The organism is Corynebacterium tuberculostearicum, from assembly GCF_032821615.1.
GTDB lineage: Bacteria > Actinomycetota > Actinomycetes > Mycobacteriales > Mycobacteriaceae > Corynebacterium > Corynebacterium tuberculostearicum_H.
The window spans coordinates 1-83479 of the sequence record NZ_JAVBIF010000009.1 but is presented as its reverse complement, the minus strand read 5'-3'; the positions used below and the strand labels follow the sequence as shown (position 1 = coordinate 83479).

The window sequence follows — 83479 nt, the reverse complement described above, 5'->3', positions numbered from 1 at the left end:
CGGCGCCCCCGAACCAGCCCCACAGGCCCCACACCTAGTAGAGCCCGCCCGAATCGTCGTCGCCGGCTCTGACGCCGCCCTCTCGGCCGTGCTCACCCGCCTCATGCGCTCCGACCGTCTCTGGGCCGAGGTCGCTTTCATCCCCGTCCCCTCAACCGCAGCCTCCACCCCGTCCGCGGCCGCGCAGAACTGGGGACTTCCAACCGACTCGGCCGAGGCCCTCGACTTCGCCCGCACCGCCCCAGTCCGCCCCGCGCCGCTCATCCGCAACGACTCCGGCCTCGCCGTCGCCGGCTCCGCCACCATCTCAGATACCGCAAATGGCTCTTTCACCGGCGAAGTCATCATCGACGACCACACCCTAGCCGCCACTTCACCCAAAACCTTCGGCGCACGCCTCGTCCCGATGACCGACGCCCCCGGCATCCTTGCCGCCCGCGCCACCTCCCCCGTCGAGTCACAGGGCCGCCTGCGCTCGCTGCTGCGCAAGCCAGGCCAGCTCGACCCCGAATCCGTACGCACCGGCCGCGCCGTTCAGGCCGGCGGCCCACAGCTACGTGTCATCGTCGATTCGGTCCCCCACAAGCGGCCGGTGACCCGCGTGACCTTCTACCGCCACCTGCGCGATCTCCAGATAGTCCGCCCTTAACCCCGCGCGACGTCCTTGCTTCCGCGCGACGACGTTAGTCGTCGCGCCCCCACACCTCCGGCGGATAGGCCGGATGCTGCGACGTCGGCACGAGGTGCGCCACGGCCGACTCACGCGAGAGCCCGCAGACCATGAGCATGTCGACCACAATGGAGCGCGTCTGGCCCAAAATCATGTAGGCCGATAGCGTCCCATCCTTGTCGATGATGTCCATTCCGGCGCGCCCTCCCACGATGCGCAGTCGCTGCACGAGGTCCGGAATCTCAATCGCTTCGTCGTGCCCGTGCTGTTTGCCTTGGCCGTAGAGCTCACTCCCGGCGAGCATGATTTCAGAAAGCTCATCGAGCAACTCCACCTGCTCGTCCGAAACCTTGTCGCGATCCTCCGTTAGGCCCAGCGCCTGGCGGGAAAGCACGCGCACGCCGCGGACCGCGTTATCCACCGGCAACAGGATGCGCTCCAGCGAGCGAATGCTGCGCCGCGACGCCCACAGCAGCGGCGAGACTTCCGAGGCCTCCCTGCCCGATTGCGCCGCGCTCAGCAGGGTATTGACGCTATCTTGCGTACCGCGCACCGCCTCGCGCGCGTCGCGGATGACGGCGGGGTCTTGGTGGCGGATGCCATAAGTGACGTCGGCAAGAATGCTCGAGGCAACTTTAAGCACCTTCGACACCTCGCGCCGCGCCTCCACCAACGGGGAATTGGGAATCAGCGCAATGGTGATAAGGCCAATGCCCGAGCCAATCATCGCGTCAATCGCGCGGTGCAGGCCGCCCGGGCCCTCCGTGGGTGGGAAAATCGTGGCGATCAAAATCGCGCCAAAGACAATCTGGTTGGTCACCAGCGGCGACTTGGTCAAAAACGAGCCCACCACCAGGCCCGCGCCCACAATGAAGAAGATCTGGAACGGCCCCTGCCCCACAATCTGGAAAAGCAGGTCGCCCACTGCCACGCCAATGATGCCGCCAATCGACATCTCCAGCGCCTTTTTCATCCTGTCCCCACCGGACATCCCCAGAATGATGACCGCAGAAATCGGCGCAAAGAACGGCTGCGGGTGCCCCACCACATCGCCGGCCACCCAGTACGCGAGCGCCGCACCAATGGTCGCCTGGACGATGTAGACAAACCGCGCGCGGATGCGGTTTACCCGCGAGAGCACCGAGCGGTCAATCACCCGCAGCTTTTCCCGCGTTGAGACTCTTTCCTTCGCTTCCGACATGACTTCCAGCATAGAAGACCGCCCCTACCATCGCCGCCGTCCCCGCGCATCTCGGCCGTCGGCTGGCCTGTGGATAGCTCTTGCCGACGCCCCCTTTTCCCCCACCTATCCACAATTTCGCCCTTCCCGGCCGCGCACCACTTGTTCGGTCCTCGCGTGCCCTTTAGCTTCGGCCGTGTGAACACCGAATTTCTCTTGCTATGCCGCCGCGGCGTCGACCTCGTCGCCGAATTTCAGGGCTGCTCCGAAGACTCACTCCTCAAGGCCGGAGCCAGCCCCCTTTTGGCTACCCAGCTCGCCCGCCTGCAACACGTCTACTTCGGCCGCACGTCCAATACCCGCAAGCAGCGCCTCGCCCGCGACGCCGCCCGCACCCGCGCTCACGACCTCGCCACACTCGATAGCATTGAGTCCTATACCCGCCGCGTGCGCGATACCAACCGTGCCTGGGACTTGCGCCTAGAACTGTGCCGCACCGAGGCCCGCCTCATCCCCTCCGTGGCCAAGAAGCTCCTCAAGCAGCTCAATCCTCCCCGTCGCCCCGAGCCCGGCGTGCGCTATACCCGCCGCCCCGACGGCCCCCACACCATCTCGATTACCGCCGATCCCACCGATATCGCCGATATCAAGGGCGTGCTCTCCTCCGTCAACAAAGATGATCCCCTCGCCGCCGCCAAGAAGGTTCTCCTCGAAGGCAACCCCGGCGCGCTGCCGGCCGTGCACACCAACGTCATCCTCACGCTGGACCAGCTCGACCGCATCGTCGCCGCGCCTGCCGACGCCTCCGATATCACCCTCCATCTCACCAACGGCGCCCGCATGACCGGCGCGCAGCTCGTCGCTCGCGCCTTAGCCCAGCGCGGCTACGTCAGCCTGGTCCACCCGGAGCACGGTCCGGTGAACCTGTACCGCACCGAGCGCATGGCCACGTGGAAACAGCGCATGCTCGCCGCGGCCGAGCATCCCGTGTGCGCCTGGCCGGGCTGCAATACGCCTGCCGACGACGCCCAAGTCCACCACCTCACCGCCTGGTCCGCCGGCGGGCCCACCAACCAAGAAAATCTGGTCACCTTGTGCGCGCACCACAACGCCGTCAACCAAGATGACCCCTCCCGGCCCACGGAACGCGGCCGCATGGTGCGCATCGATGGCCGCGTCGCCTGGATACCACCGTGGAGCAACACCCCACGCTTCGTCCCCAGCCCCGCTAGGCCGCCAAACCCGGCCCCTAACCACAACCCCAACCCCAGCCCCAGCTCCAGCGCCAGCTCCACAGGCAACCCCTAACTGCGCCGGCCGCTCACCGAGTCGCCGCCCAGACCCGGTCCGGAGCCGCCCCGGCCGAAAGTACGAAAAAGCCGCCTCCCACGCGGGGAAGCGGCTCATTCGGCATGCCTATATGCGAGACTGCCTCAACTTAGAACATGGTGGCCAAATTACTTGGAGATGGACTTGCCCACGGAGTGCAGGTCCTGGCAAGACTCGATGACGCGCTCGGACATGCTCTGCTCTGCCTTCTTCAGGTAGGAGCGTGGGTCGTAGGCCTTCTTGTTGCCAACCTCGCCGTCAATCTTGAAGACGCCATCGTAATTCGTCATCATGTGGCGAGCAATCGGGTTGGTGAAGGCGTACTGGGTATCGGTGTCCACGTTCATCTTGATGACGCCGTAGCCCAGGGCCTCTTCGATCTTTTCCTTCTCGGAGCCGGAGCCACCGTGGAAGACGAAGTCGAAGGCGTACTCGTCCTCACCCAGGCCGAGCTTCTTCTGTGCCACCTTCTGGCCCTCGAGCAGGACCTCTGGGCGCAGCTTCACGTTGCCTGGCTTGTAAACGCCGTGCACGTTGCCGAAAGTAGCAGCCAGCATGTAGCGGCCCTTCTCGCCGGTGCCTAGGGCATCGATGGTCTTTTCAAAGTCCTCAGGGGAGGTGTAGAGGTTAGCGCCCGCCTTGGCCTGGACGCCGTCCTCTTCGCCGCCGACGACGCCAATTTCGGCCTCGAGGATGACGTGCGCGTTCTTAGCCTTTTCCAGCAGCTCCTGGGCGATGACCAGGTTCTCGTCGATGGGGATAGCGGAGCCGTCCCACATGTGGGACTGGAACAGCGGGTTCTCACCGCGGTCGACGCGCTCCTGGGAGATGGCCAGCAGCGGGCGGACGAACTCATCGAGTACTTCCTTCTGGCAGTGGTCGGTGTGCAGCGCGATATTCACGCCGTAGTGCTTGGCGGCCTCATGAGCGAATGCGGCCAGTGCCTGAGCACCCTTGACCTTGTCCTTAAGTGCCAGGCCGGAGCCGAAGGCGGCACCGCCGGTGGAGAACTGGATGATGCCGTCGGACTCGGCCTCAGCAAAGCCCTTCAGAGCTGCGTTAATGGTCTCAGATGAGGTGCAGTTGATTGCTGGGAACGCGAAGCCGTTCTTCTTCGCGGTATCCAGCATCTCGTTATAGACCTCAGGGGTTGCAATTGGCATGAGTTTCCATCCTTAAAAAGTGGGTTTGTGGTCAAACACGTTCCAACAGCCAAGTATGCCCGTTTCACGGAAATTCTGCCGCAAAAACCGTGTGACATTTTCAACCCGGTCATTTCCGGGACCAATCCACCCCGACAGGCGAGGGCTATTTAGCCATATTTCGCGCGACGCGGGCGCAAGCCTCCATCAGCATCCAGCCGGAAAGCTGCACGGACAAATCGCGCTCATCTACGCGAATGATGCCGACCTTCTCACTCATGGTGCGCCGGCCGAAGCCGTAGTTATGCGGCAGGCGCGCATCGGACAACCAGTCGGATCCGAAAATCGGCAGGCCGTCGACCTCGAGGCGGTGTTCCCACACCGATTCGGCCGAGGCCACCACCATGCGCGCGGCCAGCTTCTTCGTCGCACGGTTGGCGGGGGAATCGCCAGGCAGGCGCACGGCGACGTCGGCAAGATAGCGCATCAAAATGCCTTTAAACAGGCCACCGTCACCATCGCCGGTCTCCCAGTCCACTACGCCGGAAGGCGTAGCCATGCCCGAGGCCACGGTCTGCACCAAGCCCCGAATGCGGATGATGTAATCCATCATCTCGGAAGCCATCTCGGCCTCCTGCACGCTGTCGATCTGTTCCAAATCGCCCACGCCGACCTTTTCCCGCAGCGCCAGCACGATTTCCAGGCACGCGCCCAGCACTACGCCCTGGCAGTAGGGGTGGATGTTTTTTACCACCTCAGGGCCGTCCATGCGCATGCGCACGCCGTCCATGATGTAGCCGTCGTCATCAAGCAGGTGGTCATAGATCCAGTCAACGATGCGGCGCGCTTCCTCAATGCGCCCCATCCGCGCGAGCATGATGGCGCCCGGGCCATTGGAGGGCACGTTCATGAAATTCTCGCCCAAGCGCCACGGCAGCACGCCCAGCGTTTCATCGAGGCCTTCGTGGATATTGCGCTGCAGGGCCGCCAGCCGCTTCGGCGTCTTTGCCTTCTTCAAGCCTTCCACGCGACCGAAGGCCAGCGCGAGCCAGGCCTTGTCGTCGTAGTACTTATTCTTGGTCAGCTGCGCGAGGTTGCGGATGCGAATGCCGCGCAAGGTGTCATAGATGCGGTGGCGGCGCACCTTGGTGTTATTGCGCAGCGCCGCATCAACGAGGCAGTCCAGGTAGTGGGCCTGCCACCAGTAGTGCCAGTGGACAAAGAGCTTTTCCTTCGTGGTGGGCGGCCAGCTGACCACGGCAAGATTGGTGCGCGGCAGGCCCCATACGGAGTGCGCGTGGCGCTCGTTGATGGCGGCCTCTGCGAGTTCGGCGCGGTGGGCCCACTTTTCTTCCACGATTCCTCAATCACTCCAGTCGCACGGGTAGATATAGCTAGTGTAACGATCTTCCTACCAGGAATTTGCCAGATCGGCGTGCTGGCGGATCCAGGCGTGCATGGCGATGCCGGCCGCGACACCCGCGTTGATGGAGCGGGTGGAGCCAAATTGGGCGATGGAGCAGGTCATCACCGCGGCATCCTGGGCCGCTTGCGTCACGCCGGGGCCTTCCTGGCCGAATAGCAGCAGGCTGCGCTCCGGTAGCTCGGCCGTTTCCAGGGGCACGCAACCGGGGGTGTTGTCGATGGCAACGACGGTAAGGCCCTCCTCGGCCGCCCACGCAATAAGCTTCTCGACGCTCTCGTGGTGCATCAAGTGCTGGTACCTATCCGTGACCATTGCCCCGCGGCGATTCCACCGCCGCCGGCCGACGATGTGCACGGTATCGACAGCGAAGGCGTTGGCGGTGCGCACGACGGTGCCGATATTGGCGTCGTTTTCGAAGTTCTCGATGGCGATGTGCAGGCTATGCCGGCGCTTATCGATGTCCTCTTTGATCGCTTCCCTGCTCCAGTAGCGGTAGGCGTCGACGACGTTGCGACGGTCGCCTTCGGCGAGCAGCTCCGGATCGTACTTCGCGGCCTCCGGTCCTTGCGGCAGCGGACCTTCCCAGGGACCTACGCCATGGCGGCCCTCGTTCCACTCGGTCGGCCCCTTGGCCTCGTCCGGTTTGGCCTCGTCCGGCTTGGTCTGGTCGGCCGCGCTATCTGCGTTAGGCGAGGTCAAGGTCGCCCAGGCCCAGCAGGGAGCGGTACTCGAGGCCTTCTGCGGCGATGACGTCGCCAGCACCGGTCTCGCGGTCCACGACAGTGGCTACGCCCACGACCTCGGCGCCGGCCTCGCGCAGCGCGGCCACGGCGGTCAGCGGGGAGTTACCGGTAGTGGTGGTGTCTTCTACGACAAGAACCTTCTTGCCTTCTACGTCTGCGCCCTCGATGCGGCGCTGCATGCCGTGCTTCTTGGCTTCTTTGCGCACGACGAAGGCGTCGATATCGCGGCCTTCGGCATGCATAATGGAGGTAGCAACCGGGTCGGCGCCGAGGGTCAGGCCACCGACGGCCGCGAAATCCCAATCTGCGGTCAGCTCGCGCAGCAGGGCGCCGATGAGGCGGGAAGCCTCGTGGTGCAAGGTAGCGCGGCGGAGATCCACGTAGTAGTCAGCTTCCTTGCCCGAGGATAGGGTCACCTTGCCGTGGACGACGGCCAGTTCCTTGACTAGTTCTGCGAGGCGGGCCTTCTTCTCGGCGTCCAGGTTTTGGGCATGCGCGTTCTGGGCGTTGGTGGTGTGAGAATCCACAGTCATCTGCTCCTTGTCGTGGTTCGTGGGCGGCGGCCGGCCGCCGGTATCGGACTCTAGGCTACTCTCCCCGGCGCGGGTCCGATTCCTCGGCCGCGGACTCGCTGGCCGGGTTGGGGTCGACTGGGTTGGGGTCGGCCGCGCGGGGGCCGTCGGTGGTGGAGTCGGCGGAGGGGCTGTCGAAGATGGAGGCGGCGCGGAACTGCTGGCGCGGCAGGCGGGCGGTATGAGAATCGGGGTTGGGGCGCTCGCGGCCGTCGGCAATGGCGTCTACTTCGTCGCCGCCGAGGGCGCTGTGCTCGACTGGCCCGCGGGTTTCAGAGTAGGCCCGAGACGGCATCTGCAACGGCTCTTCCGGGCGCTGGATGACGGGACGCTCGAATTCGGGCGCGCCTGCGGCCGGCGTGCCGCCGACGGCCTCGACGATGGGCTGGGCGGGAATCTCGCGCGCTGGGTCCAATTCCTCAAGGCGCACCACGTGGGTGGCCGAGGAACGCGGTGGGAGGACGCGGGCGGCGTCGGCAAGCAGGGCGAGAGGCGGCAGCATCGCGTCCCATTCCGCGGAGCGCGCCTGCTTCGTGGTCTGCGCCAAGACCCACTCCGTTTCCATCCACAGTGCGGTAACGGTTTCGGGCATTTGTTGCAGGGCGACGTGGACGCGCTCATCCACCATGCGCTCGGTCACGGCGCTATCCGAGGAATACACATCGAAACCCTCGATGGTCATGGCCAACAGCAGGTCCTCGGAGGCCTTAGCGTCGTCGCGGTCGAAGCGACGGAAATCCACGACCATGTCGGAGGCCGCTCCGGTGCGCATGGCCATGACGTTGACGCCGTCGATATCCATCAACAGCATCTCGTGGCCGTACACATTGCCGGCGACAATGTCTTTGGGAGCCGCTCCCGTGGAGGCCACTCCCCTAGTCCATTCGTCTACGAGGTAAGGGTCGGCCTTCATGAATTCAAATCCCTTGGCTTCCGCCCAATTGCGGCGCTCGCGGCGCATGGTTCCTGGCAGGATCGGCCGGTGGCGTGCGTGTGGCTTGGAAGGCGCGGGGTGCTCGCTCGCGGACTCGTGGCTCGGCCGGTGCTCCGGTTCGCGGGTCGGTTCGTGCTCGGGGGCCGGCTCGGGTTCGTCGGTTGGCTCAGATTCTTGCTGGGCCGGGGTCTCGGTCACGGGCTCGGGTGTGGGTTCCGGCGCGGGAGCTGGCACAGCTGCTTCGGTGGCTGGGGTGGCCGAATCGGCAGGCTCGGCCGAGGCGACGCTTTCGGGCGCGGCATCGGTGGATGCGGAGTCCGTCGGAGTGGGATCTGCGGGGGCGGCGTCCGCGCGCTCGGTGTCCGCGGGAGTGGGATCCGCGGGGGTGGGAGTCGCGGAGCTGGGGTCTGCGTCGGCGGAGGGTGTAGGGGTGGAGGTGCGCTGTTTGCCGTCGTAAAGCAGCAGGGCACCGCCGGCAATGCCGAGAAGAACCGCAAAAGCAAGGATTAGAAAAGCCATCACCCCACGATAGTAGTAGGAATGAGCAAGCCCCCAGCGCTCGGCGCGCGGACGCGGAAGGCTGAGGGCGAAGGCGAGGGGGCGGGCTGGGGCGGTTAGCCGTTGACGGTGAAGCGGTCGCCGCGCTCCACCGGGTTTTGGGGGTTGGCGGACCACTGGGACCAGCCGCCGACATAGTGGCGCAGGCCGGTGAAGCCGGCGTCTTCCATGGCGGCAAGGGCGAGGGCGGAGTGGTTGCCGGAACCGGAGTAGATGATGGCGCCTTGGACGTTGTCGGGGGTGAGGCCGGCGTCGAAAAGCACTTCACGGATTTCGCCCGCGGACTTCCAGGTGCGCAGGCCATCGTTGTGGAACAGGCGCTCTGGCACGTTGACGGCGCCGGGAATGTGGCCGGCCTTGAGGTCGAGGTTCTCGCGGCGGCCGGCGAAGCGGTTGCGGGTGCGGGTATCGATGAGCAGGCCATCGTGATTGCGCACGTCATCGATGGTGGCCACGGGCATCTGGCCGGGGTTGACCTCGGCGGTGGCACCGACGGCGAAGTTGCCGGGGCCGGTCAGCGTGGTATAGCCCAGGTGGCGCCAATTGGCCAAGCCGCCGTCGAGGATGCGGACGTTGTCCAGGCCGGCCCAGCGCAAGGTCCACCAGGCGCGGCCGGCGAAAAGGCCACGGCCTTCGTCATAGACCACGACGGGGCGGTCCTCGCGGATTCCCCACTGGCGGAAGTGCTCCTGCAGCTTATCCGGATCCGGCAGCGGGTTGCGGCCTACCTGGGAGCCGGGCAGGCCGGCGAAGGAATTGGCGGTATCGCTAAACAGCGCCGTCGGGATGTGCAGGGAGGTGAATTCGTTGTAGCTCTGGCGCAGCTGCGGCTGCCAGTGGGTGGCCAAGAGGGTGAAACGCTCGCCGTGATAAATGGATTCGCGGAGTTCTTGTGGGGAGACCAAAATGCTCATGCCCCCGAGTCTAGGGGCATGAGCAGGATTTGGCGCGGCGGGCGCTGCGCGGCCGACTAGCGCGCGGCGATGTCTAGTTCGGCGCCGCCATCGGCGACGTCCACGTGGACGGTGTCGCCATCAACGATATCGCCGGCCAGTAGCTTCTTGGCGAGCTTGTCACCAATGGCCTGCTGGATGGTGCGGCGCAACGGGCGGGCGCCGTAGGCCGGGTCGTAGCCGCGCTCGGCGAGCCAGGACTTGGCGGAATCCGAGACCTGCAGGGTCAGGCGGCGGGCGTCGAGGCGCTCGGACAGGCCGCGCAGTTGGATGTCGACGATTCCGCGCAGGAGATCCTCCGACAGGGGCTCGAACATAACCACATCATCGAGGCGGTTGATGAATTCGGGCTTGAAGGCCTTCTTCACCGCGTCCATGGTCTCCTCGCGGGTGCCGCCGGCGCCCAGGTTGGAGGTCAGGATGATGACGGTATTGCGGAAGTCGACGGTGCGTCCTTGGCCGTCGGTAAGCCGGCCTTCATCCAGGACCTGCAGGAGGACGTCGAAGACGTCGGGGTGGGCCTTTTCTACCTCGTCGAAAAGCACGAGCGTGTAAGGGCGGCGGCGCACGGCCTCGGTGAGCTGGCCACCGGCCTCGTGGCCGACGTATCCCGGAGGGGCACCGACGAGGCGGGAAACGGAGTGCTTCTCGCCGTACTCGGACATATCGATGCGCACCATGGCGGATTCATCGTCGAAGAGGAAGTCCGCCAAGGCCTTCGCGAGCTCGGTCTTGCCCACACCGGTGGGGCCGAGGAAGAGGAAGGAACCGGTCGGGCGGTTGGGGTCGGCCACGCCCGCGCGGGAGCGGCGAACGGCGTCCGAAACCGCGGTGACGGCTTCCTTCTGGCCGACCACGCGGTTGCCCAGCACGGATTCCATGTTGAGCAGCTTCTCGGTCTCGCCCTGCAACATCTTGCCGGCCGGGATGCCGGTCCAGGCGGAAACGACCTCCGCGATGGTGTCCGGGCTTACCTCCTCATCGAGCATCGTATTGCGCTGCTCGGCGGCCTTGACCTCCGCGGCCGCGAGATCCTTTTCCAGCGGTGGAATCTTGCCGTAGTTGATCTCAGAGGCCAGTGCGAGGTCGCCGTCACGCTCGGCAATTTCGGCTTGGCGGCGCAGGTCATCGAGTTCTTCCTTGATGTTTTGGACATCATCGATGGCCTTCTTCTCGTTGGCCCAGCGGGCCTTGAGCTCGCCGAGCTTCTCGCGCTGGTCCGCGAGCTCGCCTTGCAGGGTAGCCAGGCGATCCTGGGAGGCGGCGTCAGATTCCTTCTTCAACGCCAGCTCTTCGATCTCCATGCGGCGAACGATGCGCTCAAGCTCGTCGATCTCCTGCGGGGAGGAGTCGATCTCCATGCGCAGGCGGGAGCCTGCTTCATCGACGAGGTCGATGGCCTTATCCGGCAGGAAGCGGTTGGTGATGTAGCGGTTGGATAGCTCGGCGGCCGATACCAGCGCGGAGTCCATGATGCGCACGCCGTGATGCACCTCGTAGCGTTCCTTCAGTCCACGCAGGATGCCGATGGTGTCTTCCACGGAAGGCTCGGCGGCGTAGACCTGCTGGAAGCGGCGCTCGAGGGCGGCGTCCTTTTCGATGTACTTGCGGTACTCGTCCAGGGTGGTGGCGCCCACCAAGCGCAGCTCGCCGCGGGCCAGCATGGGCTTGATCATGTTGCCGGCGTCCATGGAGCCGTCACCGGTAGCGCCGGCGCCGACGATGGTGTGCAGCTCATCGATGAAGGTGATGATCTCGCCCTCGGAGGATTTAATCTCATCGAGCACGGCCTTTAAGCGCTCCTCGAATTCACCGCGGTACTTAGCGCCAGCGACCATGGAGCCCAAGTCCAGGCTGATGAGGGTCTTTCCCTTGAGGGACTCGGGGACATCGCCAGCCACGATGCGGCGGGCCAAGCCTTCCACGATGGCGGTCTTGCCCACGCCGGGCTCGCCAATGAGCACCGGGTTATTCTTCGTGCGGCGGCTGAGCACCTGGACCACGCGGCGAATTTCCTGATCACGGCCGATGACCGGGTCGATCTTGCCTTCGCGGGCGCGAGCGGTGAGGTCAGTGGCGTACTTTTCCAAGGCCTGGAATTGGTCCTCCGGATTCTCGGAGGTTACCTTGGCAGCACCGCGCACGGAAGGGAAAGCGCCCTTGATGGCGTCATAAGTAGCACCGCGGCCGGTAAGCAGCTCGGCAGCATCGGTCTTGGAGCCGGCGATGGCAGCCAGCAGAACCTCGGTGGAAACGAATTCATCTCCAAGCTCGCCGGCCAGCTCCTGCGACTTCGTTAGGACGTTGAGGCCGTCGCGGTTAAATTGCGGGTTGGCCATATTGGCGCCCTCGGCCTTGGGATAAGAATCAACAAGCTCGCGGGCTTCCTTGAGCACAGTATCCGGATCTACGCCGGTGGCCTTAAGAACCGGAGCGGCGATTCCGCCGTCCTGGCTGAGGATTGCCGCCAGCAGGTGAGCCGGGCGGATATCCGGGTTTCCATTAGAAGAGGCGGTTTGCAGGGCGTCCTGCAGGGCCTCTTGTGTTTTAGTGGTGGGGTTAAATGAGTTCATGTGTGCGTTGCTCCTTCTAAGATCTATTCACCCACTGTAGGGCTTCACTTAGCACAACGCACCCAGAGTTGAGCCTATTCCACTCAACCTAAACATTTTTGAGCGTGGGCCGCTCAACTTTACACAGGGTTCTTAAACCTGCTTGTACTCTTCGTTTTCGTGACCCAGGATCTGCAAGCTATGGGCGATGGCGAAGAAGGATACGGTCACTACTTGGACAAAAAGCGCCCACTTGAGGTCCTCATTGAAGCTCTTGAAATCGCCAATGCTGCACAGGTGGGCAATGCCGTTGGCACCGGCCCACACTGCCAGGGTGCTGATATAGACCAGCTGGTCGGTAGGGGTAATGCCCATTTCGATGACAAACTTGCGCAACAGGTCCATCATGATGGCGAAGTTCTTGGTCATGCCCTCGTGCGAGCTGCCATCACCATTGTGCGGAACGATGGAACCGCTGGCCAGCGCGATAATGGAGCTGAAACGCTCTGGGTACATCATCGCGTAATTAAAATAGGCAGCCGCAACAATCTGCAGTTGGTCTACAGTGGGGGTGTCCTCCGGAAGCGCGGCGAGACAATCCTCGAAGACCTGAGCCATCTCCATGGTCGTAAGGGTTTCGGCCGCCTCGCGCAACGCGAAGTCATTGTCCACGATGGTGGCCAGGAAATCCTTGGAAGTTCCGAGCCTGTCGGCCACGTGATCAAAGAAGCGGCGGTCAACACCGCGGCGGCCGGCGACGCGCAAGGAAGCCTCGATGACGACCCGCTTGGCCTCCTCCGGATCCATCTGCTCGAGGTTTTCCGGAGCTACGAAAGGCTTTTCGCGCTCGCTGCCCATGACCCCTTCTACGATGGCACGGGCATCGTTCATGATGGGGCGACGCTGTGGGATCTGCTTATTCTTAAACCAATATTGCAGGGCATCGACTACGAGCCGATCGACCTGCTTGAGGTTGGCCGCGCGAATAACGGCATGTTGCAGGCGCAGGATACCTACCACGCTCAAGTGGCCCATGCCATGGATGACCGACCAACACGCCAAGGTAATGCGGCCGATTTGCAGGGGAGAGATGTCTCCGTCGTGGGCCACGACGGCACCTTGCTCTTCGGCAAAGCGCTTGACGACGTCCAGCGCCATGTCCGCACCCGGAGACCCCGACTTTTCCCCCTTGGCAAATTGGCAGACGTGCTCCTCATCGAGGGCATCGTAATGCTCAAAAAGATAGTGATAGATGGCGGGCTCGTCTTGTGCGTAGGCAAAATAAGCCTCTGCCAGCTGCATGAGAACATCGCCGCCGGAATTACCCTCCGGCAGGTGGCGCGCCGCTTCCACCATGTATTCAGACATGCGACGATCCAAGAAGGCGGGGATTTCCGCGAGCATGTCGGCACCGGTGGCGAATTCCTCAGCCACCGCCTGTGGCGAGAGACCAGCCTGGTCCGCCACAGATTCCACGGTAACGGCCCGCTCGCCTTCGCAGGCCGCTACATAAACAGCGGCTTCCAGGATGATCACCCGCCTGGAAGCCCCATCCAACTGGTACATTTAGTTCCTCATCAAGACAGAGATTGATACCCGCTGATTCTAACAAAATTTAAGGTACAGGGATAGTCCCAATCGAATACCCTTTTCGAGAAAGCCATTTCTCACCGATGCTAACGGTGGTAGTGCGGCCGATAGGCCAAGGTCACGGCCGCGGACATTCCCATCACACCCCACCGGCGAATTATTTTCTTAACTTTAGTGCGGCCAATCTCATAGTTTTTTAAGGCTGGCGGAGAGGGGGCGTCGGCAAGCGCGGCTATGCCTGCTTCTGCCCTACATGGCCGATGCCCTCTTGGAAGATAGTGCCGCGCGGCGGCATAAGGCGCATGGATTTGAAGGCAATATAGACGCCGATGGAAATCGCCAGGGAAATGGCGCCGAAGACGCCGGTGAATCCGTACATCACAGCCATAGGTGCGATGATGGTCCACGAGATTTCGAATGGACCGAAACCGATGTAGGCCATGCCGTATTCGGACAGCGTGCCGGACTTGAGCTTGGGGTCCACAATCTTGAGGATGGCGATGCCGGTCGCCACAGTGGCGGTGGCCCAGCCCCAACCAAAGATGCCGCGCTCAATCCAGCGCTCGCCAAAGAACTCGGCCGGGAACCACAGCAGGAAGAATACGCAGAAGATGGTGCCCAGGACGAAGAGCAGGAGGAGTGCCTGCCAGTAGGAGGCAATGGCGGCCGGGACGATGGCGGCCACACCAAAGGCAATGAGGTAGTCCGTGGCCGCGCCGGAGATGGAGGAAACGGAGTCCTTATCCAGGTAGTCCTCGGCGCCAACGAAGTTCATAAGTGCGCGGAAGATTAGGCCCACCACCATGGACATGGCAAAAAGCGGCACGGAGACATTCTCCCAGATGCTGCTCAAACCCTGGTTGATGCCGTAGGCGGTCATCACAGTCAGGATGATGAAGCCGAAGTGCAACGCGAGCGGCTCAATGGAGGAGGGGTTGGTGGTAGCGCGGCCGAGCGACGGGCGCTCATCGATGTTTTTGATGTAGCCGCGGCGCAGCTCTTCTGGTAGTTCCTTGGGCACGTGGGAGACCTTGCCCTTGCGGATGCCCCAGTTGCCGGCGACCACGCCGCCGATGATTGCGGCCAGCGTGCCGACGGTCGCGGAGGTAAAGCCCAGCGAGGAGGCGGCATCGGCGCCCACGCCCTCGAGCGCACCACCCACGGCCGCGGCGGTACCGAAGCCGCCGGTGAAGCCGACGGGCAGCATCATGCCGAACCAATTCGGGGTATCGAAAAGCGGCGCAAAGAGGAAAAGGCCCAACACGATGAACAGGCCCCACTGGCCGGTAAACATCATGGTGGAATAGCCCCACATATTGCGCGCGCCCTTGCCCATGTTTCCGCCCACTTCCATGGAGTAGGCCATAGACGCAAAGACCACCGCGATGAGGATGGAGGTGTAGTCACCCAAGTTATCGGAGAAGTTGATCCAGCCCAGCACGTTTGGACCTACCAGCAGGCCGATGAGGCCGGCGGTAATAGGGGCAGGCAGCAGCAGGTCCTGGAAGATGAACTTCACCTGGTGGCGCAGGACGTTGCCGATGACCATGAGCAAAGAAATCCAGCCCACATCCAGCATGAGCGTATAAGCGGAAAAATCTTCCATGGGGACCCTTTCTAGCTGTGCAATTATGGCGGCTTGCCCCCGTTAGAGGGCAGACGGATAGAAAATACAATACCTGCCACCAAGTGAGCCACAACATAGGATCCCATTTTCACCCCCGCTACAGCTTTCAGTAGGTAGCTCGACCCCCGGTTGGGCGCTGACTATTAGGATGGTCAAACATGTGGGAATTGGGCGAGCATTTTCGAAATTACGCAGACGAGTACCGCGATGCGGTGCACGAGCATTTCTTTAACGCGGTACCTGAATCCCGGCAGATTTTTGCGCTGTCCATGCGCGATACCCATACTTCGATGGTGCCTGCGCTGGCATGGGTGATTGAGCATACGGAGCCTGGGGAGCCCCTGCTTGCCGACGTCTCCGCAAAGCTCACCCAGCTCGCCCGCGATCACCGTCGGCATGGGTTTCCGGCCGAAATCTATTCCCGCTTCGATGATGCCCTCGTAGCAGGCCTGCGGGTTTTGGCGCTGACGCAGTATCAATACAACTTTGCCTGTGACGTCATCCACCAGGTATGTACCACGATGGCCGGCGCCGCACGGGAGTCCGACGCCGCCGGCGAGGCACCGGCGCACTCGGCGCAAGTGGTGGCGGTGGATCACCCCACCCGCGAGACGTCCATCATCCGCGTGGAGGCTGGCCTGGCTGTGCCCTATCAACCGGGGCAGCACTTTCCGGTGACCACGCAGTACTTGCCCGGGCAATGGCGGATGCTCACTCCTGCGCAGCCTAGCGACGGAACCGGCCAGCTGGTCTTTCACGTCTCCACCGCGGGCGAGGCTTCCCGGTCCCTCGCGCACGCGCAGCCAGGAGACTGGTGGACCCTGGGCCAGCCCGCCGGCGGCATTAGCCTGCAGAACGCGGGCGCAAGAGAACTGGTCATCATTGCCTATGGCACCGGCTGGGCCACGGCCCGCTGCGCGGCGCTCGCCACGCTGGACGATGAAGACCGCGGCCGAGTACCACGCCTCTTTGCCGTGGCGGGCAGCCCCGGCGCCCACTATGACACCTACTTCCAGCAGAACCTGGCAGCGCTCGGCGTGCCGGTGCGCCGCATCGTACGGGAAGAAAAAGACGCGTGGTTGCTCAATGCCCGCGAATTAGCCCCCGGCGCCGACTACGTAGTCTCCGGGGAACCGACCGATGTAGTAGTCAACGAGGTGGAGTTATCCACAGACACTCCCCCGCGCTTCCTACTCGTCGGGCCGGCCGAAGAGGTTGTGGAAGGTACGGAAAGGTTGGTTCAAAGGGGCGTCGGCAAGCAGCAGATCGACATCCTTAGCTGGGGCCGCGACGGGCGCTGGCAGCCGGAAGACTACGCGGCGCTGGCCTAGTCCGCAGTGACCACAACCGGCAGCGCGCGGCGGGTTTTCGCTACCTCATTCGGATCGATGTCGGCATAGAGGATGTCATCCTCGTAGCCGGCCTCGGCCATGCGCACGCCATTCGGATCAACGATGGTGGAATGGCCAATGCCCGTTGGTCCGGAAGGATTGCCCGCCTCTGCGTCACCGCCCGGACGCGATTGGCCCGCCGCGACGATATAGCTAGTGGAGTCCAAGGCACGCGCGGCCGTGAGCAGGCGCCACTGCTCCAGCTTTCCAGGGCCATCCGCCCAGCTCGTGGGTACTACAATGAGCTGCGCACCCTGGCTGGCCAGCTCCTTAAACTGCTCTGGGAAACGGATGTCATAGCAGGTGGCCACACCCACAATAAGGTCATCCACGTCGAAGGCTACGAGCGATTCGCCGGCCAAGACCGTATCCGATTCGCGGTAGTCAAAGGCATCATAGGTGTGGATCTTGTCGTAGCCGCCCAGCACGCCAGGGCCTGCAATGAGCGCCGTATTGGTCACGCGATTAATGGTCTTGCCGTCGCGCTCCACGGTATCGGCTGGGCAGAACATGCCGGCCACGACGGTGACCTCGAGCTCCTCTGCGAGTGCTTGGATCGCCGTGGCGAACGGGCCTTCGAGCGTCTGCGCCTGCTCATCAAGGCGCCCGGAGCGGAAATTCTGCGCCGTGGCCTCCGGCAGCACGATTAACCGCGCCCCGTTTCCGGCCGCCTCACGGATCTTGGCGAGGGCCAATTCCTGGTTTTCGGTGACATTACCGGTGGACGTTAACTGCACTGCTGCTACCTTCATGCCTCCCAAAATAATGAAGCATGGCGGAGTTATCCACAGGCTGCGTCTGTACCCCTAGCGCGGCGTTGTATGGTCCTTCAGGCTTAGGGGCATGAGTTATGTAGAAATTCCCACGCACCTGCCCGATTACGTCCGCTCCCTCATGGCGCGCCCTTCGCTGCCACCGCCGACGGCCGCGCTCGATACTGCCTGCCGCACCGCGGCCGCACTAGAGCGAGCCCGTGCCACCTGGTTCAGCGCCGTAGCCGCAACGGAGGACGCCACGGCCGAGCAATTGCGCTCCATTGAGGCCTTCCTCAACACTGCCGCCGGGGTGGATTCCCACCTGGGCCAGGCATTGGGAGATGCGCGATGACCCTATCCGTGGCTTTAAGACATGGCGCCAGTACGTTGCATAGCGAACGCGCTGAACTGCGCTTTCGATTTTTAGATGCTCACCATGATTGGCGTAGCCTATCGCTGGGAGGCCCCGCTGGTGACGCCGCCCGCTCCAGTTTGGCAGGCTACACCGACTGGCTGGCCCAGCCGCTGCACCAGATGGAGCAGGTTGCCACCACCCTTGAGCGCCACGCGGACCTGCAGGCCCGCCGCGAGGAACTTGAGGACCGCATCATTGCATTTCTGGGACAAGTAGATGAGCGCAGCGGGGTAGCTGCCAGCACGGCTGGGCTGTTGTTGAATCAGGTGCGGGCGCTGGGCGATTCCCTCGACTGGCTGTGCTCTCAAGAAATCGATGCCTTATGTACGCCAGCCGGGGTGGTGCCGCCCGTCCGCTTGGAAGATTTCTCCGATCTTCCAGTAGGTACCATCCACGAGATTAATCTTGCCCACGCCAGCGAGCACGTATCTCAACTAGCCGCGCAGAACCCAGATATGCGGGTGCTAGAAACTAGTGAAGGACGGCTCGTAGCCATGGTGGACCCCGGCGGCTTTCGGACTACGCCGGCATCGCTTACCACCTTCGTGGAAGGAGTTCACTCCTCCGATCCAGAAACCTGGCAGCGCGCGGTGGACCGCGGTCGCAATCTTGCTAAGGCCAGCGGCGGGCCGGCGGTGGTGTGGTTAGGCTACCAGGCGCCATCCTCCCTGCCCCGTGCGGTTCACGCCACCCCCGCGCGCACTGCCAGTCAAGAACTCGCCCGGTTTCAGCGCTCGCTCGGTAGACGCTATCCGCAGGCCAAGCGCACCGTAGTGGGATATTCCTATGGTTCTGTCGTCACCGGGCACGCCGCAAAGCAAGAAAGGATTGCTGAGGACGTAGTGCTCGTCGGCAGTCCCGGCACGGGCGCTGGCCACGCCTCAGAACTGCATGGCCGCATCTGGGCGGCCACAAATGCCAACGACCCCATCGCTATTACGACGGGGCCTAACGGCGGCATCCATGGCCCCGATCCCACCATTGATGCCTTTGGCGCCACTCCCCTTCCCGGCGCGGATGGCCTCCCTGGCGATCATGGCTCCTATTGGGAGGACCCGCGGTTCTTGCGTGGCCTAGGCCAAGTGGCGCGCGCGAACTAGTCCGAAGGGAACGGCCTTTAGAAGAGGCCAGCCGGCTGGTCCGAATAGGAGACCAACATATTCTTAGTCTCCTGGTAGTGGCCCAGCATCATCAAGTGGTTCTCACGGCCAAGGCCAGATTCCTTGTAGCCGCCAAAGGCGCTGTGCGCTGGGTAGTCGTGGTAGTGATTGACCCACACGCGGCCGGCCTGGATATCGCGGCCTGCGCGGTAGCAGATGTTTTGGCTGCGCGACCACACGCCGGCCCCAAGGCCGAAGTTGGTGGCGTTAGCGATTGCGATCGCCTCGTCATAGTCCTTGAACGTAGCTACGGAGAGCACCGGGCCGAAGATCTCTTCCTGGAAGATGCGCATGTCGTTATTTCCCTTAAACACGGTGGGCTCGATGTAGTAGCCCTTTTCCAGGCCTTCCACTTTGTTCACGTGGCCGCCCACAAGAGTCTCCGCACCTTCTTGCGGACCAATCTCCAAGTACTGCTTGATCTTGTCCATCTGCTCCTGGGAGGCCTGCGCGCCCATCATGGTCTCCGTATCGAGCGGGTGACCAATCTTAATCTTCTTGACGCGCTCAACGGCCAGTTCCAAGAACTTATCTGCAATCTCTTCGTGCACCAGCGCGCGAGATGGGCACGTGCAGACCTCGCCTTGGTTAAGGGCAAACATGACAAAGCCCTCCACGCACTTTTCCAAGTAGGAATCGTCTTCATCCATGATGTCTTTAAAGAAGATGGACGGAGATTTACCACCCAGCTCCAAAGTGACGGGGATGACCTTGTCAGCGGCAGCCTTGTTGATGATCTTTCCCACCGGGGTAGAGCCGGTGAAGGCAATTTTGGCAATGCGGTCAGAACCGGATAGTGCCGCACCGGCTTCATCACCTAGGCCATTGACGATATTGAGCACGCCATCAGGAAGAAGATCACCGATGATATCGATGAGCAACAGGATGGATGCTGGGGTTTGCTCAGCCGGCTTCATGACAATGCAGTTTCCAGCAGCCAGCGCTGGCGCAATCTTCCAGGCGGCCATGAGCAACGGGAAATTCCACGGGATGATCTGGCCTACGACGCCGAGCGGCTCATGGTAGTGATAGGCCACGGTATCCTGGTTGAGCTGGGACAGGCGGCCCTCCTGGGCGCGGATGGCGCCAGCAAAGTAGCGGAAGTGATCCACGGCCAGCGGAATATCAGCGGCCAGAGTTTCGCGTACGGCCTTGCCATTCTCCCAGGTTTCCGCGACCGCAATCTTGTCCAGGTTTTCCTCGATGCGGTCCGCAATGCGATGCAGGAGCAACGCACGCTCGGCCGGGGTGGTTTTGCCGAAAGTGTCGAAGGCTTTTTCCGCGGCATCGATAGCCAAGTTGATATCGGCTTCTTTGCCGCGAGCTACCTGGCAAAATACCTCGCCATTGACCGGACTGATGTTGTCCATGTATTCACCATCGACGGGCGCCACCCATTGGCCGCCGATGTAGTTGTCATAGCGTTCGCGGTAGTCAACGATGGAACCTTCGGTTCCGGGGACTGCATACAGGGTCATGGTGCGTGTCCTTTCCTGGAGAAAATTACAGGCGGTGGTGTTGTGACGCACTATTCCTTCTTGCTGTGTTGTACGTCACCTGCCTGCTAGTCATCCTAACCCTAAACTTTGCAATGCGCACTGATTACGGTTACCCCCCTTTGCAAAAATTCACATGCCACCGCGAGTACGCGAGTAGAAGAAAACCCCGCAGCCAGCGGGGAAGCTGGCTGCGGGGTTGGGTGTACTCGTCTGCAGAGCGAGAGTTAGTCTTCGCCGTATCCACGGCCGCGGGAGCGTTTACGTTCGCGCGCGGTGCGCGGGCTCCACATCACCACGGAGGTGGACCGTGGGACATGGACAAGCTCACCGCTGCGCTGCGGGCGGCGTCCAGCGGCCTGCTCGCGCAGGGCTCGGACCTCTTCAGCTAAAGCGTCGCGCTCGGCCTCGAGTTGATCGCGTTCCTCGGTCAACTCGATGATGGACTTGATGCCGGCAAGGTTGACGCCATCGTCTTGGGACAGCGCCTGAATCTTGCGCAGCAGCTCGATGTCCCGGTCGGAGTAGCGGCGGCCACCGCCACGAGTGCGGGCCGGGGAGACCAAGCCCATGCGGTCATAGGTGCGCAGGGTTTGGGCGTGCATTCCGGAGAGTTCCGCAGCTACGGAGATGACGTAGACCGCGGTGCCGGAATCTTCTGCCTTTCCAGTGCTCATTTTTTAACACACCTCCTGCCTTAAGCATTCTCGGCGCCGGCCCAACCCGCACGTGGGTTGAAACCGGAGTCCTTTTCCGCTTGAGCATAGGTGCGCAGGGCGCTGGAGGCGGCGGCATCGAGCTTGGTGGGCACGGTGACCTGCACGGTAACCAGCAGATCACCGGAGTTTCCACCGCGCTTGGCGATGCCCCTTCCGCGCACCCGCAGCGTGCGTCCATCCGGCGTTCCAGCGGGGATCTTCACACGCACCGGGTTATCCAAAGTAGGAACCGCGATGGTATCGCCCAAGGCCAGCTCCGTGAAGGACACCGGAACGGTGACATGGAGGTCATCGCCCTCGCGAGTAAAGACCTTGTCCGGCTTTACAGTCACCGCCACGAAGAGGTCACCGGCGGGAGTGCCGTTGGGACCTGCTTCGCCCTGGCCGGCGAGGCGGACCTTTTGTCCATCGATGACGCCGGCGGGGATACGCACGGTGATATTGCGGGTGCGGTGAACCGTGCCGGTGCCGTGGCAATCCTTGCACGGATCCGTGATGCGGCGGCCGGTGCCATCGCAGTCCTTACACGGAGCAGAGAAACCGAAGGCGCCGCGGTTTTCCGAAGTAAAACCGGTACCGCTGCAGGTGCCACAGGTAGAGGTCTTGCCGGAAGCGGAACCCGATCCGTGGCACGTGGTGCACGGCGCGTTGCCGCTGAGTGCCAGGGGAATGGTAGTTCCCTTAGCGGCCTCGCGGAAGTCGAGGGTTATTTCCGTTTCGACGTCGGCCCCCCGCGACGGTTTAGCTGAGTGGCCAGCACTACCGCCGCGGTTGAAAACGCTACCGAAGATATCCCCAACACCGCCGCCTTGAGCCGATCCTCCAGCGGATCCTCCGAAGAGGTCCGAGAGGTCGAATTCTTGCGCACCTTGTCCACCCATGCGCGTGGATCGAAACCCGCCGGGAAATCCGGCGCCTCCCATCCGTCCAAAGCCGCCTCCATTGCGGAGCATGGCCTTGAACTGGTCGTATTCCTTGCGCTCGGCGGCGTCGGAAAGCACGTCGTAGGCTTCCGCAACCTTCTTGAACCGTTCCGCTGCCGCGGGGTCGTCCGGGTGGGTATCGGGGTGATTTTCGCGTGCTAGCTTGCGGTAAGCACGCTTAATCTCGTTCTGGTCTGCGGACGAGGAGACCCCCAGATCCGCATAGTAATCTTTGTCTGCCCATTCGGGTTTAGCGCTCACTGGGCATCTCCTCCTTTCAAAGAGAATCGATACAAGTTAAGTAAAAGGGCGCCGCGGGAAGGTCACTAGTCAATTCCCAGGGCGCCCTTTATGTTATTTACTCGGAGTCTTCCGAGCTGCCGGACTCATCGCTGGGGTCCGCGATGATGACCATGGCATTGCGCACGAGCCTGTCGCCTACGCGGTAGCCCTTGCGCAGCACGGTGCCAAGCACCTGCTCATCGCCGGAGGACAAGTCCTGCACGGCTTCGTGGACCTCAGGATCGAAGGCATCGCCTTCCTCACCAAAGGCAGCGAGGTCGTGCTTTTCCAGCGTGCTGTGGAGCTTATCCGCAAACGCCTTGAGCGGGCCTTCCAAGTCGCCGTGTTCACGAGCCAGTTCCAGGTCATCAAGGACAGGCAGCATATCTGCGATGACCTTGGCCTTGGCGGTCTCGATTACGGTTTGGCGGTCGCGCTCGGTGCGGCGGCGGTAGTTGGTGTATTCCGCATTGAGACGCTGCAGGTCTTCTGTGCGTTCTGCCAACTGTGCTTCTACATCGCTAGCACCGGAACCAACGGGCTCTTCGCCCGCGGCCTCGGCCTCTACCTCATCGGCGTTGACATCTGCCAGCGCTTCTTCAAGGTCAGCATCGAGGGTGGGATCCAGCTCGGCTTCTTCGGTGGCGTCAGCCTGCGCTTCCTGCGCGGCCTGGGCCTCCTCGGCCTGCTCGGCAGCAGCCTCAGCGCGGTCAGCCGAGGTAGCCTCCGGATCCGTGTTTTCCGGGTCGCCTGGGTTGTGCGGCATTCCGCTGTCCTGAGTCATTACTTGTTGCCATCCTTGTTCTCGTCCTCGTCAACGACCTCAGCGTCGACGACGTTCGGGTCACCCTGCGCAGCGCCTGCATCGGCAGCGCCCTCAGCGCCGGCCTCAGCAGCCTGTGCCTCGTAGATCTGCTTGCCCATCTCCTGGGATTCGGTGGACAGCTTCTCCACTGCGGACTTGATGGCCTCGAGGTCATCGCCCTTCAGAGCCTCATCAACGGCGTCAGCAGCCTCGGTGACCTTGGTCTTAACATCCTCGGATACCTTGTCTGCGTTGTCATCCAAGAACTTGCGGGTTTGGTAGGAGGTGGACTCTGCGTTATTGCGCAGCTCCTGCTCCTCGCGGCGCTTCTTGTCCTCTTCGGCGTGCTGCTCAGCATCCTTGACCATGCGGTCGATTTCTTCCTGGGACAGGCCGGAACCATCCTGAATCTTGATGGTGTTTTCCTTGCCGGTGCCCTTGTCCTTTGCGGTCACGTGGACGATGCCGTTGGCATCGATATCGAAGGTGACCTCAATCTGCGGAACACCGCGCGGTGCCGGAGCAATACCGCCGAGCTCGAAGGAGCCGAGCAGCTTATTAGCAGTAGCCATCTCGCGCTCGCCCTGGAAGACCTGAATCTGTACGGAAGGCTGGTTGTCTTCCGCGGTGGTGAAGGTCTCGGACTTCTTGGTCGGGATGGTGGTGTTGCGCTCGATGAGCTTGGTCATCACGCCACCCTTGGTCTCAATGCCGAGGGACAGCGGGGTGACGTCGAGAAGCAGCACGTCCTTAACCTCGCCGCGCAGCACGCCTGCCTGCAGGGCAGCGCCGACTGCAACAACCTCGTCCGGGTTGACGCCCTTGTTGGCATCCTTGCCGGTCAGTTCCTTAACCAGGTCAGATACGGCCGGCATACGGGTGGAGCCACCAACGAGAACAACGTGGTCGATATCGCCGACAGAAAGGTCAGCGTCCTTGATGACCTGGTTGAACGGAGCCTTGGTGCGGTCCAGCAGATCCTGGGTGATCTTCTGGAACTCGGTGCGGGTCAGGGTCTCATCCAAGAACAGCGGGTTCTTATCGGAGTCGACGGTGATGTACGGCAGGTTGATGTTGGCCTGCTGGGAGGAGGACAGCTCAATCTTGGCCTTCTCTGCAGCCTCGCGCAGACGCTGTACGGCGCGCTTATCCTTGGTCAGGTCAACGCCCTGGGAGGTCTTGAAGCGGTCTACCAGCCAGTCGACGATGCGCTGATCCCAGTCATCGCCACCCAGCTCGTTATCGCCGGCGGTGGCCATAACCTCGACGACGCCATCGCCGATTTCCAGCAAGGAGACGTCGAAGGTGCCGCCACCCAGGTCAAATACTAGGATGGTCTGCTCCTGCTCGCCCTTTTCCAGGCCATAAGCCAAAGCAGCTGCGGTTGGCTCGTTAACGATACGGAGCACGTTCAGGCCTGCAATCTGGCCAGCTTCCTTGGTGGCCTGGCGCTGTGCGTCCTCGAAGTATGCAGGAACGGTAATAACGGCGTCAGTAACATCCTCACCGAGGTAAGCCTCTGCGTCGCGCTTCAGCTTCATCAGCGTGCGAGCGGAAATCTCCTGGGAGGTGTAATCCTTATCATCAATGTTGATCTTCCAGTCGGTGCCGATGTGGCGCTTGACGGAGCGAATGGTGCGGTCAACATTGGTTACCGCCTGGTTCTTAGCGGACTGGCCGACCAGGATTTCGCCGTTCTTTGCAAAAGCAACGACGGAAGGCGTGGTGCGGGAGCCCTCGGAGTTAGCGATAACGGTGGACTCGCCACCTTCCAGTACGGAAACGACAGAGTTCGTCGTACCCAGGTCAATACCTACTGCGCGTCCCATGATTTCTTCTCCTTTTATCTTGGGGTAATTAATAAAGTTGACTGTCAGTGACTCAACTTCTCGTTGCGTCCGAGCGCTACTGTAACAGAACTTCTACGCCCGGTCACACAACCTTGAGTCCGTGTCACTCAATCTCTACAACAGGTAGCCTATAAAAGTTATTCCCCGCGACTCAACTTTACTTGTAAAACTTTTCTTTATGCAGCTCAGCGCCGCTCTTGTCGACGCCCACCCCCTACCCTCCACACAATCACCCCCTTCACCCAACACTGCCCCATACCCAAACGGAGATCCTTAAATAACCCTAAGAGGATCCAAAAGTCACCTCAGAAAGGATCCAAAAGAGGATTGGCAGCCCGCCCCCGCTACCGCATACTAGGAATTACAGCAGTTAAGAGCTGCTACCCCAGAGAGAGATTGTAGTTTTACTCCGCCGATCCGAAAGGAATGTATATGTTCGATACCCTCGCAGACCTCAGCTCCGCCATCGACTTCGAGGCACTCATCAAGGGCATCAAGGGCCTCATCGAGGCTTCCTCCGAGTCCAACACCGACTCCGAGGGCCTGTCCTCCGTATTCGAGGGCCTGTCCTCCAAGGATGACGCAGAGGCTGCTGCAGAAGCTAAGTAATTAGCCTTCTGTACTCCTTCATGAAGACCAGCTAAACCCCCTCACCTTCTTCCTCCGCTCGGAACCCACCACAAGGAACCGCGCACGAAGGTGCGGGGGTTTCGCTGTTTTCAATCGCTGTTTCACGTTCGCTGTACCTACACTAGGGAGATAAACCCCATTGAGCCTTAGCATCCAGGAAGCGTGGACCGCACCGTGTCGAAACCTTCACAGCCGCCCCTTCACCAACGCATCCGCGCGGCCATGACCCTGCAGCGAACTGCCGCTTTAACTGCGGTAATTTGCGTGGCGCTGACATTACTTGGCGCATTCCTCACCTCCACGGAGTTTCAATTATCCGCAGCAATCCTGGGGCTAATCCTTACAGTGATTACCACCTCCGCCTATCGCTGGCCCTTGGGAATGGCCGCCGCGTTCGTAATCACCTGGATTATCGCGGCCACCCTAACCAGAACCCCTTTAATCAGCTCTGTATTTTTGGCCCCCGTCTTTCTTGCTGTTGTGGCCTATCACGGAAAGCACGGTCGTACAGTCGCAATTGGTTTTATTCTGTGGTTCTGTGGCCTCGTCGATCCCGTAACACTTAAGTTAAGTTTGCATCTTGCCCCAGCGCTCACATGGGGAATGCTAATTGGAGTTGGTGGCGTAATTGGAGCTATTTTTGCTCATTCAGCAGATCGCTATAGGTCCGCCATGGTGGAGTGGAACGATGACGTGAAGCGCCGCCAATCCGACCTCGCCGAAACCTTGCACAATTCGGTTGTTTCTAACCTAACGGTAAACACCATGCAGCTAGAGGCCCTGAGCCTTGAATATTCCAAGCATCCAGAGCTAGCGAAGAGGCTCGATGAGCTGAGCGATTCCATGCGCTCTTCCATGTCGGAAGTACGGGCACTGACCAAGGTCCTGCGAAATAATATCGATGGGATTAACGACGGCATGAGTTTTGGTTCAACCACGAAGCCAACAAGCTTTGCCCAGCTCATTTCAGAGGAAGAGGAACGCCTTTCCCGCCTCAATCGATCACCCATCGTTGAGGTCAAAGGCGAGGAGTTTGCTCCAGAATTTCCTCAAGAAATTCTGGAGCCCATTGCAGCCATCACCACAGAAGCGTGCCTAAATGCAGTGAAGTATTCCCCGCCAGGGGCGGAGATCGTAATTTCCGTTCGACCCCATATGGGCTGGACGGTCATCACCATCACTAATCCCGTGGCTAAACCAACAAGCAAGAAAACCGAAATGTCCTCCGGCATTGGCATGTCCTCCATGAATCGGATTGCAGCCACGATGGACGCGCGATTGGACACGGATTTGGAGTCTGGAAAATGGGAGTTGAATCTATTTCTGCCGCCCAGCGCCCATAAACGACGTTAGTTCCACCACGTTGTATAGCAAAGGCTTAATTCTTACACTAAGCTTTCGCTTGTTTCTGCCTATTCAAACTTTCACAAAAAGGAGCGCCTTAATGCAGGCCGCACTCGCAAGTCTTCTCGCCCCACTCATGTTGTCTTCTTCCGTCTTCGGCGCCGGCCTTACCCCTGGTGAGCTGCCAAAGACTACGGAATACGCATCTCCCGTCGATATTGCATTTGGTTGCCCGGCTCCATGGTGCGGGAAGTAAAAACATCCCTCTTGGTCGTCGATGACGACCCACTTGTCCTTGAAGCCTTGGGGCGCTACTTCGCCTCGGCTGAGGACATGGAGGTGCGCGCCACCGCAGAAAATGGCAAGGTCGCTCTCGCGCTTTTGCAAGAGCAGGACTTTGACGTCATTGTCGCGGACATCCATATGCCCGAGATGGACGGCACGACCCTCTTGCGTGAGGTTAACAAGCTGGAAGAACCACCTGTCTTTGTTGCGATGACCGCGATGGACAATGACGAGACCCTCAAAGAGGTCATGTCCAATAAGGCTGCGGCCTATATTTTAAAAAGCTCCAAACCCGTCTACATTTTGGATACCGTGCGCGAGGCCGTGCGCGGCGGCACGGTTGTCACCCCACAGTCGCTTACCCGCTTGTTTGAGCAGCTTCCTGATTGGAACGCTGAGGGAGCAGGCGCCAATGCGGCTGCCGCAACCGCCAAGATCAAGGACAATCACCATATCTCCCCTGCGCTAGAGCAGGTCCTGGACTTGGTCTGCCAGGGCAAGTCCAACGAAGAGATTGCCAAGAGCACGCATTATGCACCGGGCACGGTGAAGAAGTATGTGTCCACACTGCTCAGTGAATTCCACGCCAAGTCGCGGCTCGAGCTGGCGGTGAAGGCGCTCAAGGCCGGCTACGGTTCTTAGAACCCAATTGTTAGACAATCCGGGGGTGGGCTACCCCCGGATGAGTTAATACCCCCTCTAAACCCCACATGCTGGGGTTTATTTCTTGTTTTTCTACCCCCGTTTACCATTTTTCAAAAGAGACTAGCGTCACGTTTGCTGCTTTCCTATAATTGCGGCAACACAAAAGTTCATAGTTTTTCCCAGGCAACATTTGGAACCTGAACCTGCAGGGTTGCCGCACGTCAGAGCGTTATGGCGCTCGCGTTTTCCTCTAGCCTTACACAGTCACGTCATAGAAAGCAGGTGAGTGTTGAACACCAACCTGGCGCGCGTTCGTCGCAGCAGCGATAGGCCTCCCGTCCGCATTCGGCCCGCATAGTGGCCCGCTGAACATCGCATTTCACTCCGAATCCCTGCGACCCTCACTTTGCGTCGCGCGCACCCGCGTGTTCGCTCCTCACCCGACTGCAGCCCTGCAGCACCACATAGCTCACCGTTTACGTCCCACCCGCCCGTATCGCCCGGCAGCCCACTGTCCGGCACGAATACTGCTAGCGGCTAAGGGGATGTGACCCGTTTGAAGAAGAGGTAGAACCCATATGACTTCTCCTGCCAATACCCGCCTGCCCATCTCTGATGATGTGGAAGCAGTCCTGCCCGCAGCGATTAGCCGCGCACACGACTGGTTGAAGTCCACTGCGGACGAAGAAGATAAGGCCACCGAACAGCTCGCGGACCTGCTGCGCGATGAGGACGGCGTGAAGTTCACCATGGACTTCGTCGACCGCGTCATGCGCCCAGAAGATGACAAGGTTGCCGCACACGCGCTGAAAGATATTTCCTCTCACTATGACCCGTCGTTCCTCGGCAGCATCAATGGTGCGCTCGTTGGCGCCGGTGGTTTCTTCGGCCCCATCCTGCCGAACCTGGTCATGCCGGTAGCCCGCCTATACATGCGCAAGATGGTAGGCCACCTGGTTCTGGACGCCGAGTCTGATGCCCTCAACAAGATCCTGGACAAGGCCGCCGAATCCGGTGAACAGCTCAACCTCAACCTGCTGGGTGAGGCCGTACTCGGTGAGGAAGAGGCGAAGTCCCGCGCGGAGCGCACCCTCAAGCTCATCCGGAACCCACGCGTAACCTACGTTTCGGTCAAGGCTTCCTCCATGGTGGCCCAGCTCAACCACTGGGATATCGATGGCTCGGTAGAGCGCCTCAAGGAGCGCCTGCGCCCGCTGTATCAGGCTGCGGCCGACCGCACCGACAAGGTCTTTATCAACATGGACATGGAGGAGTACCACGACCTCCACCTGACCATCCGCCTGTTCAAAGAGCTACTCAGCGAGCCGGAATTCCTCACTCTGGATGCCGGCATCGTGCTGCAAGCTTACTTGCCGGATACCTTTGATGCGCTCAAGGATATCGCTGACTTTGCTAAGGAGCGCGTAGCTAAGGGCGGCGGCAAGGTCAAGGTGCGCATCGTGAAGGGCGCAAACCTGTCCATGGAAAACGTGCAGAGCGAGGTCCACGATTGGCCGCTGGCTACCTACACCAACAAGCTCGACGTAGACGCTAACTACTACCGCCTGCTGGATTTCATCCTGCGCGAGGAGTACGCCGGCAGCATCCGCATCGGCGTCGCCACCCACAACCTGTACACCGCGGCTATGGCCTACGAACTGGGCAAGAAGCGCGGCGTGCTGCACATGATGGATTCGGAGATGCTGCAGGGCATGTCCCCAGCGCAGCAGGCAGCGGTGCGCAAGGTCTTTGACGGCCGCCAAATCCTCTACACCCCGGTTGTCCACGCAGATGACTTCGACGTCGCCGTGTCCTACCTGGTGCGCCGTTTGGAGGAGAACTCCGCGCCGCAGAACTTCCTCTACGCGCTCTTTGCCCCAGGCGAGGAGCCGTTGGCAGACCAGGAAGAGACGTTCCGTCGGGCCGTCGCCAAGCGCTGGGACACCTTCGCTGGTACCCGTCGCACCCAGAACCGCCTTGAGGAGGACGGCCGCCAGGCACCGCGCACCGGCCGCTTTACCAACGAAGCCGATACTGACCCTGCACTCGCGCCGAACCGCCAGTGGGCGCAGGAAGCGCTCAAGCGCAATCCGGGCGAGCACGGCATCGCGGAGGTTACCGACCCTGCCGCGGTCGAAGGCCACATCGCTCGCGCCAAGGAGCTGGGCACCGAGTGGGGCAAGCGCCCTGCCGCCGAGCGCGCCGCCGCACTGGAGGCCGTGGCGGATCAGATTGCGTCCCAGCGTGGCAAGTTCATCTCCGTGGCTGCGTATGAGGCCAATAAGACTGTTACCCAGACCGACCCTGAGGTCTCTGAGGCGATTGACTTCTGCACCTACTACGGCCAGTCCGCGCGCCTGCTGGAAGAGTCCTACTCCGAGTTCACCCCGCACACCGTCACCGTGGTGACCCCGCCGTGGAACTTCCCCATTGCCATCCCCACCGGTGGCATTGCGGCGTCCTTGGCGGCGGGCTCGGCGGTCATCGTCAAGCCTGCACCGCAGGTGGTTCACTGCGGCAAGCTCGTGGTGGAGGCCTTCCGCACCGCCCTCGAGGCCCAGGGCTTGGATCCAGATCTGGTACAGCTGGTGCTGACTGATGAAGCCGAGGCTGGCAAGGCCCTGCTCTCCCACGATGACGTGGACAATGTCATCCTCACCGGCGCCTCCGATACCGGCGCGCTCTTCCGTTCTTGGAAGCCGAAGATGAACATTATGGCGGAGACGTCCGGCAAGAACGCGCTCATCATCACCCCTGCGGCCGACCCAGACCTGGCCATCGATGACCTCTACAACTCCGCCTTTGGCCACTCCGGCCAGAAGTGTTCGGCGGCCTCCCTGGTTATCTTCGTCGGCGCGGCCGGCAAGTCCGAGCGCCTGCGCACCCAGCTGCTGGACGCGGTCAAGACCCTTAAGCCGGGCCCGGGCTTCGATATCACCACCACCATGAATGGCCTGGCGGAAGAGCCGAGCGAGAAGCTGCTGCGTGGTTTGACCCAGCTGGAGCCGGGTGAGACGTGGCTCCTCAAGCCAGAAAAGCTCAACCAGGAAGGCACCCTGTGGTCCCCGGGCATTCGCGATAATGTGCAGCCGGGCTCCTGGTACCACAAGAATGAGTGCTTCGGCCCCATCCTCGGCATCATGTACGCCGATACTTTGGAAGAGGCCATTGCCTGGCAGAACGACACCGGCTATGGCCTGACCGGCGGCATTCACTCGCTTGACGACGCCGAGATTGAGTACTGGATCGACAACGTTGAGGTGGGCAACGCCTACGTCAACCGCGGCATCACCGGTGCGATTGTTCAGCGCCAGTCCTTCGGCGGTTGGAAGAAGTCCGTCATGGGACCGGGCGCCAAGGCTGGCGGCCCGAACTACGTGGCGCAGATGGGTGAGTGGGTCGATGGCGAGCTCAAGCCGCGCAACGTGGACATTGCCCCAGCAAGCCTCGCTGCGCTGCACCGCCTGCGCGATAACCTCTCTGGCAAGCTCACCGAGGAGGACATCACCTGGCTGTGGCGCGCCGCGGAGCTAGACCAGGTGGCTTGGCAAGAGGAGTTCGGCCGCAACCACGACCGCACCGGTTTGGTTTCTGAGGCTAATATCTTCCGCTACCGCCCGCTTCTGACCAAGCTGCGCGTGCGCGTGGGCGAAGGCTATGAGCTGCGCGAGGTTGCTCGCCAGGTGCTGGCCGCCGCAATTACCGGCACCGCCACGGAAATCTCCGCCACCCCGGAGGTTGCCACCCAGTTGCAGGACTTGGGCTTCGACGTCAAGGCCATCACCGACGAGGCTTTTGCTACCGACGTGGCAAATGACGCTTCTTCCCGCGTGCGCGCCTTGGGCACCGTGCCGGATTCCATCTACGAGGCCGCGGTGCGCTCCAACTCCGTGGTGTTGGACCAGCCCGTGCTTGCCGACGGCCGCCGTGAGCTCATGCCTTACCTGCTTGAGCAGGCAGTTTCGGTTACCATGCACCGCTTCGGCATTATCCGCAACGTAGGTAACCTGCGTGACGAGTAATTCCCGGCCGCGTCAGCGGACGCGTTAAAGGTACTGAAGGGAGGTAGCGCCCCGCCTGTGGGCCGCTACTTCCTTTTTCGTATATGCGCTGCGAGTTTTATGTGGCATAGTGGTAGGCAATGTCTACGTCACATAATTCGTCTTCCCGCGACGAGGCCAAGCGCCCGTCTGCACAGGAAAAAGGCAACGCAACACAGATCCAGAAGCCGGGCGAGGAAGATTCTCATACCCTCGTCGCTTATGATGACGCGCACCTTGGTGCAGAGGCTGCCAGCGAGCACCCTGCCGAGCGCGACGATAAATCCGCCGTCTTGGCCAAGGACTTCCGCACCATGGCCAAGGTCTCGGTGATCTTTATCCTTATCGTCGCCGGCCTAGCGCTGGCCGGCTACCTGCTCAAGTTCATTTGGGTAGGCCTGCTGCCGGTCTTGCTCGCCATCCTCGTCTCCACGGTGCTCTACCCCATCAGCGCGTGGCTGCGGGGCAAGGGATTCCCGCGCTCGCTCGCGGCGGTAAGCACCTTGCTCGGCCTCATCATTGTCTTCTGCGGCGTTTTTGCCGCCATGGCCCCGGTAGTCACCAGCCAGAGCCAAACACTCATTAATCAGGCCGAAGACGGCATCAACCAAATCACGGAGATGGTGGAAAAGTCCCCCATCGATATCCAAAGCGACCAGCTACAGTCCGTGCTCGAAGACGTGGTCAAGTTTGCCAAGGGCCAAGCCTCCACCATCGCTACCGGCGTTATCTCTGGTTTCTCGATGGCCAGCTCCATCGTCGTGGCCGCGCTGATCATGCTCTTTGTCACCTTCTTCATCATTAAAGACGGCGACAAGTTCCTGCCGTGGCTGCGCAAGTACACCGGCAATTCCACCGGCTGGCACATCACCGAGCTGGGGGCGCGCATCTGGAAGACCCTGTCCGGCTTTATCCAGGCGCAGGCCGCCGTGGCCATGGTGGACGCAGTCCTCATTGGCCTTGGCCTGTGGGTGCTGCAAGTTCCGCTCGCGCTCGTCATCGCCGTGGTGACGTTCTTCGCCAGCTTCATCCCGATCATCGGTGCGGTCACCGCTGGTGCCCTCGCCATCATCATCGCGCTGGTCTCCAATGGCCTGACCAACGCGCTGCTGGCGCTTGCACTTATCATCATCGTCCAGCAGGTGGAGGGCAATGTCCTCCAGCCGATGCTGCAGTCCAAGGCCATGGGCCTGCACGCCGCCGTCGTCCTGCTTTCCGTGACCGTCGGCTCTACCCTGGCCGGCATCGTGGGCGCCTTCCTCGCCGTCCCCGTGGCCGCAACCATCGCTGTTGTTGTGCGCTACCACGCCGAGATGGCCGCGCTGCGCTCCGGCGAAGTCGAGCCCTCCGATATAGACATCATCACCGGCTCCAAGGACGATCCTGAAGACTTCAGCGACGTCACCTACGAACACGCCGAGACCCCACGCGACAAGGTAGAGCAGCTCTACCAGTCCATGAGCCCGCTGAGCTAAGACTCAGCCACCACTAGCAGCGCGCCGGCCCTCCCCCGGCGCGCTTTTAGTTTTTAGCGCAGAAAGCCTAGGTCCGTAGCGGCCGAGGCGAGCTGGCGCGCACCGCGGTCCAGGACGTTGGCCCAGGTGCCCTTGGATTCCTCATTGGCGGAATCGGACACCTGCTTAAGTAGGGTGCAGGGCACATCGAAGCGCTGGCATACTGCGGCGATGGAATAGCCTTCCATGTCGCACAGCTGCGATTTCTTGGCCAGCTCGGTGCGCAGGGCGGTATCGGAGACAAACATGTCGCCCGTGGCCAGTGCGCGCACCGGCAGGCGGCCGGAGGTCTCGAGCTCTATGACCTCTGGCAGCAGGTAGCGGTTGATATCGGTAAGCACCTCGAGCTTAAAGTCGTGTTTGGTGACCTTGCCTACTTCGAAGACGCCAGCCATGCCGTCGACAAGCGCGCCGGCCGTGCCGATATTGACCACACGCTCAGGAAGGGCGCCGTTAGCGCGGGCGTCGGCAAGAGCCTCCGTTAAGGCAATGGCCGCCGGAACCGTGCCGATTCCGGTAATGAGCAGGGGTTCGCCTTCCGGAATGTGGGCGGCTTCCGCGTCCACAGCGGCGACGAAAAGGGTACGTCCGTTGAGATTCTCCATGCCTGCGAGAATACCTGCCCTCCCTAATCGAAGTTCAACGTGCGGTTCTTCTGGCGCAGGCGAATCGTAATATTCTTCTGGCCAGCACCGAGTGCGATAATTTTCCCGCTGAGCACGCGCGCGACCGCCAGGTCGGCCTCCGTGGGGGCTTCGGCGGCCACCTGTGCCGTGGGTAGCCAGGCGTCGCGCGGATCAGGCGCGCCAAGGTGAATGAGCCGCTCGCGCTCCACGTCAATCCAATAGCCTTCAGTGGCCATGAAGCGATCGTGGCTCCCGTCGAAGGAATCGCGGCGCCACCCGCCCTCGGCCACGCGGAAGACAAAGGGGCAGTAGCCAAAACGCGAAGGCACGATATAGCGCGTCTGGGGGCTGACGCGCCAATGGCCGCGCGCGGAGCTCCAGACTTGGCGGTAGGTATCGGCCAAGCTCATACCCAGACGCAAGCGCTGCTGCCTGTCTTCGTCCAACCCAGCACCATCTACCTGGGTTTTTAGCTCCCCGAGCCGCGTGGCATCGGCCACGTACATGCCCAGCCACGCTTCCTCCGGAGTGGTGTACGGGCCGGTGATATCACGGTGGAAGGAATCCGGCACGGCTCTTTCCGCGTCCTGGGGCAGGCGCTGGCGGGCGGCAAAAGCCCATAGGCGCGGATGTCCCATGCGGTAGAGCATCACCGTCGCCCGCGGCAGGCGGTCATGCGCCTGCTGGCGCGTCATGTAATCACCTGCACTGATGCGCCGCAGCAGCTGCTTGGCGACGTCCCCCTCCACCTTCTGCTCCATTCCCGGCGCGACTTCCATCTCCGGCAGTTGGCTAAGCAGCATCAGATCGATGATGTCTCCCAAATCAAAGACCTTATTCAATTCCGACTGCGCTTCGGAGCCAAAAGCCTCGATGGCGTCATAGCCTAGGGCCCCACCCAAGCGGCGGATGAGATCCGGGGACACGCTCACCCGGTTGCGGGTCGCGTGCAATTCGGACGCATTCAAATTGCGATCCAGTGTCACGAGTGCTCCTTTCTCCCCCTCATAGGGGATTCAAATTTCGGTCACGCTTGGGATTAAGCCGGACATAGAAGCGCCGTTTAGCTCTTCCCGCTCGCCAAAATTCCGCGTGCGTTCAAGCTCTCGCACTAAGACACAGCCCCTTTCACCGGTTGCTAGGCCCTCATATCTGACAATCTTGGCGGCATTTTCCCCTTTTAGCCTAATCTCTTAGCCAAACAGCTGTCACACTTATACCATTCGCTTTACGTGCAGATAACTTGAATAAAGCCGAATGCCTGTATTGACGTTCTATTTGAAAGCATTTCTGCAAGTCGTATGTCTATAGTATGACACGGATTAATCTTTAGATTATCCAATCTCTCTCGTATTCCGCTCTTGAATTGCTTATGAAGGAGTTCAGCCTTTGAACAACAACAATGCCTGGGGCCAGCCGGATCAGCCCTCCACGGATCCTTCTGCTCAACGCATGCGCCCCATGCCACGCGAGGGACAAGCTTGGGGCACGCTCTCACCTAATTCCCCTACAACCTCGACTTCTGCAGCATCACCTACAGGTGAGGACTTTGACGACCCTAAGTCCTCCGGAAAAGGTAAACGCATCGTGTTCCTAGTCATCGCTGTGCTAGCGGTTCTCGCTCTGGTTGGCGGTTTAACTTGGGCACTGGTCAATAGGAACGATTCAAATGATGCCGATGACCCAAATGAACCTGCATTGGCTGCTAGCTCCGAGGCTAGAGATACCTCCCACCCTGAGAAGGGGTCCGAGTCCGACAAAGATGAGGACAAGTCCAAAAAAGACGAGGCAAAAGATTCCCCAGAGAGAAAAAATAACGCTAAATCACAAGAACTGACCAAGTACGAAAAGTGCAATGAATACGCAGATGACAAACTCAGCGATTTGCGTGCTCCGGTAAAGATGTACTGCGATGACTCCTGGCTTTTTGCTGGTGAGTACGGAACCTCGGCCCAAACTTTGTTCTATTGGACCGACAATGCCTGGCACCGATACGAAACAGATGGAACGTCGTGGCCGTCCCATATGGGATGCTACGACCGGTCAAAACTTGAAGACGCCGGTGCCCCAATCCCCCTGCTCGATAAGGTTTTGTTGTGCGACGCCAATGACAAACCCAGTGCGGAATCTGCAGCAAAAGATGAAGCTGGCGCTAGCGCAAAATCTATTGACGAAATGCCGGACGACAGCGCCGGCCCCCGCTGCGACGGCCGATACATTCTCATCGCGGAATCCGTTATGGTCCCCCTAGGCAGTGACCCCCATCCTGAGCTTTCTCGCGTCCAGGGTAAGTATCCGGGTTCACACACAATGAGCGGAAAAGCCTGCAGCTCTCTTCGCGGCCAAGTAGACGGCAATGACGTCTACGCCGTCTACTTCGACGCAGGCCATAGCGTAGAGAAAGTGTGCGAGCTAAAAGCGCAATACGGTGGCAATGCTCGTTCACTAAATAACGATGCGGACTTCTCCGACCCCTGCTAATCCCCTCTCCATGTAAATCCCCCCTTCCCTATTACTCTCTTCCCCCTACAACTCTGCTCTAACACCAGAAAGGAACTCTCTGTGTCCCACTACAACCTCTACGATTCTCTCTCCCTCGATGCTTCGGCCGATTCCGCCGATCTTATCGAAGAGATCGACAACAAGCTCACCCAAGTCGATCCCGGGGACGCCGCAGCGCGCGACGAACTGAGCACTGCGCGACAAATCTTTTCCGCAGACAACCGGCGCAAGCAATACGATAACGACTTGGCTAATACCACTGGGCCGGAAGTAGATATCGCACGCATCCGCTACATCGCCGCCCTTCCGTCCGAAACCGCGCCGCAAGAAAACCTTGCCTCCTATACCCCGGCGCCGGAATACACCCCTCAGCACTCGGCGCAACCACAGCAAGACTGGAAGCCACAGGCAACAAATCGGCAATTCAGCAGCAGTTCAAGCTTCAACGTGACCAATAAACAAGTCACTGTTGATTTTAGTAATGTAACATTCCCCGTCGAACCAGACCGCCAACGCTGCCAATCCATCATGTGGTGCGTGCTATGGGGCATCCTGCTCCTCATGTGGCTCATTGCCGGAATCCGCGGCTTGTCCCTTGCCGGCGAAGCTAGTGACACCACCGCCATGGGCCTTATCTTTGATTCCTCGGAGCTTGAGTCCAAGACCGCAGATTTCAGCGCCTCCCTGATCAAAACTCTCGTAGCCACCCCGCTCATGCTGATTCTCTGGGAGTTCGTCTGGTCGATTCGCAAGACTATAGGACGCCGGGCAATTGAGAATGCCTAGCTCGCATAGCCCTTTCCATGGCCAAGTACTGGCTATCGGAGCAGCAATGGGCCTGGCAATCGCGTCTTTCGCTCTGGCTGGCTGTGACGAAAATTCCACTGACACTGCTGGTCAAAAACTTCACTATGAGACTGCTTCGAGGTCCGCTTCACCAGAACAAGGAGACGATGCAGAGCAGGAAACCTCGACGAAAGGACCTATACCAGAAGGAAACACTACTTCCAGGCCAGTGCCACCCAACGTAGTGATGGATGAGGAAGAGGACAGCCAGGCGTCCCAACTAGGTGACGAGAATTCTTCTGCTAGCGGAGCCGACCAAACCTGCGGTACGCACAGCGCACAGACAGCGTTCCAAGACGGCGTTTCCCAAGTTGCGCCGTGGGGCACCATCGGTTGGGAGCTTTTCGATTCCTCCGGCTACGACCCATGCGCTTCCCTATCGTGGGAAACCCTAATGATTGAGGGAGGGACAAGTTCTTCACCCTTCCACATCATGCTCTTTAACCACGGTGAATACTTAGGTACTGCAACAGCAAAGCCCTACGGCTTCGCTCCCACGGTTGAACGCGTCAACGATTCCGAAATAGCGGTGACCTATCACTGGCCACGCGAGGGCGAAGGCAATGCCAACCGCTCGGGTACGACCAATGCAGGCTTCCGGTGGGATGAAGGCCAGCAGAAGGTCATCATGTCCGGCGACGTTCCGCCGATGCAGTAGGTCGATGTAAAACAAGCACGTTTCGCTAAAATGTCACCAGTTTGGCGGCGAAACGTGCTTGTTTTGTGCGCTGCGTGACGCCAAGCGACTGTGGGGCATCAAGGGGGTGCGGGAAGCCAAGAAATGGCCGCGTTCTAGGCTTTCGCGGGGAGATAGGGGCGGTTATCGTGGCCGTAACGTAGCCGAAGGAGAGATAGGGATGAGCGAGAAAACGTTTCAGCAGAAGTTCGGGGCTTTCGCACTGGTGGCGGCGGTTGTCCTGCTGATCGTGAACTTGACCGTAGTAGGGCCTACGGTGTTCGGTATCTCCACGCCGCTGCTGCTCGGCATCACGGGCACCATAATGATGCGCGGTGAAAAGAGCAGCAGCGCAAAGGATGACTAACGCAGGCGGTGGCCTACGAAGCCGGCGGCAAGGGTATTGCCGGAGGATTGATCGATGAGCAGGAAGTTGCCCACCGCGCCGCGGGCGGCATAGTCCTCGACAGGGAGCTCGGCCTGGGTCTGGATGGTGATGTGGGCGATGTCGTTCATGGCGACGGACTCGGGATCTTCCACATCGGAAACGCCATCCAAGTCCAAGGTGCGGGTGACGGCGGCGACGCGGGCCTTAACCAGGGAAGAACCGTAGCGCAGCTTGAGCATCTGGCCGGGCTTAATGTCCTTTTCGGTCAGGCCCACAACGGTGGCGTCGAATTCGCGGGTGGCCGCGGGGCGTTGGGGTCCGGCGAGGAGATCGCCGCGGGCGAGATCTACGTCGTCGGCAAGCAGGAGCGTCACGGAGTCGCCGGTGGCGGCGGAGTCGGCGGGGCCGTCAGCAGTGTCTATCTGGGTGATGGTGCTGGTGCGGCCCTCGGGCAGGCGGACCTCGTCGCCCACGGAGATGGACCCCGCCTTCACGCGGCCGGCGTAGCCGCGGTAATCGGAGGCGTGCTCACGAATGACGTACTGGATGGGGAAACGGAAGTCCAGCTCATCGGCGCGGCCGGTGGCCACGGGGACAGTCTCGAGAACCTCAAGAACGGTCGGGCCGGTGTACCACGGCATAGTGGTGGAGCGCTCGACCACGTTATCGCCCTTGAGCGCGGAAATCGGCACCACGGTGGTATCGGTAATCCCCAGGCGGGTGGCGATCTGGTTGAACTCGGACTCGATATCGCGGAAGACCTGCTCGTCGTAGTCCACCAGGTCGATCTTGTTCACCGCGAGGACCACGTGGCGCACGCCAAGGAGGGCGGCGACGTTGAGGTGGCGGCGAGTTTGTTCGACAACGCCATGGCGGGCGTCGATAAGAAGCACCACCACCTGGGAGGTGGACATGCCGGTGACCGTATTGCGGGTGTACTGCACGTGGCCGGGGGTATCGGCGAGGATGAAGGTGCGCTTATCCGTGGCGAAGTAGCGGTAGGCCACGTCGATGGTGATGCCCTGCTCGCGCTCGGCACGCAGGCCGTCGACAAGCAAGGAAAGGTCCATGCCGTCAAAGCCGCGGTCGGTGGAGGTGCGCTCCATGGACTCCACCTGGTCTACAAGCACGGACTTGGTGTCATAGAGCAGGCGGCCGACGAAGGTGGACTTGCCGTCATCAACGGAGCCGGCAGTGCACAGGCGCAGGGTATCGCGCTGCTTGAGGGCGCCGACATTCGGCGTGAGGGTCGTAGTCATCAGAAGTAGCCTTCCTTCTTGCGGTCCTCCATGGCGGACTCGGAAAGTTTGTCATCGGCGCGGGTGGCGCCGCGCTCGGAAAGGGTGGAAATGGAGATCTCCGCGAGTACCTCATCCGGGGTCGACGCGGTAGATTCCACGGCGCCGGTGCAGGACATATCGCCCACGGTGCGGTAGCGCACGGTGCGGGTTTCCAGTTCCTCGCCTTCGGCCGAGCCACCCCATTCGCCAGGCGCTAGCCACATGCCATTGCGCTTGAATACCTCGCGCTCGTGGGAGTAGTAGATGGAGGGCAGCGCCAGTTCGCGGGCGCCGATGTATTCCCAAATATCGGATTCGGTCCAATTGGAAATGGGAAAGACACGAACGTTCTCGCCGGCCATCTTGCCGCCGTTGTACAGGTCCCATAGCTCGGGGCGCTGGCGTCGAGGATCCCAGCCGCCAAAAGAGTCACGGATGGAGAAGATGCGCTCCTTGGCGCGGGCACGCTCCTCATCGCGGCGGGCGCCACCGCATACAGCGTCATACTCGCGCTCGGCGATGGTCTCTACCAGCGGCACCGACTGCAGCGGGTTGCGGGTACCATCGGGGCGCTCCTGTAGGTCGCCGCGGTCGATCCAATCCTGGACGCGGGCGACGTGCAGGCGGGCACCGGATTCTTCGACGAGGCGGTCGCGGAAGTCGATGACCTCGGGGAAGTTATGCCCGGTATCGACGTGGAGGAGCTCGAACGGAACCGTGGCCGGAGCGAAGGCGCGGCGGGCCAACTCGAAGACAACAACGGAATCCTTGCCTCCCGAAAAGAGGATGCCTACCTTGTCGAATTGGCCGGCCACCTCGCGCAGGATGTGGATGGACTCGTTTTCAAGGTCTTTTAGGTGTGGGGAAAGTGTGCTCATTATTCGTGTAACCCGCATTCTGTCTTGCCGTCTGCAAATACGCGCCCGGATCGGGCATCGTCGCCTTCGCCAACTGGGAAGGTCAGCGGGGCGCAGCCGATGGAGCGGTATCCCTGCAGGGTGAGTGGGTGGATGATGAGGTCGTTGTCCTCGATATAGCGGTCCGTATCGTCCAGATCCCAGGTAATGATGGGCGAGATCTTTAGCCGACCGGTGCGGTCGAGACTCAGCGCCGGGGCGGTGGCGCGGTGCTCGGAATCGGCGCGGCGCAGGCCGGTGACCCAGCCGGCATAAGGGTCCATGGCCATGTTCAGCGGCTCAACCTTGCGCATGCGGTTATATGCCGCGGTATCGCGGGCGTAGAGGCGCGCGCCGTACACCTCGTCTTGTTCCTCTGGGCTGAGCAGAGGCAGCACCCGCACTAGGGGCAGGTCCGGGTAGCGCTTTTCTACCTCGTCGGCCACCTGGAGAGTTTCCTGGAAGTGCCAGCCTGTATCGATGAAAAGTAGGTCCGCATCGAGCCCGGCGCGGTGGGCGAGCTCGGCCAGGACCGTATTTTCCATGGACATGGTCACGGCCAGGCGGCCGGGTGCGTGCTCGGCGGCCCATTCGGTAATGGTTTCCGCTGAGGCGTCATAAAGCTTATCCGCCCACTGGTCCACCAATTGCTGGTTGCGCGCGGCTACCTCGGCGTCCAGCGGCGCGGTATCGCGCGTGCCTTCCGGGGAGATGCTGGGGTCGCGGTAGTTCTTGCCACCGTCCAGCAGGTTCGTCGTTGGGTTCATGCCGTCACACATTAGGCAAAGCCCCGAGGCGGCGCAGCGGATTTTGGGCGAAAAGCCGCTGAGCTTGGCGGGAGGTGCGAATAAAAGGTTTCCAATCCGTACCAAGCGGACTAGATTTACAGACAAGACAGTCTATTGCGGGCGTCCGTGCCCCGCGCAAGGAGGCACTTTCATGCAGCGTATAGCCATCATCGGGGAGGGCCCGGCAGCCCTATCCACCGCCGAGAAGCTTATCAGCGCTGGCATGTGTGTGGACCTCATTACTCAATGCACCGCACCATTCGGTCTACTCCGCCGCTTTGCGGGCTTGGCAGGCGTGCTGGGCGACGCCGTCACGGGCTCCCACTGCGGCCCCGGCACCACTCCCCGCTTGCGCCTTATCGGCAACGTGCGCGTAGGGCCCGACGGCGATATCACGCATAATGAAATCCACCGCCTGGCCGCCTCTGGCAATCGCGAGCTACTCGTCTTGGAACTCAAGGCCCGCGGCGTGGCCGTCACCACGTGGGAAGGCCTATGCGCCCCACTGCAGGATTTTGAAGACTGGCACAGCGTCATCACCCGCGCGCAGCTGGCTCACGTGGGGATTTAGCAGCATTCATCGACTAGCGCCCCACCCACCACCGATATAAACTTGCACGGCTACCCAGCCACGGCAAGGAAAGGGGCGCGAGTCCATGGATCTGGTTCGCATTCTCATTACACGGTCGGCTCCATATACGCCGTATTTCATCGCGGTGCTTGTCCTGCAGGCCTTATCTACGGCCGCCACTCTGTACCTTCCATCGCTAAACGCCAAGATCATCGATGAAGGCGTGTCTCAGGGCGATGTGGACTTCATCTGGCGCACCGGCGGCATCATGCTGGCCGTCGCGTTTGCCCAAGTCATCACCGCCATCGGCGCCGTGTGGTGCGGCAGCCGCACCGCCATGGGCGTCGGCCGGGATCTGCGCGGCGAGGTCTTCCGCCACGTTAATTCCCTGTCCACTGAGGACATGAGCCGCTTTGGCACGCCTACGCTCATTACCCGCGGCACCAATGACGTCCAGCAGGTGCAAATGGTCTACATGATGATGCTGAACTTCATGGTGACCGCACCCATCATGTCCATCGGCGGCATCATCATGGCCGTGCGCGAAGACGCAGGCTTGTCCTGGCTGGTGTGGGTGTCCGTAGCGGTACTGCTCGGCACCATCTCCGTCATCATTTCCCGCCTCATGCCGCTCTTCCGCTCCATGCAGGACAAGCTAGATTCCATCAATGGAACCCTGCGCGAGCAGATCACCGGCATCCGCGTGGTGCGTGCCTTCGTGCGCGAGGCCTATGAGTCCGAGCGCTTTACCGAGGAAAATAAAAACATCACCCGCCTGTCCTTGAACATCGGCCGGCTTTTCGTGGTGATGTTCCCGCTCATTACGGTAATCCTCAACGTGGCCACGGGCGCGGTCCTGTGGTTCGGCGGCCACCGCGTGGATGAGGGCTTGGTCAACGTCGGCTCGCTCACCGCATTCCTGCAGTACCTGCTACAGATTCTGGCGGCGGTCATGATGGGTACCTTCATGGCGATGATGCTGCCGCGCGCCATCATTTGTGCCCGCCGCATCACCGAGGTGCTCCAGCACGAGCCCTCCATTACCCCACCCAACTCCACCACCTCTCCAGAGGCCTGCGCGGGCACGGTGGAATTTCGCAACGTGGGCTTTTCTTATACCGGTGCGGATGCGCCGGTGCTAGAAGACATTTCTTTTACCGCCCAGCCCGGAGCCACTACCGCCATCATCGGTTCGACGGGCTCGGGCAAGACCACCCTGGTTTCCCTCATCCCACGCCTGTACGTGCCGACGGAGGGCCAGGTGCTTATCGACGCCACCCCTACCACCTCCCTGGCCCGCCAGGACATCGTCCAGCGCGTCTCCCTCGTCCCGCAGAAGGCTTACCTATTTAGCGGCACTGTGGCCTCCAACCTGCGCTTGGGCCGCCCCGAAGCCACCGATGACGAGCTCTGGGAGGCGCTGCGCGTGGCTCAGGCGGACTTCGTAGAAGACTTGGACATGCCCATCGCACAGGGCGGCACCAACGTCTCCGGTGGCCAGCGCCAGCGCCTGTCCATTGCGCGCATGCTTGTTGCCCGCCCGCTGGTCTATCTCTTCGATGATTCCTTCTCCGCGCTGGACGTGGCCACCGATGCCAAGGTGCGCGCCGCAATGCGCGCCTCCTTTGCCGAGCGCGAGCAGCCGGTGACCAGCATTATCGTCGCCCAGCGCGTGGCATCTATCCGCGATGCGGACCAGATCCTGGTGCTGGACGCCGGCCGCATCGTTGACCGCGGCACCCACGAGGAGCTCCTTGGCCGCTGCGCGGTCTACCAAGAAATCGTTGATTCCCAAGAAACCGCCGGTGTTGCAGGAGGCGAAAACTAATGGCTGAGAACACCACCTCTACCACCGAGTCCACGGACGCCGGCCTTGATCCCATGGACGGCTCCGCACCCCGCCAGGCCAAGAATTTCTGGCCCTCCACCAAACGCCTTTTCTCCCTGCTTGCTCCCTTCAAGCGCAGTCTGTGGGCCGTCGCGGCGATGAATATCGTCTGCATCTTCTTGGCCGTGGTAGCCCCGAAGATCATGGGCAAGGCCATGGACGTCATCTTTGCCGGCGTCATTTCGCGCAACCTGCCCTCTAATATTTCCGCCGAGCAGGCCATTGAGGGCATGCGCGCTGAGGGCCAGGACCGCTTTGCGGATATGGCCTCCGCGATGGACTTCGTCCCCGGTGAAGGCATCGATTTTAACCACCTGGGCACGCTCATCATCACCGTGATCGCGATGTACATCGTCTCCTCTGGCTTCCAGTGGTGGCAGGGAGCCATCCTCAACAAGTTAAGCATGGATATCGTGTTTGACCTGCGCGAGCGCGTGGAGGCGAAGATTAATGCGCTACCTCTCAACTACTTTGATTCCCAGCAGCGCGGCGATATCCTTTCGCGTACCACCAATGACATCGACAACGTGCAGCAGGCCCTGCAGCAGGCGCTATCGCAGCTGTTTTATGACGCGCTGCTGGTCATTGGCATCACCATCATGATGTTCAGCGTCTCCTGGCAACTCGCTCTGGTGGCCCTCCTGTCCCTGCCGCTTACCGGCTTAGTCATTGGTGTCATCGGTAGCCGCTCGCAGCGCCAGTTCAAAACCCAGTGGCGCTCCACCGGTCAACTCAACGGCCAGGTAGAAGAATCCTTCTCCGGCCACGACCTAGCCATCGTCTTCGGCCGTACCGAGGCCATGACGGAGGAATTCGACAAGCGCAACGAGGAGCTCTACCACTCCGCAGCTAAGGCTCAGTTCCTGTCCGGCATCATGATGCCCATCATGCAATTCCTGTCCTACCTGTCCTACGTGGCCATCGCGGTCTTGGGCGGCCTGCGCGTGGCTAATGGCCACATGACTTTGGGCGCAGCCACTGCGTTTATCCAGTATTCTCGCGAGTTCAACCAGCCGCTCGGCCAGCTCGGCGGCATGATGCAGCAGGTGCAGTCCGGCGTGGCCTCGGCCGAACGCGTCTTTGAGCTTCTCGACGCCGAGGAGCAAACCCCCGACACCACCGACGAGGACCTCCCCGGCCGCGCCCGCGGACTCGTTGAGTTCCACGACGTTGATTTTTCCTACTCGGAGGATAAGGAACTTATCACCGGCCTCAACCTGCGTGTGGAGCCCGGCCAGACCGCAGCCATTGTCGGCCCTACCGGCGCCGGCAAGACCACCTTGGTCAACCTGCTCATGCGCTTTTATGAACTAGACGGCGGTCAGATTCTCATTGACGGGCACGATATCGCCCGTATGCCTCGCCAGACGCTGCGCTCCCAGGTGGGCATGGTGCTTCAGGACGCTGTCCTCTTCAAGGGCTCGATCATGGAAAACATCCGCTACGGCTGCTTGGACGCAACGGACGAAGAGGTCATCGCCGCTGCAAAGGCAACTTATGTGGACCGCTTCGTACACGCCCTGCCCGATGGTTATAACACCATCATCGACCAAGACGGCGGTGCTATCTCGGCCGGCGAGCGCCAGCTCATCACCATCGCCCGCGCGTTCTTGGCCCAGCCCGCGCTACTCATCCTCGATGAAGCTACCTCTTCGGTCGATACCCGCACAGAAGTACTCGTCCAAGAAGCGATGAGCGCGCTGCGCGCGGATCGCACTTCCTTCGTCATTGCCCACCGCTTGTCCACCATTCGCGATGCTGACCTCATCCTCGTCATGGAAAACGGCACCATCGTGGAACAAGGCTCGCACGACGATCTCCTTGCGGCACAAGGCGCATACTGGCGTCTACACCAGTCCCAGTTCGCTCAAGGGTAGACCTTCCCCGGCGGCGAGCTACTCCAGCCCTACCGTCACGGTCGGCGCGTTGAAGTGGGCGCCCTTGAGGTTCACCAGCTCAAGGGTGACATCGCGCAGCTCAATGTGGTCCATGATTACGTCGGGCACCTCCGCATCGGGGACGGGGTGCGACTCTGGAACACCGAGCTTGTCCAACACGGCATTGATATCGTCGCGGCTTAAATCGATTTCCGCCCGGGGTGCAGAAACCTTACCCACCGCCGGGGTGGCCTTAAGCTCGGTAGCCATAATGGTCACCGGTCCGCCGCGTACCTCGGTGGTATCCCCGCCCGTGGTCAACATGCCATCGCCATAGCGGCCAGGCAGCGTAATGGCGAGGTTGTCGATGTCGAGGTTTTCGCCCTTCAGCTCCAGGACCCGCACATCACCGCTGGCGGTGGGGAAAGTACCCAAAGATACGGTGACATTCTTCGTCAGCGTCACCTTATCCGCAAAGACGGTACTGAAATACGGAACCGCCGGGGCATTTTGCGCATTAACCCGTTCGGAACCGCTCGCGCCGTACACCACCAATGCGCAGGCCAATACGGCCAAGCAGCTACGCGCCGCCCGCGGCATCGCCCTCGTCATTATTCCGCCGCTTCCTTGGTGCGGCGCTTTTTCTCCCCCGGCTGCCACGCAAAGGTAAAGGCCCCGCCAATGATGCCGAGCAGGGAGCCGATGATGAAGCCGCCCAAATTGGACGTCGGCAAGGCGATAATGGCCACGATAATGCCCAGCACACCGACATAATTCGAGGTTGCCGGCTGGAACCACGCGCCAAGGCCGAACATGGCTAGCAAGACGCCGATAAGCAGCGTAGAGACGCCAGAGATGGTGGAAATCATGACCAAAAGGTCAGAGATGCGGATGGTGATATAGGCCGGTGCGGCGATAATAATTCCGGACAAGATGAGCAATAGGCCGGGAAAGAAGGGCCGGCCGCTGCGCCAGCGGCGGAAGCGCTGCCAGACGCTGGGTTTAGATTCCTCCTCGTCCGCTGCCTCCGCCACCGGGAGGGTCTGCGTGTCTTCCGCGGTCGACTCAGCAGCCATTATCCGAACCCCTCCGCACCGTTACTCCGACGTTCTTGGCAGAAAGGCTCTGTGCACCCACGGAGGTGGCCTTGACATCATCCGCCTTGAGGGAGACCTGCTTGGAATACAGGCCCCACGCGCCAGGATCCGCGGTATCGCTGAGCTGATTCGCATCGATGCCCACGTTGACATCCTGCATGACCAAAGAACCATCCACGTCGGTCGCACCGACCAGCAGGCTATCGGACTCCACGCTACCCTCGCCCTCAGCCTTCAGCGCTAGGGTGGCCTCCCCACCAACGCCGGGGACCTTGGGAACCGTCACCGAAAGGCAAAGATCAGAGACCTTGGCGTGGTCCAGCTTGATGCGGGCGACGGGAAGGTGCTCTTCGGCCTTTTGATCATCATCAACAAAAAGCGAAAAGCCTTCTCCATCCAAGTGCCCCATGGTGATTTTAAAGAAGCTACCGGAAAGGGCCAGGTTCGCGGTCAAGCCGCCCTGCGCCACGGCGAATCCAGTAACACCAAAGGCAGCAAGGCCTGCGGTCAAGGCCACCGCGGCCTTGGTGATATTGGTTTTGCCCATGGCGGTTTACCCTTTCTGCGGCAGTCTCGGTCTTCTTCTTGCCCGGCCACATTACGGACGCCGACACTGTATTATTCCGCCGCCGTATACAGCACGTTTAAAAAAATATGACGGCCAAGTTTCTCATCTTGACAGTGTACAGCCCACCCCGCCGCAGCACCGCACTGAATGCAGACTCTCTGATTTCCACCCCTAGGCTTTAAGGTAGATAACAACGTGGAGCATCAGTATTAAAGGAGCACGCATGACCACCGTGTTCGGTTGGATCGCTGTAGCCGCATCGATTCCGGTGTGGCTGTACTTTTTCACCCGCGTATGGGCCCTCTTTAAGTTCATCCGCTCCGGCGGACCCACCCAGCTCAAGCGCACCGATAACCCGGGCAAGCGTTTATGGCGCGTGATTGCGGAGGTCTTTGGCCATTCCCACTTCAAGGGTAAGCCTCTGGTTAATGCCGCCCACTGGCTGGTGATGGTGGGCTTCCTCTTCGGCATCCTGGTGTGGTTCGAGGCCTATATCCAAACCTTCGCGCCGAATAAGGGCTGGCCGTGGCTCAGCCACTGGCCGGTCTACCACTTCGTTGAGGAAGTCTTGGGCATCGCGACGGTCCTAGGCATCGGCTTCCTCATCGGCGTGCGTCTCAAGCTTGGCGATACCGAACGCGGCAGCCGCTTCTTCAATTCCCAAACCGCCTCGGCGCGCTGGGTAGAGTTCATTGTCTTTTCTGAGGGACTCGGCATGATCCTGGTGAAATCCACCAAGATCGCCACCTACGGCGGCGGTTCCGCCTGGGCGGATTTCTTGAGCATCCACTTGGCCAAGCTCTTCCCTGAGTCACCGGCCCTAGTGAGCTTTTTCGCGCTATTCAAGCTGCTATCGGGCATGCTGTTTATCGTCTTCATTTCCCGCAATTTCCAGTGGGGCGTGATGTGGCACCGCTTCACCAGCTTCTTCAACATCTTCTTCCAGCGCAATGCCACCGGTGAAAAGGCATTGCAAAAACTGCCCACCCCGGACTTAGAAGAAGACATCACCCCGGGCAGTTGGAAGATGTTGCTGGATTCCACCTCGTGTACCGAGTGCGGCCGCTGCCAAGAACTATGCCCGGCGTGGAATACCGAAAAGCCGCTGAGCCCCAAAAAGGTCATGATGGACCTGCGCCAGGGCGCACTGGATAACTACAACCCGCACGAGGGCCTGGATGTGCTGTCCATGGCCGGCGTTATCGATGATGATGTGCTGTGGTCGTGCACCAACTGCGGTGCCTGCGTGGATCAGTGCCCAACCGATATTGAGCACATCGACCACATTGCGGACCTGCGCCGCTTTAAGGTGCTCGCGGAATCGGACTTCCCTTCCGAGCTCACCGGCCTGTTTAAGAATATGGAAAATAAGGGCAACCCGTGGGGCCGGAATAATTCCGAGCGCCGCGCCTGGATCGATGAGGCCCGCGCCGATGGCATCGACGTCCCCATCATTGGTGAGGACGAGGCCGATTTCTCCGATATGGAATACCTGCTCTGGGTGGGCTGTGCTGGCGCTTATGATGACGATGGCCGCCGCACCACTCGTGCCGTAGTAGACCTTCTGCATACCGCAGGCGTGAAGTTTGGCGTGCTCTCCACGGGTGAGACCTGTACGGGTGATCCTGCCCGCCGCGCTGGCAACGAGTTCCTCTTCCAGATGATGGCGCAGCAAAACGTAGAGACCCTCAACAACGCCTTCGACGGCGTCCCGGAGGGCCAGCGCAAGATCATTACCACCTGCCCACACTGCTTTAACACCATCCGCAACGAGTACCCGGACTTTGACGGGCATTTCGACGTCTTCCACCACACCCAGCTGCTCAACCGCCTGGTCCGCGAGGGCTTGCTCAAGCCGGTGCCACGCACGCCGGAGAACCGCAAGCCCATTACCTACCACGATCCTTGTTTCCTCGGCCGCCACAATAAGGTCTTCGATCCTCCGCGCGAGCTACTCGAGGCCACCGGCGTGGAGCTGCGCGAGATGGACAAGAACCGTGATGAAGCCTTCTGTTGTGGCGCCGGCGGCGCCCGCATGTTCATGGAGGAAAAGCTCGGCACTCGCATCAATGACTTCCGCACCGAGCAGGCCCTAGAGACCGGCGCGGAAGAAATCGCCACCGGCTGCCCCTTCTGCAATGTCATGATGACTGGCGGCGTGAAGTCCTTGGCGCAGGATTCCACCCCCACCACCAAGGTCAATGACGTGGCGGTTATGCTGCGCAATTCCATCTCCCTCGACGAGTCAGGCACCCTGCCGGAGCCCCGCCCCAAGACGTTCCTTGCTACCCCGGTGCGCCACCAGAAGTCCGCGGGCACCAATGAAGCCCCGCTTGCCGACGCCCCCACTTCTACCACCCCAAACACCACCCACACCCCGGCCCCGGCGGCACCAGCACCAGCCCCCGCCGCTCCTGCAGCACCGGCCGCACCCGCAGCGCCGGCTACACCGCAGGCTCCTCAAGCGCCGAAGGCTCCCGCGGCACCGAGCGCTCCTACCCCACCTAGTGCTCCGGCAGCACCTGCACCAAAGGCACCAGCCGCTCCAACACTGCCAAGCGCACCCACAACGCCCGCGGCCCCGGCGGCACCAACTGCGCCACAAGCTCCCCAGCCACCAGCGGCACCAGCTGCTCCCGCTGCGCCGAGCGCTCCTACCCCGCCAAGTGCCCCGACAGCACCTGCACCCAAGGCACCAGCAGCTCCAACACCGCCTAGCGCACCCACAACGCCCGCGGCACCGGCCGCACCAGCTGCACCGCAAGCTCCCCAAGCACCGGCAGCACCAGCTGCTCCCGCTGCACCGAGCGCACCCACCCCGCCAAGTGCCCCAGCAGCACCTGCACCCAAGGCACCAGCCGCACCGACGCCGCCTGCAGCGCCAGCAGCTCCGGCAGCACCAACGCCGCCGGCAGCCCCGAAACCTCCACAGGCTCCTGCTGCGCCCATCCCGCCAAAGGCTGAGCCGCCAGCCGCACCGACCCCGCCAGCACCTCCGGCGGCTCCGGCACCACCGGCGTCGGAAAGCGTGCCAAAGCCACCTGAATCTGAGTAGGCGCGCAAGGGCATTGGTGCGTACGCTGTAGTCCATGCATTTTAATGCGGGACTCCCCACCGATGCCCTGCTGCTGGCGGCAGGCGCAACCGAAAATACAAATTCCCTCGTCTCTTTCGCCTGGATTATGGCCGCGGCGCTGCTGGCGCCGCTGGTCTCTTATATGCTGGGCTACCGTCTTCCATCGGTAGCCCTCTTGCTGATTTTCGGCATGATTATTGGTCCTTCCGTCCTCGACCTTGCGGCCGAGGATGAAGGCATCGAAATGCTCAAGGAGCTCGGCGTGGGAGCGTTATTTCTCCTCGCAGGCTTTGAAATTCAAATCTCCACCCTCAAAACCAAGGAAGCCGGAACGGCATTATCCACTTGGGCAATCTGTGCCCTCGCCTGTGGGGTGGGCGCCTACTTCCTGGTAGATAATGTGCCAGGTGCCATCGTCGTCGCCTTGGCACTGACGTCAACGGCGCTGGGCACGCTGACGCCGATGCTGAAGCAGGACCGCATTCTGGGCACCAAGGTGGGCAACTCTGTGATGATTCACGGTGCCATTGGTGAGGTCGCCCCCATTACCGCAATGGCACTCTTGTTGGGTACTCGTTCCACGCTGACGACGATGATCATTTTGTTGTTCTTCATCATCATCGCCGTTGCCGTCGCCATCATGCCGGCGGCTATCGCATCAGCGATCCCTTGGGTGAAGACCGCTTTTATCTCTGGTGCGGGCTCAACCAACCAAACGATTCTGCGTCTAATCATCCTTATTCTGGCCATTCTTATGGCCGTTACCGCAGTCTTTGAACTCGATATTGTGCTCGGTGCCTTTGCTGCCGGCATCATCTTGAACCGCATTATCCCGGATGAATTCCACCGCCGCCTAGAGCACCGGCTCGATGTGGTGTTTTATTCGATGCTTATTCCAGTCTTCTTTGTGGTCTCTGGCATGAGCATTAGCTGGGATACCATCGCCCATAATCCGTGGAAGGTACTGGGCATTCCAGCTCTCATCTTGGTGACCCGTGGCCTGCCCGTCTTCTTGCGCGAAAATGTTGGGCATACCGGATCTGATATTGAAACCTTCCGCGAGCGCCTCCAAGTAAGTTTGTATTCCGCCACCGGTCTGCCAATCATCGTGGCGGTAACGTCCCTGGCGGTCAATTCCGGGATCATGGAGGCCGAGAATGCCTCGATCTTCGTCTCCGGTGGAGCGCTTACCGTCGCCATCTTCCCCTTCTTGGCCAGCCTGGTGGGCGGAAACCAGCAAGAAAAGAAGGACGAGAAGACCCCTGACGCTGAATCCAAGGACCTATAGGCTGCGTTCGCTGAGAGCACGTCCCTGGAAGGGAAGAATTTTCCTAAACTGGAAAACGTGAGTAATAACTCTGGTTCTTCCCCCATCAATCGGACTTTGCGCCTGTCCGATTCCGAGCGCAACGATGCCATCAATGACCTCGCCCGCGCCGTGGGTGAAGGCCGGTTAACCATGGAGGAGTTCGAGGACCGCTCGGACGACGTCATGCGCGCCAGCACCCACCAAGACCTCGTGCCCGTCTTCCAAGACATTCCGGCGCGTGGTTCCCACGAGGTCAAGATTTATTCCCGGGGAGACGTCACCCGTGCGCATAATGCAGGCAAGAAACCGAAGTTTGCGACTGCCCTTTCCGGCTCTGTGGTGCTTGCAGTAGCAAGCCCCACGCTGATCTTCTTGAGCGCTACCATGAGCAACCCATGGCTACTGTTAGGTGGCGTCACGGCAGCCGCCCTCATTCCAATTTTGTGGATCATGCTCTACATCGCCAAGGTAGGCCCCTCCTCGTGGCATGCACCATCCGCACGCCAGATTGAGCGGCAGCAGCTGCGTGAGATTCGCGCTCTCACGGCGCATGAGCGCGCGCAGCAAAAAATGATCGAAGAAAAGATGTGGGCCGAGCGCCGTATGCAAGCTGGCGAAATTACCGGCCAAGCCATGGATCTGGCCAAGCGGAAGTTCAGCGAGTGGAATAAAAAATAGTCATCGCCGGTGTTGAAGCATTTTGTGTCGCTGTGAATCGTGGCACAATATTCCCATGACTTCTCCCAAACACCGCATCTTTGACCAATCCGACAAACTCAAGGGCGTCGCGTATGACATCCGCGGCGAGGTCTCTGCGGAAGCGGAACGCATGGAGCTCGATGGGCACACCATCTTGAAACTCAACACCGGTAACCCAGCCGTCTTTGGCTTCGAGGCTCCCGACGTCATCATGCGCGATATGATCGCTGCCCTGCCTACTTCCCAGGGCTATTCCACCTCCAAGGGAATCATTCCTGCTCGTCGGTCCATTGTTACCCGCTACGAGCTGGAGGACTTCCCGCCCTTCGATATCAACGATGTCTTCTTGGGCAATGGCGTCTCCGAGCTCATCAGCATGACCACCCAGGCGCTGCTTAATAATGGCGATGAGGTTCTCATCCCAGCGCCGGATTATCCGCTGTGGACCGCAGCTACGTCCCTGGCAGGCGGCACCCCGGTGCACTACTTATGCGATGAGGAGGATGACTGGAATCCATCCATCGAGAACATCGAGTCCAAGATTACGGATAAAACCAAGGCCATCGTGGTCATTAACCCGAATAACCCAACGGGTGCGGTCTACTCGCGCGAAGTTTTGCAGAAGATTGTCAACATCGCCCGCGAGCATAACCTGCTCATCTTGGCTGATGAGATCTATGACCGCATTCTTTATGACGGCGCGCAGCACATCTCCATCGCTTCGCTGGCCCCTGACCTGCTCACCATCACGTTCAATGGCTTATCCAAGGCCTATCGCGTGTGCGGCTACCGCGCTGGTTGGATGGTGCTCACCGGCCCTAAGCACCACGCCCGTGGCTTCATCGAGGGACTGGAGCTCCTAGCCGGAACGCGCCTGTGCCCAAACGTCCCAGCACAGCATGCTATCCAGGTGGCGCTAGGTGGCCGACAGTCCATCTACGAGCTCACCGGTACCGGCGGGCGCCTGTTGCGCCAGCGCAATATTGCCTATGAAAAGCTCAACGAGATTCCGGGCGTTTCTGCGGTAAAGCCCATGGGCTCGCTCTATCTCTTCCCGCGCTTGGATCCGAACGTGTATGAGATCCATGATGATGCCAAGCTCATGCTGGATATTTTGAAGGCAGAAAAGATCCTCATGGTGCAAGGCACCGGCTTTAACTGGCCGAATCCGGATCACTTCCGCGTGGTGACGCTGCCGTGGGCATCCCAAATCGAAAACGCCATTGAGCGCCTAGGTAACTTCCTAGTGAGCTATAAGCAGTAGCTTTCTCCCCCACCAGTTGCTAATGATATTGATATTCCATAACAATATAGTGCATGGGAAGACATTCTGCGGCACCTAAGCCTCAGCCGACCCCTAGTTCATGGGGTCGGCTCTCTACTTCGATAACTCAGCATCCATGGCGATTAACTTTGCTCGGCGTGCTCGTCACAGCGCTTATTGCCACCATTGCGGGCATGGCAGTGCTGTGGCCTCAGAGTCCAGCCTCCGAGCACACCTCCACCGATTTTCGGCAAACCTATGCCCTCAACCACCCACAGGTCGAGGGCACGGTCGATACGACAGACCACTCGGCTTGCCAATCGGAACTTACTGGTCAGGCCTTCGATACACCGCCACTTATTCCTGGGACTGAGGAAGTGCAGTGCGACCGTGCCCTGGTCAACATCACCTCCGGCGAGGACGAAGGACGCATGACCCAATTGGTCACCTACGGCAATGCCGGCGATCCGCAGCTTAAACCGGGCGACAACATTGTTCTTTCCAAGGCTAATGACCCTTCCGGTGCTGTGTCCTATGCTTTCGCTGATTATCAGCGCACCGGAAACCTAGCTCTGTGGGCAGTTATCGTGGCCGTCGTCATTATCGCTTTTGCGGCCTGGCATGGCGTGCGCGCCCTTATCGGCTTGACGCTCAGCCTAGGCGTGATCTTTGCGTTCCTCGTCCCCGCTCTTATCGACGCCCATAACCCCCTCTGGTCCGCCCTTGTTGCCTGTTCCGCCATCATTCTGTTCGCCGTTCCTCTCGTCCATGGACTGAATTGGAAATCGGCATCGGCGGTGGGCGGCTCCCTTATCGCTCTCATTCTTGCAGCAGCGTTAGCGTGGGCCGCTATCGATAGTTCGCAGCTACAAGGCTATAGTTCCGAGGACAACCTGAAGCTACTTCTTTATATGCCCAACGTGTCCATCGTGGGCGTGCTCTTATGCGGTTTTGTGGTCGGTGCCTTGGGCAGCCTTGCCGACGCCGCCGTGGCCCAAGCATCCACCATTACCGAACTCCACGGAGCGGACCCTGATGCTCGCCCTTCACAGCTTTTCCTCTCCGCAATGAAGGTGGGCCGCGACCATATTGCCTCAATGGTTTATACGCTAATTCTGACCTATACCGGTGCGACCTTGCCACTGCTCATGTTGATCACCGCAGCGGAGCGCCCCGCAGGCCAGATTTTAAGCAGCGATCTCGTCGCAACGGAGCTGCTGCGTTCCGGAGTAGGTGCGATGGCATTGACCCTCGCGGTTCCCATCACTACAGCCATTGCAGCTTTCACAGTGCCACAGCGCGCACAAGCTTAGGCCCTTATGCAGAAGGCTGAGCAGCGCAATAATCACGCTGCTCAGCCTTTGTATCTCAGAAGTAGAGGACCTAGAGGGTGCGGCCCAAGGCCTCGACCTTCCAGCCCGCCTGCTGCCAGTCTGCGACAGGCAGCACATTGCGGCCATCGATAATGTGCTTATTGTCCACAAGCTGGCCTGCCTGCTGCGGATCCAATTCCTTGAACTGCTTCCACTCGGTAGCCAAAATCACCAGTTCAGCCTCGCGCAGGGCATCATCAGTGTCCGCGGCGTAATCCAAGGTGGGGAATACCTTCTTCGCGTTGTCCATGCCTTCTGGGTCATAGACGGTTACTGCAGCGCCAGCCAGCGACAGGGAACCGGCAACGGCAAGGGCGGGCGAATCGCGCACGTCATCGGAATTCGGCTTAAACGCACAGCCCAATACGGTCACGCGGTGGCCAAGCAGGGAGCCATTGAAGGCTTCCTTGGCCAGGTCCACCACGCGGTCACGGCGGCGCATATTGATAGCATCCACCTCACGCAGGAAGGTCAGCGCCTGGTCGGCGCCAAGCTCGCCAGCGCGGGCCATGAAGGCGCGAATGTCCTTGGGCAGGCAACCGCCACCAAAGCCGAGGCCGGCGCCAAGGAACTTGCGGCCGATGCGTTCGTCGAGCCCAATGGCGTCGGCAAGAGCGGTAACGTCCGCGCCTGCAATCTCGCAGATCTCAGAAACGGCGTTGATAAAGGAAATCTTGGTGGCTAGGAACGCATTAGCGGAGACCTTGACCAGCTCGGCGGTCTGCCAATCCGTCACGATGAATGGGGTGTCCTGCGCTAGCGGCTGAGCATAAACCTCGCGCGCTACCTCTTCGGCACGGCTTTCGCCCTCGCGCACACCGAGAACGATGCGGTCTGGGGTGATGGTGTCCTTAACGGCGTAGCCCTCACGCAGAAACTCCGGGTTCCACGCGATTTCCACGGTGGTGCCTTCTGGGGCAAGCTCATTGGCCAGCTCTTGGAGCTCTGCAGCCGTTCCCACCGGAACGGTGGACTTACCAAAGATGATGTGATCACCCTTGAGCTTGGGCACCAGATCCGTGATGACGGCCTTCACGTAGGTCATATCCGCTGCGTAGGAACCGCGGCGCTGCGGGGTACCTACGCCCAAAAAGTGCAGGTTGCCGAACGCGGCTGCTTCTTCATAGTCCGTGCTGAAGTCAAGACGGCCGGCCTCGATATTGCGCTCGAGAACCTCCGGTAGGCCCGGTTCATAGAACGGAACCTTGCCCGATTTAAGAGCGGAAATTTTATTGTCATCTACGTCCACGCCTAGTACTTCATGGCCAAGCTCGGCCATGCAGGCAGCATGGGTTGCACCCAAGTATCCGGTGCCGATTACAGTCATACGCATAAAGCCCCATATTAGAGGCTCTATGTGAATGCCGGTTTAAGCCTATCGAAAATTCAGGTAAGACTTCGATGGCGTCGGGCCGCGCTGCCCCTGGTACTTCGAGCCCAGCGAGCCGGTGCCATATGGGCTTTCCGCTGGTGAAGTCATCTTGAAGATTGCCAGCTGACCCACCTTCATGCCCGGCCACAGGGCGATAGGCAGGTTGGCGGTATTAGAAAGCTCGAGCGTGATGTGGCCGGAAAAACCTGGATCAATAAAGCCCGCGGTGGAGTGGGTCAACAATCCTAAACGGCCGAGGGAAGACTTGCCTTCCAAGCGGCCGGCCAAGTCTGCCGGCAGGGTGAATTTTTCCAGCGTGGCGCCGAGCACGAACTCGCCTGGGTGCAGGATGAAGGACTGATCTTCTTCTACCTCCACCAAGGTGGTGAGGTCCGGCATTTCCTCTTTGGGGTCAATATGCGTGTACCGCGAGTTATTGAAGACTCGGAAATACTTATCCAGGCGCACATCTACGGACGAGGGCTGGATAAGTTCGCTGTCGAAGGGCTCGATGCCCAGTTCTTCGGCGTCAATGGCGGCACGGATATCACGATCTGAAAGAAGCACGGCCCCAATTCTACTCATGCCGAAGGCCGCGGTGTATAGTAGGCCGGAGCGTGCAAGCGCGCAGTGCCGACGTAGTTTAATGGTAGAACTGCAGCTTCCCAAGCTGCTGGCGCGGGTTCGATTCCCGTCGTCGGCTCCACTTGTTTTCCCATTTCATGGACTAATTTCATACCTACAGGATGGACCATGACAGCCCCTATCTTCACGCCTAAAACCACAGCGGATCTTCGCGCTGAGCGTGAGCATGTACTTCAAGATCTTGCGCCCCGCACAATCGATGAGCTCCACGAACAGCGCGCGGTTGATCAAATCTTGGTCATCGACGAGGCAACTCTGAATCGGTATGAAGCCCTGTGCTTTGTTATCGGCGACTAGACAGACACGTTTTCTCTCAGAGCTACATCTTCCCTAGCCTGAGATTCAAAAACTACCCCCACGCCAATACCAGGACGCACCGCAACAGACCCCACACAGGAAGGACACAATGGGCAAGCAGGAACCAGCGGAAAACACCGACGCAGCCAAGAAAAAAGGCACCAACCACAACGCCATCATCGCGTTGATCCTGATTCTCGTCGGCCTCGGTGTCTTGCTCTACCCCGTCGTGGCCACGCAGTGGAACAACCACACCCAATCCCGCGCCGCGGAGGAATACGCCAAGCTGGAAAAGCAAGCCCCGCCTGAGGTACTGCACACCGCGTGGGACGAGGCGCAGTCTTACAACGCGCAGCTGGGCCAAATCAGTGTGGAAGACGCTTGGACCACCACCGATGACGAAGACTCCCCCAAGTACCAGCGCTACCGCCAATACCTGTCTGTGCTGTCGGAGACCGATGCCATGGGCCGCATTGTTATCCCCTCCATCGATTCCGATCTGCCCATTTATCATGGCACCTCAGAAAAAGCACTCTCCCGCGGCGCTGGCCACCTCTACGGCACGGACCTACCTGTCGGCGGCATAGGTGATGGCGAGGGTCGGCACGCAGCACTTTCCGCCCACACAGGCCTACAAAATGCCACGCTGTGGGACAACCTCACCAAGGTCAAGAAGGGCGATGCTTTCTACATCGCCGCCGGCGGCGAGAAGCTCAAATACGAGGTACACGATATTCGGGTCGTCGAGCCTGCGGACACCAGCTTGCTCCACCGTGAGCCAGGCCAGGACCTCGTTACGCTCATTACCTGCACCCCCTACGGTGTAAATACCCACCGCTTGCTCGTCACCGGCCACCGAGTGCCAATGGATCCGGAAGACGAGGCCGCATTCAACAGCTCTGGTATTCACTGGCAGTGGTGGATGTGGGCCATCCTGGCTGCCACTGCCATCATCGTGCTTCTGCTCATCTACTGGTGGCGCAAATATGTCAGCAACGCCAAGGACACCGCGCTTGACGACGACCCGCAAGACTCCTAACCGCCAATGAACATGCAATAAGGCCCGCCCTTCCCTGGAAGAGCGGGCCTTTTCTAAAAGTAGCCGCAAGCGGTGGTTCTATACCCAGCGGCGTCGCAAAGCGAGGCACCCTGCCGCGACAATTGCGGCGCCAGCGAGAGCCCACAGGCCTACGCCCTCACCACCGGTCTTGGGCAGTGCACCCTTGGTGATGTCAGCGACCTGAAGGACGCCGATTTTCTTCACACAGTTGGCAGAGGTGTCAGATTCAGCGCACCTATTACTGGTGATCGCGGTCCCCCCGGAGAGCACCTTGATGACTGCATTGCCATTCTGATCCCACTCCGTCGAGAACTTGATCGGCGCGGGCAGCAGATTATAGCCGTTCGGTGCCTTGGTCTCGATGAGGTAATAAACGCCAGGGGCGTCCAAGCCTTCGAGCTTGACGCGGCCTGTGGTGGTGGTCGTGGACTGCTTCACCACGGGGTTAGCATCAGCGTTGACGCTGCCATCCGCGTTTAGCTTCAGGTTGCCGTTAGCATCACCGCGGTGGACGGTGAACTGCGCGCCGCCAAGCAACCCGTCGGTTTGGATCTCGTCCGGGTTGTCCGGATTATAGCTCGCCTTTTCGAGCAGGACGTCCATAGTTTCCTTGGTCTCCAGCGGGATACAGTCAGTATCCTTCCAGCCGCCTATTTCTGCCTCGTTCATGAGTCCAAAGTTGGGCTCGTGCAGGCCATCCTTGGTGTAGCAGCGGGTGTTTCCTGCAGGTTGGCTCGGGTACCCGGCGGGTACAGAGGTGCTGTCCAGCTTTGAACGATCCAGCTTGAAACGCACCGTCACCTCGTAGACATGCTGCCCTGTACTTCCGCCAACACCCTTGGATTTAGGTTTAATGATCTTCGGAGTGTCATTCTTGTTGAGTTCGTACGGACCGGCGCCCAGGTACGACTGCGGCTGGCTGGTCCTGTTGAACTCATCCTTGAAGACCACAGTGGCTCCAGTCACCGTGGCAGCACCAACGAACTTCGGGGTGTCCGTGAGCTTGCCGTAGATCACGTCGTTGGTGTCGAAGCCAGGTGCGTCCGGTGCCTCAACTACGACGTTGTACTTCGCAGTGTATTCATTCACTGCACCAAGAACAGGTTGCGGTGTGTTGTCGACAGCAACCTTATTCAAGCAGGCTTCAGTAGCAACGTTGTCATCTTCAGCCGGGCTCGACTCCCCGTCCGTGGCCTGGAAGGCCACCTTGTTGGGACTACACACCGTCTTGAGGTTGCCGTTCTCATCTTTTCGCACCGGCGCAGAGACGACATACTCTACCTTCGCGTGTCCGGGAAGGGTACCCACGTAACCCTTCATGTACCCCACCTCACCACTTGTGGCTGACGGCACGTCCATCCCGGCGTAAATGCCGCTCTCAGGTTTGATCTCATTGGGCCCCGGACCACGGCCGTTGACCACGGTAGATCCCGGACCAAAGCCCTCAAACTTTGCCGTGGGGTCGGTAGCGTTCACACCATAGTGAGTATCCGTTGGTAGGTATTCCCAGAATGTGCCGCCCGAACTGGTGTTATCCGTGGTGTTTTCCACGGAGATGGTCCAGAAAGTACGCACCTCGCCGTTTACCACCTTGGTCTCCGAGCGTTGCTTCTTCACCGCAATGTTTGATTGCAGCCCTGGCGGTGGCGGAACTAGGTCGGAGGCCGCGTCCGTGTTAAATGAAGCAGGCAGGTTGTTCATTATGTTGACCAGCTCGAACTTCGGGCTATCATCATCTGGGTTGGTGATCTTTAGCTCAAAGCCCAGCTGATTCGCATTCGCACTACCCGAGCCAAAACCCAGGTTTCCATTGGAGTAGGTCCACGCCTTGCCCCAAGAAGCAGAGGGGTTCGAGATCGTGCGCCCATCGAAGGTCTTGATGCCGGTGAGATCCCAGGTCCTGATGTCGCCGGTCTGTGTGTCAATGCGTTCAAGGATAAGCTTGTCGCCTGCCTGAGCCTTACTCTGGAAACCCCACATATACTTCTGGGCTTGCGGGAGCACCGCCCAGTCCTCCGAGTAGGACTTCTGGCTTCCTAGCACGCGTTGAGCCGTGACTTTGTCGACGTCGACCTTATAAAGGTGACGGCTACCAGAAGTGGACGTGTTGCCCACAAAGAATCCCTCGCTGGTGTACACGCCAGCGTTGAGGAGATCCCGGTCGCCGCTCGTTTCAAACGGGGTACCGGTACTTCCGGCCTTTAAAATAGGCCCAAGATTATATACTTCACCGGTTGCCGGATTGATCTGCAGGAGATTTCCTGCAGGGTAGCAGGGATCACCATTTTGACCGCGAATCTGGCTTACCGCATAAAGCCAGTTATCACTCGAATCAAAGGCTAGAGCATTGTATACCCAGGGAGTGGACTCTCCCACCTGGCGAAAGTCTCGGCCTTGATTTACTTGCCGGCTCAGGATAGAAGTGTCTCGGCGAAGATCCTTAGGTTCACTGGTCACAACGTAGACAGGGCTACCGTCGGCAAATTCAGCTGGGGTGAGCTCGCGCTTTGGCTTTCTGCTTGTAACCAAATCCGAATCTTGGCACTTCTCTTTCGCAGGAACAGTGAAAGAAGCGGTAAACTCTGTGTCGGCTGGCCCGCGGTGAACACCCTTAAACTGAATCTGTGCGGTGCCACCAATAGTAATCTGCGGCAGGGTGACCTGGTATTCCCTAGCGTTAATCCTTCTGTAGGTCACCCTCGTCTCATACCAACCTCCGTTGGCACCGGTGTAATAGATCGTCAGGTCATCAGGGTTAGTCGATAAATAACTGTTAACGCTGGATTTGAGGGTAACCACCGTGCCTTGCGGAATGGACAGCTGGCCGCCAAAAAGCTCACCGGACGGAATCTTAAAGTTCGGGATATAGCGGCTTCCCTTAAGCACGTAACCATCGTTTTTCATCGTGATGGTTCGGTCGCCTGCAGCGTACGGGGTAATGTTCGGTGCTGCCATCAGGCGAGCTGGAGCCTCGTCAACGTCAGCAATTTCCAGCGGCTCAGTCACTTCCGAAGGAGCTTCTGGGGTTTCGCTGGATTCCGTTGAAGACGTGCTGGGCGTCTCCTCGGCTACTCCCCGCACATCGACGGACATCCCACTAAGTTCGGAATCCTCTACGACCGCTGGGGTCTTCAATGAGAAAGCTGCTCCTGCTGGCACGTCAGTAGAAAGGCCAGTGATTCGGAAAGTCACTGAAGAGCTGGTTGATTTTACAACGAGGTTGTCTCCTTCGCGGACGGGGATCACTTCGCCGTCGATAGTCAGTGTGTAGGCCGAGCCGTCGAACTCCAGTCCTGCAGTCTCAACAGTGAATTCCAACTCCTCCACGGTTCCGGCGTCAACAAAGTGGCCTTCAAATGTTGCGGAGTCGCCAACAGTCAGGCTCAGTTGGTCTGCGGAATCGAGCTTGGTGCGCAGGGTTGTGGTTTGTGCTTCGGCTACGGCACCAACGATTCCGGGCAGAGCAGCCGGTGCAGCAACACCAACAACGAGAGCCAGTGCAGCAATGAACGCCGCAAGAGCACGCCAGCGGTACACAACCGGCTCGACCGGATGAGAATCTGTCCAGGACATTAGCGTCCCTCGCTTTCTGAATTCTTCCTACGGCTAAAGGCAATCATCACGAAACCAGTGGCAATCAATGCCAACGCTGCGGCTACTACACCGATTACCTGTGCACCGGTCATCGCCAATGAGCCACCATTGCCCGACGACGTTACTGGGGTTGAGGTCTTACCGGCACTTGGAGTACCCGGCGGCGTTGTCTCGGGTTGGTGAGGTGGCTTCCCTGGTTTAGTCGGTGGATAGTTCGGAGGTGTTTGCGGGGTATCCGGGCGTGACGGCGGAGCGCTCGGAGCAGATGACGACGTGGGTGGCGTCGGCGTTTCACCCGGTTTGTGGGTCTTAGCCACGATTACTCCTGGTACTGGTTTCGGGTTATCTACCACCGTGTGGAATGGAACCGCCACCACAAACGGGTTTATCTCTCGGTAGGAATCATCCGGCGCTGTAGACGTCACCACATAGAAGCCATGAGCTAGACCATCAAACGTCACCTCGCCATTGGCATTGGTGACCAGATCCACGTGCACATCGGTGCGCCAATCACGAACCTCGTCGAGATTCGCGTTCCGTACGCGGGCTGCGTCGTCAGCGTTGGTCGGGTCCAAGCCGGCAAGCCGGTCCAGATGAATTGTGACACCTTGGATTTTTCCCGAGGGCGGCTGGCCATCGTCGTTGGGATTGCCTTGTGTCAGCCGGATTGTCACTGTATCCGTAGCCGAAGTGCGTTCCGCACCAGTGGACTGCTGCCCGGCAACCTGCACCGCTTCTGCAGCAACGACGCCCGGCCCTGCGAACGCAACCGCACACGCTACTCCGACGGCAACCACTCGGGCCGACCATGCATTTGTCAACCTCTTCATCGCCTTACTCCCGCACGCTACTTTCCTTATTAATAACTTCTTGCACCCCGGTAGCCGCCTTCTGGCGACGCAGCCACCACACCAGCCAACACCCAATGACAATCACCGCAGCCAACAGCGCGTACATCCACCATTGCCAGCCCGGACCATGGGAGTTTTCAAACACCGACTCCTCCCCAGGCTCCATAGGAACCTGATGGCCACGCACCAGCAAGCGATGCGTGTTGATCCCGTACGGGGTGCACGTAATCAGTGTGACGTAATCCTGATCAGCGACTGGCCGTAGGCCATCTACCTCGCTCGGCAGCACAACTTGAATGTCGTCTACGACGTACTTCAATTTGTGGCCAGCAACCTGGATATAGAACACATCTCCCTCGGTGGCAGAGTCGAGGTGATCAAACATCGTCGAATTTGCCAGACCCGTATGCCCCGTAATGACGGAATGGGTTCCTGATCCACCGACCGGCAGGTCAGAACCATACAAATGCCCCAAACCACGCTGCAGTGTCTTATCTGCGGTGCCATGAAACACCGGAAGATCAACGTCTACTGCTGGGAACACGAGGCGGGCCATCGCTTCGGTCTCACCCAACTGCTTCAAATAAGCCTCATAGTCGGGATTGTCTACCCCGATACGGTTCAGCCACGGATCCAAGATCGGACCCGACGTATGTTCTTCGTTGTATGCATGTGCAGCATCCCACACCGAATCCTGCACCTGCGCCGGTGTCTCTTTATCCAGTCGCGCATATTCCTGCGCCACTCTTGAGGCGTTCCAATTGTTCCATGCGGTCGAGACCACTGGGTACAGCATCACCAACAACCCAACGACAACGATTACCGCCGGAAGGACTAGGCCTCCACGGCGCCTGTGCCGTCGGCCTGCATTTTGGCCTACCACCGTAGTCAACGACCCGCACCACCCAAAACAATGCCCCACGCGCTAGCGCAGCGCGACCGGGATTACAACGAAAGAGAATGAAGGGGACTGAAGTCTATACCTAGCCCAGTCCCCTCACTGGGTCGAGCACCATATTTTGATTACCCGACCCGCAGCGCAGACCATCATGGACAGTCTGCGCCACCGGAACTACGCCCGGCTATTAGTTGCGCGCGGTACGACGAGCGAACCAAGCACCAGCAGCAACAATTGCTGCGCCAATAGCAGCCAGGATGCCCACACCGGCACCACCGGTCATCGGCAGGTTCGGGGTGTCGCGCTTGATGTTTTCAATTTCAGAAACAAGGGTGACGGCGTCGTCACCCTCGAGCTCACCAGTCTTCGCGATGTTCTCGCGGGTGAACTCAATTTCGGTAACAGGGTTTTCCGGCAGTGCGTAGCCCGCTGGAGCCTTGGTTTCCTTCAGACAGAACTTCTTGATGTCGGTGACCTGTGCGTTATCTGCGAAGTCGGTGACGTGCAGTCCGTCGATGGTGATGGTGCCGTCAGCACCGGTGGTCCACTTGTCCTGCTCCTTGACGGTCAACTTACCGCCCAGCTTATTTGCCGCGGTGCACTGGTATAGCTCGAACTCAGCACCTTCCAGGACCTTACCGTCCTCCTTGCCGTCCTTCTTCACAACCTTCAGCTTGCCGTGGTAGGTCACGACCTCATTGGTCTTGTTCTTGACCTCGTTGCCGGTGTTCGGGTTGTTGAAGATGACGTCAGCCTGGTTCTTCAGCTCAGTGGTGTCGCCCACTTCCTTGCGCTTGACCTCGAAGGTCAGAGACATCTTGTCACCGGACTTAACCTTGGCAAGGCCCTGGTCGGTCAGCTTAACGACGAGCTTGTTTCCGTTCTCAGCCGGATTGTTGACCTCGTAGTCACCGGCACCCAGAGCGGTCTCTCCAGCCTTGACCTCGGTGACCTTCTGGAAGTCCAAACGCTGGTCCAGCTGATCCTCGAAGCGGAAGGCGGTCAGGCTCTTACCCGCACCCCAGGTCGGAGCATCCGCGTTGATGGTGTAGGTGTACGCGTCCTGGATGTTCTGATCTGCATCCTTGACAGTCTTCTCGGTCTTGGTTTCCGCGTTCTTCGGGTACGCGATGACGTCGTAGTTCCAGGCATCGGAAGCCTCATTGACCATCGGCACCGACACGATGAACGGAGCGCCAGTAACGATGCCGTCCGGGGCCTTCGTCTCTTCTACCAAGTAGATACCCAAGTCCAAGTTTTCGAAGGCCACCTTGCCGTCGTCACCAGTGGTCAACCCAAAAGTCGTTGTGGTTTCGTGACCCTTGGCATCGGCAGCGGTCTTCGGGAACGTCGCCCAATCACCGTTCTGCAGGTCGTAATCAAGCTTGGTGATTTTGTAGGTCACACCAGGCAGAGCCTCACCCGGAACGCCCGCCATTTCCTTACCAGTGGCCCGACTATTGGTCTCGGCACCCTTCTTCTTGAAGAGGGTGATCGAACCCTTCTTAGTGAAATCGATGTTTGCTTTGTTCACGGCCCCCTGCTCAGCGCCAGGGTTCTCCTGGGCCAGTGCACCCGGAGCGGAAACGCCCAAAGCGAGTCCGGCGATAGCAGCGAAGGCAACTGAACGAGCGGTACGAGAGATCTTGTTCACGGAAACTGGTCCTTTACACGAGTTCTGAAATGAGGCACCGCGCCTCATTGGCTGTGTGCAATCCATTCCCCACGGTTCACGCACCATGACCTGACTCGTTGCTAAGAATCTTTCGCCTGCCGAGAGTAGGAGTAGTTTTCAGGTGGAAACGTCTACGCAGGCCCCAACCTTAACTAACGATAGCCTGTGGATTACATAACTAGATTCTACCCCAGCGTGTTGGGCAAAGTCCCCGACTAAAGCTCCTCCCCCGCAAAACCGGCTAAACTTCTCAAGAATCCGCACGGTCCACCCAAACGTGAAGACTCCTTCTGCAGTTCAACTAATGCTTTCGAGACGTCATCTAGTTTTGTGTGAAACTGAACACATTGCCCCTTTAAGGGGGTAAGCCTGCTCGATTTTACACCCGTTACATAGAATGCAAGCTTCACGCAGGAGAGTAGCTTCCCAGAGAGCACCTTCCAACGACGACGAAACGAACCATATATGCTGCCAATACCACCAGGTAGAACATCCCCTTTGATGACCCATAAAAGGAAGCGTCACCAAGAGCGCTCAAGGTACCCTGAACTCATTTAGATTCTCAGCCTTCAACAGCCCACGTACCAAAGAGTTAATAGCGTTAAGATTCCTGACAAGAGCTCTCTACGTACTCTGAGCCTCGTCGACAGCACGAAGAAGCGCCGCATAGGCACCGCCGCACGCAAGCAGCTCGGCGTGGGTGCCGCGCTCGACCACGCGGCCAGCGTCGAGGACGATGATCTGGTCGGCATCGCGGATAGTGGACAGGCGGTGGGCGATGACCAAGCGGGTAGCATCCGCGCCAAGCACTGCCTCCTGGATGGCGCGCTCCGTCTCGTTGTCGAGGGCGGAGGTGGCCTCATCCAAGATGAGCACCCGTGGTTGGCGCAGCAACGTGCGGGCAAGCGAAAGGCGCTGCTGCTCACCGCCGGAGAAGCGGTAGCCGCGCGAGCCCACCACTGTGTCCAGACCTTCCGGCAGCGCGGCGATGACCTCGTCCACGCGCGCGGCGTTAAGCGCCGCCCACATCTGTTCCTCACTCGCATTCGGCTGCGCGAAGAGGAGGTTCTCCCGCACCGTGCCGTGAATCAGGTAGGTCTCCTGGGAGACCACGCCAATGACCTCCGCGCGCTGCTCAGGTGGAATATCGCGCAGGTCGACCCCGCCCAGGTGCACGGTGCCTTCGGTCGGATCGGCAAGGCGCGCAAAAAGTGCGGCCACCGTGGACTTGCCGGACCCGGTATGCCCCACTAGCGCGGTGGTGGTGTGGGCGGGGATGGAAAGGGAGACGTCGGAAAGCGCGTCGGTGTCGGTGCCGGGGTAGCGGTAGGAGACGTGCTGGAGGGTGAGGGAGGCGTCGGCAAGCTGGGCGGGCTGGGTGGCCTCGGTGAGTTCGGGCTCCAGGTCCAGGTACTCGAAGATGCGGCTAAACAGCGCCATCGACGCCACCCACTGCGCGCCCACGTTGAGCAGGCCGGTAATGGGACGGAAGATCTGGGTCTGCAGGGTGGAAAAGGCGATGAGCGTGCCAATCGTAATGCCCGGGCGCAAGCCGGCCGCCAGGTAAATCAGGGCCGGCATCACGCCGAAGATGATTTGCGTCAGCGCCATGCGCCAGCGCCCGGCCAACTGCGATTCCAGCTCCAAACGGATGAGGGAGCGGGAGGTTTTCTCAAAGCCGTCATAGACGCGCTCCTGCGCACCCAGCGTGGCCGCCAGGCGCATGCCGGACACGGACAGGTTCTCCGAAATGGTCTGCTGCAATGTTGCCTGCGCGCGGCTGTTTTTCTCCATGAGGCTGCGGCGCAGAACGGCGGCGCGGCGGGTCAGCCACACTGCAGGCGGCAGTACCACCAGGGACAAAAGCGAGAGGGTAGGCGAAAGCGCCACCATCGCCACCAACGTAGCCACAGTCATGGTGAGGTTGCTGGCCACGGATGTCGCGGTTGTGGTCACCATGCCGCGCATCGCCGCGATGTCATTGGTCAGGCGCGACTGAATCTCACCGCCGCGGTTATTGGTAAAGAACTGCAGCGACTGGCGCTGCAGGTTGGCAAAGACCTGCGTGCGCAGCTCGTGCATGATGGTGTGCCCCACCCGCGCCGACAGAAAGGACTGGATAACGCCGATGGCCTGGGAGACCACGGTGATGGCCAGCATGCCGCCGACGAGCCACAGCAGCAGCGCGGTGTCGTGTTCAGGAATGGCCTCATCCACGGTGCGGCGCACCAGGAAAGGCTGCACCACCGTCAGCCCGGAGGTGGCGATGATGAGTGCCACCACCAGCAACAGCGTGCCGCGGTGCGGGCGAAACAGGCCGGCGACGCGGCGGAAGGCAACCGGGTGCTGGGCCAGCTGATCGATGTCCGCCGGGTCCTTCACCGCGGTGTGCATCGGCCGGGTCATGGCTTAACCGCAGGTAACGATGGGCTGCGGGTCGTAGACCGTGGTGGTGGTCTCCCGGGAGATCTCCTTGCCGGAGAGGTCCTTGATCACGCGGGTATCCGAGGTGGTGAAGCCCGGCGCGCCAGACGACGGCGAGCAATCCTCGCTCACCGACTTGCGCTGCGGCTCCGTCTTGGCCCAGCGGCCGTTGTTCACAGACTCAACGTCGACGGTCTTAGTGCCCTTCAGGCGCACGGTGATCTTGCCGCCACCAAAGTCGGTCTCAATGCGGACTGGGGTATTGAAGGTATTGGTGAACTGCAGGTCGATGGCGCCCTCGTACACGGTGGCCTCGCGGCCGGCTGGGTAGCGGGAAATGTAGTACGAGTGCGGGGTGTGGGCGGTGTCTTCCATGCCCGCAAAGTAGGCAGCGTTGTACAAGGTGGTGGCGAACTGGGAGATGCCGCCGCCCACGGCGGAGCCGGAGTGGCCATCGATAATGATGCCGGACTCAACGTAGCCCTGTGCCGTGCCGCGAGGGCCCGTGTGGCCGTTGAGGGAGAAGGTCTCGCCTGGGTTGACCACGGCGCCGTTGACCTGTTGGGCTACCAGCTCGATATTCTTGCCGGAGGCAGCGGAGTAGCCCTCAGTGGTGAACTCGCCCACGGTGTCGTTGAAGGTCGCCTTCTTGGCATCGTCGGTGGTGAACTCTGCTGGGTCCGGCTTGTAGGTAGCATCCCACTCGCGGTCGTCGCCGGTCACGCGCTTGTCAAAGTCCTTCATGGTCGGCTCCCAGTCGATGATCTCGCCGTCTTCGGACGGGGTGATCTGCTTGTCGTTGCCGTTGAAGGAAATCTTGGCATTTACGCCGGGGACATCGGCGCCCTCGGAGCGCTCGGCCAGCAGCTCCTGCGCGCGGTTGGTATCCACGGCAAGCTTGAGCTTGCCGTCCTTCTTTTCAATGCTGGTGAACTGGGAGATTTCCGGCTTATTCAAGGTAGCGCTGACATTATTCTTGGCCTTCAGGGTAATGGGATTATCCAGCGCCTTGGCGGCATCGCCGGTGCGCATGGCCTCGATGGCTTCATCATTGATGGCTGGTTCTACCTCTTGTGGGTCCACGTCTACGCCCTCGGAATCGAGCCAATTATCCGTAACCGCATTGTGCAGGGCGCCGGCATCCACGGTTTGGCCAAGCTTGGGGTCGGTGACCTTGAGCTCACCATTGTTGAGCTCCAGCATGCCATCGACTGGATCGGTAGAGAGATCTTTCTTCACGCGGTCCAGGGCCGGTTGCAGCTGGGCCTCATCCACGTTGGTCTCCACCGGAATATCCCGGGTGGAGCGGAAGAAGCTATACAGGCGGGTAAAAGGATTAAGGGAAGGCTCCTCAATATTGTCCACGGCGCGCTGGTTATCCAGGGCGAGGCCCGACTCGGAGGGAACGAAATCGGTGTGCAGGTCGCCGGAGGTAACGCTCACGGGCTCGGTTTCTACGCCCGCAAGCTCGTCTTCGAGCTTCTCCACGGCGGCGGTGCGATCCATGGCGGAGATATCCACGCCGTTGACGGAAACGGCGCGCGGAATCTTGTCCTGGTTTGCTGCGACATCCCAGGCATAAGCAATGCCCGCGATTAGGACAAGGCCGACCAATACGCCGAGCGCGATGAGCCAGCCTTTAGCACCGTTTTTTCCTTCTGCCTTTTTCACGCCTTAAAGGTTAACGGTTTTAGTGGCATTTTTCCTAGTCCTGTGCGGGCTCGGGTGCAGCGCCGGCCGGGGGAGCGCTGACATGGCGGGCGGCGTCCGCAAGTCGTTCGAGTGGCAGGCGGCCTTGGTCGACGGCGCCAACAACGGCGTCGATCACCGCATTAATGTCACTTTCGGTGGACCACAGGGGCATGTCGGCACCGGCATTGAGGGAGGCCACGACGGCGTCGGCAAGCGGGAGCGAATCCGCAATCGCCTTCATGCCGCCGATATCATCGGTATAGATGGGCCCGTCGTACTGCAGGGTCTCGCGGGCTAGGCCATAGGCTTCCGGCAGGATGGAAGCAGGCGTCTGACCATCACCCAGGCCGGGCACGGCGAGGTGGCCCATCATGAGCGCGGCATTGGGCGCTTGGGGAAGAGCGGTTTTAAAAGGAATGAACTCGTGGCCTTCTAGTTCTTCTAGCGGCGGGGTAACGGCCTCGGCCAGGTGGGTATCGCCAGAAGCGCGGCCGTGGCCCGGGAAATGCTTGAACACGGCCTTGACCCCAGCGGAATCCAGCCCGCGTGCAAAGGCCGCGCCATACTGACCCGCTTGGGCTGGGTCGGTGGAAAAGGATCGATCGCCCACCACTTCTAGGCCATTGCCATCGACGTCGAGCACCGGCGCAAAGTCCACGTTGATGCCATGTGCCTTGAGAGTAGTACCAATCTCGTGCGCGAGCTGTTCCACCTCTTGCGGGGAACGCTCGGCCGCCATCTGTTGCGGCGCGGGATACTCGCCCAGGATCTCCGAGAAACGTTGCACGCGCCCGCCCTCAAAATCGATGGAGACCTCAAAGTCGCGGCCCACCTCCTGGCGCAGGGCATTAATATCGCGGCCCTCTTCCTGCAGCAGGTTTGGATCCGCCCAGCTAGGGATAAAGATTCCGCCCACACCGGCCTCCAGCTTGGCCTTAGCGTCGTCGTAGTTGGTGACCGGCGGCATCAGCACCGAGGCAGCCATGGCGCGGATGTCCTGCTGCGGGGCCTCTTCCTGCGAGGTCTCTTCGTGCGCTTCATGCGTTGCGGCAGGTGAGCTCGACGCAGCCGGAGTGGTGGAGTCCTGGCTCTCATTGTCCTCCTGGGTGGAAGTAGAGCAGGCGCCTAGGGCCGTCACGAGGGCGAGGCTGGCAAGGATGCGCGGAGTTTTCATGCCTTCTAGTGTGCAATATTCCTCGCGTTCTGTCGCAAGCGGTGGGTAGACTAGTGACATGAGTAACGGCGAGACAATGCTAATTGCCTACGATGGCACCGAACGAGCCGGCCGCGCCCTCGAGTACGCGGCCCAGCTGCTGCGGCCCACCACGGTAGAAATCCTCACCGCCTGGGAGCCGGTAGCGCGGCAAACCGCCCGCGCCGTCAGCCGCACCGGAATGCACCAGTCCACCGTCTCCCCGGACAGCGTCGAGGAGGATCCGGCCTATGAAGAGGCGCTCAAGATTTGCCGCCAGGGCATCGAGCTGGCCGAAAGCCTGGGCCTAGCCGGCCGCGCCCACTTGGTGGAATCCGCCACCACTATTTCCTCCGCCATCATTGATGCAGCACACGAGCTGGACGTGGATGTCATCGTGACCGGCACCCGCGCCCTGACCGGTTTCCGCGCCTGGTGGACTAACTCCACCGCCGATCAGATTGTGCGCAATGCCGGCCTTCCCGTCTTTATCGTGCCGCAGGAAAACGAGGATGACGCGGACGATGATGAGGCAGAATACTTCTAAATAGCTGCTAGTATCTTTAGCCATGGCTCTGGAAACCGATTCTTTGAACAAGCGCACCCTTGGCCCTGCCATCGGTAGCGCTGTTGTGGGCATCGCGCTCGGCGTCATCACCATCATCGGCATCGCACAGTTCTCCGGCACCGATACCGTGCCGGAAGGCAATGCGGTTTCTGCTTCCGATGCGGTTTTGGGCGGCCCTGAGTACGGATCCCGCAACTAGGTGTGCGTACCCTCCGCGGGCGGCTTGCCCGCCCCTACCCGCTGGGGATCTTTGCCCTAGCACTTATCCTCCTCGTGCAGCCATGGGGATTGACGGCCGCCGATACCAAACATGATCTGGCGGCCGAGCCGCTGCATTTTCTCCGCGGGGCGCTAAGCGCCTATACGGACACCTTTACCCTGGGACAGCTGCAAAATCAGGCCTATGGCTATCTCTTTCCCCAGGGACCTTTCTTCGTTTTAACCCAGCCCCTGCCCGATTGGGTGGCCCAGCGCCTATGGTGGCTGCTGGTCTTAAGCGTCGGCTTCATCGGCTTCCATAAGCTCGCCTGCAAGGTAGGCCTGCGCGGAAGGTGGGTCTGGGTAGCGGCGATGCTCTACGCGCTCTCGCCGCGCACTCTTTCTACTCTGACCGCCATTTCTTCTGAGACCTGGCCGGTCATGCTCGCTCCCTGGGTTATCCTGCCCTTCCTCAACGCCAAGCTCACCTGGCGCGATGCCGCCGCGGCCACCATCCCCGTAGCGCTGATGGGTGCGGTCAATGCCACCGCGACCATCGCGGCGTGTATCCCGGCCGCAGTAATCCTGCTCTACCGCCGCGCCTTCAGACCCGGCGCGGCCTGGCTCTTAGGGTGCCTGGCGGTATCGGCCTGGTGGATCGGCCCGCTCGTCGTGCTTGGGCGTTATGCCCCGCCGTTTACGGAATTCATCGAATCCGCCCGCGTGACCACGCGCTGGCTCAACCTGCCCGAGATCCTGCGCGGCACCACGAGCTGGACGCCGTTTGTTGATACCGAACGCGTGGCCGGCTATGAGCTAGCCACCGAGTCCTTCTTTGTGCTGGTCACCATGGGCATCGCGGCCGTGGGTATCTACGGTCTTAGCAAGCTGCCGCGCGTGTGGTCCGTCATGCTGGTGGTGGGCATCGCGGTGCTGGGCTGCCAGGTGGCGTGGTACCTCGATGCGCTCGATGGACCGCTGGCCGCGCTGCGCAACCTGCATAAATTCGATCCGCTGGTGCACATACCACTGCTGTTAGGCGTGGCGCGCGCCTGCGCCCATCTTCCACTACCGAGGAGTTTGCGCCCCACCAAGAGGCAGACGGTGGGTGCACTGACGCTGCTCTTGTGCATCGCGGTGGTCTCCCCGGCATGGTCGCAGCGCTTGTTGCCGCTGGGGGCCTATGAAGAGGTGCCCTCCTACTGGCACGAGGCCACGGACTTTATCAATACCCATGCCGCCGATACCCGCACGCTTATCTACCCGGAGGCGTCCTTTGCCCGGCAGACCTGGGGATGGACGCGCGACGAGCCGGCCCAGCCGCTGCTCGATGTCCCCTGGGCCGTGCGCGATGCCATTCCGCTCGTGCCGCCAGAAGCCATCCGCGGGCTCGACGGCGTCATGGCCGCACTCAAGGAGGACCCAGCCACGGGCGTTCGCTCCCTGCAGCGCCTGGGCATCGGCGCGGTCATGGTGCGCCATGATCTCTTCACCGGCGAGGACGAGGCCCTGGCCAGCAAGTTTGGCGGCGAGGTCCATCGCTTCGGCGACGTCGATGTCATCCTGCTCAACCACGCCGGCATGTCCTTAGGGCCGACAGAGCCAGTGCGCGTGGCCGGCGGCGGGGAAGCCTTGGCGCTTCTCGACGCCCACTCCACCCCCACCACCCGACAGCTCGTCGATCGCGACGCCGATATCGTCACCGATACCCCGACGCTCACAGACCGCAACTACGGCACCCTCGATGGCCCCATCTCCGCACCCCTGGCCGCGGACGACCCCAGCCACGTGAATAACCGCCTGCGCGACTATCCCTCCACTGGGCCGCTTACCCAGGTAGAAACCCACGGTGGTTCCGTGGCGGTTTCCTCCTCGGCCGCCGATGCCACGGCCTTCGGTGGCGCCCAGCCGAAGAAGTCCGCCACGGCCGCGGTGGATGGGGAAAACTCCACCGCCTGGTGGCCCGCGCCGGGCGATGATGCCGGGTGGATTGAACTGCGCGGCAAATTCACCCAGCCGCGTCTCAAGCTCATGGCCACCAGCGCTACCACGGTGACCGTGCGCTCTGGCAGCGCCGCGGTGGACGTGGATCTCAAGCCTTTCCGCTCGCAGGAGGTCCGCGTTCCCGGCGGCGATACCGAGTCCATCCGCGTGGAGCTATCCCACCGCACCGGGATCGCGGAACTGGGGGTGGAAGGCCAGCCGGTCGAGCGCGTGGTGACCGTCCCGGATACCTCGCCTGACGTGCACCAATTCTTCTTCCAGCGCATGCTGCAGGATACCGGCGTGCTCATCCGCGATTTCACGGCGCCGCGCCCCATGCGCGTGACGGTGGATTCCACCAAGCCCGTGCTTATCGACGCCCACCGCTACTCCCCCGGCGATTCCCTCACCCTCAGCCCTGGCACGCACCGCGTGCGCACCACGGGGCCGTGGGTGAGCCTGCGCGAGAAGGACTGGCAACCAGCAGGCTCTTCCGAGCCCACCGGGTACTCGATTGCAGCCGCTGATGAGGATCGTCTCTTGGTCACCGGTCGCGCCTTCAATACGGGCCTGCGCGGCTACCTAGGCGATCAAGAGCTCACCCCGCGCGAGATCGATGCGGCCACCCAAGCTTTTGTCATTCCGGCCGGCCGCTCCGGTGACTTCCGCATGATCTTTAGCGCCCAACCGGTTTACCGCGCCACCCTCCTCTTCGGCGGCGCCTTGGGCTTGCTCACCCTCGGCCTGTGCATCCTGGCGGCCACGCGGCGCCCGTCCCAGCCCACGTGGCGCGCGCCGCGCGGCGGTGCCGCCTCGGCCGTAGTCGCTCTCGGCGCGCTGGCCCTGACCGGCTGGCCGGCCGCGGTCGCGGCCGTTGCCGCTTGGTTGGTGCTGCGCTGGACCACCATCCCGCGCGCCTACCTCGCTCCTGGTGTCGTAGCGGCGGCCGGGGCGATCCTCGCCCGCGCGCCGTGGACATCGGGCTCCTATGCGGGCGATTCGCTCCTGCTTAGCTGCTTGTGTGCCGCGGGCGTGGCCTGTCTTTTCGCCTCCGACCGAGGAGAAAATCCCGGCCGGGACGCTCGATGAGTGTATAGCTCGCGGCCGAGACCACCACGGTGGCCACCACCGTTACGGCCAGAATCACCCAAAAGTCCAGGGGCTTCCCGCTAAACAGCGGCACCCCGGTAAGCGGAAACGCCAGTCCCAGAATGGCCACATGCCATAAGAAGATGGAATAGGACCACGCGCCCAGTGCCTGCATGAGCGGGCTGGTCAGCCAAGACTTATCCCGTGGGGCGAGCGCTACCGGTACCACCACGACTGCGGCGAAGGCCGCTCCCGCAATGATCCGGCGGGAAAATTCGCCCGGTTCTGGATGCACCAGTCCCTGCGGCCCAAACCACTCGCGGCTGGAAATCCACAGCACCACCGCTGCCACGAGCCACCATGCCCAGCGCGGCCGCAGCGCGCGTTGCACGCGCCGGCTAACACCGGCCTCTTCGCATTCCGCGGCCAGCATTCCCACGGCAAACCACGAAGCATACGCCGGCGGCCAAATCTGCGAATTGACCTGATCCTTGGAGTAATCGGCCACAAAGGGAACAAAACCCCAGGCCCAGCTAATCACGGCGCCCAGCGCGATGGCCGCTACCCGCCAGCGCCGCGGCAGCGTACCGAGGAGCCACACCAACAAAGGCAAGGCAAGGTAGAAGAAGAACTCCACGCATAGCGACCACAGGTGGGTAAGCCCCGGTGCTAGCCCGTCCACCACATAGATCTGGGTAGAGGTGAGGTTGCTCAGCAGTTGGGTGAGGGTGAGCGAGTGGGCGTCGGGAAGCAGGAGCATCACGGCCACCACGCAGGCATAATAGGCTGGCAATAGGCGGGCCACGCGCGAGCGCGCATAGCCGGATAAGGTGTGCAAGCCGCGGCGGCGCCACAGCAAGAAGGCACTGAGCGCAAAGAAGACGGCGACGAAATAGTCGAAGCGCCCGGCAAACCCCCACCCGGTTCCGGTCTGAAAAGACACGTGGGTGACAATGATTCCAAGGGAGGCGACCGCGCGTAGACCGTCCAGCTCCGGCAGATGCTGGGGTACGCTTTTCACAGATGCCTGCGGCTGCACGCTTGCTCCTAACCCCGGATCGACCTGAAACTGATTGGACATACTACTGCAATGAAACGCTACCTTTGGCCACGCTCGCCACTGGCGTGGGTTGTCATTGCCGCAGTCATTTTCTTGGTGCTGGGTACCGTGGTGCCGCCGCTGTATAACAATCAGACCCGGCCGCTGGCCTTCGACCAAAACATCAACACCGTCACCGCGCCGTCGGCAGGCGTGTGGATGGAAGCGCCTGAATTCATCGCCGGGGCCAAAGCCTCCGGCGATAGCAAGGACCCGCAGTGCCAGGAAAAGCAGGCCCCCATGTGGTGCTACCTGCACCACGACCTGCTCACTATCGAGCGCAATACCACCACCTCTGAGGTGGCAGAAGATGATGCGCTCGCTAACTCCGATTCGCTCTCTCGCCTGCTCGCCGGCGATACTCCCCTTGCCCAAATCACGGAGCATTCCGTGTTGAACCGCGAGTCCACCTACCCGGTTGCCGCGCCAAAGGATAAATGGAGATTTGTCCTACCGGCGCTGGATACCGGCATGGCCCGCACCGACTTCGAGCGCGATGGAATCAACTACTTCTTTCCCTCCGGTACCGAGCAGCGCTCCTATCCGTTTTTCGATCTAGCGACGCAATCCTCCACGGCGGTGGACTTCACCACGACGGAAAAGCTCGACGGAATCCCAACCTATTCTTTCCACCACGATATCCAGCCCATTTCCTTGGCTGATATGCGCAAAAACATTACCGCCGAGGTCGATACTGGCACCGGCGATAGGCAGCTAGCGGCCGAGGATTTCCGTATCTCCGGATCGGCGAAGCGGTTCTACGACGCCGAGTCGCGCGAGCTCCTCGGCCTAGATGCCACTGACCGGGTCACGGTAGAGCCCTTCTACACCATCGGCCGCGATATCTCCGTCGAGCCCACCACCGGCACCATGGTGGACCTGCGGGAGAACATCAAGATCTTCTTCGCGGCAGATGAAAAACAGGCCGGCACCATGGTGGCGAATGGCGATACGGAGGACCGTTCCATCTTTGCCGCCGATCTGCGCTGGTCCGATGAGACCCGCGCGGAGCGCCTTGATGAGGTGCGCCCAGTCATTCGCACCATTCGCGCCTTGATGGTGGTCGGCTGGGCCGGCAAGGCCATCGGCGTTGGTCTATTGCTCTGTGCCGCCTATATGTACATGCGTCGACACCGTGAAGGCTAGGCGTCTTTTACTCCTTATCTGGGGCGCCCTCCTTGTGGCCGCGGTGTGCTGGCCCTTTGCCTTGCCCGGCGAGTTCTTGTGGCGCGATATGGCGTTGCTTGACCATCCGGCGCTTTCCCCTTCTGCCTTTGGTGGCGGCAGTTTACCCGCCCGCAACGCACCGCAAGACGGTTTCCTTGCTCTCGTGGGCGGCGCGTGGGCGGCACGGGTGCTGATTTTTGCCGCTGCCGCGTCCTCCGCGCTCACCGCGGCGCGCTGGGCACGCTCTACGGTCGCCGCGGTGAGCGCGATGGCGGTGGCGGTGGCCAATCCCTTCGTCATCGAGCGTCTCCTGCAGGGCCAGTGGTCGCTTGCGGTGGCTGCGTGGCTGCTGCCGGTCATCGCGTGGGCAGGAAAGCAGCGCAGCTGGGTGGCGTGGCTGGCTATGTGGGGAGCTTCACTCACCCCTACGGGTGGTCTCTTTGCCGTGGTGACCGCGGCGGTGACCTGCCGCAAGCGGGTAGCGCTCGGCGGCGTGGTCTTGTGTTTGCCGTGGGCCATTCCGGGCCTGTTCAATCCCGCCGCGCCCGGCGATAGCGCAGCGGCGGTGGCCGCGTTTGCCCCGCGAGCGGAAGAACACGTCGGCACTGCGGGCGCACTGCTGCGCCTGGGCGGCATCTGGAATGCCGAGGCAGCCATCGGGTTCGCCGTTTGCGGTGTCATCGTGGCGATCATCGCCTTGCTCGGGGCGTGGCGGGTTCCCGCGCGGTTGAGCGTCCTCGCAGCGATTGGGCTCGGCGGGGCGATATTCTTCTGGCTGGTTCCCGGTGCTCTGGTGTGGTCCATCGATCACGTACCGGGGGCGGCGCTGCTGCGTGATAGCGGGAAACTGACCATGTTGGCGTTGCCGCTCTATGTGGCCTCGCTGGGGGCGCTGCCGAATCTGCCGGCGGCACTGGCCACCGTGGCGGCGACCGTGCAGCTGCTGCCCGTTCCAGGACGCCTCGCGGTGCTCGCGCCGCGGGATACGGGGATAGATGAGCAGTTGGTGCGCGCGATTGCCGGCCGCGTGGCCTTCTTCCCGGAGCGCGCCAACCTCGTGGAGGTACCCAGCGGCGTGGCCGTCGACCCCTATTCCAAGGCGGTGGCCATGGTGGAATCGGGGGAATTGAGCGTAGACGGCACCGTGGTGGACCAAGCCTCGCCGCAATACCGGGCGGCGCTGCGCGCGTGGGAAGAGCACGATATGAACCGGCTGGCCGAGATCGGCGTCGGTGTGGTCGTGGTGGACGGTGCCATAGCCGCGGAAACGAACGCGCCCCGGCCGCAGGTTCCGTGGGCGCTTACCGCTTTGTGGATGGCGTGTCCGCTACTAGCCCTTGCAGCAATTCCGCGAACTGCTCGCCGGTCTTCTTCCACGAGAAGCTAGCGGCAAAATCCCGCGCGTTGGAGCCAAGGGTGCGGCGAAGTGGGGCGTCGGCAAGCAGCTGCTTGGTGGCCGCCACGAAGTCTTCTTCGCGCTCTACCAGGATGCCGGTCTTGCCGTTGATAACGCTGTCACGCAGGCCAAATGTATAACCTACGGCGGGCACCCCATGTTGGGCTGCCTCCATTACTGCCAAGCCCCAACCCTCTTTACGCGAGGGCATGAGCAAGGCATCGGCACGGGCCAGCAAAGCGTGCTTATAGTCCTCGGTCACCTGGCCGCGGAAGCGCACGCGATCGCTTACCCCATGCTCCTCGGCATAGGCACGCAGGTTAGCCTCCCACCAACCGGAGCCGATGACGTCCAAGACCGCGCCCGGGGTCTGCGCCACCGTATCCATGGCATGCTCGATCTGCTTATGCGGCACTAGGCGCGAGAGCGTGACCAGGTGCACCTCGGCCTCTCGTTCCAGGGAAGGAACGTGGTCCGGAACCGGGTCCAGGCCATTGGCGATGATGTGCGCGCCCTTAATGCCCAGCGCCTCTAAATCCTGGCGGGAGGCCTCAGACACGGTGACATAGGGAGCGCCGCGATACACGCGCGGAGCTACCCGGGACTCAAGGAACCAACCGAGCCGGCCCAAGAGGGGACCCGCCACCGGCCACTGTTCACGGTGGCAATGGTGAGTAAGCAGCACCGTCGGTGCCCCGGACACCAGCCGAGCGAAGAAGGGGATGCCATTTTGTGTATCAATCACCGCATCCACGCCGCGCAGATCTCCCAGCCCCAGGCGGCCGGCCAGCATCGCCGCCCAAGCACGCGGATACACGCCGAATTTGGCGCCGCCGCGGCTATAGCGCACGCCGTCGCGCACCTCGCGGTGAGCGGCATTCATGTGCTTGGAGGTGCGAAAGACCACCTCGTGGCCCTGAGACGCCAGGTACTCGCCCACTCGCTCCAAGTAGCGCTCCGAGCCACCGCCTTGCGGGTGGGTGGAATCGCGCCAGCATAGTAAAAGAATCTTCATCGTGAGGTATTAGCCTAGTGGGTTATGAGACATACCCGTGAGATGGCCACGCTGCGCCGCTCCTTTCAGCTGCTGCGTTCCTTCCGCTTCGAGCAGACGCGCCCGGAGATTTTCTACGGCGGGCTCGCGGAAGATACGGCCGCGCTGGTGGAGAACCTCGGCCGCGACCTAGGCGTGCCGCTTTCTGGGGCACGGGTGCTCGATGTCGGCGGTGGCCCGGGCTATTTTGCGGACGCTTTTGCCCGGCGCGGCGCCCGCTATGTGGGATTGGAGCCGGACGCCGGCGAAATGTCTGCGGCCGGCATCCACTTGAGCAATTCCGTGCGCGGCGATGGCACCAACCTGCCCTTTGCCGATAATTCCTTTGACGTGGTCTATTCCTCCAACGTGGCCGAGCACATCCCCAACCCCTGGGATATGGGCGAGGAGATGCTGCGCGTAACCCGCCCCGGTGGCCTCACCATCCTAAGCTACACGGTATGGCTCGGGCCCTTTGGCGGCCATGAGACCGGCCTGTGGGAACACTACATTGGCGGTGAGTTTGCCCGCGACCGCTATACCCGCCGCCACGGACATCCACCCAAGAACGTCTTTGGCACCTCGCTTTTCGACGTCCCCTGCTCCGCCGGCCTTGCCTGGGCACAGCGCACCGGCGCGCTCCAACTCGCCTTCCCCCGCTATCATCCCAGCTGGGCTTGGTGGCTCACCCGTGTGCCAGGGGTGCGGGAATTCGCGGTTTCTAACTTGACATTGGTATTGCAACCTAAAAGTTTCAATGGCAATACGCGCTGAGCTCGAATACCTCGCTACATTGATCCCGGACTCGATCATCGTGGGTAACCACGATGACAGCAGCACCAGCAGCGGCTTGCTCCTGCAGTAGGGACAGCACGCGGTCACTGTTCTTACTGTCGAGAGCCGCAGTTGGCTCATCCGCCAAGATGAGGCTCGGGGTGCGTACCAAGATACGGGCAAAAGAAGCTCGCTGCTGTTCGCCACCGCTTAAGGAAAATGCTTTCTCCTTCTCTCGCCCAGCTAAGCCCACCTGCTCCAGCGCACCGGAAATAATTTCTGACTTCTTAGCCTGCGGCGTCTTAGGAGGCAATGCTACAGCTAAATTATCGGCAACCGAATCGGTATCAACCAGAGCAAAATCCTGAAATAGATAGCCAATATCGTTGCGACGCACTTTTCGCGCCTGCCTTTCTTTCATACGCGTAGCATCGTGACCGAGCACTTCCATGCTTCCGCCGGTGAGCGAGTCCAGAAGACCTAAGCAATTTAATAGCGTGGTTTTTCCGCAGCCCGAAGGCCCAGTTAAGGCGACTACTTGCCCTGGCGCGATATCTATATCCACGCCGGACCACAAGGTGCGTTTAGCAATGGAGTAGCGACCTTCCCGAATCTTTATTACGGCCTCATTCATTCTTCTATCTCTTTCCTGCCCGATATGAGATGTGCACCATTGTCATTACTGAAACGACAGCCACAAGAATCGAAAGCCCAACCCCGTAGGCCATTGCTTCTGGCGTTACTTTCAGCTGAGCGACGACGGCGGGCATACTATTCATACGTTCTAGCTCTCGTGCTTGGCCGCCTTTAAACCATAGATAAGCGATGGTGACACAACAGATTGCGGCGTCAGCAAGCCATAAATATCGATACGCCCGAGCCATGGGGATTCCCATGAACCGGTAGACGCGAAGCCGCTGTGCAAACAACTTTCGATACAAAAAGCCCGCAATGACCGCCATGGTTAGCGCAATCAAAGCCGCAGCAATGACACCGAGGACCAACGCAACGGTATCGGCACGCAGCGATGCGTTTCCCTTGGCCCAAAGATGTGCAGCCGAGTTGGTCTTCAAAACGAAGTTGCTAAGGTCCGGATCATCGCGAAGCTCAGGCGGAACCCCACCCAGAAAGCCAGTGCCATTCTGAGTCATGCCGGCAACAATGGTTCTATCTGACGGCAACTGGTCATCCGGATAGATGGTCATCACCGGCCCCGCAGTTTTTATCTGTTCTCCCCAACCAGTTTCATCTATCTGCCAAGTAGCTACGTCAAAGTCATCACTATCGAGGATCTCCACTGGGCATTCGTGCTCGCTGCAATAGAAGTCCTTCGGGACCGAATCTGCAATGCCTTCCAGTCCTCGCGGAATATACCTCGTGGGTTCGTGCGGCGGATTATTCTGCAATTCCTCGCGCAGTGGGCCTTCCACCGAACGCATCGCTGCCGTGTAATTGAAACTGAGCATATCCCGGCCGACTCCACCGAACTCTGCCGGTGAGTCCTCAGAAAACTGTACATATTGAAACTGACCAACCGCAGATTTAGCCCGCGCAAGCTCGGATAACTTGTGTGTTGAATCTACGATGCCTTCGCTATCACGCGCCCCTGAAAGTTCCAGGAGCTGCAGATCATCGGCTTGCTTCCAGAAGTTACCAACGCCATTTTGCACCTCCACTTCATGCAGGTGGTTTAGTGCTGGGGCTATGAGTCCTACAGCTGCAATGCAGGGCACGAGTTTCAACAAAACGACAATTGCCACGGTACTGCGCTGCGGCAGCTTCCCTTTGAGCCGATCCCTCAGCGCTAGCTTTTTACACGCCCATGTAGTCAGGAGGAATGCCACCACCATGACAGCGAGAAGCGGGAACAGAAATACTGCCGAGTAACGCATAATCCCTAGCATCACTCGTGGTGAAACTAATATTGCGCATAGCACCAATGCCACCGCCCCGATGGCCAGTGCACTAAGAAATGCACTTGCATAAGAACGCCGAAACTCACGTGCAAATATGACGCTAGGCGATAGTCCCATGAGCTGCCACACGGCATAATCCCTCGTTCGTGCGATCGCGCCGGCCACGACGACAGCAAAGCACGTGGCCAGAATCAAAAAATAAATTCCGGCTAGCGCGGTATCCGTAAAAAGGAACGACCACTCTAGGCTTTCAAGTTCCTGGTGCTGCGCGCTGTAAGCATCCAGAATCCCATACACTGTATTTTTGAAATCCTCGCCTCCGGACAGTTGGAGAAGCTGACGCGGATCCTCATCCGGTAATTCCGACAGATCGTGTACGCGAACTGGACTGCCCGGCGCAATCGTGTCGTACCAACTGCTGCCAAAGTCCCCTGCGGCGTAGACGTCGGTATGGTCCGGTTGCTCGAGCTCCACTGCAATGCGCTCACCCTTCGATTGCGCAGCCTCATCGAGTGCAGCAAGAATTTCAGAGCCCTGGCCATCATTCGATCCGACGTTAATGAAAGAGCCGGTTTCAAATATTCCCTCCGACTGCGTCATCGCAAACGCCCAATACCCCAAGAACAATGCGGATAGTACGCAAAATGCGGCGAGAATTCGTTGAGAAAGGCTAACGCCTTCTTTCATGAAATACTTCCTTAACTAAAGCAAGGGTCGCCCATGACGGCGACCCTTGTGACGCTTACCTTCTATTAACACAAGCGGTAATAAGCGCCATCCGCCCCGAGCCAACGAGATGATGCCTGCGCACGGGCCCACGTATTCGCTGGCTGGCAGCCAGAGTCAACGTACTTGTGGCCATTCACGGAACTACCGTGATTAACACTGGGATGGTGGTAGTTCGACCACACTCGTCCTCCACCCTTACCGTGTTCCCACATACCCCCATCGACAAGTTCTCCTGCCAAAACAGTTCCCCCAAGTGCACCAGCACCTAGTACAAAAGCAGCGGCTGCGGAAGCCAGACTTTTTTCCGCATCTATTTCTCTCCTTTTCCGAAATGAAATACCCGTTTTCCGGGCCGATAAAATAATTTCATAATTATTAATAGTTGTCATCGTTAACGATAAAGAGTTTCATTTTTATTAACTAAGATTAACTTATTGTTTACTTTTTATATCTGGCGGATTCTAGTGGTCGTGGAAACACTTCCTATGTTTCGGTTGAGTTTATCAGTGCTGCCATTTTCTCGGCTGGTGTTTGAAAGCCCAGGGTTTTGCGGGGGCGGCGGTTGAGTTGCAT

At 60.5% G+C, this 83479-nt stretch carries 68 protein-coding genes and 1 tRNA gene; 31 read left to right on the top strand and 38 right to left on the bottom strand.

The genetic code is table 11. The features are described from left to right. Positions 1-649 (top strand): hypothetical protein (locus RAE09_RS08160; protein ID WP_316981439.1); only part of this gene is annotated, 649 nt, incomplete at its 5' end. Positions 650-683: 34 nt separating this feature from the next. Here RAE09_RS08160 and RAE09_RS08155 read toward each other — a convergent pair. Next, the gene (locus tag RAE09_RS08155) at positions 684-1883 is read right to left on the bottom strand and encodes an FUSC family protein (protein ID WP_316981438.1); all 1200 of its coding nucleotides are present in this window, start codon (positions 1881-1883) and stop codon (positions 684-686) included. Positions 1884-2048: 165 nt separating this feature from the next. On the opposite strand from RAE09_RS08155, the gene RAE09_RS08150 reads away from it, so the two are divergent. After that, positions 2049-3158, top strand: coding sequence for an HNH endonuclease signature motif containing protein (locus RAE09_RS08150; RefSeq protein WP_316981437.1), 1110 nt, complete (start codon positions 2049-2051; stop codon positions 3156-3158). Between the two features lie 149 nt (positions 3159-3307). Here RAE09_RS08150 and fbaA read toward each other — a convergent pair whose 3' ends face one another. The 9 genes from fbaA to RAE09_RS08105 form a co-directional block, all read right to left on the bottom strand. Then, entirely contained in the window at positions 3308-4342 is a 1035-nt protein-coding gene (gene fbaA, locus RAE09_RS08145) for a class II fructose-bisphosphate aldolase (RefSeq protein ID WP_316981436.1), read from the bottom strand. 145 nt (positions 4343-4487) lie between these two features. Next, positions 4488-5678, bottom strand: a complete 1191-nt coding sequence (locus RAE09_RS08140; protein WP_316981435.1) for a glycoside hydrolase family 76 protein — start codon at positions 5676-5678, stop codon at positions 4488-4490. Positions 5679-5732: 54 nt separating this feature from the next. Next, positions 5733-6446, bottom strand: coding sequence for a TrmH family RNA methyltransferase (locus RAE09_RS08135; protein WP_297553045.1), 714 nt, complete (start codon positions 6444-6446; stop codon positions 5733-5735). Continuing rightward, positions 6433-7023: an orotate phosphoribosyltransferase gene (pyrE, locus tag RAE09_RS08130; protein ID WP_005325539.1), complete on the bottom strand. Its 591-nt coding sequence runs from the start codon at positions 7021-7023 to the stop codon at positions 6433-6435. The genes RAE09_RS08135 and pyrE overlap by 14 nt, the downstream gene beginning before the upstream one ends. A 55-nt stretch (positions 7024-7078) precedes the next feature. Beyond that, on the bottom strand, positions 7079-8515 hold the full coding sequence (locus RAE09_RS08125) for a type III secretion system chaperone family protein (protein WP_316981434.1): 1437 nt from the start codon (positions 8513-8515) through the stop codon (positions 7079-7081). A 95-nt stretch (positions 8516-8610) separates the two neighbouring features. After that, entirely contained in the window at positions 8611-9468 is an 858-nt protein-coding gene (locus RAE09_RS08120) for a sulfurtransferase (protein WP_200435568.1), read from the bottom strand. A 56-nt stretch (positions 9469-9524) separates the two neighbouring features. Continuing rightward, positions 9525-12080: an ATP-dependent chaperone ClpB gene (gene clpB / locus RAE09_RS08115; protein WP_316981433.1), complete on the bottom strand. Its 2556-nt coding sequence runs from the start codon at positions 12078-12080 to the stop codon at positions 9525-9527. A gap of 132 nt (positions 12081-12212) precedes the next feature. Then, a complete protein-coding gene (locus RAE09_RS08110; protein ID WP_316981432.1) occupies positions 12213-13625 on the bottom strand; it encodes a TetR/AcrR family transcriptional regulator in 1413 nt (470 codons plus the stop codon). 256 nt (positions 13626-13881) lie between these two features. Continuing rightward, positions 13882-15255 carry a sodium/glutamate symporter gene (locus RAE09_RS08105; RefSeq protein ID WP_316981431.1) on the bottom strand — a complete coding sequence of 458 codons (1374 nt, stop codon included), beginning with the start codon at positions 15253-15255 and terminating at the stop codon, positions 13882-13884. Positions 15256-15434: 179 nt separating this feature from the next. Between RAE09_RS08105 and RAE09_RS08100 the strand changes: the two genes are divergently transcribed. Further along, the gene (locus tag RAE09_RS08100; protein WP_316981430.1) at positions 15435-16607 is read left to right on the top strand and encodes a 2-polyprenylphenol hydroxylase; all 1173 of its coding nucleotides are present in this window, start codon (positions 15435-15437) and stop codon (positions 16605-16607) included. On the opposite strand, the gene RAE09_RS08095 is transcribed toward RAE09_RS08100, so the two are convergent. Beyond that, entirely contained in the window at positions 16604-17419 is an 816-nt protein-coding gene (locus RAE09_RS08095) for a carbon-nitrogen hydrolase family protein (protein WP_316981429.1), read from the bottom strand. The two genes, RAE09_RS08100 and RAE09_RS08095, sit on opposite strands and share 4 nt — an antisense overlap. A gap of 91 nt (positions 17420-17510) precedes the next feature. On the opposite strand from RAE09_RS08095, the gene RAE09_RS08090 reads away from it, so the two are divergent. Further along, positions 17511-17774, top strand: a complete 264-nt coding sequence (locus RAE09_RS08090; protein WP_316981428.1) for a hypothetical protein — start codon at positions 17511-17513, stop codon at positions 17772-17774. Between the two features lie 8 nt (positions 17775-17782). Further along, on the top strand, positions 17783-18937 hold the full coding sequence (locus RAE09_RS08085) for an alpha/beta hydrolase (protein ID WP_316981427.1): 1155 nt from the start codon (positions 17783-17785) through the stop codon (positions 18935-18937). Between the two features lie 17 nt (positions 18938-18954). Here the strand turns inward: RAE09_RS08085 and exaC are convergent, their stop codons facing one another. The 5 genes from exaC to dnaK all read right to left on the bottom strand — a co-directional run bounded on the left by exaC (position 18955) and on the right by dnaK (position 25051). Further along, positions 18955-20475: an acetaldehyde dehydrogenase ExaC gene (gene exaC, locus RAE09_RS08080; RefSeq protein WP_316981426.1), complete on the bottom strand. Its 1521-nt coding sequence runs from the start codon at positions 20473-20475 to the stop codon at positions 18955-18957. A 245-nt stretch (positions 20476-20720) separates the two neighbouring features. Beyond that, positions 20721-21170 carry a heat shock protein transcriptional repressor HspR gene (locus RAE09_RS08075; protein ID WP_200435575.1) on the bottom strand — a complete coding sequence of 150 codons (450 nt, stop codon included), beginning with the start codon at positions 21168-21170 and terminating at the stop codon, positions 20721-20723. 20 nt (positions 21171-21190) lie between these two features. After that, a complete protein-coding gene (gene dnaJ, locus RAE09_RS08070; RefSeq protein WP_200435576.1) occupies positions 21191-22396 on the bottom strand; it encodes a molecular chaperone DnaJ in 1206 nt (401 codons plus the stop codon). Positions 22397-22493: 97 nt separating this feature from the next. Then, positions 22494-23201 carry a nucleotide exchange factor GrpE gene (grpE, locus tag RAE09_RS08065; RefSeq protein WP_200435577.1) on the bottom strand — a complete coding sequence of 236 codons (708 nt, stop codon included), beginning with the start codon at positions 23199-23201 and terminating at the stop codon, positions 22494-22496. Then, on the bottom strand, positions 23201-25051 hold the full coding sequence (gene dnaK, locus RAE09_RS08060; RefSeq protein WP_005325523.1) for a molecular chaperone DnaK: 1851 nt from the start codon (positions 25049-25051) through the stop codon (positions 23201-23203). The genes grpE and dnaK overlap by 1 nt, the downstream gene beginning before the upstream one ends. Positions 25052-25504: 453 nt before the next feature. On the opposite strand from dnaK, the gene RAE09_RS08055 reads away from it, so the two are divergent. The 5 genes from RAE09_RS08055 to RAE09_RS08035 all read left to right on the top strand — a co-directional run bounded on the left by RAE09_RS08055 (position 25505) and on the right by RAE09_RS08035 (position 33491). Beyond that, positions 25505-25681: a hypothetical protein gene (locus tag RAE09_RS08055; protein ID WP_179387052.1), complete on the top strand. Its 177-nt coding sequence runs from the start codon at positions 25505-25507 to the stop codon at positions 25679-25681. A gap of 183 nt (positions 25682-25864) precedes the next feature. Then, the gene (locus RAE09_RS08050; protein WP_316981425.1) at positions 25865-27055 is read left to right on the top strand and encodes a sensor histidine kinase; all 1191 of its coding nucleotides are present in this window, start codon (positions 25865-25867) and stop codon (positions 27053-27055) included. A gap of 258 nt (positions 27056-27313) precedes the next feature. Then, positions 27314-27973: a response regulator transcription factor gene (locus RAE09_RS08045; protein ID WP_316981424.1), complete on the top strand. Its 660-nt coding sequence runs from the start codon at positions 27314-27316 to the stop codon at positions 27971-27973. 581 nt (positions 27974-28554) lie between these two features. Next, on the top strand, positions 28555-31998 hold the full coding sequence (locus tag RAE09_RS08040) for a bifunctional proline dehydrogenase/L-glutamate gamma-semialdehyde dehydrogenase (protein ID WP_316981423.1): 3444 nt from the start codon (positions 28555-28557) through the stop codon (positions 31996-31998). Between the two features lie 119 nt (positions 31999-32117). Continuing rightward, the gene (locus RAE09_RS08035; protein WP_316981422.1) at positions 32118-33491 is read left to right on the top strand and encodes an AI-2E family transporter; all 1374 of its coding nucleotides are present in this window, start codon (positions 32118-32120) and stop codon (positions 33489-33491) included. A gap of 53 nt (positions 33492-33544) precedes the next feature. Here the strand turns inward: RAE09_RS08035 and RAE09_RS08030 are convergent, their stop codons facing one another. Both RAE09_RS08030 and RAE09_RS08025 read right to left on the bottom strand, forming a co-directional pair. Beyond that, positions 33545-34135 carry a nucleosidase gene (locus tag RAE09_RS08030; protein WP_316981421.1) on the bottom strand — a complete coding sequence of 197 codons (591 nt, stop codon included), beginning with the start codon at positions 34133-34135 and terminating at the stop codon, positions 33545-33547. Positions 34136-34158: 23 nt separating this feature from the next. Beyond that, entirely contained in the window at positions 34159-35142 is a 984-nt protein-coding gene (locus RAE09_RS08025) for a hypothetical protein (RefSeq protein WP_316981420.1), read from the bottom strand. Between the two features lie 403 nt (positions 35143-35545). On the opposite strand from RAE09_RS08025, the gene RAE09_RS08020 reads away from it, so the two are divergent. The 4 genes from RAE09_RS08020 to RAE09_RS08005 all read left to right on the top strand — a co-directional run bounded on the left by RAE09_RS08020 (position 35546) and on the right by RAE09_RS08005 (position 38547). Next, positions 35546-36637: a flagellar basal body-associated FliL family protein gene (locus RAE09_RS08020; RefSeq protein ID WP_250413494.1), complete on the top strand. Its 1092-nt coding sequence runs from the start codon at positions 35546-35548 to the stop codon at positions 36635-36637. Positions 36638-36718: 81 nt separating this feature from the next. Next, the gene (locus RAE09_RS08015; protein ID WP_250413493.1) at positions 36719-37444 is read left to right on the top strand and encodes a hypothetical protein; all 726 of its coding nucleotides are present in this window, start codon (positions 36719-36721) and stop codon (positions 37442-37444) included. Between the two features lie 229 nt (positions 37445-37673). Further along, positions 37674-38162 (top strand): LppP/LprE family lipoprotein, encoded by a 489-nt coding sequence (locus RAE09_RS08010; protein WP_316981419.1) that lies wholly within the window; start codon positions 37674-37676, stop codon positions 38160-38162. 199 nt (positions 38163-38361) lie between these two features. After that, positions 38362-38547 carry a hypothetical protein gene (locus tag RAE09_RS08005; protein ID WP_316981418.1) on the top strand — a complete coding sequence of 62 codons (186 nt, stop codon included), beginning with the start codon at positions 38362-38364 and terminating at the stop codon, positions 38545-38547. On the opposite strand, the gene RAE09_RS08000 is transcribed toward RAE09_RS08005, so the two are convergent. The 3 genes from RAE09_RS08000 to RAE09_RS07990 are packed head-to-tail and all read right to left on the bottom strand — an operon-like array spanning position 38544 to position 41511. Then, a complete protein-coding gene (locus RAE09_RS08000; RefSeq protein WP_316981417.1) occupies positions 38544-39827 on the bottom strand; it encodes a sulfate adenylyltransferase subunit 1 in 1284 nt (427 codons plus the stop codon). The genes RAE09_RS08005 and RAE09_RS08000 overlap by 4 nt on opposite strands. Continuing rightward, the gene (gene cysD / locus RAE09_RS07995) at positions 39827-40726 is read right to left on the bottom strand and encodes a sulfate adenylyltransferase subunit CysD (protein WP_316981416.1); all 900 of its coding nucleotides are present in this window, start codon (positions 40724-40726) and stop codon (positions 39827-39829) included. Before cysD ends, RAE09_RS08000 begins: the two co-directional genes overlap by 1 nt. Continuing rightward, positions 40726-41511: a phosphoadenylyl-sulfate reductase gene (locus RAE09_RS07990; protein ID WP_316981415.1), complete on the bottom strand. Its 786-nt coding sequence runs from the start codon at positions 41509-41511 to the stop codon at positions 40726-40728. The genes cysD and RAE09_RS07990 overlap by 1 nt, the downstream gene beginning before the upstream one ends. Positions 41512-41683: 172 nt before the next feature. On the opposite strand from RAE09_RS07990, the gene RAE09_RS07985 reads away from it, so the two are divergent. The 3 genes from RAE09_RS07985 to RAE09_RS07975 all read left to right on the top strand — a co-directional run bounded on the left by RAE09_RS07985 (position 41684) and on the right by RAE09_RS07975 (position 45868). Further along, a complete protein-coding gene (locus RAE09_RS07985; protein ID WP_316981414.1) occupies positions 41684-42103 on the top strand; it encodes a methylenetetrahydrofolate--tRNA-(uracil-5-)-methyltransferase in 420 nt (139 codons plus the stop codon). An 85-nt stretch (positions 42104-42188) separates the two neighbouring features. Next, positions 42189-43931, top strand: a complete 1743-nt coding sequence (locus RAE09_RS07980) for an ABC transporter ATP-binding protein (RefSeq protein WP_316981413.1) — start codon at positions 42189-42191, stop codon at positions 43929-43931. After that, entirely contained in the window at positions 43931-45868 is a 1938-nt protein-coding gene (locus RAE09_RS07975) for an ABC transporter ATP-binding protein (RefSeq protein WP_316981412.1), read from the top strand. Before RAE09_RS07980 ends, RAE09_RS07975 begins: the two co-directional genes overlap by 1 nt. Before the next feature lie 18 nt (positions 45869-45886). On the opposite strand, the gene RAE09_RS07970 is transcribed toward RAE09_RS07975, so the two are convergent. The 3 genes from RAE09_RS07970 to RAE09_RS07960 are packed head-to-tail and all read right to left on the bottom strand — an operon-like array spanning position 45887 to position 47512. Then, positions 45887-46480 carry a hypothetical protein gene (locus RAE09_RS07970; RefSeq protein WP_284791180.1) on the bottom strand — a complete coding sequence of 198 codons (594 nt, stop codon included), beginning with the start codon at positions 46478-46480 and terminating at the stop codon, positions 45887-45889. Further along, a complete protein-coding gene (locus RAE09_RS07965; RefSeq protein ID WP_005329386.1) occupies positions 46480-46944 on the bottom strand; it encodes a DUF6114 domain-containing protein in 465 nt (154 codons plus the stop codon). Before RAE09_RS07965 ends, RAE09_RS07970 begins: the two co-directional genes overlap by 1 nt. Then, on the bottom strand, positions 46934-47512 hold the full coding sequence (locus RAE09_RS07960; protein ID WP_250409135.1) for a DUF6230 family protein: 579 nt from the start codon (positions 47510-47512) through the stop codon (positions 46934-46936). The genes RAE09_RS07965 and RAE09_RS07960 overlap by 11 nt, the downstream gene beginning before the upstream one ends. 244 nt (positions 47513-47756) lie before the next feature. Between RAE09_RS07960 and RAE09_RS07955 the strand changes: the two genes are divergently transcribed. The 5 genes from RAE09_RS07955 (at position 47757) to RAE09_RS07935 (ending at position 55194) form a co-directional block, all read left to right on the top strand. Then, positions 47757-50588, top strand: a complete 2832-nt coding sequence (locus RAE09_RS07955; protein ID WP_316981411.1) for a (Fe-S)-binding protein — start codon at positions 47757-47759, stop codon at positions 50586-50588. Positions 50589-50622: 34 nt separating this feature from the next. Continuing rightward, on the top strand, positions 50623-51897 hold the full coding sequence (locus tag RAE09_RS07950; protein ID WP_316981410.1) for a cation:proton antiporter: 1275 nt from the start codon (positions 50623-50625) through the stop codon (positions 51895-51897). Positions 51898-51993: 96 nt separating this feature from the next. Then, positions 51994-52596, top strand: a complete 603-nt coding sequence (locus tag RAE09_RS07945; RefSeq protein WP_394372003.1) for a DUF1707 domain-containing protein — start codon at positions 51994-51996, stop codon at positions 52594-52596. 55 nt (positions 52597-52651) lie between these two features. After that, positions 52652-53881 carry a pyridoxal phosphate-dependent aminotransferase gene (locus RAE09_RS07940; protein WP_049361322.1) on the top strand — a complete coding sequence of 410 codons (1230 nt, stop codon included), beginning with the start codon at positions 52652-52654 and terminating at the stop codon, positions 53879-53881. A 149-nt stretch (positions 53882-54030) separates the two neighbouring features. Beyond that, positions 54031-55194: a YibE/F family protein gene (locus tag RAE09_RS07935; RefSeq protein WP_284769133.1), complete on the top strand. Its 1164-nt coding sequence runs from the start codon at positions 54031-54033 to the stop codon at positions 55192-55194. Between the two features lie 70 nt (positions 55195-55264). Here the strand turns inward: RAE09_RS07935 and RAE09_RS07930 are convergent, their stop codons facing one another. Beyond that, entirely contained in the window at positions 55265-56587 is a 1323-nt protein-coding gene (locus tag RAE09_RS07930) for a UDP-glucose dehydrogenase family protein (protein WP_198492155.1), read from the bottom strand. 42 nt (positions 56588-56629) lie between these two features. Further along, positions 56630-57193 (bottom strand): dCTP deaminase, encoded by a 564-nt coding sequence (dcd, locus tag RAE09_RS07925; RefSeq protein WP_005329405.1) that lies wholly within the window; start codon positions 57191-57193, stop codon positions 56630-56632. 65 nt (positions 57194-57258) lie between these two features. On the opposite strand from dcd, the gene RAE09_RS07920 reads away from it, so the two are divergent. From RAE09_RS07920 to RAE09_RS07910, 3 genes are all read left to right on the top strand, one after another. Then, positions 57259-57332 (top strand) — tRNA-Gly (locus RAE09_RS07920). Between the two features lie 47 nt (positions 57333-57379). Further along, positions 57380-57568 carry a hypothetical protein gene (locus RAE09_RS07915; RefSeq protein WP_005325457.1) on the top strand — a complete coding sequence of 63 codons (189 nt, stop codon included), beginning with the start codon at positions 57380-57382 and terminating at the stop codon, positions 57566-57568. Between the two features lie 109 nt (positions 57569-57677). Then, positions 57678-58607 carry a class C sortase gene (locus RAE09_RS07910; protein ID WP_316981408.1) on the top strand — a complete coding sequence of 310 codons (930 nt, stop codon included), beginning with the start codon at positions 57678-57680 and terminating at the stop codon, positions 58605-58607. A 78-nt stretch (positions 58608-58685) separates the two neighbouring features. On the opposite strand, the gene RAE09_RS07905 is transcribed toward RAE09_RS07910, so the two are convergent. The 7 genes from RAE09_RS07905 to RAE09_RS07875 form a co-directional block, all read right to left on the bottom strand. After that, positions 58686-62201 (bottom strand): prealbumin-like fold domain-containing protein, encoded by a 3516-nt coding sequence (locus RAE09_RS07905; RefSeq protein ID WP_316981407.1) that lies wholly within the window; start codon positions 62199-62201, stop codon positions 58686-58688. Next, positions 62201-63052, bottom strand: a complete 852-nt coding sequence (locus tag RAE09_RS07900; RefSeq protein WP_083312490.1) for a SpaA isopeptide-forming pilin-related protein — start codon at positions 63050-63052, stop codon at positions 62201-62203. Before RAE09_RS07900 ends, RAE09_RS07905 begins: the two co-directional genes overlap by 1 nt. A gap of 4 nt (positions 63053-63056) precedes the next feature. Next, positions 63057-63965 carry a class C sortase gene (locus tag RAE09_RS07895; RefSeq protein ID WP_049378962.1) on the bottom strand — a complete coding sequence of 303 codons (909 nt, stop codon included), beginning with the start codon at positions 63963-63965 and terminating at the stop codon, positions 63057-63059. A gap of 193 nt (positions 63966-64158) precedes the next feature. Beyond that, complete coding sequence (locus tag RAE09_RS07890) at positions 64159-65625, bottom strand: SpaH/EbpB family LPXTG-anchored major pilin (protein ID WP_316981406.1); 1467 nt, start codon at positions 65623-65625, stop codon at positions 64159-64161. 645 nt (positions 65626-66270) lie between these two features. After that, positions 66271-68052, bottom strand: coding sequence for an ABC transporter ATP-binding protein (locus RAE09_RS07885; protein WP_005325452.1), 1782 nt, complete (start codon positions 68050-68052; stop codon positions 66271-66273). A gap of 3 nt (positions 68053-68055) precedes the next feature. Then, complete coding sequence (locus tag RAE09_RS07880; RefSeq protein ID WP_179387074.1) at positions 68056-69741, bottom strand: VanW family protein; 1686 nt, start codon at positions 69739-69741, stop codon at positions 68056-68058. A gap of 34 nt (positions 69742-69775) precedes the next feature. Further along, a complete protein-coding gene (locus RAE09_RS07875) occupies positions 69776-70936 on the bottom strand; it encodes a glycoside hydrolase family 3 N-terminal domain-containing protein (RefSeq protein WP_316981405.1) in 1161 nt (386 codons plus the stop codon). 58 nt (positions 70937-70994) lie between these two features. On the opposite strand from RAE09_RS07875, the gene RAE09_RS07870 reads away from it, so the two are divergent. Genes RAE09_RS07870 through RAE09_RS07860 form a run of 3 tightly spaced genes read left to right on the top strand, consistent with a single transcriptional unit; the run spans position 70995 to position 74792 of the window. Next, entirely contained in the window at positions 70995-71501 is a 507-nt protein-coding gene (locus RAE09_RS07870) for a universal stress protein (RefSeq protein WP_250410461.1), read from the top strand. A 22-nt stretch (positions 71502-71523) separates the two neighbouring features. Further along, the gene (locus RAE09_RS07865; protein ID WP_005325448.1) at positions 71524-71721 is read left to right on the top strand and encodes a DUF2613 domain-containing protein; all 198 of its coding nucleotides are present in this window, start codon (positions 71524-71526) and stop codon (positions 71719-71721) included. 2 nt (positions 71722-71723) lie between these two features. Continuing rightward, the gene (locus tag RAE09_RS07860; protein WP_316981404.1) at positions 71724-74792 is read left to right on the top strand and encodes an alpha-(1->3)-arabinofuranosyltransferase domain-containing protein; all 3069 of its coding nucleotides are present in this window, start codon (positions 71724-71726) and stop codon (positions 74790-74792) included. On the opposite strand, the gene RAE09_RS07855 is transcribed toward RAE09_RS07860, so the two are convergent. Further along, on the bottom strand, positions 74713-75873 hold the full coding sequence (locus RAE09_RS07855; RefSeq protein ID WP_316981403.1) for an acyltransferase family protein: 1161 nt from the start codon (positions 75871-75873) through the stop codon (positions 74713-74715). The genes RAE09_RS07860 and RAE09_RS07855 overlap by 80 nt on opposite strands. Before the next feature lie 9 nt (positions 75874-75882). Between RAE09_RS07855 and RAE09_RS07850 the strand changes: the two genes are divergently transcribed. Both RAE09_RS07850 and RAE09_RS07845 read left to right on the top strand, forming a co-directional pair. Further along, the gene (locus RAE09_RS07850) at positions 75883-77037 is read left to right on the top strand and encodes a DUF3068 domain-containing protein (RefSeq protein WP_316981402.1); all 1155 of its coding nucleotides are present in this window, start codon (positions 75883-75885) and stop codon (positions 77035-77037) included. After that, positions 77027-78445, top strand: coding sequence for a hypothetical protein (locus tag RAE09_RS07845; protein ID WP_316981401.1), 1419 nt, complete (start codon positions 77027-77029; stop codon positions 78443-78445). The genes RAE09_RS07850 and RAE09_RS07845 overlap by 11 nt, the downstream gene beginning before the upstream one ends. Here the strand turns inward: RAE09_RS07845 and RAE09_RS07840 are convergent. After that, a complete protein-coding gene (locus RAE09_RS07840) occupies positions 78360-79469 on the bottom strand; it encodes a glycosyltransferase family 4 protein (RefSeq protein ID WP_316981400.1) in 1110 nt (369 codons plus the stop codon). The two genes, RAE09_RS07845 and RAE09_RS07840, sit on opposite strands and share 86 nt — an antisense overlap. Before the next feature lie 24 nt (positions 79470-79493). On the opposite strand from RAE09_RS07840, the gene RAE09_RS07835 reads away from it, so the two are divergent. After that, positions 79494-80261 carry a class I SAM-dependent methyltransferase gene (locus RAE09_RS07835; RefSeq protein WP_316981399.1) on the top strand — a complete coding sequence of 256 codons (768 nt, stop codon included), beginning with the start codon at positions 79494-79496 and terminating at the stop codon, positions 80259-80261. On the opposite strand, the gene RAE09_RS07830 is transcribed toward RAE09_RS07835, so the two are convergent. The 3 genes from RAE09_RS07830 to RAE09_RS07820 all read right to left on the bottom strand — a co-directional run bounded on the left by RAE09_RS07830 (position 80242) and on the right by RAE09_RS07820 (position 83295). Beyond that, positions 80242-80895 (bottom strand): ABC transporter ATP-binding protein, encoded by a 654-nt coding sequence (locus RAE09_RS07830; RefSeq protein ID WP_005325435.1) that lies wholly within the window; start codon positions 80893-80895, stop codon positions 80242-80244. The two genes, RAE09_RS07835 and RAE09_RS07830, sit on opposite strands and share 20 nt — an antisense overlap. Positions 80896-80899: 4 nt before the next feature. Next, positions 80900-82864: a hypothetical protein gene (locus RAE09_RS07825; RefSeq protein WP_316981398.1), complete on the bottom strand. Its 1965-nt coding sequence runs from the start codon at positions 82862-82864 to the stop codon at positions 80900-80902. Positions 82865-82929: 65 nt separating this feature from the next. Continuing rightward, positions 82930-83295 (bottom strand): lactococcin 972 family bacteriocin, encoded by a 366-nt coding sequence (locus RAE09_RS07820; RefSeq protein ID WP_316981397.1) that lies wholly within the window; start codon positions 83293-83295, stop codon positions 82930-82932. Positions 83296-83479: the final 184 nt, after the last annotated feature.

Bases quoted from the DNA above. Each gene is read 5' to 3' on its own strand.
- RAE09_RS08155 (WP_316981438.1), bottom strand. From the start codon at position 1,883: ATGCTGGAAGTCATGTCGGAAGCGAAGGAAAGAGTCTCAACGCGGGAA.
- fbaA (WP_316981436.1), bottom strand. From the start codon at position 4,342: ATGCCAATTGCAACCCCTGAGGTCTATAACGAGATGCTGGATACCGCG.
- pyrE (WP_005325539.1), bottom strand. From the start codon at position 7,023: ATGACTGTGGATTCTCACACCACCAACGCCCAGAACGCGCATGCCCAA.
- RAE09_RS08125 (WP_316981434.1), bottom strand. From the start codon at position 8,515: ATGGCTTTTCTAATCCTTGCTTTTGCGGTTCTTCTCGGCATTGCCGGC.
- RAE09_RS08120 (WP_200435568.1), bottom strand. From the start codon at position 9,468: ATGAGCATTTTGGTCTCCCCACAAGAACTCCGCGAATCCATTTATCAC.
- clpB (WP_316981433.1), bottom strand. From the start codon at position 12,080: ATGAACTCATTTAACCCCACCACTAAAACACAAGAGGCCCTGCAGGAC.
- RAE09_RS08110 (WP_316981432.1), bottom strand. From the start codon at position 13,625: ATGTACCAGTTGGATGGGGCTTCCAGGCGGGTGATCATCCTGGAAGCC.
- RAE09_RS08105 (WP_316981431.1), bottom strand. From the start codon at position 15,255: ATGGAAGATTTTTCCGCTTATACGCTCATGCTGGATGTGGGCTGGATT.
- RAE09_RS08100 (WP_316981430.1), top strand. From the start codon at position 15,435: ATGTGGGAATTGGGCGAGCATTTTCGAAATTACGCAGACGAGTACCGC.
- RAE09_RS08095 (WP_316981429.1), bottom strand. From the start codon at position 17,419: ATGAAGGTAGCAGCAGTGCAGTTAACGTCCACCGGTAATGTCACCGAA.
- RAE09_RS08090 (WP_316981428.1), top strand. From the start codon at position 17,511: ATGAGTTATGTAGAAATTCCCACGCACCTGCCCGATTACGTCCGCTCC.
- exaC (WP_316981426.1), bottom strand. From the start codon at position 20,475: ATGACCCTGTATGCAGTCCCCGGAACCGAAGGTTCCATCGTTGACTAC.
- RAE09_RS08075 (WP_200435575.1), bottom strand. From the start codon at position 21,170: ATGAGCACTGGAAAGGCAGAAGATTCCGGCACCGCGGTCTACGTCATC.
- grpE (WP_200435577.1), bottom strand. From the start codon at position 23,201: ATGACTCAGGACAGCGGAATGCCGCACAACCCAGGCGACCCGGAAAAC.
- dnaK (WP_005325523.1), bottom strand. From the start codon at position 25,051: ATGGGACGCGCAGTAGGTATTGACCTGGGTACGACGAACTCTGTCGTT.
- RAE09_RS08055 (WP_179387052.1), top strand. From the start codon at position 25,505: ATGTTCGATACCCTCGCAGACCTCAGCTCCGCCATCGACTTCGAGGCA.
- RAE09_RS08040 (WP_316981423.1), top strand. From the start codon at position 28,555: ATGACTTCTCCTGCCAATACCCGCCTGCCCATCTCTGATGATGTGGAA.
- RAE09_RS08035 (WP_316981422.1), top strand. From the start codon at position 32,118: ATGTCTACGTCACATAATTCGTCTTCCCGCGACGAGGCCAAGCGCCCG.
- RAE09_RS08030 (WP_316981421.1), bottom strand. From the start codon at position 34,135: ATGGAGAATCTCAACGGACGTACCCTTTTCGTCGCCGCTGTGGACGCG.
- RAE09_RS08005 (WP_316981418.1), top strand. From the start codon at position 38,362: ATGAGCGAGAAAACGTTTCAGCAGAAGTTCGGGGCTTTCGCACTGGTG.
- RAE09_RS08000 (WP_316981417.1), bottom strand. From the start codon at position 39,827: ATGACTACGACCCTCACGCCGAATGTCGGCGCCCTCAAGCAGCGCGAT.
- cysD (WP_316981416.1), bottom strand. From the start codon at position 40,726: ATGAGCACACTTTCCCCACACCTAAAAGACCTTGAAAACGAGTCCATC.
- RAE09_RS07990 (WP_316981415.1), bottom strand. From the start codon at position 41,511: ATGAACCCAACGACGAACCTGCTGGACGGTGGCAAGAACTACCGCGAC.
- RAE09_RS07985 (WP_316981414.1), top strand. From the start codon at position 41,684: ATGCAGCGTATAGCCATCATCGGGGAGGGCCCGGCAGCCCTATCCACC.
- RAE09_RS07980 (WP_316981413.1), top strand. From the start codon at position 42,189: ATGGATCTGGTTCGCATTCTCATTACACGGTCGGCTCCATATACGCCG.
- RAE09_RS07975 (WP_316981412.1), top strand. From the start codon at position 43,931: ATGGCTGAGAACACCACCTCTACCACCGAGTCCACGGACGCCGGCCTT.
- RAE09_RS07970 (WP_284791180.1), bottom strand. From the start codon at position 46,480: ATGACGAGGGCGATGCCGCGGGCGGCGCGTAGCTGCTTGGCCGTATTG.
- RAE09_RS07965 (WP_005329386.1), bottom strand. From the start codon at position 46,944: ATGGCTGCTGAGTCGACCGCGGAAGACACGCAGACCCTCCCGGTGGCG.
- RAE09_RS07960 (WP_250409135.1), bottom strand. From the start codon at position 47,512: ATGGGCAAAACCAATATCACCAAGGCCGCGGTGGCCTTGACCGCAGGC.
- RAE09_RS07955 (WP_316981411.1), top strand. From the start codon at position 47,757: ATGACCACCGTGTTCGGTTGGATCGCTGTAGCCGCATCGATTCCGGTG.
- RAE09_RS07950 (WP_316981410.1), top strand. From the start codon at position 50,623: ATGCATTTTAATGCGGGACTCCCCACCGATGCCCTGCTGCTGGCGGCA.
- RAE09_RS07940 (WP_049361322.1), top strand. From the start codon at position 52,652: ATGACTTCTCCCAAACACCGCATCTTTGACCAATCCGACAAACTCAAG.
- RAE09_RS07930 (WP_198492155.1), bottom strand. From the start codon at position 56,587: ATGCGTATGACTGTAATCGGCACCGGATACTTGGGTGCAACCCATGCT.
- RAE09_RS07915 (WP_005325457.1), top strand. From the start codon at position 57,380: ATGACAGCCCCTATCTTCACGCCTAAAACCACAGCGGATCTTCGCGCT.
- RAE09_RS07910 (WP_316981408.1), top strand. From the start codon at position 57,678: ATGGGCAAGCAGGAACCAGCGGAAAACACCGACGCAGCCAAGAAAAAA.
- RAE09_RS07905 (WP_316981407.1), bottom strand. From the start codon at position 62,201: ATGTCCTGGACAGATTCTCATCCGGTCGAGCCGGTTGTGTACCGCTGG.
- RAE09_RS07900 (WP_083312490.1), bottom strand. From the start codon at position 63,052: ATGAAGAGGTTGACAAATGCATGGTCGGCCCGAGTGGTTGCCGTCGGA.
- RAE09_RS07885 (WP_005325452.1), bottom strand. From the start codon at position 68,052: ATGACCCGGCCGATGCACACCGCGGTGAAGGACCCGGCGGACATCGAT.
- RAE09_RS07875 (WP_316981405.1), bottom strand. From the start codon at position 70,936: ATGAAAACTCCGCGCATCCTTGCCAGCCTCGCCCTCGTGACGGCCCTA.
- RAE09_RS07870 (WP_250410461.1), top strand. From the start codon at position 70,995: ATGAGTAACGGCGAGACAATGCTAATTGCCTACGATGGCACCGAACGA.
- RAE09_RS07865 (WP_005325448.1), top strand. From the start codon at position 71,524: ATGGCTCTGGAAACCGATTCTTTGAACAAGCGCACCCTTGGCCCTGCC.
- RAE09_RS07855 (WP_316981403.1), bottom strand. From the start codon at position 75,873: ATGTCCAATCAGTTTCAGGTCGATCCGGGGTTAGGAGCAAGCGTGCAG.
- RAE09_RS07850 (WP_316981402.1), top strand. From the start codon at position 75,883: ATGAAACGCTACCTTTGGCCACGCTCGCCACTGGCGTGGGTTGTCATT.
- RAE09_RS07840 (WP_316981400.1), bottom strand. From the start codon at position 79,469: ATGAAGATTCTTTTACTATGCTGGCGCGATTCCACCCACCCGCAAGGC.
- RAE09_RS07835 (WP_316981399.1), top strand. From the start codon at position 79,494: ATGAGACATACCCGTGAGATGGCCACGCTGCGCCGCTCCTTTCAGCTG.
- RAE09_RS07830 (WP_005325435.1), bottom strand. From the start codon at position 80,895: ATGAATGAGGCCGTAATAAAGATTCGGGAAGGTCGCTACTCCATTGCT.
- RAE09_RS07825 (WP_316981398.1), bottom strand. From the start codon at position 82,864: ATGAAAGAAGGCGTTAGCCTTTCTCAACGAATTCTCGCCGCATTTTGC.
- RAE09_RS07820 (WP_316981397.1), bottom strand. From the start codon at position 83,295: ATGACAACTATTAATAATTATGAAATTATTTTATCGGCCCGGAAAACG.